The organism is Streptomyces sp. NPDC045899, assembly GCF_056431485.1.
Window position 1 is genome coordinate 1 of sequence record NZ_JBWKKP010000026.1, and the last position, 113,335, is coordinate 113,335.

Here is a 113,335-nt window from a genome sequence, read left to right on the forward strand (position 1 = left end):
CCCCCCCCCCCCCCCCCCCCCCCCCCCCCCCCCCCCCCCCCCCCCCCCCCCCCCCCCCCCCCCCCCCCCCCCCCCCCCCCCCCCCCCCCCGCGGCACGGACGGGGAGCGGATCAGGCCGAGCGCGCGGCGGACACGGGCCCGCCCGCCACCACCGGGTCCGCAGCCAGCCGGGACTCCTGCTCGGACGGCGGTGCGGGGCGGCGGCGCTTGGGCGGGAAGACCTCCGCGGGCGTCGGCACCGGGCGGCCCGGCCGCGGGGTGCCGCGCCCCGGCTCCTCGCGTTTCGGCCCCTCGCGGTCGCCGCGGTCCGGCGCGGCGGGCTTCTTGCGCGGCTCGCGCTCGGGCTCGTCGGCGCCCTCCGCGGCGCCGCCCGGCAGGGCGCGCAGCCTCGTCGCCGACGGTCGGGGGCGCGGCCGCAGCACGGTCACCGAACGCTCCGCGAGCCGGGCCCGCACGCCCCGTTCGGCGACCCGCTCACAGTGGCCCAGCAGGGCCCGGCGACGTGCGGCCTCACCGCCGCCTCCGGCGGCCGCCGCGCAGAGCGTGCGCAGCGCGGCCAGGTCCTCCGGGAGCGGCTCGTAACCGGCCGCCAGGGCACCCTGGAGCTGCTCCAGGTATCCGGCGGCGGCGCCGGGGAGGGCGGCACGGTAGCGGGCGAGCTCGTCGAGCAGGAACGCTCGCAGCCGCCCGCCCTCGCGGACCGCTTCGTCCACGGCCTCGGCGAGGCGCAGACAGTCCTGGACCTCCTCAGCCCGGTCCGGGCCGAGGGGTCCGGGAGTGGGGGTGACGGGATGGGGTTGGAGGGCGATGGCGAGGGCGCGTCGGAGCACACGCAGCTCATCCGCGCTGAACGCCATTCCGCCGCGGGATCCGTATGGCGTGGGCATGGGGCGACTTTAAGTGCTAAGCGGACAAATTTCGCGAAGCGCAGGAACGTGCGGCGCGTTGCGGTCCGGTGCCCTGCCCCGGGTGGTCGGCGCCGCAGGTGGGAGAGGGTGCGGCGGAGGGGCGCGGAGCGGCGCCGGATCCGGCGCGGGGCGGCGCGCGGGACCGGGGAACGGGTCCCCCCATGGGCCGCGGGAGACCCGCCGGGGCACCTCGCGCCGGGCCGTTCCACGGGTTCCGCTTGTCAATACGGAATTCGAAGAGTTGTGTTTCCGCCGCCGTCGCCCGGCAGATGGCCGAGAGGCATCGAAGCCCTCCGGGGAATTCGCCGGAGGGGGGCCGCTCCGGGCCGGAATTCGGAATGACTCCGAGTTCGCAGGTGGTGACGGTGACGGGCTATTCCACCGGCCGCCGCCCCCGGACCGGAGCCGGGGGGCGACGCCCGTTTACCGCTCAGCTCCGGGAGACGTTGCGTTCGTAGACCAGCCGGAGGCCGATCAGAGTCAGCCAGGGCTCGTGCTCGTCGATGACCGAGGACTCGCCGAGCACCATGGGGGCGAGCCCGCCGGTGGCGATGACGGTCACCTCCTCCGGGTCCTCCGCCAGCTCCCGCGCCATCCGCCGGACGATCCCGTCGACCTGGCCCGCGAAGCCGTAGAGGATGCCGGACTGCATCGCCTCGACCGTGTTCTTCCCGATCACGCTGCGCGGCCGGGCCAGCTCGATCTTGCGCAGCTGGGCGCCGCGCACCCCGAGCGCCTCGACCGAGATCTCGATACCGGGCGCGATCACGCCGCCCACGTACTCACCGCGCGAGCTGACCGCGTCGAAGGTGGTCGCGGTGCCGAAGTCGACCACCACGCAGGGGCCTTCGTACAGCTCGACGGCGGCCAGCGCGTTGATGATCCGGTCGGCGCCGACCTCCTTGGGGTTGTCCATCAGGATCGGCACACCGGTCTTCACCCCCGGTTCGACCAGGACGGACGGCACGTCGCCGTAGTAACGGCGGGTGACCTCGCGCAGTTCATGCAGGACCGAGGGGACGGTGGAGCAGATCGAGATCCCCTCGATGCCGTCGCCCAGCTCCTCGCCGAGCAGCGGGTGCATCCCCATCAGCCCCTGGAGCAGCACGGCCAGTTCATCGGCGGTGCGGCGGGCATCGGTGGAGATCCGCCAGTGCTCGACGATCTCTTCACCGTCGAACAGCCCCAGGACGGTGTGGGTGTTCCCCACGTCGATGGTCAGCAGCATGGGTCAGTTCCCCTCGGCCCCGCGCAGGTCCAGGCCGATGTCCAGGATCGGGGACGAGTGGGTGAGCGCGCCGACCGCCAGGTAGTCCACACCGGTCTCGGCGTACGTACGGGCGTTGGCGAGCGTCAGCCGGCCGGAGGACTCCAGGGCGGCGCGGCCCGCGACCAGCTCGACGGCCTGACGGGTCTGCTCCGGGGTGAAGTTGTCGAGCAGGATCAGATCCGCGCCCGCCTCCAGGACCGGCGGGATCTGGTCGAGGGTGTCCACCTCCACCTCGATCGGCAGCTCCGGGAACCGGGCGCGCACCGCGGTGAACGCCTCCGCCACCCCGCCCGCCGCGACCACGTGGTTGTCCTTGACCAGCGCCGCGTCCGACAGCGACATCCGGTGGTTGACCCCGCCGCCGCAGCGCACCGCGTACTTCTCCAGCGCGCGCAGCCCCGGGGTGGTCTTGCGGGTGTCCCGCACCTTCGCCTTCGTGCCCTCCAGGGCGTCCGCCCAGGCGCGGGTCGCGGTGGCGACACCGGACAGCCGGCACAGCAGGTTGAGTGCGCTGCGCTCGGCGGTGAGCAGGTCCCGGGTGCGGGTGCGGACGCTCAGCAGCTTCTGCCCGGCCTCGACCCGGTCGCCGTCCTCGACGTGCCGCTCGACATCGAACGCGTCGATGCAGACGACCGAGAGGATCGCCTCGGCGATCCGCAGCCCCGCGACGGTGCCCGCCTCCCGGGCGGTGAAGTCACCGGTGGCGTAGGCGTCCTCGGTGATGGTGGCGACCGTCGTGACGTCCACGCCGTGGTCGAGGTCCTCCTCGATCGCCATATGCGCGATGTCCTCGACCTGGACCGGGTCCAGTCCGGCCAGCGTCAGCAGCGCGGCGAGATCGGGGTCGAGGCCGCACTCGTAGGTGCCGTCGCCCTCGGCGGTGGCGGTGGCGGTGTCGCAGCCGCACGCGTCACCGCAGCCGCCGCCCGCCCCCTCGTCGGCGAGGCCGGCCGGGAGCAGCGGCAGGGCCACGGGCAGTCGGAGGTCGTCGGGGGTGCTGCTCACGGCTGGGACTCCGTATCGGTTCGAGGGGCGGGTGGGGCGGTCGCGGAGCGGACGGTCGGGGGGAACGAGGCGGAGTCCGTGGTCCGGACGTCGAGGGAGCCACCGGGCCGCAGGGTGACCAGGAGGTGGCGGCGCCAGTCCGCGTCGTCCCGCTCGGGGCGGTCCTCGCGCCAGTGGCAGCCGCGGGTCTCCTCCCGGCGCAGCGCGGCGGCGACCAGCACCCGGGCGACCAGCAGGAGGTTGGTGGCCTCCCAGGTCTCGACGGCGGGCTCGGCCGTCTTGCCGTCACGCCGCAGCTCGTCCGCGGCCTCGTCGCGGACCCGGTCCAACCGCTCGGCGGCGCGGGCCAGGCTCTCGGCGGAGCGGAGCACCCCGGCTCCGGTGGTCATGATCCGCTGGATCGCGTACCGGGCCTCGGAGGCCAGCAGCGGCGAGGTGGTGTCCGCGGCGGGCAGCACGGAGGTGTGCGGTCCGGACACCTCCGGTCCGGGCGGCGCGGCCAGTGCGGCGGTGATGTCCTCGGCGATGCGCTCGGCGAAGACCAGGCCCTCCAGCAGGGAGTTGGAGGCCAGCCGGTTGGCACCGTGCACCCCGGTGCAGGCGACCTCACCGCAGGCGTAGAGCCCTTCGACCGAGGTGCGCCCGCGCACATCGGTGCGGACGCCGCCGCTCGCGTAGTGCGCGGCCGGGGCGACCGGGACGGGCTCGGTCACCGGGTCGATGCCATGCGCCCGGCAGGCGGCGAGGATGGTCGGGAAGCGCTGCTCCCACATCCGCGCGCCGAAGTGCCGGGCGTCCAGGTACATATGCTCGGCGCCCTGTTCGAGCATGCGCTGCGTGATGCCCTTGGCCACGATGTCGCGCGGAGCCAGCTCGGCCAGTTCATGCTGACCGATCATGAAGCGCACCCCGTCGGCGTCGACGATGTGCGCGCCCTCGCCGCGCACCGCCTCGGAGACCAGCGGCTGCTGGCCCTCGGCCTCCGGGCCCAGCCACAGCACCGTGGGGTGGAACTGCACGAACTCCAGGTCGGAGATCTCCGCCCCGGCCCGCAGCGCGAGCGCCACACCGTCGCCGGTGGACACCGCGGGGTTGGTGGTGGCGGAGAAGACCTGGCCCATACCGCCGGTCGCGAGGACGACCGCGGCCGCGCGCACCGCGCCCACCCCGTCCCGCTGGCCCTCGCCCATGACGTGCAGGGTGACGCCCGAGGCGCGGCCGTGCGCGTCCTTCAGCAGATCCAGCACCAAGGCGTTCTCGACGGTGTCGATCCCGGCCGCGCGCACCGCTTCGACCAGGGCGCGGGAGATCTCGGCGCCGGTGGCGTCACCGCCCGCGTGGGCGATCCGGCGGCGGTGGTGGCCGCCCTCACGGGCCAGCAGGATCTCGCCGGTGTCCTCGTCGGCGTCGAAGCGGGCGCCGCTGGCGATCAGCCGGCGCACCGCGTCCGGGCCCTCGGTGACCAGCGTCCGGACCGCCTGCTCATCGCAGAGCCCGGCGCCCGCGACGAGGGTGTCGTCCAGATGCTGCTCGGGGGTGTCGCCCTCGCCGAACGCGGCGGCTATGCCGCCCTGCGCCCAGCGGGTGGAACCGTCGTCCAGCCGGGCCTTGGTGACCACGGTGACCTTCGCCCCGGCGGCGGCGCAGCGCAGCGCGACGGTCAGCCCCGCGACCCCGGAGCCGACCACGACCACATCGGCCTCGGTGGCCCAGCCGGGGGCGGGGGCGCGCAGCGCGCCGACGGACGCCGGGGCGGGCGTCCCGGGGGTCCTTCCTATGGCGCCGGCCGTCATCGGGTGCTCCACAGGGCCGCGGGGGCTCCGCTCGGGCGGGCACCGAACGGGCGGGCACCGGGCGGAAGGGACGTCGGGCACTTCATCAGGCTTGCCTCGCAGGGTCGCTTCGGTACGCATCCCCCGAGCCGCCGCCTCACCGGGAGGCTCCGAACCACAGGCGGATGTTGTCGATCAGACGGGTGGTGCCGACCTTGGCGGCGACGGCCAGGACCGCTTCGCCACTGTGGTCGTCGGGGGCCTCGGAGAAGTCCACCGGGTCGATGAGCCCGACGTAGTCGAGCACGAGGGGCGGTTCGCGGCGGCTCGCCTCGTCGAGCACCGCGCGGGCCGCGGCCCGCACCGCGGCGGGCGAGGCGACCGCCGCCGGCCCGTCGGGCACGCCCGGGCGGCCGGCGGGGGTGCCGGGCGGCGCCTCGGCGTCCGCGCCGCGCCCGGCCGCCGACAGGCCCGCGTCCCGTCCGGCGAACAGCGCCCGGGACAGCGCCAGCGCGGTGCCCCGCTCGTCCCGCGCGAGGTAGCGGTTGCGGCTGGAGAGGGCGAGGCCGTCGTCCTCCCGGACGGTCGGCACACCGACCACCTCGACCGGGAAGTTCAGGTCGTCCACCATCCGCCGGATCAGCGCGAGCTGCTGGGCGTCCTTCTCGCCGAAGAACGCCACGTCCGGGCGGGTGAGGTGGAGCAGCTTGGCGACGACGGTCAGCATCCCGTCGAAGTGGCCGGGGCGGGAGGCGCCCTCGTACCGCTCGCCCAGGGGTCCGGCGGCCAGCCGGATCAGCGGCTCACCGCCCGGATACACATCCTCCGGGCGCGGGGCGAAGACGATGTCGGCGCCCGCGGCGGCCGCGACCTCCAGATCGGCGTCGAGGGTGCGCGGATAGCGGTCCAGGTCCTCGCCCGCCCCGAACTGCAGCGGATTCACGAAGACGGTGACGGTCACCAGGCCCTTGGCGCCGACCCGGGCGCGGGCGGCACGGATCAGCGAGGCGTGCCCCTCGTGCAGCGCGCCCATGGTCATCACCACGGCGGCCCGCCCCGCCACGGCGAAGTGGGCGAACGCCACGTCGAAGTCGGCACGGCGGGTGTACAGCTCGACATCCGGCTCACCGGGTCCGGCCTTGGTCCACAGCTTCGGGCTCATGCTCCTGTCCCTCCCCGGCCGGGCCCCGGTGCGTCCGAGACGTCCGACAGAACGCCCAGCAGGTCCTCCGCCAGCTCCGGCTTCAGCAGTCCGTGGGCGAGCGCGCGGTCCGCCGTCGTACGGGCCATCGCCAGATAACCGGCGACCGCCTGCGGGGCGTGCCGCCGCAGCTCGGCGACATGGGCCGCGACCGTGCCCGCGTCACCGCGCGCGACCGGGCCGGTGAGCGCGGCGTCACCGCTGCGCAGGGTGTTGTCCAGGGCGGCGCCGAGCAGCGGGCCGAGCATCCGGTCCGGGGCGCCGACCCCCGCCCCGCGCAGCAGCTCCATGGCCTGGGCGACCAGGGTGGTGAGGTGGTTGGCCCCGATGGCCAGCGCCGCGTGGTAGAGCGGGCGGGCCTCCTCCTCGATCCACTCGGGCTCACCGCCCATCTCGATCACCAGCGCCTCGGCCGCGAGCCGCAGCTCCTCGGGCGCGGTGACGCCGAAGGAGCAGCCCGCGAGGCGCTGGACGTCCACCGAGGTGCCGGTGAAGGTCATCACCGGGTGCAGCGCGAGCGGCAGCGCACCGGCCCGCAGGGCGGGGTCCAGCACCCCGACGCCGTACCGCCCCGAGGTGTGCACCAGCAGCTGGCCGGGGCGCACCGCGCCGGTCTCGGCCAGCCCGGCGACCAGCTCGGGCAGGGCGTCGTCGGGGACGGTGAGCAGCACCAGCTCGGCCCGCGCCAGCACCTCGGCGGGCGGGACGACGGGGACCCCGGGAAGCAGCTCGGCGGCCCGGCGCACGGAGGTGTCGGAGACCGCGGAGGCGGCCACGGGACGGTGCCCGGCCAGGTGCAGCGAGGCGGCGAGGGCCGGACCGACACGGCCCGCGCCGACGACCCCTACGGTGAGCCTCGCGGGGCGGTCCTGCGGCTCGGGAAGTGGATGTGCGTTCACGCGACAGCGGCCTTCCGTTCCAGTCCTCAGGGGGTACCGGACGTTTCCCCGCCATGCTACGCGAGTGCCCCGGGGAGGCCCGGCCCTGTCCCCAGCCCTGTGGAAAACGTATGGTCCGGCCCGCTCGGCGTACGTCATCATCGGCCCATGGCGGACAGCGGCGGTACGGACGACCCGGTCAGCGCGGAGGACGGCCCCGGCGGGGACGGCCCGGACGGGGCCGGGCAGCGGGCCGCGCGGGACCGCAGGCTCGCGGCCTGGCGCGGCTCCGAGCGGACCCTCGCCCGCGGGGCGGTGCAGGGCCGGATCGGGGAGCGGCTGGCCCGGCTGGCGGCCGCGCCCCCGGCCGGATACGACCCGGAGGCCGGGGTGGACCTGTACGGCGACGGCGTCGTGGAGGAGCTGGAACGGCGGGTCGCCGGACTGCTCGGCACCGAGTCCGCGGCGTTCTTCCCCACCGGCACCATGGCCCAGCAGATCGCGCTGCGCTGCTGGGCGGGGCGCACCGGCAACCCCCTGGTGGCGCTGCATCCGCTGGCCCATCTGGAGAGGCACGAACGGGACGCCTACCGGACGGTGAGCGGACTGCGCTCGGTCCACACCACGGACCGGCCGCGGCTGCCCACCGCGGAGGAGATCCGCGACCTCGACGAGCCCTTCGGCACCCTCGCCCTCGAACTGCCGCTGCGCGACGCGGGCTTCGTACTGCCCCGGTGGGACGAGCTGGTGGCGGTGGTGGAGGCCGCCCGGGAGCGGGACGCGGTGGTCCATTTCGACGGGGCCAGGCTGTGGGAGTCCACCGTCCACTTCGGCCGCTCCCTGCCGGAGATCGCGGCCCTGGCGGACTCGGTGTACGTGTCCTTCTACAAGTCGCTGGAGGGCCTCTCGGGGGCCGCGCTGGCCGGGCCGGAGAGCCTGGTCGCGGAGGCGAAGGCATGGCGGCACCGATACGGCGGCACGCTGTTCCAGCAGTGGCCCGCCGCGCTCAGTGCGCTGGCCGGGCTGGACCGCGAACTGCCCCGGCTGCCGTCGTACGTGGCGCGGGCGCGGATCGTGGCGGGGGCGCTGCGGGAAGCGTTCGCGGCGGCCGGTGTGGGGTGGTCGCGGGTCCACCCCGAGGTGCCGCACACGCACCAGTTCCAGGTGTGGCTGCCGTATCCGGCGCGGACGCTGGACGAGGCGGGGGTGCGGCTGGCCGAGGAGACCCGGACCACGCTGTTCCACCGCTGGCACGAGTCGGGGCCGCCCGGACTCGCCGTGACGGAGGTGACGGTGGCCTCACCCGCACTGGACTGGACGGCCGACGACGTCACGGCCGCGGCCGCCGCCTTCCTGGCCCGGGTCCGCGAGATCGCCGCCGCGGACGGCTGAGCCACCGCGGCGCAGCAGCCCGGCCAGCCGTGCCCGGATGCCCGCCGACCGCCGCGCGTCGGGCCGGGCCGCGCGGTACTCGCGCAGTTCGCGCAGGGTGCGCCAGTCCTCACGGCCCGGCGCGGGCGGGGCCGGTTCACCGCGCCGGGCGGCCCGGTAGAGATCGAGTGCGTACTGCTGGGTGATGGTCATGACCCGAGACTCCGCCCGGCCGGGGCGCCCGGTCACGTCGATTGACCATCGCCGTCAATCGTGGCCGTGACCAGCCGGAACTCCCGCACCATGGGGCCATGGCCAACGTCATCGACATCGCCGGACTGCCGCCCGAGCGCATCGTCTTCAGCCCGTCCCCGCTCGCCGAGCTGGGCGCCGCGCTCCATGTGCTCTCCGAACCCGGCCACCACCCGGGGCTGCACGGCTGGGCCACCGCGACGGCGTCGGGGCTGAAGCCGGATCTCGCGGACCGGCTCCACGAAGCGGACTTCCTGTGGCGTTCGGCCCGTTGCGACCTGCTGCTCCCGGCCCGCCCCGGGGCCACGCTCACCGAGGAACTGGACGCGCTGGACCGGGTCGACGACGCGACGTTCATGACGGCGGCCTTCGAGATCAGCTGCTCCGCCTCGTACACCCGGTGCAGGACCTCCCCGCTGGTCGACGCGGACGCGCGGGCCCGGGTCCGGGAGATGGCGGCGGCCCGCGGTCCCCGTCAGGCGGCGTTCACGGACCGGATGCTGGACGACCCGGACGGGCTGCGGGTGTGGCTGCGGCGGCTGCTGGAGGACTGTGAGCAGGCCTTCTTCGCCGACACCTGGCAGCGGACGCGGTTCCAACTGGCCGCCGACGCCCGCCACAAGGCGGAGCTGCTCCAGCGCAAGGGGCTCGCGGAGGCACTGACCGCGGCGTCCGCCGCGCTGTCACTGTCCGAGGGCGGCGACCGCATCCTGGTGGACAAACTGGCCGCGGGACGGGCGACGGCCTCGGGCCACGGCCTCACCCTGATCCCGACCGCCTTCGGCTGGCCGCATCTGCTCGTGGTGCACGCGCCCGGCTGGCGGCCGGTGATCCAGTACCCGGTCGCCGTGCCCGAACTCCCGGCGCCCGCCGCCCTGGAGCTCGTCCAGCACCGGCTGGAGGCGCTGTCCCACCCGATGCGGATGCGGCTGTGCCGCACCCTGGCCCGCGGTCCGCACACCACCGGTGAACTGTCCGAGGCGTACGGCATCACGCCCCCGGAGGTCTCCCGCCACATCACCGTCCTCAAGAAGGCGGGCCTCCTCACCACCCGCCGCCGCGGCCGCTACGTCCTCCACCAGCTGGACCTGACGGCGGTGGCCCGCCTGGGCACGGATTTCCTGGAGACGGTCCTGCGCTGAGGCCCGCCGGTGACCCCGGCGGGAACCCCCCGCGCCCCGGACACAGCCCGGCAGCCCGGACGCACGGCGCACGCCGGGCCGCCACCGCGGGCACAGGGCCCCGGCGCGACGCAGCCGCCACCGGCGCGCGAGGCGCCGGGGCGAGGGGTTTGCCCGCCCGGCCGGCGCCCCGGTGGCTTTCCGGTCCGGGGTCAGTCGCCCGCTACGCGGAGGAGGAGCTTGCCGGTGGTGGTACGGGTTTCGATCAGGCGGTGGGCCTCGGCCGCTTCGGCGAGGGGGAACTCGGCCGTGACGGGGAGTTCGACCGCGCCCTCGGCGACCGGCCGGAAGGACCGTTCGGCCAGCGGGCGCAGGGCCCGCGGGTTCTCCGCGGCGAGGTTGATGATGGAGAAGCCGGAGACCGTACGGGCGCCCGGGTACAGCTCGCCCGGACCGGCCTGCCAGGGCTCCTCACCGCTCGCGTTGCCGAACGAGACGAGGCGCCCGAAGACGGCGAGTGAGTCCAGGGTGCGGCGGAGGGTCCCGCCGCCGACCGGGTCGAGCGCGAGGTCCACCCCGCGCCCGCCGGTGGCCGCGCGGAGCTCCTCGGGGAAGCCGTCGCCGACGAACACCTCGTCGTAGCCGTACTTCAGCGCCTCCTCGGCCTTCTCCGGGCGGGAGACCACTCCGTAGATCCTCCCGGCCCCGGCCAGCCGGGCCATCTGTCCGGCCACCGTGCCGACGCCGCCCGCCGCGCCCTGGACGAGCACGGTCTCGCCCTCGCGGAACCGCCCCACCTCGTGCAGCAGGGCCTGGACGGTGGGCAGCACGGTCGGAAGGGTGGCCGCGGTGCGCAGCGGGACACCGTCGGGCACGGGGAAGACGGTCTCCGCGGGCACGGCCACGACCTCGGCGTACGCCCCCGCCGTCATGAACGCGGTGACCTCCTGGCCGACCCGCAGCCCGGTGACGCCCTCCCCCAGCGCGCGGATCCGGCCGGATGCCTCCAGACCCGGGGTGAACGGGAAGCCGGAGACGCGGTAGCCGACGGAACGGGCCTTGAGGTCCGCGAAGTTGACGCCCGCGTAGGCGACGTCGAGGGTCACCTCGCCGGGCGCGGGCACGGGCTCCGCCACCTCGGTCAGGCGCAGGACCTCGGGCCCGCCCAGCTCCTCCAGAACCACCGCACGCATGCCGGACTCCTCCGCCTAGACTGTTCAATCAATAGCGAACAGCCAGGAGTGTACGCATCTCATCGAACACTCGGCAAGGGCGGCTCGCGGCAGACTGCAGACCGGCACTACGGCGGAGGAGAGCGATGAGCCAGCGGAGCCACCGGGCCGCGCCCGAGCACACCCACCCCGACGACGTCCCCGTACAGACGGCCCTGGCGGCGCTCGCCGATCCGGTGCGGATCCAGCTGGTCCGCGAACTGGCCGGGGCGGCCGACTGGGAGCGCACCTGCGGCACCTTCGACGTCCCGGTGGGCAAGGCGGCGCTCAGCCACCACTTCTCCGTGCTGCGCGCCGCCGGGCTGATCGAGCAGCGCGACGCGGGCCCCAAGCGGGTCAACCGGCTGCGGCGGCCGGAGTTCGACGAGCGCTTCCCCGGCCTGCTGGACCTGGTACTGCGCGACGCCGGGGACGCGGGGGACGACCGGCGGCCGGGGGCCTGAGCCCACAGGGCCGCCGCCCCCTCAGGCTCGTCAGGCGCGCGGACCGCCCGCCCGGATCAGCCCCGACTCGTACGCCATCACCACCACCTGCACCCGGTCGCGCAGCTCCAGCTTGGTCAGGATCCGGCCGACGTGTGTCTTCACGGTGGCCTCGGACAGCACCAGCCGCGCCGCGATCTCCCCGTTCGACAGCCCCTGCGCGACCAGCATCATCACCTCGCGCTCGCGCTCGGTCAGCCGCCCCAGCTCCGGCCGCGCCGCACCGCCCGCCCCGGCGACACCGCCCCCGGTCCCCGCGCCCGGCAGCATCGGCGCGAAGCGGTCCAGCAGCCGCCGGGTGGTGCTGGGCGCCACGACCGCGTCACCGCTGTGCACCGCGCGGATCGCCGCGAGCAGTTCGCCCGGCGGCACATCCTTGAGCATGAAGCCCCCGGCCCCCGCCTTGAGCGCCGAGAACGCGTACTCGTCGAGGTCGAAGGTGGTCAGGATGAGCACCTTCGGGGCGTCCGCGCGCTCGCATATCCGCCGGGTCGCCTCCACCCCGTCCAGCTTCGGCATCCGGACGTCCATCAGGACTACGTCCACCTCGGTGGAACGCAGTGCCTCCAGGGCCTCCACCCCGTCGCCCGCCTCGGCCACGACCTCCATGTCCGGCTGGGCCGCGAGCACCATCCGGAAGCCGGTGCGCAGCAGCACTTGGTCATCGACGAGCATGACGCGGATCGACATCCGGTCGGTCCTTCCCTCGGGCCTGTGACGCGGCACCGGAAGTGGTCCCGCACGGGCGAATCTATGCCGATATGTGGTCAGCCGGTCGGCTTCAGCGGCAGCAGGGCGCTGACCCGGAAGCCCCCGCCCGGCCGCGGCCCCGCGTCGAGCGTGCCGCCCACCATGCCGACCCGCTCCCGCATCCCGATCAGCCCGTGTCCCCGGCCGTCGGCCCCGCCGTCCTCGTACATCTCGCGGCGCGAACCCCGTCCGTCGTCCTCGACCAGCAGTCCGAGCCCGTCGTCGAAGTAGGTGATGCGCACGCTCGCGCCGACGTCAGGACCGCCGTGCTTACGGGTGTTGGTCAACGCCTCCTGCACGATGCGGTACGCGGTCAGCTCCACCCCGCTGGGCAGCTGGCGCGGGCTGCCGACGACCTTGAAGTCCACCGGCAGCCCGGCCCCGCGCACCTGCTCCACCAGCTCGTCGATCTGCTCCACGTCCGGCTGCGGCACATAGTCGCTCTCCTCGCCCGGCTCCCCGGTGCGCAGCACCCCCAGCAGCCGCCGCATCTCGGCGAGCGCCTGGCGGCCGGTGCCCGAGATCGTCTCCAGCGCCTGCCGGGCCTGCTCGGGCGAGGCGTCCATGACGTACGCGGCGCCGTCCGCCTGGACCACCATCACCGACACGTTGTGCGCGACGACATCGTGCAGCTCCCGGGCGATCCTGGCCCGCTCGGCGGCCACCGCCACCTTCGCCTGCGCCTCCCGCTCCTTCTCCAGCCGGGCCGCGCGCTCCTCCAGCTGCGCCCAGTAGGCACGGCGGGTGCGCATGGAGTCGCCGAGCACCCAGGCGAGGACGAACGGAATGGTGACGAAGATCGCCGAGACAAGCGCCTGCCAGCCGCTCTCGTTCTCGTTGGGCCACCGCAGGCTCGCCAGGGCCGTCGCACTGAACGCCCCGGCGAGGGCGAACCGGGAGTAGCCGCGCGAGGCGTTGGCCGCCGCGGTGTAGACGATCATCAGCAGGGCGATATCGGCCGGGTTCGGCTTGATGTCCAGCGCGAGCTGGACGAGCCCGCACGCGGTGGCCAGCACCAGCATCTTCTCGGGGGCACGGCGGCGCAGCGCCATGGTCGTGCACAGGGCCAGGATCACCGGCACCGCGGCGATCCGCGGCTCGGTCCCCAGGGACGCCTCCGCGTACCAGAGCATGCCGACGCCGAAGAGGAGGACGGCCCAGAAGGTGTCCACCCCAGTCGGGTGACGGCGGAGAAAATCGTAGAGGCGCTGCACGTCACCCAGCGTAGGCACGCTGGATACCCTGATGGGTCAGTCCGACGGGCGATCCGTGCCGCCGGCTCCTACTCCGGAAGGTGGACACCGCTCCGTTCCGGGGTCCGTCTAGCGTTGCGGTGTGGCGAACGACATGCGGGAATGGCACGGCTGGCGCACCGCGGCCGAACAGGCGCTTTACGGTCCGGAAGGCTTCTTCCGGCGTGCGGAAGGACCGGCCGGGCACTTCCGCACCTCCGTACATGCCTCGCCCCTGTACGCGACGGCCGTCGCGGAGCTGCTGGGCCGGGTGGACGAGGCCCTGGGGCGGCCGGGGGAGCTGACACTGGTGGACCTGGGCGCGGGCCGCGGTGAGCTGCTGACCGCGGTCCTCGCCCTGGCGCCCGGGATGCCGCACGGACGGGCGGCGCGGCTGCGGCTGTGCGCGGTGGAGCGCGCGGCACGGCCCGCCGGGCTCGACGGCCGGATCGAGTGGCACGACACCCCGCCGGACGGGGTGACGGGGCTGCTCTTCGCCAATGAGTGGCTGGACAACGTGCCGGTGGACATCGCCGAGACCGACGCGGCCGGGGTGGTGCGCCGGGTCGAGGTCAGCACGGTGGACGGCACCGAACGGCTCGGTCCCCCGGTGACCGGCGCCGACGCCGGCTGGCTGGCCCGCTGGTGGCCCCTGGACGGCGCGGAACCGGGCAGCCGCGCCGAGCTCGGCCCTCCGCGCGACGCGGCGTGGGCCGGGGCGGTGGCCTCCCTGCGGGCGGGGCTCGCCGTCGCCGTCGACTACGCCCACGAGCGCGCCGCCCGTCCGCCCTTCGGCACGCTCACCGGCTTCCGCGAGGGCCGTGAGGTGCGGCCCGTCCCCGACGGCTCGTGCGACCTCACCACCCATGTGGCGCTGGACGCGTGCGCCGCCGCCACGGGCGGGGAGCCGCCCCCGCGGCTGCTGTCGCAGCGGGAGGCGCTGCGCGCCCTGGGCGTCGACGGCGGCCGCCCCCCGCTCGCCCTGGCGTCCACGGACCCGGCGGCGTACGTGCGGGCGCTGAGCGCGGCGGGCGAGGCGGCCGAGCTGACCGATCCGGCCGGTCTCGGCGGCTTCGGCTGGCTGCTCCAGCCGGTGGGCCCCGCCTGCGCGGGCCCCGGCGGCCCGCTGTGACCCGGAGCCCGGCACGGGCGGGGCGGACCAGGGGCGGAGCCCCGGCGGGCCGTCCGGGGCGAGCTGACAGACTGGTGCCATGACGGAGACGACAGTCGGCATCGGCGGCGCCGCGGAGAGCACCGACATGGTGCTCAACATCGGCCCGCAGCACCCCTCCACCCATGGCGTGCTGCGGCTGCGACTCGTCCTGGACGGGGAGCGGATCCAGCACGCCGAGCCGGTGATCGGCTATATGCACCGCGGCGCGGAGAAGCTCTTCGAGGCGCGTGACTACCGCCAGATCATCATGCTCGCCAACCGTCACGACTGGCTCTCCGCCTTCTCCAACGAGCTGGGCGTCGTCCTCGCCGTGGAGCGGATGCTCGGCATGGAGGTCCCCGAGCGCGCGGTGTGGACCCGCACCCTGCTCGCCGAGCTGAACCGGGTCCTCAACCATCTGATGTTCCTCGGCTCCTATCCGCTGGAGCTGGGCGGGATCACCCCGATCTTCCACGCGTTCCGGGAGCGCGAGGACCTCCAGCACGTCATGGAGGAGATCTCCGGCGGCCGGATGCACTACATGTTCAACCGGGTCGGCGGCCTCAAGGAGGACCTCCCGGCGGGCTGGCTCGGCCGGGCCCGCCAGGCCGTCGCCGAGGTGCGTTCGCGGATGGACGTCTACGACCGGCTGGTGCTCGGGAACGAGATCTTCCGGGGCCGCACCCGCGGGGTCGGCACCCTGGCCCGGGAGACGGTCCACGCCTACGGGGTCAGCGGACCGATCGCGCGCGGTTCGGGCGTCGACTTCGATCTGCGGCGCGACGAGCCGTACCTGGCCTACGGGGAGCTCCAGGACACCCTCAGGGTCGTGGTGCGCGAGGAGGGCGACTGCCTCGCCCGCTTCGAATGCCTGCTGGACCAGACCCACAACGCGCTCGAGCTGGCCGACGTCTGTCTGGACCGGCTGGCCGAGCTGCCGCCGGGACCGATCAACCAGCGGCTGCCCAAGGTGCTCAAGGCGCCCGAGGGCCACACCTACGCCTGGACCGAGAACCCGCTCGGCATCAACGGCTACTACCTCGTCTCCAAGGGCGAGAAGACGCCGTACCGGCTCAAGCTGCGCTCGGCCTCGTTCAACAACATCCAGGCACTGACGGAGCTTCTGCCGGACACGCTGGTGGCCGACATGGTGGCGATCCTGGGCTCGATGTTCTTCGTCGTCGGCGACATCGACAAGTGATCGGCCGGTAACGGACCGGCGGGAGCCGGGAGAAGCGGCGCGGCCGCCGCGCGGGGCGACCGCCGCTCCTCATGGATCACTACGGATCACGGGACGGCTCACGAGATCGCGCTGCGCAGCTCCGCGATCTCGATCTGCTCGGTCTCGTCGTGCGCGGTCAGGTCGATGACCTCGCCCGCGGCGTCCTTCTCCGACTCGGCCATCGTCTCCGCGCCGATCACATCGGCGAGGTCCTCCTCGGCCGCCGCGTCGGCGGCGGCCTCGGCTGACGCGGAACCGGAGTCCTCGGACCGCTGCTTCTTCGGGTGCTTCTTCTGGGTGCCGAAGTAGTCGAAGCCGGATTCGGTACGGGCCGCGGCCCGGCGGGCGGCGGCGTAGGGCACCACTGCCGAGGCGACCGTACGGGCGTGGCTGCGCGGCTCCGGCGGGCCGTCGCGCTCGTCGGCCGCCGGGGACTTCCCCGGCGCGGCGGCACCGTCCTGGTCGCGGTCCCCGCCGCGGTCGTCCCGGCCGTCCCCGGACGCCTCGGGCTCCGTGACATCGGCGGCGGCCCGGCGCTCGCGGTCCTCCCGCTGCCGCCGCGCGTTGGGCAGGAGCCTGCTCAGTGCCTCATCGGCCGCGGCGTACGCCTCGGCGGTGGGTGCGGAGGCGGCGGGCGGCTCATCGGCCGCGGCCGTCCCCGCGTCGGCGGACTCGGCCCCGGGCTCCTGGGCCCCGGACCGGGCGGACGGTCCCGCCTCCAGCCCGCGCGGCGGGGTCGCGGCCTCCAGGGCGAGCCGGCGACGGCCCTCCAGGGCACTGGCGCGCTCGGTCTCGGCCGTGGCGTAACGGCGCAGCAGTTCGGCGTGCTCATTGCGCAGCCGGGCCAGTTCGGCCCGCTTGGACCGCAACTTGGCGTTGAGCGCGGCGCGGAGCTCGGCCGACTTCTCGGCCTCGGCCTCGAGGTCCGCGATCCGCTCCTCGTACCTCAGCTCCTGGCGTGCGGTCTCGCTCGCGGCCTCCGCGACCCGGCGGCCGGCCGCGCGGTCCCAGCGGCGCATCAGCACCGCCCCGACGACCGCCGCGGCCGCCGCGGTCGCGACGAGCCCACGGATGACGACCGTATCGCCGACCAGCCAGGCACCGCCGGCGCAGGTTATTGACGCACCGGCGACCGACAGCGGAGTGAGGAGCCTGTGCAACGGTGGGGATTGGCGGTGGCGTCCACGTGGCATGGCCCGAAACTTACCTTGCGGAGGGGTCGCTTGGGTGCCCGCCGGGCCAGATCCGTTGTCAATCCGTTGACAAAAAGGGCCGGGCCGCCGGACGTGCCCGCTATCGGGCAGCGGCGCCCCGGCAGTAGCCCTACTTCACCAGCCCCTTGTCCTCGAGGTACGTCTCGGCGACCTCGGCCGGCTTGAGCCGCTCGGCGTCGACCTTCTTGTTGAGCCGGGTGAGATCGGCCGTCGTCAGTACACCGCTCAACTTGTTGAGCGCGTCGGCGATCTTCTTCGATCCCGCGGACTTCGCATTCACCACCGGCAGCACGTTGTCGGCGTTCTGGAGTTTCTTGTCGTCCTTCAGCAGGACCAGACCGAACTGGTCGAGGGTGGCGTCCGTGGTGGTGGTCAGGAGCATCTGGTCCTTGCCGTCCTTGACCGCCTGCTTGGCCTGAACGCTGCCGATGTCCAGCGGGTCGATCCCGGTGACGTCGATGCCGTAGGTCTTCTCCAGACCCGGCTGGCAGAACGGCCGCTTGGGGCATTCGTCACCCGCCGCCAACTGCACCTTCTGCTTGGACTTCCCCAGGTCGGAGAGGGTCTTGAGCTGGTGCTCCTTCGCGAAGTCCGCGGTGACCGCGAACGCGTTCTGGTCCACCGCCTTGCCGGGCTCGAGCACCTTCAGCCCGCGCGCCCCGGCCAGCTTCGTCAGCGCCGCGACGGTCTCGTCCACGTCCGAGGAGGCCACCGGCTTCGCATTCGGGCCGTTCTTCTTCTGGTTGAGGAATTCGGCGAGTGTCGCCGCGTACTCCGGCACCACGTCCATCTGGCCCTTCTCCAGGGCCGGTTCGTAGAGCTCTCTGGTGTCGACCGTCTTGATGCTGGTGGAATACCCCGCGTCCTCCAGAAGACCCGCGTACAACTCGGCGAGGATCTTCGATTCGGCGAACGAGGCGGTGCCGATCACCAGGGAGCCCTTGCCCGGTTTCCCGGAGCTGTCACCGCCCCCGGACTTCTCCAGGCTGTCGCCGCCGCAGGCGCTCAGCCCCGCCGCCAGCGCGATGACACCCGCCGCGGCTCCCGCCACCCGATAGATCTTGCTCATGGGTTCCCCATCCATAGATTTCCGGACGTTCTCCGTCGTGGGACGCCATTGACCCACCACAGCTGCTATGGCACTCCGCCGGGCCGTCAGCGCGTCTTGAGCACCGGTGACTTCGGAGCCTGGTCGGCGGGCGGACGGTAGGTCGACGGAGACCGCCGCCCGGTCCTGCGCCGCATCGGGTCGAACGCCAGCCCCAGCAGTACGAACGCCCCCTCGACCAGCAGCGCGAGCCCCGCGACCAGCACCGCCCCGGCCACCACCTGCGGAGTGTCGGTGAGCCGGAAACCGGCCGTGATGATCCGGCCGAGACCGCCGCCGCCCGGCAGCGCCGCCAGCGTCGCGGTGGCCACGACCTGCACCGCCGCGGTCCGTACCCCCGTCATGATCAGCGGGAAGGCGAGCGGCAGCTCGACCCTGCGGATCAACTGGCCGCCGGTCATCCCCATCCCCCGGGCGGCCTCGACGATCTCCCGGTCCGCCTCGCTCACCCCCACATAGGCGTTGGTGAGCACCGGCGGGATGGCGAACAGCACCAGCGCGATGATCGTGGGCCACTGGCCGTGCGAACCCAGCGGGCTGAGCAGGAGCAGCACCAGCACCGCGAAGGTGGGCACGGCCCGGCCCGCGTTGGAGATGTTGACCGCGATCGCCCCGCCCTTGCCGAGGTGCCCGAGCAGCACCGCGACGGGCAGCGCGACGGCACAGGCGATCGCCAGACAGACGAACGTCAGGTACAGATGCTGGCTCAGCCGGTGCCACACCCCGTCGGTGCCCGACCAGTGCGATCCGGTGGCCAGCCAGGTCCACGCCTCGCCCACGACGCCCATCAGGCGGCCCTCCTCCTCTTGCGCGCCCAGGGCGTCAGCAGCCGCTGGACGCCGAGCAGGGCCACATCCGCCACGACCGCCAGCGCCACGCAGAGCACCGAGGCGGTGAGCACCTGTGCCTTGAAGAAGCTGCGCATCCCCTCGTAGATGAGGTTGCCGAGGCCGCCGTAGCCGATGATCGCGCCGACCGTGGTCAGCGAGACCGTGGAGACGGTGGTGATCCTCAGCCCCGCCATCACCGCGGGCAGCGCGAGCGGCAGCTCCACGCCGAACAGCAGCCGCAGCGGCCCGTACCCCATCCCGCGGGCCGCCTCACGGGCCTCCTCGGGCACCGAGGCGAGCCCGGCCATGATGTTGCGCACCAGGATGGTCAGCGAGTAGAGCACCAGCCCGGTGATCACCACCGCGACGGACACCCCGAACACGGGCAGCAGCAGCGAGAACATCGCCAGCGACGGCACCGTGTAGAGGATCGTGGTCATCCCCAGCACCGGCCCCGCCACCACCCGCCAGCGGCGGGCCAGCAGCGCGAGCGGAAAGGCGACCAGCAGTCCGATCGCGACCGACGCGAGGGTGATCCAGACGTGCTGGAGCGTCGCGTCCGTCAGCTCCTGACTGCGTGTGCGCACATACTCGCCGCATATCCACTCGTTGCTGATCAGACAGTTCCGGTCCGCCATACGCTCACCTCCCCCGTCGGGCCGCAGCCACCTGGTCGTCACAATTCCTGGTGACCCTAACCCCGGGAGATGACAATCTCGTCCGATCGCCACACAACAGCAACAATGTCTGCCACGAATGCGGCAACAATGGGGAGCCATGATCCGTTTCGAGCATGTCACCAAACGCTACGCCGACGGCACGACGGCCGTGGACGACCTGTCCTTCGAGGTCGCGGAGGGCGAGCTGGTCACGCTCGTCGGACCCTCGGGCTGCGGCAAGACCACCACCATGAAAATGGTCAACCGGCTGATCGAACCGACCTCGGGCCGGATCCTGGTGGAGGACGGGGACATCGCCAAGGCGGATCCGGTCCAGCTCCGTCGCCGTATCGGCTATGTCATTCAGCAGATCGGTCTGTTTCCGCATAAGACCGTACTGGAGAACACCGCAACCGTTCCCCATCTGCTGGGCTGGCAGCGCAAGAAGGGCCGTGACCGCGCCGCCGAACTGCTCGACCTCGTCGGGCTCGACCCCTCGGTCTACGGCGACCGCTACCCGGACCAGCTCTCCGGCGGCCAGCGGCAGCGGGTCGGGGTGGCCCGGGCGCTGGCCGCGGATCCGCCGGTGCTGCTCATGGACGAACCGTTCGGCGCGGTCGACCCGGTCGTCCGCGAACACCTCCAGACCGAGTTCCTGCGACTCCAGTCACAGGTGCGCAAGACCGTGCTGTTCGTGACCCATGACATCGAGGAGGCGGTCCGGCTCGGCGACCGGATCGCGGTCTACGGCTCGGGGCGGATCGAGCAGTTCGACACCCCGGCCTCGGTGCTGGGCGCGCCCGCCACCCCGTACGTCGCCGACTTCGTCGGGGCGGACCGCGGGCTGAAGCGGCTCTCGGTCACCCCCATCGAACCCGGCGACCTGGAACAGCCCCCGGTGGTCCACCTCGACGACCCGCTGCCCAAGGCCGCCGCCCGGATGGCGGCGGACCGGGCGCGCTGGGCCGTGGTGCTGGACGACGCCGACCGGCTGCACGGCTGGATCCGGGCGGACGCGGTCGACGGCACCGAGGGCGCCGTCCGGGACCACGCCCGCCGCATGGAGGCGTGGCTCCCGGTGGGAGCGCCGCTGAAGCAGGCGTTCAGCCAGATGCTCCAGCACGACGCGGGCTGGGTCGCCGTCCTGGACGGCGACCGCTTCCTCGGTGTCCTCACCCCGGCCCGGCTCCATGAGGCGCTGCGCCGCTCGATCGACGCCGACGCGGGCGGGATCGCCCGGGGCGACGTGGCCCTCGAGACGGTGGCCGACGTCTGAGCGCGAGCGCCGGGCACGGCCGGCTCAGCGGGCGCTGAGCCGGCCGCCCATCCACTCCAGGGCGGCCGGGACCTCGCGCCGCCAGGTGTTGAAGTTGTGGCCGCCGGTCTCCAGGATCATCGACGAGATCCGGATCGGCTCCCCGTTCCGGTTCAGCGCCTTCGCCTTGTTCACGAACCGCATCGTCTCCCGGTAGTTCTTCTCACCGCGCTCACTGCTGGAGACCAGCAGCGACACCGGCGGCGCGGGCTTGTGGTCCAGCCGCCACAGCAGGTCGTTCTCACGCTCCAGCCGTGCGCTGCCGCCGAACAGATCGCCCGTGGTGGCGTCGATCGGCGCCTTGTACAGCGGTGAGAGTCCCGCGGCGACCGAGAACGACCCGGGGTGACGCATCGCCATCTTCAACGCGCAGTAGCCCCCGGTGGAATTGCCGATGACCCCCCAGTTACGGGCCTTTCGGCCCACCCGGTAGTGCTCGGCCACCGCCTTCGGCAGATCCTTGGTGAAGAACGTCTCGGTCTGCGGACCGTCGGGAACGTCCACGCACTCGGTGTCCCGGGGCGGTGCCACGGTAGGCCGCATCATCACCAGGACGGTCGGCTGCATCCGCCCGTCCCTGGCCAACCGATGTGCGGTCTGGGGGTACTTCAGACCTTTGATCAGCGCCTCGGTGGTCCCCGGGTAGCCGGTCAGCACCAGCGCCGCGGGGAACTTCCGTCCGGCGTAGCGCGGTTGGAAGTACTCCGGCGGCAGATAGACGTACGCCCGGCTGGCGATCCGTGAGACCGGCCCCTGGATGTTCACCTTCTCGATACGCCCGGCGACCTTCGGCGACGAACTCCCGTCCACCGGCACCTGTCGGGTCTCGGTGACCCGTACCCGGTTGCCGGAGGCATCGTGGTTCACCACCACACCCGGTTCGTCCTCTTTGCCGAACAGATCCGCCCAGGAACCGTAGAAGCCGAAGGACTGGTTGGCGAACAGTCCGAATGCCGCGAACACCGTGAGCTGCGTCGCCAGCAGCATGCCGACCCGGCCGAGCACGGCGGTCACCCCGCGCCCGGCCAGCCGTGGCCACAGCCATATCGTGGTCGCGAACAGCAGCACCGCGGCCACCACAGCCGTGATCACGATGTTGTCGCTGGTGAGACCCATCACTATCTTCCTGCAGGGCGGCCGGCTCCCCCGCGCCGCCGGGGGCGCCTCCCAGCGGTGGCTGGGGGCGGAACCCCGCCGCCTCGAACTGCATCTTGAAAGATGCAAATCGTGCAGATGCTGCGTCAGAGAACCAAATCACCTGACCGAAGCGACGGGAATGCAAATGTCTGACAGTCAAGATGCCGAAACGTCCGGAGGGGTTGCGTGCCGGATACGGCGGGTGCTCCGCGGACCGAGGCCCGAGGCGGTCCCGACCGTCGTCGGGACCGCGTGCGGGCTGATCGGGCTGCTGGACATCGTCTTCCCACGCCTGCGCTACACCCGGATGCACGCCCTCGCCGAGGTGCTGCCGGGGGCGGTCAGCTCCCTGGCCGCCGCCGCGTCCATGGTGGTCGGCCTGCTCCTGCTGATGCTGGCGCACGGGCTGAAACGGCGTAAGCGCCGGGCCTGGGTCGCGGCCGTGGCCCTGCTGCCCATCGGGGCCACCGCCCAGCTGCTCTACCGTCACTCCATCTGCGGCACCGTTCTCTCGCTCGCCCTGATGGGCGTACTCCTGCGCCACCGCAAGGAGTTCGCGGCACTGCCCGATCCGCGCAGCCGCTGGCGGGCGCTGACCAACTTCGTACTCATGGGCGGGGTCAGCGTCGGTCTCGGACTGCTCATCGTCCGGTCGCACCCGGACGCGGTCGTGGGCGAGCCGTCCCTCGGGGAGCAGCTGGAGCACGTGCTGTGGGGGTTGTTCGGCTTCGAGGGGCCGATCGACTACCAGCAGGGCGCCGACTACACCGTCGGCTACTCCCTCGGCGCCCTCGGTCTGCTGACCGTCGCTACCACCGCCTATCTGGCCTTCCGCCCCGAGCACCCGACCGCCCGGCTGACCGACGAGGACGAGGAGCGGCTGCGGTCCCTGCTCGCCACCCACGGCGGCCGTGACTCCCTCGGCCACTTCGCGCTCCGCCGCGACAAGGGCGTGGTCTTCTCCCCCAGCGGCAAGGCCGCCGTCTGCTACCGCGTCGTCTCCGGTGTGATGCTGGCCAGCGGTGACCCGGTCGGCGACGTCGAGGCGTGGCCCGGGGCCATCGCCCGCTTCATGGAGGAGGCCCGCGCGCACTCCTGGACCCCGGCCGTCATGGGGTGCAGTGAGACCGGCGGCGAGGTGTGGACCCGGGAGACCGGACTGGACGCCCTGGAGCTCGGTGACGAGGCCATCGTCGACGTGGCCGACTTCACCCTCTCCGGCCGCGCCATGCGCAACGTCCGCCAGATGGTCAAGCGCATCGAACGGGCCGGCTACGAGACCCGGGTGCGCCGCGCCCGCGATCTGGAACCGGAGGAGCTGGAGACCATCCGCCGCGCCGCCGCGGACTGGCGCGGCACCGACACCGAACGCGGCTTCTCCATGGCCCTGGGCCGGATCGGCGACCCGGCCGACGGCGACGCGGTCATCGCCACCGCCCACAAGGCCGCCGACGAGGGCGCCGAGGACGGTCCGTACGGGGACCTCAAGGCCGTGCTGCACTTCGTGCCCTGGGGCCCGGACGGAATGTCGCTGGAGCTCATGCGCCGTGACCGCGCCGCCGACCCGGGGATGAACGAACTGCTGATCGTCGCCTCCCTCCAGGCCGCCCCGCGGCTGGGCGTCAAACGCGTCTCGCTGAACTTCGCGATGTTCCGCTCGGCGCTCGCGCGCGGCGAGAAGCTGGGCGCGGGTCCGGTGCTGCGCGGCTGGCGCGGACTGCTGGTGTTCCTCTCCCGCTGGTTCCAGATCGAGTCGCTGTACAAGTTCAACGCCAAGTTCCAGCCGCGCTGGGAGCCGCGTTTCGTGGTCTTCCGCAACACCCGCGACCTGCCCCGTATCGGGTTCGCCGCGATGCAGGCCGAGGGGTTCGTCTCACTGGCGCTCCCCCGGCTGCTGCGCCGCACCCGGGGCCCCGAGCCCCGGCCCTGCGCCCACGGGCAGGGCGCCCGCGGCCGGGAACTGGAGCGGGTGGCCTGAACTCATCCATGGCTCCCCGGGCGGGGATTTCGCCCGGGGAATCCCTGGATGCCCGGTTCGCCCGCGTCCCCCGTCCGCCCTCCAGGGCCGTCTAGCCTGGGGTCATGACGACGTTGCGTGGGCGGGGCCGGGTGGCCGGACTGCCGGAATGGGACCGGTGCGCGGTCATGGGCGTGGTGAACGTCACGCCCGACTCCTTCTCCGACGGCGGCCAGTGGTTCGACACCGAGCTGGCCGTGAAACGGGGCCATGAGCTCATCACCGCCGGGGCCGACCTGGTGGATGTCGGGGGCGAGTCGACCCGGCCGGGCGCCGCCCGCGTCGACGAGGCCGAGGAGCTGCGCCGGGTGATCCCGGTCGTCCAGGAGCTGGCCGCGGCCGGCGCCCTGGTCAGCGTGGACACCATGCGGGCCACGGTGGCCGAGCGGGCCGTGGAGGCCGGGGCCCGGCTGGTCAACGATGTGAGCGCCGGGGGTGCCGATCCGGCCATGATCCCCACGGTGGCCGCCGCCGGGGTGCCCTTCGTGGTGATGCACTGGCGCGGCCAGTCGATCGACATGAACAACCGCGCGGTCTACCGGGACGTCGTCGGCGAGGTCCTCGCCGAGCTGCGCACCGGCCTGGAGCGCGCGGTCGCGGGCGGTATCGACCCGGAACGGATCGTGATCGACCCGGGCCTCGGCTTCGCCAAGGAGGCCGAGCACGACCTGACGCTGGTGGCACAGCTGTCCGCGCTGCGTGAGCTGGGCCGTCCGCTGCTGGTGGCGGCCTCCCGGAAGCGGTTCCTGGGACGGGTGCTGGCGTCCGGCGACGGCACCCCGCCACCGGCCCGGGAGCGCGACGCCGCCACCGCCGCGGTCACCGCGATCGCGGCGCGCGAGGGCGCCTGGGCGGTCCGGGTCCACGAGGTGCGGGCGAGCGCGGACGCGGTCCGGGTGGCACGGGCCATCGAGGCGGCCGGGAACGCGGCGGGAGCGCCGTGACCTCCCTCACCGACGGCGAGCGGGTGGCACGGGCGAACACCGCGCTGTACGAGGCCATGGAGCAGGGCGACCACGCGGCGCTGGAGCGGCTGTGGCTGGACGCGGCGGACACCGAGGTGTCCTGTGTGCACCCCGGCTGGCCGGTGCTGCGCGGCCGGGGCGAGGTGCTGCGCTCCTATGCGCTGATCATGGCGAACACCGAGTACATCCAGTTCTTCCTGACCGATGTCGAGGTGTCGGTGCTGGCCGACACCGCGCTGGTGACCTGCACCGAGAACATCCTGAGCGGCGCCCCGGCGGAGGAGGAGGGCGAGCTGGGGCCGCTGGTGGGACAGCTGGTGGTGGCTACGAACGTGTTCCGCCGGACGGATGACGGCTGGAAGGTCTGGTCGCACCACGGCTCCCCGGTGCTGGCGGAGAGTGACGAGGACGGTCCGGAGGGCCCGGAGGGACCGGACGACGGCGGACGGCTGATGCCGGACTGACGGACCCCGTTCAGCCCCCGCGAGGTGCGGGTAGGGGTCAGGGACGCGGGGGCGCGGAGCGTGCGCGCCGTGACCCCGTGGGCGAGTGCCGACGGCGCCCGCAGGTAGATTCGAGAGAGGTACCCCGGCAGACGGCCGGGGACGGGTGGTGCGTTCCGGGCACGTCGGGACGTGCCCGCGTACCGACGACCGGCGGGAGTGATTCGGGTGGATCGTGTCGCGCTGCGCGGCCTGAGGGCCCGCGGGCACCACGGGGTGTTCCCCCATGAGCGCGAGGAGGGTCAGACGTTCGTCGTGGACCTGGTGCTCGGCCTGGACACCCGGCCCGCCGCGACCGCCGACGACCTGAGCAGGACCGTCCACTACGGGGAGATCGCGGAAGAGGTCGTGGACGTGGTGCGGGGTGAGCCGGTCGATCTGATCGAGACGCTCGCCGAGCGGATCGCGGACCGCTGCCTCAAGCACGACGTGGTACAGGAGGTCGAGGTGGTGGTGCACAAGCCGCAGGCCCCGATCACCGTGCCCTTCGACGACGTGACCATCACCATCACCCGGAGCCGAGTATGAGCAGCAGCGACCCGACCGTGCAGCCCGTTCCCACCTCCGTGGTGGAGCGGGTGGACGCCGCCGACGTGACGTTGAGCAACCCCAAACGGGCGGTGATCTCGCTCGGCAGCAATCTGGGCAACCGTCTGGAGACCCTCCAGGGCGCCATCGACGCGCTGGAGGACACTCCCGGGCTGCGGGTCAAGGCCGTGTCGCCGGTGTACGAGACGGACCCCTGGGGCGTGGAGCCCGGCACCCAGTCGACGTACTTCAACGCCGTGGTGCTGGTGAAGACGACCCTGCCGCCCTCCTCGCTGCTGGAGCGCGGCCACGCCATCGAAGAGGCGTTCGAACGGGTGCGGGACGAGCGCTGGGGCCCGCGCACCCTGGACGTGGACATCGTGTCCTACCAGGACGTGGTCTCCGACGACCCGACGCTCACCCTCCCCCATCCGCGGGCCCACCAGCGCGCCTTCGTGCTGGTCCCGTGGAACGACGTGGACCCGCAGGCCGAGTTCCCCGGCCGGGGCGCGGTCTCCGGGCTGCTGACCGAGATGGGCCAGGACGGAGTACAGGTCCGTGAGGACCTGGAACTGCGCCTGCCCGAATAGACGTTGATCTCCCGGTAGGTTCGGGAGATGTTGGCACGTACGAGTTGAGGGGCGACCGCGCGGTGGAGCAACTTCGGATCCGGGTGCTGGTCGGGCTGTTCGCCGTGGCCGGGGTGGTGTCGTGGGCGGGCGCCCGGCTGTGGGACACACTGGGGACGCTGCCCAGCGTTCCGGTGGCCGCACCGATCGTGCTGGCCCTGATCGCGGTCGTGCTGGCCGCCACGTCACTGTCCCTGCGCGCCCGGCTGCGCGCCCAGCGTGAGCGCCGCCCCGGCGCCAAGGGCGTGGATCCCCTGGTGGCCGCCCGCGCGGTGATCTTCGGCCAGGCCAGCGCCCTGGTCGCGGCCCTGATCGCGGGTATGTACGGCGGTGTGGGCGCCTTCCTGGCCATGGACCAGCTCGATGTCCCGGCCCGCCGGGACCAGGCCATCTACGCCGGTTTCTCCGTCCTCGCGGGGGCGGCCGTGGTCGCCGCCGCCTTCTTCCTGGAGCGCGTCTGCAAGCTCCCCGAGGACGACGACGAGCAGAACGGCGACGGCGGCCCCAGCGCCGCCGCCCGCGCCTGAGCGCCGAGCACGGCCCCTCCCGCGCAGCGGACCCGGCTAGCGGGCCATGATCAGGCTCATCGCCTCGGCCCGGGTGGCGGCGTCGCGCAGCTGACCGCGGACGGCCGAGGTGAGGGTCTTGGCCCCGGGCTTGCGCACCCCGCGCATGGTCATGCACATGTGCTCGCACTCCACCACGACGATCACGCCGCGCGGTTCCAGTATCCGCATCAGGGAGTCGGCTATCTGCGTGGTCAGCCGCTCCTGGACCTGGGGGCGGCGGGCGAAGACGTCCACCAGCCGGGCCAGCTTGGACAGCCCGGTGATCTTGCCGTCATGGGACGGGATGTAGCCGACGTGGGCGACGCCCACGAAGGGGACCAGGTGGTGCTCACAGGAGGACATCACCTCGATGTCCTTCACCAGCACCATCTCGTCATGGCCCAGGTCGAACGTGGTGGTGAGGACGTCCTCCGGCTGCTGGCGCAGCCCCGCGAAGATCTCCTTGTAGGCACGGGCCACCCGCCCCGGGGTCTCCCGGAGCCCTTCCCGGTCCGGGTCCTCGCCGACGGCGATGAGGAGCTCACGGACCGCGTTCTCGGCGCGCTTCTCATCGAACTCGCCGATGCGGCCTTCGCCGTACAGCGTCACCGGGTCGGTCATGGATTGCCTCGTTCCTCACACACACATACAAATGCGGAATGCCGCGTCAACAGGCTAGAACCTGGCTGACGCGGCATTCATTCCGGGGCCGTCCAGGGGCTCCGGGCCCCTGGACGCCGCGGTCAGTTCTCCGGACCGGTACCCGATTCCTCGGTCCGCTCCGGGGTCTCCTCCGGGGCGGTGGCCTTCGCGAGGGAGGCCGTCGGGGACTGGGCGCCGTTGGCCGGGGCCAGCTCCTTGGGGGAGAGCACCGGCGGACGGGTGGAGGGGGTGCGCCGCGATGAACCGGTCCACGCCGGACGGGCCGGACGCTTGACGATCGGGGCGAAGATCTCGGCGATCTCCTCCTTGTTCAGCGTCTCCTTCTCCAGCAGCGCCAGGACGAGGTTGTCCAGGACGTCGCGGTTCTCGACGAGGATCTCCCACGCTTCGTTGTGCGCGGCCTCGATGAGCTTCTTGACCTCCTCGTCCACCAGCGCGGCGACCTCTTCCGAGTAGTCGCGCTGGTGGGCCATCTCACGGCCCAGGAACGGCTCGGAGTTGTCGGAGCCGAACTTGATCGCGCCGAGCCGCTCGGTCATGCCGTACTGGGTGACCATCGCGCGGGCCGTGGCGGTCGCCTTCTCGATGTCGTTGGAGGCGCCGGTGGTCGGGTCGTGGAAGACCAGTTCCTCGGCCGCCCGGCCGCCCATCATGTAGGCGAGCTGGTCCAGCATCTCGTTGCGCGTGGTCGAGTACTTGTCCTCGTCCGGCAGGACCATGGTGTAACCCAGGGCCCGGCCGCGGGAGAGGATCGTGACCTTGTGCACCGGGTCGCTGTTCGGAGAGGCCGCCGCGACCAGGGCGTGACCGCCCTCGTGGTACGCGGTGATCTTCTTCTCCTTGTCGCTCATGATCCGGGTCCGCTTCTGCGGTCCGGCCACGACACGGTCGATCGCCTCGTCCAGGAAGTGGTTGTCGATCAGCTTCTTGTCGCTGCGGGCCGTCAGCAGGGCGGCCTCGTTCAGCACGTTCGACAGATCGGCACCGGTGAAGCCGGGGGTGCGGCGGGCGACGGCCGACAGGTCGACGTCCGGTGTGACCGGCTTGCCCTTCTGGTGGACCTTGAGGATCTCCAGACGGCCCTGCATATCCGGACGGTCGACGGCGATCTGCCGGTCGAAGCGGCCCGGGCGCAGCAGCGCCGGGTCGAGGATGTCCGGCCGGTTGGTGGCGGCGATCAGGATGACGCCGCCCTTCACATCGAAGCCGTCCATCTCGACGAGCAGCTGGTTCAGCGTCTGCTCGCGCTCGTCGTGACCGCCGCCCATACCGGCGCCGCGGTGGCGGCCGACGGCGTCGATCTCGTCGACGAAGACGATCGCCGGGGCGTTGGTCTTGGCCTGCTCGAACAGGTCACGGACCCGGGAGGCACCCACACCCACGAACATCTCGACGAAGTCGGAACCGGAGATCGAGTAGAACGGGACGCCCGCCTCACCCGCGACGGCACGCGCGAGCAGCGTCTTACCCGTACCGGGCGGGCCGTAGAGCAGCACACCCTTGGGGATCTTGGCGCCCACGGCCTGGAACTTCGCGGGCTCCTGGAGGAACTCCTTGATCTCCTGGAGCTCCTCGACCGCCTCGTCGGACCCCGCCACATCGGAGAAGGTCGTCTTCGGGGTGTCCTTGGTGATCAGCTTGGCCTTCGACTTCCCGAAGTTCATCACCCGGGAGCCGCCGCCCTGCATCTGGTTCATCAGGAACAGGAAGACCACGACGATCAGCACGAACGGGAGCAGCGAGAGCAGGATCCCGACGAACGGGTTCTGCTTCGACGTCGAGACGTTGTACCCGTCCGGGATCCCGTTGTCCTTCTGGGCATTCGCCTGAAGGGTCCGGGCGAGGTCGACGCCCTGGTCACCGATGTAGGTGGCCTGGAGCTTGTCGCTGCCGGAGATCTTCGCGACGTTGTCCTTGAGCTTGATCTTGATCTTGTGCTCGTCGCCGGTCGTCAGTTCGGCGGACTGGACCTGGTTCCGGTTGATCGCCTTGACGACCTGGCTGGTGTCCACCGACTTGTAGCCGCCGGACGAGCCGACGACCTGCATCAACACGACCACGGCGAGGACGGCCAGCACGATCCACATGACCGGCCCACGGAAGTAGCGCTTCACGTCCATCCATACGGGGCGAAATCGCCCCGTCCCTCCTGCCACAGTGAGGCACGGCAGCCCTGGAGGGGCGCCTGTGCGTGCGGTGTATTGCGGTGTATTTGTGGTGTATGAGCTGTCTGATCCTCAGCCTCGAAAGAGGCTGACCTTCGGACGGTACCCCAGCATTGTCACCCGACGCCGCCGTGGACTGTTAACAAAACCGCCTTCCCCTGCTCCAACGGCGGGAAACCGCGACAGGTTCCCGCCGGGCGCGCCGCGGCGGCGGGACGGCTCAGCCGCCGTAGACGTGCGGCGCCAGCGTGCCGACGAAGGGGAGGTTGCGGTACTTCTCCGCGTAGTCCAGTCCGTAGCCCACGACGAACTCGTTCGGAATGTCGAAGCCGACCCACTTCACGTCGATGGCGACCTTGGCCGCCTCCGGCTTGCGCAGCAGGGTGCACACGTTCAGTGAGGCGGGCTCGCGCGAGCCGAGGTTCGACAGCAGCCAGGACAGCGTCAGACCGGAGTCGATGATGTCCTCGACGATCAGGACGTGCCGTCCCTTGATGTCGGTGTCCAGGTCCTTGAGGATCCGCACCACACCCGAGGACTGGGTGCCCGCGCCGTAGGACGACACGGCCATCCAGTCCATGGTGACGGGAGAGGACAAGGCGCGCGCCAGGTCCGCCATCACCATCACCGCGCCCTTGAGGACACCGATGATGAGCAGGTCCTTGCCCGCGTACTCCGCATCGATCTCGGCGGCCAGCCCGGCCAGCTTCGCCTTGATCTCTTCCTCGGTGATAAGGACCGACTTCAGGTCGGTGCCCATGTCCTTGTCGTCCACCCGCGCCACTCTCGTTCGACAGTCCGGCAATTCGGCGGGCGGATCAGCCCTGCCGGATGACCAGTCTGCCACCCTCCCGGCGGACCTCTACCCGCCCGGGGAGGTTGATGGCCCGCTGACCCCGCCAGCCGGTGATCAGCCGGTCGACCTCTTCGATGTGGCGGGCGAAGAGCGAACCGGCCGGAGCGCCCGCGGCGATGGCCGCGCGGCGCAGCACCCGGCGGCGGACGGCGGTGGGCAACCCGTGCAGTCCGGCGGTGTCCAGCTCGACCGTCCCGCCCCCTTCGGCGGGCACCTCGGCGGTGGTCACCACATCGGCCTCGGCACGGGCGGCCCAGGCGTCCAGGGCGTCGGCGTCGTCACGGGAGAGCTGGGCGGTGCGGGCGAGCGCTTCGACGACACCTTTGCCGAGAGCCTTCTCCAGGACGGGCAGTGCCTCGTGGCGGACCCGGGAGCGGGTGTAGGTGGGGTCCACGTTGTGCGGGTCGTCCCAGACCGGCAGCGACTGGGCCAGACAGGCCTTGCGGACGGTGTGCCGGTCGAGCTGGAGGAAGGGGCGGCGGTAGCGGCCGCCGGCGCCGGAGACGCGGGCCATACCGGACAGGGAGCGGATACCGGAGCCGCGGGCGAGGCCGAGCAGCACCGTCTCGGCCTGGTCGTCGCGGGTGTGGCCGAGCAGGACGGCGGCGGCGCCGTGGCGCTCCGCGGCGGCGTCGAGGGCTGCGTAACGGGCGTCGCGGGCGGCGGCCTCGGGACCGCCGTCCCGGCCGACGGCGACCGGGATGGACTCGACCGGTACGAGGCCGAGCTCGCGCATCCGCTCGGCGACCTCGGCCGCGCGGACGTCGGAACCGGGCTGGAGACCGTGGTCGACGGTGATGCCGCCGGCGCGCAGGCCCAGCCGGGGGGCCTCGAAGGCCAGTGCGGAGGCGAGCGCCATGGAGTCGGCGCCGCCGGAGCAGGCGGCGAGCACCAGCGGCCCGTCACCGGGCGCCCGCCGGGTGCGCGGGGCGGTGGCGGGGCGGGAGGAGGGCGGAGTGGGGGCCGAGGAAGCGACGAGGACGTCGTGCAGGACGCGGCGCACCGCCAGGCGTATCGCGGCGACCGCTGGATGGGGACCCATGTCCGTTTCCCATCTGTATGCGAGGGGGTGCCTCGGGGGGCGTATACGAGATGTCGTCACGCAGAGTATGTCGATGGTGACAGAAGCGAGCTGTTCCCCGAGCATCGCACGCCTACCCGTGGCCCACGGTCCCTCGGACGGGTGATTAAGGGGGGCATTCCGCCGCCGCCGAGTGTGCCGGTTCTACGACTCCGCCCTACGGTGCACCCGCGCGACCCACTCCGCCGGTTTGTTGATCTCCGACTTGGTGGGGAGGGTGTTCGGGGACGTCCAGACCCGGTTGAAGCCCTCCATGCCGACCTCGTTCACCACGGCCCGTACGAACCGCTCACCGTCACGGTACTGCCGCAGCTTGGCGTCCAGCCCCAACAGTTTGCGCAGCGCCTGGTCCAGCCGTCCGGCGCCGCTGGCCCGCCGCTTCTGGAACTTCTCGCGGATCTCCGCCACGGAGGGCACGACCTCCGGGCCCACCCCGTCCATCACGTAGTCGGCGTGGCCCTCCAGCAGGGACATCACCGCCGTCAGCCGGGCCAGGATCTCCCGCTGGGCGGGCGTCTGGACCAGCTCGATGATGCTGGACGCGCCCCGGTCCCCGGTGTCCTCCCGCTCCCTGCCGCCGCCGAGGGACTGGACGGCCTCGCGCAGCCGCTCCAGCAGGGTGGCCGGGTCCACGTCGGTCTCGCCCAGGAACGCCTGGATCTCGGACTCGATGTGGTCGCGCAGCCACGGCACGGCGGTGAACTGGGTGCGGTGGGTCTCCTCGTGCAGCGCCACCCACAGCCGGAAGTCATGCGGGTGGACGTCCAGCTCGCGCTCCACGTGGACGATGTTGGGGGCCACCAGCAGCAGCCGTCCGCCGCCCGCGGTCCCGGGCAGCTCACCGCCGCCGGGTGCGAAGGTCTCGTACTGGCCGAGCACCCGGGAGGCGAGGAAGGACAGCAGCATCCCCAGCTCCACACCGGTCACCTTGCCGCCGACCGCGCCCAGCACCGCGCCGCCGGGCATACCGCCGCGCCGGTCCTGCATCTTGCCGAGCAGCGGTTTGAGGATCTGGCGGAAGCCCGCGACATTGGCCTTGATCCAGCCCGCGCGGTCCACCACCAGCACCGGGGTGTCGGAGTCCGGACCTCCTGGCACGGCCATCCGGGTGAACGCCCGTACGTGCTCCTCGGACGACTTGGCGTGCCGCCGCAGCTCCGCGACGACCGCGCGCGCCTCCTCCCGGCTCACCTCCGGCCCCGGGCGGACCAGCCGGGTCGCGGTCGCGACCGCGAGGTTCCAGTCGACCATCTCCACACCACCGATGCTCGTCATGGCTTCACGGTACGTGGCCCCGGTCGCATCCGGGAGGAGACGGCGGCCCGTACACGCGGTCGCCGGGGTCCGCCGTCACCTCCGTCAGCGGCAGCCGCAGTTGGCCAGGGCCGAGGCCATCCGGTCCAGGGCGTGCTGGGCGCCGTCGGGGTCGGTGGTGCCGTTGGTGATGAAGGTGAAGACCAGCAGCCGTCCGTCCGCGTCGACCACCGTGCCCGCCAGGGTGTTGATCCCGGTGAGGGTGCCGGTCTTGGCGCGGACCACCCCGCGGCCCACCGAGTCCTCGGCGTAGCGGGTGCGCAGCGTGCCGTTGAACCCGGCCACCGGCAGTCCGGTGAGGACCGACCGCAGTTCGGGGTGGTCGTGGTCGGCGGAGCGCACCAGCGTCTGGGCGAGCAGGGCGGCGGAGACCCGGTCGGCACGGTCGAGACCGCTGCCGTCGGCGATGTGGACACCGCCCACCGGCAGGTCCAGCTTCCGCAGCCGGGCGGTCACCGCCTCGGCGCCACCCTCGAAGCTGGCGGGCCGTCCGGCGGCGATGGCGGTCTGCCGGGCCAGCGCCTCGCCGAGGTCGTTGTCGCTGTTGGTCAGCATCCGCTCGACGAGCGCGGACAGCGGTTGGGAGCGTACGGCGGCCAGCGCCTCGGGGGTCTTCCCGGCCTCCCGGGACCGCGGTTCGCCCTTCACCTCGATACCGCGGTCGCGCAGCAGCGACGCGAAGGTGCCGGCCGCGTCGGCGGCCGGGTCCTCGGCGCGCGGGGCGGGACCGTGGTCGCTGTCGTCCTGCCGTCCCTCGTCGACCATGAGCGGGGTCACCGGCGAGATGTTCTCGTTGACGCCGATCGGGTGCAGACCGGGACCGGAGTAGAGCGAGGTGTCGTAGCCGAGCCGGACCGTCCGGGCGTCGCGCTTCTTCAGCGCGCGGGCGGTGTCGTCGGCCAGTTTCCGCAGCGAGGCGGGCTGGTCGGGGCCCTTCACCGGACGGGCGGTGAGCGTGGGGTCGCCGCCGCCGACGAGCACGATGCCGTCCTTCCCGGCCCTGACGACGGTGGTCTTGATCCGGTAGTCGGGGCCGAGCGCGGAGAGCGCGGCGGCGCCGGTGGCCACCTTGATGATGGAGGCGGGCACCGCGGCGCTGTCCGCCTTCGCCCCGTACACCTGGCGTCCGGTGGCCACGTCCACGACGGACACCGAGCGCCGGTCGCCCAGGGCCGGGTCGTCCAGCAGCGGTTCGAGGGTGTCGGCCAGCCCGCCGCCGGTGGGCGGCGGCACCGCGTCCTCACCGCTGTCCGGTGACGGTTCGGCGGTGGGCGCGCCGAGGGCGGCCAGCACCGGGGACGCGCTGGGCGCGGGCCTGTCCCCGCCGTGACGGTCGCCACCCGTCGCCGGTCCCCCGGCGGCGCGGGCCCGTTCGGCCGTACGCTGACCCGAGTCCCACGGCCCGGCCACCAGCACCGAGCCGATCGCGACCGCGAGGCCCACCGTCGCGGCGACAGCCGTCACCCGTACGGTGCTCCGCTGTTCGCACGTGGCCCGCCGCCACTGGTCCCGCACTCGGCTCCGCCCGCGGCTCAGCCACTCCCTGACCTGCCACGATCTGGCTTCAGGCACGACCGACCAGCCCCTTTCGCCACCACACACCTGCGTGGGGGACACTTAATCACCAGACGTATGTGTTGATCATGGAGGAGCCACCCGTGGAGTTCGACGTCACCATCGAGATCCCGAAGGGTTCGCGGAACAAGTACGAGGTGGACCACGAGACGGGACGTATCCGTCTCGACCGTCGGCTCTTCACTTCGACCAGCTACCCCGCGGACTACGGCTTCGTCGAGAACACCCTCGGCGAGGACGGTGACCCGCTGGACGCCCTGGTCATTCTCGACGAGCCGACGTTCCCCGGCTGCCTGATCAAGTGCCGTGCCATCGGCATGTTCAGGATGACCGACGAGGCGGGCGGCGACGACAAGCTGCTCTGTGTCCCGGCCTCGGACCCGCGGGTGGAGCACCTGCGTGACATTCACCACGTGTCCGAGTTCGACCGCCTGGAGATCCAGCACTTCTTCGAGGTCTACAAGGACCTGGAGCCCGGCAAGTCGGTCGAGGGGGCCGACTGGGTGGGCCGCGCCGAGGCCGAGGCCGAGGTCGAGGCGTCCATCAAGCGCCTCGAGGCGTCCGGCGGCCACTGAGCCACCACAGACAGCGGACGGGCCGGAGTGATCCGGCCCGTCCGCTGTTTTTCCGCTCCGTCCCCCGGAATTCCGGGGATGTCCGGGCTCGGCCCGGGGGGTCAGAAGCCGCGGGTGCGCTTGGCCGCACGGCGGTCGGCCGGCTCGATCCCGGCGCCCGGCATCCTGAGGAAGAGCCGTGCGGCCTCGTTCCCCAGATTCACCCCGATGGCGATCGCCAGGGCCAGTGCGGCCGCTTGGGTGAGGTGGGAGACCCCGCGGTCCAGATTGCCCTGCGCCAGGGCCAGCAGTCCGAAGTAGGTCGCGCTACCGGGCAGCAGCGGGCCGATCGCCGCCGTGACGTAGGGCAACGCGGAGGCGAAGCGGTAGCGGGACAGCAGCTGGCCGAAGAGGCCGACCAGTCCGGCGGCCACCGTGGTGGCGGCCACTTCCGGGACGTCCGCGGTGTCGGCGAGGGCCGCGTAGACCACCCAGGCCACCCCGCCGTTGAGCGTGGCGAACAGCACGGTGTGACGTTCCTGCTGGAGCAGGATCGAGAACGTCAGGGCGAGCAGCATCGCCGCCAGTATCTGGATGTACGGCCGCTCCACATGGCGCAGCGCCGCCTCCGGGTTGAGCTTGGCGTCCAGTTGCAGACCGCCGTACAGCACCGTGAGCACCCCGCACACGATGCCCACGATGAGGTAGCCGACTTCCAGGAGCCGGGCCGCGGCGGTGATGTAATAGCCGGTCAGCCCGTCCTGGACACCCGCGACCAAGGCCCGTCCCGGGATCAGCGCGAAGAGTCCACCGGTGATCACCGCGGACGCCTGGAGCCCGGAGCCCACCAGGCTGAGCGCGACGCCCATCGCGGCCGGCGGCATCGCCGCGACCACGAACTGGTAGAACTCCGGCAGCCCGCGTCCGGAGGCCAGCCATGCCAGCCGGTCGCCGAGCATCGCGCCGACGGCCGCGGCGAAGAACACCGGCCATTCACCGCCGACGAGCATGCTCGCCGCTCCGGCCAGCCCGCCGCCGGCCACGGTGAGCGCCCAGCCGGGGTAGGGGTGGCGGTTACGGCGTATCTCGGCCAGCCGCCGGTACGCCTCCTCCAGGGTGATGTCCTCGTGTGTGGTGATGTCGTCGACCAGCCGGAAGACCGCGGAGAGCCGGGTGTAGTCGGTGCCCCGGCGGCGCACGGTGCGGCTGGCGGTGACCGGGTCGTCCACCAGCGACGCCTGGTAGCTGACCGACAGCAGGGTGAAGGTCACCGTCGGTTCGCAGCGGTCCAGCCCGTAGGCATGGGCCACGCCGAACATGGCCGCCTCCACGTCCTCGGCCCCCTCGCCGCCCGCGAGCAGCAGCTCGCCGATGCGGAGGGTGAGGTCGAGCACACGGGGCACGGCGGGGCCGGTGTCGTCCTCCGACCGTTCCACGCGCTCGGGGAGCGGGCGCTCACCGAGCGGCATCCGCAGCATGGTGCGCATGCGGTCCTGCCAGGGCGCGTCCTTGGTCAGCCGGACGACGGGTATCCCGCCGGGCGGGGTGAAGGCCGCGAAACCGCCGGTGGTCGAGTTTCCGCCGGGCTGGGGCCTCATCCCGCCGGGCGGGGCGAAGGCGGAGCCCTCGGGCTCGGCGGCGGGCTCGGCGGCGAACCCCTCGGGGACGGCGAACTCCGATGTCGGGTGCTCGTCCTCGGAGGCCGGGGGCAGTGGTAGGCCCAGAGGCGGGGTGAAAGCGCTGTGCGCCTCGTCGGACTGCGGCTTGCCGTTCCCCGCCGCGTCCGTCTCCGCGGTCCCGCCGCGCTGTCCCTGCTGTCGTTCCGACCCCACGTCTCCTCGCTCCTCGCCAGCCTCCCCGTGCATTTCCGGGCGGTCCCGCGCCGATACGACAGGGGCCACCGCTGCCCATTGTGCGGGGCGGTGGCCGTCTACCGGGAGCGGGGGCGGAGCTGGGGCCGATGTGAAGCGGGGGGAAGAGAAGCAAAAAGGGGTGAACGGGGTGTGACCGGCGCGGACGGGGACTCTGGGGCCCCGGGGGTCAGCGCTTGGCGTGGCGTCCGCGCGGGGCCTGCGGCGGCGCTCCGGCGCCCGGCCGCCCCCCGGACGCGTCGGACGCGCCCCGCTCCGCCGGTCCGGCGGCGGCCTTCTTGGCCTTGCTGCGGGCCCGCAGGAACTCGATGGCGATCGGGATCACCGACAGCAGCACGATGCCGATCAGGATCAGCTCGATATGGGCGTGGACGAATTCCACCTTGCCGAGCGCCGCACCGAGCAGGGTGACGCCGGTGCCCCACAGCACACCGCCGATGATGTTGAAGATGATGAAGGAGCGGTAGTTCATCCGGCTCACGCCCGCGATGATCGGCGTGAAGGTGCGGACGATGGGCACGAAACGGGCCAGCACCAGCGACTTCGGTCCGTGCTTCTCGAAGAACTCGTGGGCCTTCTCCACGTTCTCCTGTTTGAAGAGCTTGGAGTCGGGGCGGCGGAACAGCGCCGGGCCCACCTTCCGGCCGAAGAGATATCCGGCCTGGTCACCCAGGATCGCGGCGAGCGCGATGGCCGTGCACACCAGCCACAGGTCCTGCTTGATCACATCGGTGGTGACCAGCAGTCCGGTGGTGAACAGCAGTGAGTCGCCCGGCAGGAAGAAGCCGATGAGCAGGCCGGACTCCGCGAAGACGATGGCGAGGACGCCGAGCAGACCGAAGGTCTCGATCAGATAGTCCGGGTCCAGCCACTGGGGGCCGAGCGCGAGAGTGGTCACGGGTGACAGGCTCCTGGGTCGAGGGGTGCAGGCTCGTGCGAGGCCCGGCCGCAGGTCGGGGCGGACTGGATGCGGGGTTCTTCGCAGTGTGCCGCCCAAAGCTATCAACGCCGGGTGCCTGCCCTTGGTTCCCACCGGTCCGGGAGGCGCGCCCGCGGGCCCGGGGAAACCCCGGGCCCGCACCGGACGGCTCAGCCGGGAGTGTGTCCCGCGCGCTCGGCGTTGGCGAGGATCGCGGCCCGGAGGTAGGCGGCCAGCCCCGGCTTGATGGCGTCATAGGTGGCGGTGAAGCGCTCGTCCGCCACGTAGATCTCGGCCAGACAGGTGTGGATCCCGTAGTCGCAGTCGTAGAACCAGCGGACGATCTGCTGCCGGTGCTCCTCGGCGAGATCCATCGCGGCCTCCGACTCCGGCGGGGTCCCGGCCTCCAGGAGGGCGGCGAGGACGGTGTTGAGCCGTTCGCCCTCCGCCTTGATCCGCAGCAGGTCGTCCTTGCCGTAGGTCGCGTACCGGCGCATCGACTCCCGGTACGCCTCGGTGTGGCCCCAGCGCTCCTCGGCCTCCTGCACGTACTGCTCGGGGTCGGCGTCGCCGAAGACCTCGAACCTCTCCTCCGGGGTGAGGTTGATGCCCATCTTCCGTGCCTCCATGGCGTGTTCGACGGCGGCGGCCATCTGCCGCAGCCTCTCGATCCGTTCGGTCAGCAGCTGGTGCTGGTGCCGCAGGAGTGCCTGCGGGTCCGCGTCCGGGTCGTCGAGCAGCACCGCCACCTCCTCGAGCGGAAAGCCGAGCTCCCGGTAGAACAGGATCTGCTGGAGCCGTTCGAGATCGGCCTCGTCGTACCGCCGGTGCCCGGCCGGGCTGCGGGCGCCGGGGCGCAGCAGTCCGATCTCGTCGTAGTGGTGCAGGGTGCGCACCGTGACGTTGGCGAAGGCCGCGACCTGTCCCACGGAATAGCTCATGTCCGCTTCCGCTCTCCTGGTGTCGGTACCGGTCGTGCTCCCGGTACGGGCTCCACGCTGCGCCCTCACCTCACGTGAGGTGCAAGTCCGTATCGCGAAACCCGGATGAGGAGGGATTCCGGACCCTGGCATCCTGCTGATTGTGCTCGGGATAACGGATCTATCGACCTATCTGGCGGGCCTGGCGCTGATCATCCTGCTGCCGGGGCCCAATTCGCTCTACGTGGTGTCCGTCGCGGCCCGCCGCGGCCCCCGCGTCGCCTATCAGGCGGCGGCGGGCGTGGTGTGCGGGGACGCGGTGCTGATGGCGCTGTCGGCGGGGGGCGTGGCCTCGCTGCTGCACGCCAGCCCGCTGGTGTTCACCGTGGTGAAGTTCGCCGGCGCGGGCTATCTGACCTGGCTCGCGGTGGGCATGCTGCGCGGGGCGCGGGCGCTGTGGCGGCGCGGCCCGGGGGCCGTACGGGCCGTTGACGCCGACGCCGGCGACGCCGGTGGCGCGAGCGGCGCGACGGGGACCAAGGCGGAGCGGCCGTACCGCAGGGCCCTGGTCATCAGCCTGCTGAACCCCAAGGCGATCCTCTTCTTCATCTCCTTCTTCGTGCAGTTCGTGGACCCGGAGTACGCCCATCCGGCGCTGTCGTTCGTGGCGCTGGGCGCCTGGGCGCAGTTGTTCAGCATCACCTATCTGTCGGTGCTGATCTTCGGCGGTACGTATCTCGCGGCCACCTTCCGGCGGCGCAGGCGGCTGACCGCCGGTCTGTCGGCGGGCGCGGGCGCGGCGTTCCTGGGCTTCGCGGCGAAGCTGTCGCTGAGCAGCGCGGGGTAGCGGCGGGGGGCGACGCGGGGGAGCGGCGCCGGACAGCGGCGCGGGACCGAGCCTTACACCCGATATGCCCGTATTTTCGGGAAGATGGCACTTCATCGAGGCTCCAGCGTCAGACACGGCAAGGAAGAGCGGTCCGGCTTCTCCGTCAACCCCTTCTACGGCGAGGCGGACCCGGTCAGCGGTATGGCCGCCGAACCCCCGCGCCACCGTCTCCCGGACGGACCGATGGCGCCCTCCGCCGCGTACCAGTTCGTCCATGACGAGCTGATGCTGGACGGCAACGCCCGGCTGAACCTCGCCACCTTCGTCACCACGTGGATGGAGCCGCAGGCGGGCAAGCTGATGGCCGACTGCCGCGACAAGAACATGATCGACAAGGACGAGTACCCGCGCACCGCCGAACTGGAACGGCGCTGTGTGGCGACGCTCGCCCACCTGTGGCACGCGCCCGACCCGGAGTCCGCCGTGGGCTGCTCCACCACCGGCTCCAGCGAGGCGTGCATGCTCGCCGGGCTGGCCCTCAAACGGCGCTGGGCGAAGCGGAATCCGGTGCGCTACCCGGCCACCGCCAAGCCCAACCTGGTCATGGGCGGCAATGTCCAGGTGTGCTGGGACAAGTTCTGCAACTTCTGGGAGGTCGAGGCCCGCCAGGTGCCCATGGAGGGCGACCGGTTCCACCTCGACCCCCAGGCCGCCGCCGACCTCTGCGACGAGAACACCATCGGTGTGGTCGCCGTGCTCGGCTCCACCTTCGACGGATCCTACGAGCCGGTGGCCGAGGTGTGCGGGGCGCTGGACGACCTCCAGGAGCGCACCGGACTGGACGTACCGGTCCATGTGGACGCGGCCTCCGGCGGGATGGTGGCGCCGTTCCTCGACACGGAGCTGGTGTGGGACTTCCGGCTGCCTCGGGTCTCCTCCATCAACACCTCGGGCCACAAGTACGGCCTGGTCTACCCGGGGGTGGGCTGGGCGCTGTGGCGCACCCCCGAGGACCTGCCCGAGGAACTGGTCTTCCGGGTCAACTACCTCGGCGGCGACATGCCCACCTTCGCGCTGAACTTCTCCCGGCCCGGGGCCCAGGTGGCCGCCCAGTACTACACCTTCCTGCGGCTGGGCCGGGAAGGCTTCCGCGCGGTCCAGCAGAACTCCCGCGACGTGGCCTGCTCACTGGCCGACCGGATCGAGGCGCTCGGCGACTTCACCCTGCTGACCCGCGGCGACCAGCTGCCGGTCTTCGCCTTCACCACGGCGGGCGGGGTGCGGAACTTCGATGTGTTCGACGTCTCGCGGCGGCTGCGGGAGTGCGGCTGGCTGGTGCCCGCGTACACCTTCCCGCCGAACCGCGAGGACCTGTCGGTGGTGCGGGTGGTGTGCCGCAACGGCTTCTCGATGGACCTCTCGGACCTGTTCATGGCCGATCTGAGCAGTGTGATGCCGGAGCTGCGGGCCCAGGCGAAACCGCAGGAGCGGCCGGAGTCCCAGGCCACCGCCTTCCACCACTAGGTGAATCGGCCTGGAGTGCGGTGGGAGGCGTGCGGATGGCCGGCGCGGTCGGGCGGGAGACCCTCCCGGGGCCCACGTACGCGACCGGTCGTCCGGTCCCGGCAACGCGGCGGGCCGGGTGCCAGGCGTCGTGGGTCCGGCGGGACGGTGCGGACACGGCCCAGGCGCTCCGCGGGACGTGCCACGCGGTGCCGTCCCGCGTCCGCGGCCACACCATGGCTCAGCGAGGCCGCCCGGCCGGGTCAGCCCGGCTGGGACGCGGTGCCGAGCAGCAGCCCGGCCCTGCGGCGCACCGCCTCCAGGGCCCCGGGTCTGCGGCCGGGCACCCGGCCGCGCAGCTCGATCAGCCGCGGGGCGAGGGCACCGGCCCGCGCCGGGTCCGCGATGAACTGCCACTGGTGGTGCGCCCGGTCCACGGCCCCCTCGACCTCGGGGTCCCCGGCCGGTTCCCCGTTGCCCAGCCGGGCGTCCGCCACCGCGAGCCACAACTCACAGGCGCGGGCCGGGTCCCCGGCCAGCCGGGCGAGGTCGGCGCGCACCTCCAGCCAGTGGATCGCTTCCGGGGAACGGGGTCCGGCGGCGCGCAGGGCCTCCTGCTCCCAGGCCGCCGCCATCGAGGCGGCCTCGCTGTGCCGTCCGGCGTGGGCGGCCTCGAAGATGGCGGCGTGCGGATCCGGCACCACGACGGCCCCCGGAGCAGACGGCGCCCGGTCCGGTGCGGGTACGGCGTCCTGGGGCGCGGGACAGCGCAACGGTACGCCCGGTACCGCTCCCCCCGGGCGCGGAGACGTTTCCCCTGACCCGTCCAGCAGCAGGACGGACCCGCCGCCGAGGCCCGCCTCGGCCACGGCCCGTTCATGCAGCCGGGCATACGGCGGCACGGCGTCCGGCGCACCGCCGGACGTGCCGCCCGCCGCACCGCGCAGCGCGTCGGCCAGCGCCCGGCTGTAGAGCGGCGCCGCGAGCCGCCGCTTGGGCGGGGCCGGAGCCACCGCGCCGTACAGCGTCAGCCCGGCGGAGAGCCGGCCGGGGCCGCCCGCGGATCCGGACAGCCCCGGCCAGGCCGTCTCATCGGCCACCAGGTCGGCCAGCACCGTGGTGCTGCCGGACGGCCGCCGGGCGAGCTCCGAGGCCAGCCAGTGCCACGGCAGCGCCGTGTACCGGGCCGTCCGCGGGGTGGTGCGCGCCAGTGCCAGATGCGGTAAACGCTGCTTGGCGTCCACGGTGAGCTGGCCCGCGAGGTAGATCAGCACCGGGCCCGGATGGGCGGCCGCGGTCCGCAGGTGGGTGAGGACCGTCTGCGGGTCGGCGGGGTCGACGAGTTGGACCACACTGGCGCCGCCGGGCGTGCCCAGCAGCGCGGCCGGAGGCACCGCCGCGAGCTGTGGCAGCGCGGCGGCCGCGTCCATCAGCCGCTGCCTCCCGGCCGGCCCGGCCGCGATCAGCAGGGCGTAACCCGGCCCCCCGGCCCGCTCCGCCCCCGTGCCCACGCTGTCGTTCCCCATACCCGCACCGTATCCGCAACCGCCCACCACCGGTGACGATGTGACGGAGGTGGTACCCGGACCGGGGCCACCTCCCTCAGCGGCTGAGCCCGCGGAAACGGCCCACGGCGAGCGGGAAGAAGACCGCCAGCAGGAACAGCGGCCAGCAGACGGCCAGCAGTCGGGCGTGCTCGACGGCCCAGGAGCCGCCGCCCCCGGCACCCGGGATGCCGAACAGATCGCGGACCGCCGCCGCCGTGGCCGACATCGGGTTCCACTCGGCGACCGTCCCCAGCCACGCGGGCATGTTCTCGGGCGCGGAGAAGGCGTTGGAGAGGAAGCCGACCGGCCAGACCAGGATCTGCACGGCCTGGACCAGTTCCGGACGTCCGGCCACCATGCCCAGGTGGATGCCGATCCACAGCATCGCGAACCGCAGCCAGAGCAGCAGCCCCACCGCGTACAGCGCGTCGCCGAGCCCGTCGTGCCAGCGCCAGCCCATCGCCAGGGCGACCCCGATGAGCACGCACAGGCTCAGCGCGGACTGGAGCATGTCCAGGACGCTGCGCCCGACCAGCACCGCCGACGGGGCCATGGGCATGGAGCGGAAGCGGTCGATGACGCCCTTGTTGAGGTCCGTGGTGACCGCGAGCATCGTCCCCTCCAGGCCGAAGGCCATGGTGAGGGCGAGCATCCCGGGCACCAGGTACTCCTTGTAGTCGCCACCTCCGGGAACGGTCATCCCGCCGCCCAGGAAGTACGCGAACATCAGCAGCATCATCACCGGGAAGACCAGGTTGACGACCACCTGGACGGGCCGGCGCGCCCAGTGGGCCAGTCCGCGCCGGGTCATGGTCCAGGAGTCGGCGAGGGCCCAGTACAGGGTGTTCGCGGGCCTCGCGGTGGTGTCCGTCGCGGCGCTCATACGCCCGCCCCTTCCTTGGTGGTGTGGTCCGTGCCGCCGTCCGCGGCGGCATCGGCCGCGCTCTTCCCGGTGAGATGGAGGAAGACCTCGTCCAGGGTGGGGCGGCGCAGCACGATGTCCTCCGCCTCGATCCCGGCCGCCGCGAGCGCCCGTACGGTCCCGGTGAGCGCGGCGACCCGGTCCTCAACCGGTGCGCCGATCCGCCGCCGGTCGGTGTCGGTCTCGACGGCGTCCGAGCCGGTGGCCCGGCCCACGAGCGGGACGGCGGCGACGAGTTGGCGCCCGTCGCGCAGTACGACCTCGATCCGGTCCCCGCCGATCCGTGCCTTGAGCTGGTCGGCGGTGCCCTCGGCGATGGACCGGCCGTGGTCCACCACGCAGATGCGGTCGGCGAGTTGGTCGGCCTCCTCCAGGTACTGGGTGGTGAGCAGCACCGTGGTGCCGCAGCCGACCAGGGAACGGACCGCGTTCCACACCTCGGTGCGGCCGCGTGGGTCGAGCCCCGTGGTCGGCTCGTCGAGGAAGAGGACCCGGGGCCGCATGATGAGGCTCGCGGCCAGGTCCAGCCGGCGCCGCATACCACCGCTGTACTGCCCGACGGCCTTCTGGCCGGTGTCGGTGAGGCCGAACCGCTCCAGCAGCTCCTCCGCGCGGGCCCGCGCCCGGCGGGCTCCGAGGTGGTACAGCCGGCCGAACATCTCCAGGTTCTGCCGTCCGCTCAACTCCTCGTCGACCGCGGCGTGCTGGCCGAGCAGCCCGATGCGGTAGCGGACCTGGTCGGGATCGCGCCGTACGTCGTATCCGGCGACCTCGGCCCGGCCGCCGTCGGGCCGCAGCAGGGTGGCCAGGATCCGCACACAGGTGGTCTTGCCCGCCCCGTTGGGACCGAGCACGGCGTGCACGGTGCCCGCGGGAACGGTCAGGTCGAGTCCGGCGAGCGCCGGTTTTCCGCCGTAGGTCTTCCGCAGTCCTTCGACCACGATCGCGGGATCGCTGTCGGCCAAGGTCTTCCCCTCTCACATGTCTCACCGCAGTCATGCCTCACGCGGTAATCAAATTTGACTATGCGCCCCGGGAGGCTAATCCCCGATCCAGGGCTAGTCAAACTTGATTAATGGATGAGTCCCAGGGACCCGTCATCGGGCCGGGTCGTTGATCTAGTGGCTCTCGTCGTGGTCCGGCGGGGAGGCGTCCACCAGCACATCGACCGAACGCTCCCCCTCACCCGCCATCACATACGCCCCGCCCTCAAGGCGCTCGATCAGCCCGCGGGTCCACTCCGCCCCGCTGTCCGCGGAGTGCAGCCAGAACTTCATGATCTCGCCGATGTGGCCCCACTCCTCGGGCGCGCCCCCGGCGGGCATCCAGTGCCGGGTCACCTCTTCCCGCCACCCCTCGAGCGCGGCCACCCGCTGCTTGAGCAGACCGATGGCCTCGGCCCGGGTGAGGTCCACGATGAACCCCACCCCGGCCGTCAGTTCGTCCAGCTTCTGACCGTGCTCCAGCAGGGACTTCCGCAGCAGCCGGAAGTACTCCTCCTCCCCCGCCTCGGTCAGTTCGTACTCGGTGCGCGGGGGGCCGCCCGCCGTGCTCGGCGCGATGTCATGGGCCCGCATCAGCCCTTGTTTCGCCATCTGTTTGAGCGCGTGGTAGATCGATCCGGGCTTGGCGTTGGACCACTCGTGCGCGCCCCAGAACTCCAGGTCGTTGCGGACCTGATAGCCGTGCGCCCGCCCGTGCTGGCGCACCGCTCCCAGCACCAGCAGCCGGATCGCTGACATCGCCCGATCTCTCCATCCTGCCGTCGTCCCCGCGGCCGTCTCGCTGCCGTCAAGGCTAGACGCGACGGGCCGGGCGGGGCGGACCGGGCGGATCAGGAGGTGGCGGAAGGGTCACCGGTCTCGTCGATGAGGACGAAGGCGGTCTTGCCGTCGAGGGTCTCCCGGATGATGTCCGCGTGACCGGCGTGCCGGGCGATCTCCTGGATCAGGGTCAGCAGCAGGAAGCGCATCGACCGCTCACTGCCCTCGGGGAACCACGGGGCCCGGGGCAGCGGGAAGGTGCCGTTCAGGTCCGGCAGCGAGCGGATGAACTTCTCGGTGCGCACCGCCACGTCGTCCCAGAAGGCGAGCAGCCCCTCGACGCTCTCGCCCTCCTCCAGCACAAAGCTGAGGTGCCAGTTCTCGTGGTTGCGCACGATGCTGTGCGGTACGCCCCTGGCGTCCTCGACCCAGCCCTGCTCGACTTCCGCGACATGCTTGAGCAGCCCCGCCAGCGACAGTTCGCTCACGGAGGGCCTGCTGTCCGCCTGCTCGGCGGTCAGTCCGTGCAGGGCCCGGCGGACGGCGCCGCGCTGCGCCTCCAGGAAGCCCAGCAGGGCGCCGGCCTCGTCGCCATGGGCTTCCTGGCTCACCAGAGTGGGCATGGGGTCCGCCTTCCGTCGGTTCCACCGGCCGGGATGTTCCGGTCGGTTGATGTCTCCGACAGTAGAAGGCGATGCGGTCAGCTTCCGTCCTCATCGAGGGGCCATGGTCGAGGGCGTCAGAACGGGAACTGGCTCCGGCCGTGCTGGATGGAGATCCACTTGGTGGTGGTGAAGTCCTCGATCATCGACTCACCGTTGAGCCGGCCGAGACCCGAGTGCTTCTCCCCGCCGAACGGCACGATCGGCTCGTCGTGCACCGTGCTGTCGTTCACATGGAACATTCCGGTGCGGACGCGCTGGGCGAACCGCACCCCGCGCTCGATGTCGCCCGTGTGCACCGCGCCGCTGAGCCCGTAGTCCGTGTCGTCGGCGATCCGGACGGCCTCCTCGTCGCCGTCGAACGGGATCAGCAGCACCACCGGGCCGAAGATCTCCTGACGGAGGACGGCCGAGCCCTCCGGCACCCCGGTGAGCACGCTCGGCTCCATCAGCGTGCCCCGGGTGCGTCCCCGCAGCAGCGCGGTGGCGCCCTCGGCTATGGACTGGTCGACCAGGGAGCTGATGCTCTCGGCCTGGCCCTCGTTGATCAGCGGCCCGATATGGGTGGCCGGATCGCCCGGGTCGCCCACCTTCAGGGAGCTCACCTTGGCCACGAAGCGCTCGGTGAACTCCCGCTCCACCGCGCGGTCCACCAGCACCCGGTTGGCCGCCATACAGACCTGCCCCTGATGGACGAAGCGGCTGAACACCGCCGCGTCCACCGCGTAGTCGAGGTCCGCGTCGTCCAGGACGACCAGCGCGCTGTTGCCGCCCAGCTCCAGGATGGACCGCTTGAAGTGGGAGGCCGCGACGGTGGCCACATGGCGGCCCACCCGGTCCGATCCGGTGAAGGAGATGACCTTGGGCACCGGATGCTCGATCAGCGCGTCACCGATCTCCGCGATGTCCGTGACCACCACGTTGAGCAGTCCGGCGGGCAGCCCCGCCTCCTCGAAGAGCCTGGCCACCAGACCGCCGCCGCAGATCGGGGTGTTCTGGTGCGGTTTGAGGACCACGGCGTTGCCCAGCGCCAGCGCCGGGGCCACCGACTTCAGCGAGAGCAGGAAGGGGAAGTTGAACGGGCTGATGACCCCCACCACCCCGACCGGCAGCCGGTAGAGGCGGTTCTCCTTGCCGTCGGCCGGGGACGGGAGGATCCGGCCCTCGGGGCGCAGCGCCAGCTGGACGGCCTCCCGCAGGAACTCCTTGGCCAGGTGGAGTTCGAAGCCCGCCTTCACATGGGTGCCGCCGCACTCCGCGATGATCGTCTCGGTGAGTTCCTTCTCACGGTCCTCGATGATCCGCAGCGCCCGCTCGAAGACCTGCCGCCGGGCGTAGGGGTTGGTGCCGCCCCACTCCGGCTGCGCCCGCTCGGCCGCCCGGTAGGCGAGGTCGACCTCCTCGACGGTGGCCACCGTGATGGAGGCCAGCTTCTCCCCGCTGTAGGGGTTGAAGTCGACGATGTCCCAGGACCCGTTGCCGCCGCGCCACTCACCGTCGATGTACTGAAAGGCCAACTCGGAGAAGTAGGACATGCCATCCCTATCCGGAGGACGCGGCGCCGTTCACCGACACCCTCACACGCGTGGGGGGTTTCCTGATGACATGTCATCCTACTGATGCGTCAGACGTCGTGAAGGAGGTCTCCGAGCAGTTCCCGGCTCTCACGCGGTGACAGGCTGTCCTCACCCAGCCGTCCCAACACCCGCTCGTACTGTGCCACTTCATCGCGCTTGTCCAGGTAGAGCGCGCTGGTGAGCTGTTCCAGATAGACCACGTCGGGCAAGTCCGACTCCGGGAACCGCAGCAGGGTGAACGCCCCGCTCTCCGCCGCGTGTCCGCCGAAGGAGAACGGCATCACCTGGAGGGTCACATTGGGCTGCTCGGAGACGGCGATCAGATGGCGCAGCTGGGCGCGCATCACCTCACGGCCGCCGTACGGACGGCGCAGCGCGGCCTCGTCCAGCACCGCGTGGAAGGCCGGGGCCCGCTCGGAGACCAGCAGTTTCTGCCGCTCCAGCCGCAGCGCCACCCGGCGGTCCACCTCGGCGGCGGGCGCCTGGGGCTGGCCGCGGGTCACCACGGCGTGCGCATAGCCCTCGGTCTGCAGCAGTCCGTGGATGAACTGGAGTTCATAGCAGGCGATATGGGATGCCGCACCCTCCAGACCCACATAGGTCTGGAACCAGCCGGGCAGCACATCGCCGTAACTGTGCCACCACCCGGTGAGGTTGGCCTCGCGGGCGAGACCGAGCAGCGCCGCGCGCTCCGACTCGTCCGTGACGCCGTAGAGCGTCAGCAGATCCTCGATGTCGCGCGCCTTGAAGCTCACCCGGCCCAACTCCATGCGACTGATCTTGGATTCGGAGGCACGGATCGAGTAGCCCGCCGCCTCCCGTGTGATGCCACGGGACTCGCGCAGCCGCCTGAGCTGAGAGCCCAGGAGGATACGGCGCACCACCGATCCACTCGACTCGCTTGCGGTCATCTGCGTGACCCTCCCTGTACGGAACTCACCCTTCCGAGGCGGCCCCGCGGCCCCTGGAGCTGAAGTCTGCCACTTCCCAGGTTCCACGCTGTACACATGCCGTCACTCAGCAGGGCCATGTACGCATCATTCCGCAGGAAGAAAGGCATGTAAATGCGGTCACTACCCCGCAAAGAAGCTCCGTGCACGTGCATCTGCCCTTGCATCTGCTCGGCGCATTCGGAACCATAGCCTTAGCGCACGTGCAAGCTCGTACGAGATCTGGCCAGGGATCGTCACGGCCACGGATGCAGGAGTGCTCGCATGGGGAGCGAAGGTCCGACCCTGCTGGAGCCCTTGTGGCGAGGGCTCCCTCCGATCGACCCCTCCTCCGTCTCCGGATCCGTCTCCTACGCCCTGCCCTCCCGCTTCGAAGCGGTCCGCGGCGCCCGGAAGTTCACCGGCACCACCCTGCGGCAGTGGGGTCTGCCCGAGCTCTTCGACGAGGTGGCGCTGGTCGTCTCCGAGCTGGTGACCAACGCCCTGCGGCACGGACTGCCAGGCGGGGTGCCCAGCGCTCTCACCGGGGGCCGGTGCGACGGTGACGGCGATCCGCAGATCCGGCTCCATCTGATGCACTGCCCCTCCCGGCTGGTGTGCGCGGTGCGCGACCTCAGCGAGGACGGACCGGTGGCGGGTGAGGCGGACTGGGCGGAGGAATCCGGCCGCGGGCTCCATCTGGTGGAGTGCTTCGCCGACGGCTGGGGCTGGCATCCGCTCGCGGGGACGCTGCGGGGGAAGGTCGTCTGGGCCCTGTTCCAGCTGCCGCGTCGCTGACCGGGCCCCTGACCGCGCCCCGCCGGGAAGCGTGCCCCGGGGGCGTCAGTGGTGGGCGGACTCCGGTGGCGCCGTGGTGATGCCCAGGGCGTGCAGCTGGAAGTACCGGGTGACATCGTGCATCGTCACGATGCCCTCCAGATGGCCGTGGTCCACCACCAGCACCGGCAGCCCGCCACCCGGCCGCGCCCGCTCCAGCACCTCGGTCAGCAGCTCGTCCGACGTGGCCACCGTGCACCGTGACACCGGTACGGCCACGTCCCGCACCCGGCGGGTCTCCCGCTCCCCGGCGGGCACGTTCGCCAGGGCGCGCAGCTGCACCAGCCCGCTGGGCCGGCCATCGAAGTCGAGCAGGGGCAGTACGGAATGGCGGGAACGCGCCGCCACCTCGTCGATGAACCGCGCCACGGTCAGCCAGTCGGCGCCGGTGGCCACCGGTGCCGACATCGCGTCGCCCGCCCGTACCCCGCGCAGCGCCGTGGCGTACCCGGCCCGCTGCCGTTCCGCGTTGGCGATGATGACCATGAACAGCCCGATCAGCCCGAGCCACAGTCCGCCGCCGTTCCCGCGCAGGAAGGAGATCCAGCCGAGCGCGATCAGCAGCACTCCGAAGACCTGGCCGCTGCGCCCCGCCGCGCGGTCGGCGCGCTCCCGGTCACCGGTGCGCCACCACAGCACCGCCTGCACCACCCGGCCACCGTCCAGCGGGGCCGCGGGCAGCAGATTGAACACACCCAGCAGCAGATTCGCCCAGCCCAGCCAGACCAGTACGGCGGCGGGCACCCCCCATCCGATCAGGCTGTGCACCCCGATCCCGGCGCCGACCGCGATCCCGCCCAGGAGCAGACTGGTGAGCGGTCCGCTGACCGCGACCAGCAGGGCGACCCCGGCGGTGCGCGGCCGTCCCATCTGGGTCACCCCGCCCAGCGCCCACAGCGTCACATCCTCGACCGAGACGCCCTTGCGCAGCGCGGCCACCGCGTGGGCGGCCTCGTGCAGCAGCAGGCTGACCATCAGCAGCAGGGCACCGACGAGGCTGGCGATCGCGTACACCACGGCCGTCCGCCCGGGGGTCCACACGGGCAGCGTCTCGCGGCCGAGACCGTAGGCGAGCAGGGCGACCAGCACCGGGACGCTCCAGTGCATCCGCAGTGGCACCCCGAGTACGTGTCCGACCCGGACCGAGCCCTTCATCGCCGTCGTCTCACATCAGCTGGGTTCCCCCGCTGTCAGTACCAGTGTCACTCACCCCGGTGGGATCGGCTCCGCGCGCGGCGCGCCCGTACCGGGATCAGCCGAGACCGGCCGGGTCCTGTGCCAGGTGGTCGAATTCGCCGTCCTTGACCCCGAGGAGCATCGCCTCGACCTCCGCCGGGGTGTAGATGAGCGCCGGGCCGTCCGGGAAGCGGGAGTTGCGCACGGCAACGTCGCCGCCGGGCAGTTTGGCGAACTCCACGCACGCACCCTGGGAGTTGCTGTGTCTGCTCTTCTGCCAGACGACCCCCTGAAGGTCCGCGGCCGCCATGCCGTTGTACGGGTGGTCGCGCACAGGGCTCTCCACTTTCGTGCAGCTGACAACTGCCCGGATCATAGCCGCGTTCCTTTGCCAGTGCATGGGCAAATGCATTCGCGTTTGCACAGGTAGATGCATCTTCAGATGCACGTGCACCATACGTATCGGGTTGATCACCCGGCAATCGCGTCTCCTGCCCCCGGGAGAGCAGAACAGTCGTCATGTCTTCCGTCCCCGCCCCCTAGGACGTCGACGACGCGCCCCGGGTTGGCCGCTCACGGCGGAAGCCGCGGCGTCCCCACCGGGCCCGTGGCGGGGGTCCGCTGTCAGTGCCCCCTGCCAGACTCCCGGTCATGCGGTGGGCGGTGGCGGAGACGGACGACGGGGGTGTCCGTCTCTGCCCGCTGACCGCCGAAGGGGGAGCCGCCGGGCCGGTGGTGGAGGTCACGGCGGCTCAGGGCGGGATCGCGGCCGCGGTGCGGTCCCGTCCCGAGGCGGACCGCTGGGTGTGGCGGTCCACCGCCGAGTTCGCTCCCCGGCTGCTCGCCGCCGGAGTGCGGGTCGAGCGGTGCTGGGACATCGAGGCGGCCGAGGCGCTGCTGCTCGGCCACGAGGGGCGGTCGGGCACACCGCGCTCACTGGCCGCCGCCTGGGCCAGGCTGCGCGGGCTGCCGGTGCCGCCCGACCCGCCCCCGCGCACGGCGGACACCCAGCCGTCGCTGTTCGAGCCCGGTCCGCCGCCGCTGCCGCCGGGCACCGATCCGCTCACCGCCCTGCTCGCGGTGTACGCGCGTCAGCTGGCCAGGACCGAGCTGGCCGAGCACCCCGGCCGGATGCTGCTGCTGATCACCGCCGAGTCCGCGGGCACCCTGGTCGCCGCCGAGATGAACCGCGCCGGGGTGCCCTGGCGCGCCGACCGCCACCGGCAGTTGCTGGACGAGCTGCTCGGCGAGCGCTATCCGGGCGGTCTCGAACCCCAGCGGCTGGCCGAGCTGGCCGACGAGGTCTCACGCGCCTTCGGCGGGGAGCGGGTGCGGCCCGATCTGCCCGCCGAGGTGGTCAGGGCGTTCGCCCGGGCGGGCATCGCGCTCGGCTCGACCCGCGCCTGGGAGCTGGAGCGGATCGACCACCCCGCGGTGGAACCGCTGCTGCGCTACAAGAAGCTCTACCGGCTGCACACCGCCCACGGCTGGGCCTGGCTCCAGTCCTGGGTGCGCGAGGGCCGCTTCCGCCCCGAGTTCCTGCCCGGCGGCACCGTCTCCGGACGCTGGACCTCCCACGGCGGCGGGGCACTGCAGATCCCCAAGGTGGTCCGGCGCGCGGTGGTGGCCGATCCGGGCTGGCGGCTGGTGGTCGCCGACGCCGACCAGATGGAGCCGCGGGTGCTCGCCGCCATCTCCCGCGACCGCGGGCTGATGGAAGTCGCCGGCAGCGGCCGCGACCTGTACGCCACCCTGTCCGACCGCGCCTTCGCGGGCCGCCGCGATCTGGCCAAACTGGCCCTGCTCGGCGCGGTCTACGGACAGACCTCGGGCGACGGACTCAAACACCTCGCCGCTCTGCGCCGCCGCTTCCCCGCGGCCGTGGCCTATGTGGACGACGCCGCCCGCGCGGGGGTGGAGGGCCGGCTGGTGCGCACCTGGCTGGGCCGCACCTGCCCGCCCGCCACCGGCGAGGGCGCCGAGGAGTACGCCGACGAGGCGGGGCTGCCGCGCGACCAGGACGAGGAGCCGTCGTACGGCAGCACCGCCGGTGCCCGCGCCCGCGGCCGGTTCACCCGGAACTTCGTGGTGCAGGGCAGCGCGGCCGACTGGGCGCTGCTGGTGCTCGCCGCGCTGCGCCGGTCCCTGTCCTCGGCCGGGCTCCGCGCGGAGCTGGTGTTCTTCCAGCACGACGAGGTCATCGTGCACTGCCCGGAGGAGGAGGTCGGGGCGGTCCGGGAGGCGATCGCGGCGGCGGGCGACGCGGCGGGCCGGATCGCCTTCGGCGAGACCCCTGTGCGCTTCTCCTTCACCATCGCGGCCGTGGAGTGCTACGCGGACGCGAAGGACTGACCCGGAAGACCCCGCCCACCGGCCCGTCCGGGTGAGGGCGACGGCTCTCGCCCAGGCGGCGCAGCACCGCAGGCGCCCGCCCCGGCCGTCCGCACACGATGATCACAGGGCCGCCGGGCGGCGGCCCGCCACGCCGCCCACAGGGGAGACCTGCCATGACCATCAGCCTCGAGCGGCTGCGCCGCTGCTCCATCGCCGTGGACCTCGGCGCGGCCAGGACCCGGGTCTATCTCAAGCGCACCGGAATCATCGTGGACGAGCCGACCGTCGCCGCCGTGAACACCCGCACCGGCGGTCTGATCGCGGTCGGAACCCTCGCCGAGCGCATGACGGGCCGCACGCCCGGCCATATCCGGGTGGTCCGCCCCGTCTCCGGCGGCACCGTCGTCGACATCGCCATGGCCCAGCGGATGCTGCGGCTGCTGCTCGGCGACAAACTGCGCCGCGCCTGGCGCCGCCGCCCGCTGACCAGCGCCGCCGTCTGCGTTCCGCATGACGCCGATCCGCTCGCCCAGCGTGCCGCCATGGAGACGCTCACCGGTGTCGGCGCCCGGCGGGTCGAACTGGTCGACACCCTGATCGCCGCCGCCGTAGGCTGCGGACTCCCGGTGGAACGGCCCGAGGCGACGATGATCGTGGTGTGCGGCGCGGCCACCACCCAGGTCGCGGTGTTGTCGCTGGGCTCGATCGTGGCCGCCGAACGGGTCCCGGTCGGCGGGGAGACCGTCGACCACGCCCTCGTCCAGCATCTGCGCAACGAACACGCGCTGATGCTGCCCAGCCAGGGTGTCCGCCCGCTGCACCTGGCGCTCGGCGACGACGGACCCGCCCCGCGGGAGACCGAGGTGCACGGCCGGGACGTGGCCACCGGGCTCGCCCGCTCGGTACGCGTGGACCTCGAGGCCCTGCGCACCGCCATGAGCACCCCGCTCACCGGGCTGATCGACGCCATCGGCACGGTGCTCCGCCGCTGCCCGCCCGATCTGGTGGCCGACCTCGCCGACCGCGGGATCATGCTCGCCGGTGGCAGCGCGCTGCTCCCCGGGCTGGACTCGATGCTGCGCGAGGCCACCGGGGTGCCCCTGACCATCGCCGAACACCCCAGTGTCTGCGCGGTGGAGGGACTGGGCGCGATGCTGGACGGCAAGGTGCAGCCCCTGACCCTCGACGCCATGGTGTCCTGAGCCGCCGCGCCGCCGCGCGCACCGCTGACACCACTCCCCCACACCTCCGTTCCCACCTGATCGGATTTTCTTCGCGACACGTTGAGCGGCCGCCCCCTCCCGTCCGTAGTGATGGGGGAAGAGGCCGAACGGCCGCCCAACCCCCCCGGGGCCCAGACCGGGAGTCGCCAGATGTTGTCCAACTCAGGTCAGGTCCTGGAGGTTCGTGTGCAGGACGATGCCGCCGTGGCCGATGAGCGTCCGTCGAGATCCCATCGCGGGACCCCGGACGAGCAGCTCATGCGCGCGCTCTACCAGGAGCACGCCGGGCCGTTGCTCGCGTTCGTCCTGCGCCTGGTGGCGGGCGATCGGCACCGTGCGGAGGACGTCGTCCAGGAGACCCTGGTACGCGCCTGGCGGAACGCGGACCAGCTGTCCCGGGCCACCGGTTCGATCCGGCCCTGGCTGGTCACGGTCGCGCGGCGGATCGTCATCGACGGCCACCGCAGCAGGCAGGCACGGCCCCAGGAGGTCGACCCCTCCCCGTTGGAACTCATGCCGGCGGAGGACGAGATCGACAGGGCACTACGGCTGATGACACTGTCCGACGCGATGCACGACCTCAGCGACGCCCATCGCGAGGTGCTGGTCGAGACGTATTTCAAGGGCCGGACGGTCAACGAGGCGGCGGAGACGCTCGGCATACCCAGTGGGACGGTCCGTTCCCGGGTCTTCTACGCGCTGCGCTCCATGAAGCTCGCGCTTGAGGAGAGAGGAGTGACGGCATGACAGCGCAGGCGCACCACGCGGGACATGACGCCGTTGGGGCGTATGTGCTCGGCGTGCTCGACGAGGTGGAGGCCACCGCCTTCGAAGCCCATCTGGCCGGCTGTGACCAGTGCGGACGGCAGCTCGACGAGCTGACCGGACTGGAACCCCTGCTGGCCGACCTGGCCGCGGACATCCCGGGGATCCACAGCTCCCCCGGACGCACCGCGCTGACCGGCCACACCCCGCACGTCTTCAGCGCCACCCCGAACGCCATCGACACCCTCACCGCACGCCCCGGCCCGGCCCTGCTGAGCCGTATGACCGCACGGGTCGCCGCGGCCCGCGGCAAGCGGCGGCGGCGCGGTCTCTACCTGGTCGCCGCGGCGGTCGCGATGATCGTCGGCGGACCGCTCGGCACCCTCGCGCTCACCTCGGACTCCGGTCAGGACACCACGGTCGCGGCCGCCCCGAGCCCGAAGGCCGCGTTCGTCAAGATGCCGGTGAAGGTGCACGGCACCGACCCGGACACCAAGGTGAACGCATCGGTCGCCCTGGAGGACAAGATGTGGGGCACCGACGCCGTTCTCCAGCTGAAGAACGTCAAGGGCCCCTTGGACTGCAGCCTGATCGCGGTCTCCAAGGACGGCGATGAGCAGGTCATGACGACCTGGTCGGTGTCGGAGTGGGGCTACGGGATGAAGGACAGCCCCCACAAGGAGGCCAGAGATCCGCTCTGGGCCCACGGCGGCGCGGGGATGAAGCTCGCCGACATCGACCGCTTCGAGGTCCGCACCACCGACGGAAAGCGCCTGGTCTCCGTGGACGCGTAACGCATCGTCGTCACCACACGGGAGATCGACGCACCCGGCCACTCGGATTGCCGAACGTGCCGTGCGGCGCTGTGAGCGGGATGTTACACAGAGTGTGATATGTCGTCTTTCGCGTCCCCGGGGGGTCCGGATCCGAGGAGGCACCTGTGGCTGACCCGGACACCCATCAGCAGCGCATGTTCGCCCAGTACGTCCTGCCCGAGATCGAGGTGCTGCTGCGCGTGGCGATGTCTCTGACCGCCCAGCGCGCGGACGCCGAGGATCTCGTGCAGGACACGTTACTACGGGCGTACCGAGCAGTCGGGCGTTTTGACGGGAGACACCCGAGGGCCTGGCTGCTGACGATCATGCGGCACGCGGAGGTGAGCCGGAGCCGCCAGCGTCGGCCCCGGCTGCTCGACGACCCCGACACCGAGCTGGAGCGGCTGACCCCGGCCCTCGACGCGACACCCGAGGAACTGGTGGTCGACACGGCCTTCGACGAGGCCGTGGACGCCGCGTTCACGGCGCTTCCGCTCCGTGACCAGCAGGTGGTGCGACTGGTGCATGTGGACGGGCTGTCCTATGCGGAGGCCGCACAGGTGCTGGACGTGCCGAAGGGCACGGTGATGAGCAGACTGCACCGGGCGCGCAAGCGGATCCGCAACCAGTTGCTGGCCACGGGACCGGACTCACAGCGAGGTGGCGCATGAGCAGATGGACGTGGTGGCGGAACACCGATCGCGCGCGGACCAGGCGGTGCCCGGTGGACGCGGCGATGCTCCAGTCGTACCTGGACGGAGAGCTGGACGCCGGGGACGCGGCCCGGGTGCGCTCCCATGTGGCCGAATGCCATGCCTGCGCCCGTGAGCTCTCCCTCTACCAGCGGATCAGCCGCGCGCTGGCCGCCCGGGCGGAGGCGGGCACGGACGCAGCGACGCTCGGACGGCTCCGGGAGTTCGCGGATTCCCTCGCCGAGCGGAAGACCCAGGATCCGGATCCGGCGCGAGGCGCGGAGCACGACGCGGGGCAGAGCGCAGGGCACAAGGCCGGCGGCTGACGACCCCGGTACCGGGGTCCGGCCGTGGACCGGGTCCCGGATCCGGCCGCCGTACCCGGTCCGTGGCGGGCGTCCGGTCCGGACCGGCGGCGGTCCGGGCCTCGGCCCGCTCCCTCGCGGTGCCGCGCAACAGCGCCACCGTGGTCAGCACGGTTCCGGCGACCAGTGCGACATCGGCGAGATTGAACACCGGGCCACGGGCGGCGACCGTGATCCAGTCGATGACGGCCCCCCGCAGCGGGCCCGGCGGCCGCAGCGCCCGGTCAGCGCCGTTGCCGATGGCTCCGCCGGCGATCAGCCCCAGCCCCAGCGCGGCCCCCCGGTTGCGGGCCCGCAGCCCCGCCCCGGCCGCGGCCAGGGTGGCGGCCGCGCCCGCGAGGGTGATCAGGGTGATCAGCACCGGACGTCCGTGCCCCAGTCCGAAGGCCACCCCGGGGTTGTGGACCACGAGGGCGTGGAACGGGCCGAAGGCGGCCTGCGGCCCCGGTCGGCCGCCCCAGGCGACCAGCGCCAGCGCCTTGGTCACCTGGTCGGCCGCGACCACCAGGAGCACGGTGGCCGGGAAGAGGATCCGGCCGGTGGGCGGACGGGGCTGGGTCATGGGAGGGAAACCCGTCCGGCGGACGCCCCGCTTCCCTTTTGTCCAGGTTTCCGGGCGCCCGCGGTGACCGGTGATGTCCCCGGCACCCTGTGCGACGGCTCCGGATATGACGGAGGGCCCGCAGGCGGTGCCTGCGGGCCCTCGCTGTCCTATCGCCGTGATGGCGTCATACCAGCCGGGGTCACTCCGACTTGTTCCCCTTCTTCGCCTCCAGCAGAGGCGTCTGGTACTTGGACAGCATCTTCATCTTGTTCTTGTCGACCGTCTTCCAGTCGTTGTTCAGGACACCACCGGTGTCACCCGAGTTCGGGTTCCAGGACCAGTAGGTGTAGCTGATCTGGTTCTTCTTCAGGTAGTCCATCAGAGCGTTCTGCCAGACGGCTTCCTTGCCCTTACCGGCGGTCTTCTTACCACCGAACTCACCGAGCAGCAGCGGGCCGATGCCCTGCTTCTTGATGTAGGCCCAGTGCTTCTCCCAGATGCCAGGCATGTTCTTGGGGAAGTCCTTCTTCATGAACCAGCCCTGCATGTAGACGCCCGGACCGTAGTCGTGCGCCGAGTAGACGACCTTGTTCTTCTCCTTGAGCTTCACCGGGTGCTTCTTCACACCCTGGAGGTCGCCACCCCACCAGAACTGCTCGTTCTTGTGGCGGTCGGTGCCCTCGACGAACACCAGCCAGTCCTTGTTGACCTTGTGGATGGCGTCACCGGCCTTCTGGGCCGCCAGGCGCCAGTCGGTCTTCGGGTTGCCGTCACCCCACGTGGCCTGGCCACGCGGCTCATTGTGCAGGTCGGCGCCGATCACCCGGTCGTTGCCCTTGTAACGCTTGGCCAGCTTGACCCAGTCGGAGAGCCACTTCTTCTCGGTGAGGGTCTGCGAGTACCAGAGCTCACTCTGGCCCTGCGCGTCCGGACGGTGCTGGTCCAGGATCACCCGGATACCACGGTCGGTGGCACCCTTGACGATCTTGTCCATGATCTGCTGGGGCTTGAGGCCCTTCAGATCGGGGTTCAGCTTGTAGTTGACACCGGTCACCTTGGCCTTGGCATCGAACATGTCGTTCGCGTACGGCAGGCGCAGGGTGTTGAAGCCCTTGTCGGCCATCTGGTCCAGCATGGACTCGTAGCCGCGGGACCACAGACCGTGCGGGGCACCGGTACCGGTCTCGAAGCCGAACCAGTTCACACCGGTCAGGACGACCTTCTTGCCGTCGGAGTCCACGATGTCACCCTTGCGGGTCGACAGCGGGCCCTCGGAGCCGGCACCGGCGACCTTGTTCGACGCGGCGGAGCCGGAGGACTCGTCATTGTTCATGGCGAAGGCGGTCACGGTGCCACCCACGGCAGCGACAGCGACGACGGCCGTCGCGATACCCACACGCAGACGGTTCGGCCGCGGAAGGCGCGAGGTCTTGGTGGTCTCGTCGGTGGTCGGGGCGTTGTTCTGGTCCATGGGGGAATTCATTCGCTGATACTCCTGAGGAATTCGGGTACTGCGGTCTTGAGGATGCTGGTTGTTCTTGTCGGAGATTCCAGACATTCCATTTGCGGGTCGGAGACGGCGGTCAGCCGGACAATCCGAGCGCTCGGAAGGAGTTCGCCGATCAGGCGGTCCAGCCGTTGCGCTTGCCAACTCAGCTCGTCCACGTCGATCAGCACCACATCCGGTTGCATGTGCCGGGCCAGAGAAATGGCTTCTCGGGCCGACCCAGCTATTCCGGATAGCTCCAGTCCGGGCTCCTCGACAACGAGGTCTGCGAGAGCACTCAGCACCTGAGCGTGGTACTCCACGACGAGAACTCTTTGCATCGATGGAGCTCCTTCGGTTTTGTCCTTTCGCTTCACGACATTAGGGAATCAGCGGGGGTCGAAACACCGTACGCATGACTGAAATTTGCGTACTTCAATTGCGCGAGAAAAAGGGCACGCCAAACGGCCGAATGCCATCTACCTCAGTTGAGGTAGACGAATTCGGCCGTTTCGTATGGGTTATGTCCGATTTGCGGGGGTGGTTCAGGGCGCACGAGGGCCGGGGAGGGGCCCGTGGGGCGGTGCGGAGGTGCCCTGGAGCGGTCCGGGAGAGCCCTGGACGAGGGCGTGAAAAAGCCCGGCCGGAGTACCGGCCGGGCTTGTTGTCGCAGGTCAGCGACGGGTCAACCGGTCAAGACGGCTCGACCGGCCAGAAGGGGTCAATCGGTCAGGCGGTAGGCGTAGCCGGGTACGAAGACACCGGCGCCCGCGGCACAGCCGTCCGCCTGGCCCGGATGCTTCACCCAGAGGAAGGCATCGACGCCGGGCATCCCGGTGGCGGTCGTGGGCGCCGCGCCCAGCTTGCGGCCCGGGGGGTCGCAGAACCGGTGCTGACGGGTGGGCCCGGCCCCGTTGCGGCTGGTGTCGACCACCATCCCCTGCCCGGGGCGGCCCAGGTCCTTCAGGACGGACCGGCCGTAGCGCACCTCGTCACGGGTCTCGTTGAAGTTGGAGACGTTGAGGGCTATGCCGTCCCCGTAGCGGTCCGCACCGGCGTGCCGGAGCCGCTCGGCCATGGTGCGGGCGGGCTGCCAGCCGGAGTTTCCGGCGTCGTAGTAGACCCGGGCCCGCGGGGCCCGCCGCTCCAGCACCCGGCCCGCGTAGGAGAGGGCCTGGAACCGCTCCGCCCGCTGCTTGCGCTTGAGACAGCCCATATGCGCGAGCGCGTCCGGTTCGAGGATCACCAGGGCGGGGGCGTCGCCGATCCCCCTGGTGAAGGCGTCCATCCAGCGCTGGTAGGCCGCCGCGTCCCCGATCCCGCCGGAGCTCAGCTGCTCGCAGTCGCGCAGCGGAATGCTGTAGGCGACCAGGACCGGCAGCCGCCGCTCGGCCGCCGCCCGCTGGACCAGGCCGCGGATCCGCTCCTCGACCAGGGACTCGTTGGTCTCGGTGTACCAGGCGGCCTGGGGCTGGGCGGCTATGTGTCTGCTGATGGCCGCCGCCCGCCGGTCCCGCGGATGGTCGCGCACCCACTTTGCGGCCGCGTTGTGCGGGTCGGTGTAGAAGCGGGCGGTCGCCGGGAAGTACGGCCTGGCCACCGGCAGTGACCGCTGCGGCCGGCCGTCGGGGGCGGCGGACCAGGGCGTGAGCAGCGACTGCATGATGGCCGCGGCCATCGCCGCCTCCACCACCAGCACCATCACGGCGAGCTGCACCATGCCCCGGACCGTCCACCTGGATCTGCGCCGGCGCGTCGCCGGGCGGTCTCCGCCGGCCCGGCCGCGTATCGTCACGGGCATCGCTCTGCCCGCCGGTCAGCCGTTGTGGGAGTTGTTGTGCGGGGGCCTGCGGCGGCTGATCAGCACCACCGCCAGCACCGCGAGCACCACCAGCGCTCCGGCCACCACCCCTATCGTGACCAGGGCGGACGCATCGTCGGACGACTCCTCCGAGGCGGCCGGCTTGGTCCGTGGACGGTCCGCGGCGGCGGAGAGGTCGCTGGAGGTGGGCGGCGCGGCCCGGTCCGCCAGTGCCTTGGCCGGGGCGATCTGCCCGAAGCCGTAGCGCGGGTCATGACCCGCCGAACCCTTGCGGTCGGCGGTGTCGATCAGCTTCTGGACCACCTGGCGGGAGTTCCAGCGGGGGTGCTCCGAACGCAGCAGGGCGGCTCCGGCCGCCACCCAGGGGGCCGCGTACCCGGTGCCGTCACCGGTCCAGTAGTCGTTGTTACGGGCCGTGGTCAGGATGGCGACCCCGGGCGCCGCCAGCGTCAGCTTCCCGCCGCGGTGGGAGGAGGTCCACACCGCGCCCTTCTTGTCGGTGGCCACCACGGCGACCACCCCGGGCAGCGAAGCGGGGTAGGTGGGACGGTTGCCGTCCTTGCCGTTGTCGCCCGCCCCGGCCACCACCACGGCGTCATGGGCGATGGCGTACTTCACCGCGGACCGGATCGCGGGGTCCGGGCGCTTGAAGGAGGCGGCCACGTCGATGATCCGCACTCCATGGCTCGCGGCATACCGGATGGCCTTCGCGGTGGCGTCGGCCTGGGGTTTTCCATCGCGGTAGACACCCAGCGGCATCACCCGTGCCTCGGGGGCGAGCCCGGACATCCCGTCGCCCCGGTAGTTCCGGCCGGTTCCCACGATGATTCCGGCGGCATGCGTGCTCTGCTCCGTCGCACGGCCGTCGTCGCGGTTGCCGAAACCGCTGGCCCCGTCCGCGAAATCCTTTCCGCGGACGATACGGCCGCGCAGATCCGGATGGGCCGCGTCTACTCCGGTGCCGATGACCGCCACGGTCACCCCGGCCCCCTTGCTGATTTTCCAGGCGCGCTCCGCCTTGAGCGCGGTCAGCGCCCATTCGGAATCGAGGAGCGTTCCGGAGTCGGATTCACTTGCCGCGGCCGGCGTGGCCATAGCGAGCGTCATCAGCACGATGAACGCTCCGGCCCGGCCGGCGAATCGATGGCGTGACATCACGTGACCTGACATTACGTCACCTACTCTCGTCGCACGGGACGCAAGGCCGTCGGGCCCATTTCATCTTGGACATCCCCCGGGGGTACTGACACCCGCGGGAGAGGGAAGAGCCGGTCCCTTCTTTGGGGGACCGCCACGGAAGGCCCGAGGACCCGCACTCCCCAATACGGGGGAGAAGGGGGGTCCGCCGAAGGTGTAGCACCCGCTCCCCCGACCGCGGGTACTACCTCCCCTTCGGGTGACGCACTCTGGGACTCACTGGCCGAAGCCTCCTGTCGAGGGAGTCGCGATGCAGCGTTTCCGAACGTTCAGCGAGCGCACCAGCGAGCCGGACGAACGGGCGGAGGTCACCGTCCGGAGGCGGACCGGAATGTTCTCGCGAACCCTCTCGCTGCGGAACACGGCGGTGGGCCTGTCCGGCCTCGCCCTACGTTTCGCCGTCGTCGGCGGGGGCGGCGTCCTGGTGAACACCGCGGTCCTCTATCTGCTCTACCACTGGGCCGGACTCCCGCTGCTCGCGGCGTCGTCGATCGCGGTGGAACTCGCGGTGGTCCACAACTATCTGCTGAACGACCGGTGGACCTTCGCGGCCCGGTCCCGGTCCGCCAGACGATTCATCAAATTCAATGTGTCCGTACTGGGCGGACTCGCGGTCAACGTGCTCATCGTCTGGTCGCTGGTCCGTTCGGGAATGCATCTCCTGCTGGCGAATTGCATCGGAATCGGCACCGCGTTTGCGGTCAATTTCGCCACCAGTACGGGCTGGGTCTGGGGGAGGCGGAGCCGATGATAGTCGCGTTCATCTATTTCGTGCTGGTGTCGGTCTCGATCCTGCTCACGGCGCAGTCGGCCCACGTCCTTTATCTCATGCTCTACACCTGGGACCGGGCGGACGCCGAACGGAGGGCCCGGGCGCCGGAGTCGTTCCTGCCGCCCCACCTCTCCTTCAGCGTCCTGCTGCCCGCCCGGCACGAGGAGGACGTCATCCAGAGCACCATCGAGCGCGTGGTGCGGGCCGACTATCCGTCCGAGCTGCTGGAAGTCTTCGTGATCTGCTCGGAGGACGACACCGGCACGGTGGAGAAGGCCGAGGAGAAGATCGAGGAGCTGGGCCGCGAGGGGCTGCACAACGTGCGGGTCGTGGTCTTCGGCGACAAGCCGATCAACAAGCCGCACGGGCTGAACGCGGCCCTTCCGCACACCACCAAGGACGTGGTGACGATCTTCGACGCGGAAGACGACATCCACCCGAAGATCTTCAGCCTGGTCAACACGGTGATGGTCCAGGAGCAGGTCAGGGTGGTCCAGGCCGGGGTCCAGCTGATGAACTACCAGTCCAACTGGTACTCGACGCTGAACGTCCTGGAGTACTTCTTCTGGTTCAAGAGCCGGCTGCACTACCACGCGCACTACGGCTCGATCCCGCTCGGCGGCAACACCGTCTTCTTCGCCCGTGAGCTGCTGATGCGGCTCGGCGGCTGGGACGACCGCAACCTCACCGAGGACGCCGACATGGGGCTGCGGATCTCGGCCATGGGCGAGAAGGTGCGCGTGGTCTACGACGACCGGTACGTGACCAAGGAGGAGACCCCGCCGACCCTCGGTCACTTCATCCGGCAGCGCACCCGCTGGAGCCAGGGGTTCATGCAGACCCTGAAGAAGGGCACCTGGAAGGAGATGCCCACGCGCAAACAGCGCTGGCTCGCCTTCTACGTCCTGGCCTTCCCGCGCGGACAGGCGCTGCTGGGGCTGTATCTGCCGCTGTCGCTGGGGATGATCCTGATCCTCAAGGTGCCGGTCCTGATCGCGCTGTTCTCGTATCTGCCCGTCCTGCTGCTGGCCGCGCACTTCCTGGTCCAGGTGGTCGGTCTGTACGAGTTCACCGGAGCGCACGGGCTCGAGGCCTCGCCGAAGGCCGTCGTACGGATGGCCATCGCGTGGTTCCCCTTCCAGATGGTGCTGGCCTACGCCGCGCTGCGCGCCATGCGGCGCCAGATGCTCGGCCGCCACGACTGGGAGAAGACGCAGCACGTGGGCGCCCACCGGGCGCCGACCGAGGAGGCGGAGTCGCGTGTCGGATAACACCAGGCCCCCGCAGCCGGTCGCGGTCGGCGACGCTCCCCAGCGTCCGCCGCGGCGCCGCCGCCCCCGTTTCTCGGTGGAGCGCGGCTGGTTCCCCCCGCTGGGCAGCAAGGGCCGGGCCGCCCTGGTCTTCTCGCTGCTCACCGGGGTCCTCACCCACGGCTACCACCTGTTCCGCTATCCGCTGTACCTCACCGACGAGGGCATCTACATGCAGCGGGCGTGGTCACTGGTGCGGGAGACCAGCCTGTCCCCGTACACCTACGACTACGACCACGCCCCTATGGGCTGGATCACCCTGGCCGGCTGGGTCTTCCCGCTGCCGAGCCAGTTCGAGACCTTCGGGAACGCGATCAACACCGGTCGCTTCCTGATGCTGCTGGTGCACGTCGCGAGCGTGTACCTGCTGTTCGAGGTCACCCGGCGGCTGTCCGGCAGTGTGCTGGCCGCGACCGTGGCGTCGTTCTTCTTCAATGTCTCGCCGCTCGCGGTCTACTTCCAGCGCCAGGTCCTGCTGGACAACCTGATGATGTTCTGGCTGCTGCTCAGCCTGTTCATGCTGCTGCGGCGGGAGACGACCATCAGATCGGTGTTCGGTGGCGGGCTGGCCCTGGGGATCGCGCTGATCACCAAGGAGAACGCGGTCTTCTTCGTCCCCACCTTCATGTATCTGCTGTACCGGCGGATCAAGGGATCGCCCAGCAGCCGGTTCACCAGCACCCTGTGGCCGTTCGCCGCGGCGGCACCGATCGGCGCCTATGTGACCTACGCGCTGCTCAAGAACGAGCTCATGCCGAGCAGTCTCGACTTCGACCTGAACAACCCGCCCGCGGACCACGTCTCGCTGCTCTACACCCTGTGGTGGCAGCTCAACCGCAATCAGGGCACCCTGCTCAGCCACAACGGTCTGCTCCACACCAGCTGGCTGCCACGGGATGGGATTCTGCTGGTCGCCGGACTGATCGCCATGGTGATCTGCCTGTTCTGGGGACTGCGGGACCGCAAGCGCAACCTGGGGTTCCTGATCGCCGGGACGCTGGCCTTCGGCTACAGCTTCTACCTGCTGCGCGGCAGTGTGGTGCTGGACTTCTACATCACCCCGCTGATCCCCATGTTCGCCATGAACATCGGCATGGTCGTGGACCGGATGCTGAAGGCGTCCTATTCCAGCCGGATGCTCCAGCGAGCACATTCCAGTCTGCGGGTCGCATTGCCTTCCCTGGTCGTTGTCATCCTGCTGGCGGCGCCCTCCACCGGATATCTCATGACGGTCAACACGGAAGGCGTCACGCAGATCGCGGACCAGTACCAGTCCAAGCTGAATCTCACCGGGATGCAGCATGCGCAGATCGCCTGGGTACGCAAGAACGTCCCCACCAACGCACGTATCGTCATGGACGACGACCTCTGGGGCGAATTGCATGACGTACGTCCGTTCTATCCGTACGCGCATTCCCACTGGAACGCGTCCTCGGACCCCGATCTACGGGACAAGCTTTTCAAGAAGAAATGGCAGAACATCGACTACATCATCATGTCGAACAAGATGCGCAAATCCATCCTGGCAAACAACGCGGACGGCCGGGAGAACTGGATACTGCAAGCACTGCGGAATTCCGACCGGGTCTGGTCGGACACCCAGGGCGACATCAAGCTCGAAATCTACCGTGTGCAATAGCCATGGGAAGAGGAGGTGAAGGCCATGCCTGAGTACGACGACGACTGGGATGTTCCGGAGGACAGGGATGTTCCCGAGAACGAGGGAAACACCCCCGACCGGAATCGGGACAAGAAGAAGATCACCTGGAAGACGGTCCTGCTCGCTCTCGTGGTCTTCGCGATCGTCGGATCGCTCGTCCAGGTCATCGCGCGCGGCGGCTTCGGAGGCGCCCTGAACACCACCGGCAGCGGGGGCGGCGGCTCCGCGAAGAAGGAGCGGCCCGAGCAGGAGGTGCGGCCGCCGAAGCAGCCCAAGACCATCCGGCTGGGCAACCAGCGCATCCCGCAGTCCTCCGGCCCGATCATCGTGATCAACCCGGGCCTGGTGACGCCGGGCAGCAAGGCGGCGGTCGAGGGCGGTGGCTTCGACAAGAAGGCCACGGTGGACATCCTGCTGAAGTCCCGGAAGTCGGACACCAAGGGCCGTCCCATCGGCAGCGTCAAGACGGACCGCTACGGCTCGATCTACGCCCGGTTCACCCTGCCCGAGTCCGCGGGCACCCGGCCCACCACCCTCGTCGCCCAGCAGCGCGGCAGCACCAAGGCCGCCGAGGCCCAGGTGGTGACCGGTGGCGCGGTGGGCTCCGCCAAGATCAACAAGATGGTGGGGCGGCCGGGCGACGTGGTGTCGGTCAGCGCCCACGGCTTCCGCCCCGGTGAGTCGATCGACGTGTTCTGGGGACGCACCACCGGCACCCCGGTGACCACCCTGCACACCGACAGCGGCGGCAGTGTGGGCCGCGCGGACATCAAGGTGGGCGTGGCGCCGACCGGCTCCAGCACCCTGGTCCTGGTGGGCAAGCGCAGCAAGACGACGGCCACCGCGCCGTTCCAGATGCTGGCGATGTACCCCTCGATCAAGTCCTCGCCGTACGCGCTCAAGGCCGGTCAGCGGCTGACGCTGTCCGCCAAGAAGTTCGCGCCCGGTGAGCGGGTGCTGGTCTACATCAACTCCACCGGCGGCCTCCCCGCGTTCACCGCCCAGGCGAACGACATGGGGCAGATCCGCGATGTGGCGTTCAATGTGCCGTTCGGCCTCAAAGGACGGCAGACCCTGATGGCGATCGGCGACCAGAGCCGGGCCGTGGTCCGCTCGGGCTTCACGGTGCTGCCGTACTCCCCGTCCGCGGAGCCCAGCGCCTTCGGCGGCAGGGCGGGCACCACGCTCAGCTTCTACGTCGCGGGCTTCGCCCCGGGCGAGACGGTGAACGCGTACGCCGGATCGGCCGCGAACAGCCAGCGGAAGATCGGGACCTTCCAGGTCGACAGCCGCGGCAAGGCGTCGGCGGTGGGTTCGTACAAGATCACCGCGGCGGACGAGAACGGTGTGTCCTTCCAGCTCATCGGCCAGAAGAGCGGCGGCGTGGCGAAAGCCAGCATCAACATGTCGTCCGGCCAGGGCCAGGGGCACTAGGGACGGGAACGACACCCGAACGAGAACGTGGGCCGGGGCCGGGCGGCCGGTGGGGGGCGTGGCCCACGTTCGGGAAAGCGGTCGTGTGAGGGCCGCGGGACGGCTCGTCGACGGGCCGAGAGTGCCGTAGATGTACCATGCGTCCTGGAGTGTCCTATGAGTATTATTTTCGGCCCGAACTCGCGAAGAGTCCTGCAATTCCTGACCCATATCGAGGACCTCTCTCCGGAGGAAATCGATCGGGTGGCCGACCTGTGGAAACAGACCTCCAGCCAGACCCGCGCCGAGGGGTGGGCAGAGGTCCACCGCACCACGACCGATGTGGAGCGGTACCGGATCCTCGTGGCCGCCTCGGTGGCCCGCCGGGCCGCCCTGGACGCGGCGCAGCACCACCACCGGCACGACTGGGCCTTCTGGGCCGCGGTGTGGGACGCCGCGGCGGCGGTCGCCGTATGCGACCGCATCGGGAGCCACTACAACGTGCTGGTCGCGCCGCTGGCCGCGGTCATGCCGTCACTGTCGCACTGCCGCCGTGACGAACTCAGCGCCGGCGAACTCCAGGGTGCCGTCCTCAAGGGAGGTGGGTAGCGATGGGCGACAACCGGATCGACGTGGTGGTGGCCGATGACGACCCGGCCGTCCGGGAGGCACTCGCGGATCTCATCGACTCCCACCCGGAGCTGGAACTCGTCGGGCTGGCCATCGACCACGAGCAGGCCGTGCGCGCGGCGGTCGAACACCGCCCCAAGGTCGTGATCATGGACGTCCATATGCCCAAGGGCGACGCCCCGGGCAGTGTCCGCGCCATCCGCGACCAGGTCCCCGGCGCCCGGGTGGTCGCACTGTCCGCCCACGGCGACCGGGAGACCGTGCTCAACATGCTCGCCGTCGGGGCCAGCGGCTACCTGGTCAAGGGCACTCCGGCCGAGGAGATCCTGGAAGCGATCACCCGGGCCGCGCGCGACCAGTTCAGCATGTCCGCCGACCTGCTGACCGACTTCGCCGAACCGATGCGCCGCGCCGACCGCGCCTCCTGGCGCTTCGAGGACCTGGTGGGCAGCCGCCTGGAGGAGTCCTACCTCGAACTGCTCGGCCACGCCCCCTGCGGGGTCCTGGTCCTCGGCTCCCGGGGCCGGATCGAGTTCGCCAACGCCCACGTCCGGCACATGTTCGGCTACAGCTCGGCCGAGCTGCGCGACAAGCGGTTGCGGGACCTGGTCCCGGAACGCTTCCGGGCCGCCTCCGAACAGCTGATCGGCCGGGTCGTCACCGCGCCGTCGGCGATGTCGGGGCGCCGCCGGGACGGCAGCGAATTCGCCGCCCAGTTCAGCGGCGGCCACCTCCAGGGCAAACGGCCCCGCTGCGTCGTCTTCGTCTCCGATCTCAGCCAGCTGCGGGCCGCGGAGAGCCGGTTCCGCCAGCTCATCGAGTCCTCCCCGGACGCGATGGTGATCGTGGACTCCGCCGGGCGGATCCAGGCCGCCAACCACCGCACCGAGAGCCTCTTCGGCTACGACCGCGACCATCTGATCGGCCGCGCGGTCGAGGCGCTCCTCCCCGACCAGCCGCTCACCATCTCGCTGCGCGAATGGGACGACACCGTGGAGCAGCCGCTCGGCCACAGCATGGAGCTGGTGGGCCGGCGCAGCGACGCCAAGCAGTTCCCGGCCGACATCAGCATCAGCCCGCTGCGCACCGAGGAGGGGCTGCTGACCGTCCTCACCATCCGGGACATCACCGAGGTGCAGCGCGCCCAGTTCGTCCTGGAGCGCAGCCTGGAGCTGCTGGAGGTCACCGACCGCGACCGCCAGGCACTGCTCAGTCATCTGGTGCACGCCCAGGAGGCCGAGCGGGGGCGGATCGCCGCCGACATCCACGACGACACCATCCAGGTGATCACCGCGGCCAGTCTCCGGCTCCAGCAGCTGCGCCGCCGGCTGCGGGACCCGGAGGAGCAGCGGGTGATGGAGAAGCTGGACGAGACCCTCAAGCTCTCGCTCAGCAGGCTGCGGCAGCTGATCTTCGACCTCCGTCCCTCCAGCCTGGAGCACGGCTGTCTGGCCGGTGCGCTGCGCGGCCTGCTGGAGCAGATACGCAACGAGACCGGCCTGACCTACCGGCTGGAGGACCGGCTCACGGTCAAACCGCCCCCGGAGACCATGGCGCTGATCTACCGGACGGCGCAGGAAGCCCTGATGAACGTGCGCAAGCACGCGCGGGCGAAGACCGTCCACGTCCAGCTGCTCGGGCTCGACGAGGGCTGTCTGGTGCGGATCGTCGACGACGGCGAGGGCTACAACCCGCTGGAGGTGGAGTCCCGCCCCGGCCACCTGGGCCTCTCCCTGATCCAGGAGCGGGCGCAGATCGCGGGCGGCTGGTGCCGTATCGAGAGTGCGCCGGGCTCGGGCACCACGGTGGAGTTCTGGGTTCCGCTCGGTGAGGTACGGCCACCCGCCCTCGACGCGCTGGGTCCCCCGGAAGGGGACGTACAGCCGTGACCGCACCCGCGGAACTGACCAAGGTACTGATCGTCGAGGACCACCGGGTGGTCGCCGAGGGGTTGTGGGCCCTGCTCGCCGAGTACTCGGACCTGACGGTGGTCGGCTGGGCGGACTCGGTCGCCGAGACCGTTCCCATGGCCAAGGAGCTGGCGCCCGATGTGGCGCTGGTCGACTTCCGGCTGCCCGACGGCACCGGCGCCGACGCGGCCGCCAGCATCCGGGCCCACGACCAGTCCACCGCCATCGTGATCCTCAGCGCCGACGCCAGCGATTCGGCGCTGCTGGCCGCGGTGGAGGCGGGGGCCTGCGGCTATCTGCTGAAGTCGGCCAGCGGTGACGAGATCGCCGGGGCCATCCGCTCGGCCGCCGAGGGCGAGACCCTCATCCCGGCCAGCACCCTGGTGGAGGTGCTGGCCCGGCACCGTGAGACCGCCCGGTCCTCCGCCGAGCAGACCGAGCGGCTGGAGTCCCTGACCAAGCGCGAGCAGGAGATCCTCACGCTGATGAGCCAGGGGCTGGACAACCGGGCGGTGGCGGATCACCTGAGCATCAGCTACGCCACCGTGCGCACCCATGTGCGCAAGATCCTGGAGAAGCTGGAGGCGCGCTCCCAGCTGGAGGCCGTCGCCAAGGCCGCGGATTTCGGCTTCAAGCCCGCTCAGCCCGACCGGCCCGCGTAGCCGACCCGGCCAGGTGGGCCGGCCGGGCCAGGGCCCGCACGGCTCGGGCGGCCCGTACGGCCCGGCCGACCGGCCCTGCGGACCTCCACCGGATGGGGCGGTTCCGCCGAGAGTCCGAATGGGGGACAAAGTCCCCCTTCAGGTGGAATTCCGAACACACCGAACCGGGTTCCCTCCTCGTGCGAATCCTTATGCGGATCCGACAGCCGCCGGAACCGGGCCTCGTCCCCCGTCCGCCCCGATGGTCACGGCCTCCCCGGCGACCGAGACCGTCCCGTCCCCCGGGCAGGTGAGCCAAGTGGCGCTTCGCGTTCTCATCGCCGATGACCATGCGGTGGTCCGCCAGGGCCTGCGCATGATCCTCGGGCTCGACAACGACATCAAGGTGGTCGGTGAGACGACCAACGGCCGCGAGGCCGTACGGCTGGCCAGGGAGCTGTGCCCCGACGTCGTCCTGATGGACCTGCTGATGCCCGTGATGGACGGGGTCTCGGCCACCGCGGAGATCCGCCAGGACCTCCCCGAGGTCGAGGTGGTCGCACTGACCAGCTCCCTGGACGACGCCATGGTCATGGGCGCGGTACGGGCCGGGGCCATCGGATTCCTGCTGAAGAACGCCGAGGCCGACGACCTCAGGAACGCGGTGAAGGCCGCCGCGGTGGGCCAGATCCATGTCTCCCCCGCCGCGATCTCCCGGCTGATGGGCCAGGTCAGGGACCCCAGCGGTCCGGAACAGCTCACCGAGCGGGAGACCGAGGTGCTGACCATGCTCGCCCGCGGCAAGGCCAACAAGGAGATCGCCCGCGATCTGCGGATCGGCCAGCAGACGGTGAAGACCTACGTCAGCCACATCCTGACCAAGCTGGGCATGCACAGCCGGACCCAGGCCGCGGTCTACGCGGTGCAGTCGGGCCTGGTTCCGGCCGGTGAGATCAACCCGCCCGAGGAAGTGGAAGCCACGACGACGAGGGAGCAGTGGTGGTCGGCGTGATCGGCGGATACGGCACACGGATCGGACGGCGGCGCCGCGCCGGCGCGGCGCTCGCCGAGGTCACCGAGCACCTGCTGGCGGGCGAGAGCGGTGACGCGGTGCTGGGCCTGATCGCCCGCGGGCTGCGCGAGGCACTGGGCGTCGATATGGCCCGGGTGATGGTGCTGGAGCCCGGTGACGTTCTCGCGGTGCGCGTCACCGAGGGCGCCCCGGGCGTCACCCCGCGCGGTCCGCTCACCCCCGGCGGCTCCGCCCCCGCGCGCCAGGCCATCCGCGCCGGGCGGTCCACCCTGTCCGGCGGTGAGCGGCGGCCGCCCCGGTACCGCCGGGTCCCCCACGACCCGGCCCTCACCTCGGTACTGGACGCGCCGCTGATCGTGCGCGGCCAGCCGGTGGGGGTCATCGAGCTGGCCAGCCGCCCCGGCGGACGGTGGCTGACCCGGGCCGACGTACGGACCGTCGAACGGTTCGCGCCGACCGCCGGACACGCGGTCGCCCGGATCCGCCACCGCGACCATCTGCGCCGGCTGGCCTCGGCCGCCGCCGGACACGGCACGGTACGGCGCACCCTGGACACCCTGGCCGCCGGCGCCGTGGCCCGGACCGGCGCCGCGAGCTGCACCGTCTACCTGCTGGAGCCGGGTCCGGGGGCGACACTGCGGATGGCGGGCGGCGGCCACGGCCACACCCCGCCCTCCCGCCGCCCCGCGCTGGAGGCGATCGCCGGGTCCGCGCCCGTGATCCACTCCGGCAGCGGCGGTCCGGCCGGTGACGGACCCGCCCGGGGCGTAGTGGCCGCCTGGCCGCTGCTGCGCGAGGGCACCGCGATCGGGGCGATGTGCTGCCACTTCCCCGCGGGCCGCGCCCCGGCCGACGCCGACCTCACCGTCCTGGAGGTGATCGCCGGACACGCGGTGTGCGCGGTGGAACGGGACCGGCTGTGCTCGGCCGTCCATGAGAAGGCGGTGCGCCAGGAGCGGCAGCGGATCTCCCGCGAACTGCACGACTCGGTCTCCCAGGCGCTCTACGGCATCGCGCTCGGCGCCCGGACCGCCCGGGAGCTGCTGGAACGCGATCTCGCGGGCCCGGTGGGACCGTCCGGACTCGCCCAGCTCGCCGAACCGGTCGAGTACATCCGGCGGCTCGCGGACGTCGCCATCGCCGAGACCCGGACGCTGCTGTGCGCCCTGCGGCCCGAGTCGCTGGAGGCCGAGGGGCTGGTCACCGCGCTCACCCGGCACCTGGAGGCGCTGCGGGACCGGTACGGCATCGCGGCCGAGGCCCGGCTCGGGGACGAACCGGAGACCTCGCCCGAGGCCAAGCACGCGCTGTTCCGGATCGCCCAGGAGTCGCTGCACAACGTCGCCAAGCACTCCCGGGCCCGGAAGGTCACCCTCCATCTGCTCAGCGGTCCCGGCACCGTGACGTTGACGGTCGCCGACGACGGAGTCGGCTTCGACTGCCAGGGCTCCTTCCCCGGCCATCTGGGGCTGCTCTCCATGCGGGAGCGGGCCCGTGAGGTCGGCGGCACCCTGAACGTGGACAGCCGGCCGGGCCAGGGCAGCCGGATCCGGGCCACCGTCCCGACCGGTCCCTGAGCACGGGCCCCTGACGACATATGAGACATTCTGTCCATGCAGCTGACCGTGCCGGACCGCACGCCGGACGCCGGGCTCGGCGCCGCCCACGCGGCCGTCGAGGAGGGCCTGTTGAAGGCCACCCAGAGCGACGTACCGTTCATCACCGATGCCGCGCGGCGGCTGTTGCGCTCACCCGCCCCGCGGCTGCGGCCGCTGCTGGTGCTGCTGGCCGCGCGGTTCGGCGATCCGGACGCCCCCGGGGTGGTGCCCGCGGCGGTCGTCGTCGAACTGACCCACCGGGCCACGCACTGTCATGACGAGGTGCGGGACGAGGCGGGCGTACGCCGCCGGGGACCCGGCGCCGCCGTCCGCCCCGCCCCCGACGCCCACTGGGACAACACGGTGGCCGTCCTCACCGGTGACGTCCTCTTCGCCCGCGCCTCGCATCTGCTCGCGGGACTGGGGCCACAGGCCGTACGGCTCCAGGCCGAGGCGTTCAAACAGCTGGTCACCGGACAGATCCTGGAGACGGCCGGGCCACCGGAGGGCTGTGATCCGGTCGCCCACCACCTGGCGGTGCTGACCGGGCGGTGCGGTGCGCTCACCGCGGTCTCCGGCCGGCTCGGCGCGCTGACCTCCGGGGCCGGTCCGGCCGTCGCCGACGCCCTCGCCCGGTACGGCGAACGGCTCGGCGTCGCCCGCCGCCTGGCCGCCGAGGCGGACCTGACCCCGGCCGCGCTCGCCCCGGGGCGCCGTCCCACCCTCCCCCTCGTGCTGCTGCGTTCACGGGACGCGGCGGGCGCGGGCGGGGACGCGGACCGGGAGCTGTACCGGTGGCTCACCGCGGAACCCGGCGGACGCGACCCGGACCCGGCCGCACCGGTCCGGCTGCGCTCCCATCCGGTCCTGGCCGAGACCCGCCGGGAAGCGGCCCGGCAGGCGGACGCGGCCCGCGCGGCGCTGTCACCGCTCCCCGACGGCCCGGCGAAGTCGGCGCTGGAGGAGCTCTGCCGGCCGGCGGTCCGGCTCAGCACCGGAAGAACCTGCCGGCCCGTGAGACCGGCGGACCACCACCCCGGAGGACTGACCTGACCACCACGGGACGCGTCGGCCGTGCCCCCCGCGCCACCGCCGTTCGGCAACCGCGCCGCGGGCGGGTCACGACGGCCGTTCACCGCGCAGCAGCGCCTCGCCGAAGCGGCGCAGCCGGGTCAGGGCGGCCGGGTCCAGCGGCTCCCGGCGCCGTACCAGCGCCCGCCTGATCTCGCGTTGCCCGCCCGCCGTACCGCACCGGCAGCCACCGACGCCCGCGGACCGGGCCCTTCGTCGCCTCACAGCGAGGAAACCCACCGGACGCGCACCAGAATTCCACCGCGCTCCGGGTCACCGCCACGGCGTCCAGGCGTTCTGGCTGATCACCAGCATCGACTGGAGCTGCACCCCGGCGGCGAAGGCGCGGTCCGGATCCGGCGGGGTGGCGCACAGCCGCTCCCACAGCGCGTCCAGCCACCCCTGCGCACCGTCGTCGGTCAGCGCGGCGACCGCGAGGGGCGCGGCGAAGGCGGGTGACCAGCCCGCTCCGTAGCACGTGCCGTCGAGCCGGTAGCCGCAGCCGATCCGGTCCGGATCACCGCCGGTCGCCGTCCGCGCCCACCGGCTGATCCGGCGCGCGGCCTCCTCCGAGCGGGGATCGCCGCCGAGGGCCGCGTCGGTGCCGAGGCGCCAGGGGACGCGGCAGGCGTTCCAGTGGTAGTCGCCGTCGTGCGGGCTCTCCAGGACCCGCGAGGGTGCGGGGCGGGGGCGGCCGGTGGTGGTGTCCACGACGAAGTCGGGGAGCAGCCCGGTCTCCGGGGCGTACTGCCGCTGGAGGGTGCCGGTCAGCGTGAGCTGCGCGTCCAGCACCGCGTCCCAGAAGGGGTCACCGGTGGCCGCCCGGAACGCCCTGAAGTGGCCCGGCATCCCGTCGGACGTCCGGGACACCGCGTCCCAGTCACCGCAGGACCAGTCGCCCAGTTTCATCAGCCGCGTGACGGGGTGCACCTCGCGGTCCTCGACCGCCTGGATGCGCCGCAGCGCGAGCTCGGTGTAGTCCCCGCCCCACTGGCACCCGGCGAGCAACAGCCCATAGGTGATGTCGAGGTCCCCGTCGGTCGCCGAGTCCGTCCCGCCGACATCCCGTCCGCGGTCGTCCTGCTGGGCGGCGTGCAGTTCCGGATCGTTGACGGAGGGGTGGGCGCGCACATGCCGGAGGATGCCGTCGAAGACGGTCCGGGCCCCGGGGTCGGCGCCCGCCATCAGGGCGGTGATGACCAGGCCGTACCCCTGGGCCTCGGCGACGTACGGATGGGCGGCGTCGGGGGTGTGGACCGCGTACCGGTCCTCCTCGCCGCCGATCCCGCGCCGGACGAAACACGCCTTCCACCGCAGGTAGTGGTCGAGGACCCGGCGGTCGGCCGCTCCGGGGTCCCCGGAGGGCCGCAGGGTGCCCGGCGGGTAGGGACGGGCATGAGAGCCGAAGGGGACGGCGGCGCCGGCGCCGCGTCCCGCCGTCACGATCGGCCCGTCACCACGGTCCGCGCCGTCATCGCAGCCGGCGATGGCGGGTGCGGCGCGACCAGCCCAGCACCGAGAGGACCAGGTCCACCACAAGCACCAGCACGCCGATGACCAGCAGATAGCCCAGCCCCGGCACCGTGGTGCCGATGATCCCGAGCGCCATGGCCACGATCACGAAGAACAGGAACAGGGCCACGGCGCGGGGTCTCCTCGGATCAGCGGCGGGCGGGCCGTGCGTCAGCGGCGGGCGAGCCGCCGTTCACCGGCGGCGGCCTGGTAGGGCTTGCCGTAGTACTGGAAGATCGTCCCCTCCTGCTCCGCGGGCAGGATGTCGTCCGTCCCGATGGACGGTGCCTTCCTCACCAGCGACCGGTCGTACGAGACCTTGACGTACCCCGGACCGACGATCGCGTCGTCGACGGGGACGAACACCAGCTTGTGACGGGTGGGCACACCGGTGCGGACGGTGGCCATGGACGGTTCGTCGTTGGTCGTGGCCACGTAGATCGCCTCGAGCGAGCCGATCTTGCGGCCCTGGTCGTCGACGACGGCGCGGTCGCGCCACTCACGGATATCTGCTGGCTGGATCATGACTCATCACCCTCTGACCTCTGTGCTTCAAGGCTGCCTCGCCTTTCCGCGGGACGCCACGCCATCCACCCACAAGGGGGTACACCGGACGGGGGCACCTCCGTGAACGCCGTGGGGGGGGGGGGGGGGGGGGGGGGGGGGGGGCCCCAACCCCCCCCCCCCCCCCCCCCCCTCTTTCCCCCCCCCCCCCCCCCCCCCCCCCCCCCCCCCCCCCCACGACATTCCCACCACACAACCGACAGTGGCTTCGGTGCCGCTCCTGGCGGCTATTCGGCGAGCATCCCGCGGCGCAGTCGGGTGAGCGCCTTGGTGAGCAGACGGGACACATGCATCTGGGAGACACCGAGCTCGGCGCCGATCTCCGACTGGGTCATCTCCTCCCCGAACCGCATCTGGAGGATCCGCCGGTCCCGCTCCCCGAGCTGCTCCACCAGCGGCTTCAGGGCGTGCAGATTCTCGACGACCTCCATGGCGGGATCGAGTTCGCCGATGCGGTCGGCGAAGGTCGTCACCCGGGTGGTGCCGTTCTCATGATCGGCCGGGGCGTCCAGCGAGGTGGTCAGATAGCCGTTGCTGGCCACCAGACCGTCGAGGATCTCCTCTTCGCTGAGCTTCAGGTGCTCGGCCAGCTCGGCGGTGGTCGGTGACCGGTCCAGCCGCTGGAAGAGCTCCTCGTTCGCCTTGGCCAGGTCGATCCGCAGCTCCTGGAGACGGCGCGGCACATGGACCGCCCAGCTGGTGTCCCGGAAGAAGCGCTTGATCTCCCCCACGATGTAGGGGACCGCGAAGGTGGTGAACTCCACCTCGCGCGTCAGGTCGAACCGGTCGATCGCCTTGATCAGGCCGATCGTGCCGACCTGGACGACGTCCTCCATCTCCACCGAGCGGTTGCGGAACCGCCGGGCGGCATAACGGACCAACGACAGATTGAGCTCAATAAGGGTGTTCCGCACGTATTGGTACTCGTGCGTCCCCTCCTCGAGCTCCGTCAGCCGATCCAGGAACGTTTTCGTCAGCGCCCTGGCGTCCTTCGGCGCGACCTTCGACGGGTCCGTCACCGAGGGAAGACCAGTGAGCTCAACTCCACTGTCCTGCTCAGCTTCGGCTGCCGTCATGTCTGACGAGACCACGGGTGCCGTGCCGTTCACGTCGCACTCCCTGTATCGGCTGCATGCATAGGCTGATTGAAGACGCGTGTACCCACCCTCTACACCTTCATTCCTAAAAATCTCAGAGACTCTCCGGACCCGGTGCGCATCCCCGCCACCCGGCCCGCCCCGGACGGGCGGGCTGACAGGCCGTCAGCGCGGAGAGTCCTCCACCGCCCTGGCGGCCCGCGGACACGGCAGCCCGATGGCCTCGAACAGCTCCCGCGCGGACCGCCGCGCCGCGTCGGCGGCCCCGGTGTCGTCCAAGCGGTCGTACGCGTCCCCGAGGGCGAGCAGGGCACGGGCCCGTACCAGCCGCTGGCCGCTCTCCTCCGCCAGCAGCCGCGCCCGCCGCGCCTCGGCCAGCGCCCCCGCCGCGTCACCGAGTCCGAGCAGGACGCGCGCCAGGACCACCCGGGCCTGGCCGAGCGACGCCCGGTGTCCCTCGTCCCCCAGGGCGACCGCCGAGCGGGCGTGGTGCGCTGCCGCCTCCGGCCGCTCCGCGCGGCGGTGCGCCTCGGCCGCCGCGATGTGGACGTCCACCAGCCCGGTGCGATGGCCGGTGCGGCCGACGAGGTACAGCGCCAGCTCCGCGTGCCGGACCGCCTCCTCCGTACGTCCCAGACACGCCTCGGCGTACGCGAGCCCCGAGAGGGCGTCGACCTGGCCGCTGGTGTTCTCGGCCGCCCGGGTCATCAGCAGCGCCTCGATATGCGCGCCGATCGCGTCCTCATAGGCGCCCCGGTCGCTGTGCAGACGGCCGAGCGCCTCATGGGCCATCGCTTCCGCACAGCGGAAGCCGCCCTTCATCGCACCGATCCGGGCGCGCTCCAACAGGGCCGCCGCGGTGTCGAAGCGGGCCCGCTTCAGCTGGATGCGCGCCAGACTCACCAGCGCTATCGACTCCAGGTTGACGTTCCCGGTGGCCGCGGTCAGCGGCAGGGCACGGGTCAGACACTCCTCGGCCGCGTCCAGCTCCCCGAGCGCCAGCAGCGCCGACGCCTCGTCGACCAGTCCCACCGACTCCCCGCGCCGGTCGCCCCGCTCCCGGTCGATCGCGAGCGAGGAGCGGTGCCGGAGCAGGGCCGTTGCGGGCTCGCCGAGCTGCCGGAGCGCGACGCCCACGCCGCGCAGCGCGTGTGCCTCCCCGGTCCGCCAGTCCGCCGACCGGGCCAGGGCCCGCGCCTGTTCGTAGTGGTGCCTGGCCTCCTCCAGCCACCCCATCCGCCGGCGGGCGTGTCCCAGTGACAGCTGCATGGCGGCCTGGCCCGGCGCGTTGTGCCGGGCGCGGGCGGCACCGAGGGCCAGTTCGGCCAGCCGCACCCACTCCGCGAGCGGTCTGCCGTGGTGCAGCAGATCGGTCAGGGCGTCCATCAGCAGCCAGGCCATACACGGCGGACCGTTCTCCGCCGCATGGGCGACGGCCGCCGTGATGTCGTCCCACACGGTGTCCACCCAGGTCAGAGCCTCCGAGGGGCTGTCGAAGCTCTCCGCGACCACTCCGGTGGACACCTGTTCGTACGGCAGCGAGAGCTCATGGAGCCCGTTGGCCCGGGCCGCGTTCCCCACCGAGCGCAAGTAGTACTCGAACAGCCGCATGACCGCCGCATGGCGGTCCTCCGCGCCGTCCTCCTCCGCCGAGCGCTCGACCGCGAACTCCGTCAGCAGGTCATGGCAGACGAACCGGTCGGCGGCGGTCTCATGGACGAGATGCACACGGACGGTGGCGTCCAGCAGGTCCCGGGCCGCCCGGCGCGGGACGTCCGCCAGGGTCGCGGCGACGGCCGTGGTCAGCCCGCCGCTCGGCGCCAGCCCCAGCAGCCGGAACAGCCGCCGCGCCGCGGGCGTCAGCGCCCGGTAGGTGAGCGCGAACGCGGCCCGGACCGCCGCGTGCTCGTCCCCGGGGATGGACAGCCGGTCCAGCCGTCCGCGTTCGGTCAGCTCCCGGACGTAGTCGCCCACGGTGTGGTGCGGCTGGTCGGCGAGTTGCGCCCCGGCCACCGTCAGGGCGAGCGGCAGCCGGCCGCACAGCTCCACCAGCCCGGCCGCGGCCTCGGGCTCGGCCCGCAGCCGCGCCTCCCCGACCCGCTGGGCGACCAGCTCCAGGGCCTCCTGGTTCCCCAGGGAGTCCAGCGAGAGCCGGCTCGCCCCGTTCACCGCCACCAGCCCCGGGAGCCGGTCCCGACTGGTCATCACCACCAGACAGCCCGGATCACCCGGCAGCAGCGGGCGCACCTGGTCCGGAGAGGCCACATCGTCCAGCACCACCAGGGCCTGGCGGCCCGCCAGCAGCGAGCGGTAGAGCTGGATCTGCGCGTCCAGCTGGTGCGGGATGTGCTCGGGCGCCCGCCCCAGCGCGCCCAGCAACAGCGGCAGCGCCTCCCCGGGCGACATCGGCTCGCTCCTGTCGAACCCCCGCAGATCCAGATGGAGCTGACCGCCGGGGAACCGGTCGGCCGCGCGCCGCGCCCAGTGCACGGCCAGCGACGACTTCCCCGTCCCGGCCGGGCCGACGACCAGCACCACCCGGCTGGGCTCCGCGCTCAGCCGGTCCAGCGCGTCCAGTTCGCGCATGCGGCCGATGAACCGCCCGGTGCTGGGCGGGAGCTGCCGCGGCACCGGCAGCGGGACCTCCGGCGGGGGCGTCGCGGACACCGCTGCGGCGATGTCCCGGACGGCGTCCTCGGCACGACGCGCCCCCTCCGCCCGGACCGCGCCCTCGGCCGGCACCCCGCCCTCGGCCGGCGCCTCGCCCTCGGCCGGCACCCCGCTCCCGGCCGGCACCCCGCTCCCGGCCGGCACCCCGCTCCCGGTCCGGCGCCCCACCGGCGCCGCTCCCGCGGCCGGCTCGCCGCGGAGGATCCGCTGGTGCACCTCCCGCAGCGCCTCGCCGGGCTCCACGCCGAGCTCGTCGACCAGCTGTCCGCGGAAGCTCCGGTACGCCTCCAGCGCCTCCGCCCGACGGCCGCTGTGGTGCAGCGCCCGCATCAACTGGGCGCGCGGGTGCTCCCGCTGCGGCTCCTCCGCGATCAGTCCGTTCAGATCGGCGATGACCTCCTGGTACCGCCCCAGCGCCAGCTTCGCCTCGGCCTGCCCCTCGAGGGCGTCCAGCCGCTGCCCGGCCAGCCGCCGTGCCTCCGCGGAGACCAGGGGACCGCCCCGCACATCGGCGAGCGGACCGCCGCGCCACAGCGCGAGGGCGTCCCGGTACGAGGCCACCGCCTCCGCGAAGTCCCCGAGCCCGGCCGCCCGCTTCGCCCGGTCCACCGACTCCGTGAACTCCTGTGTGTCCAGCGCGCCCGGTTCGACCCGCACCAGATAGCCGGGGCTCCGGGTGACCACGACCTCCGCCCCGGCCGGTCCGCACGCCCGCCGCAACTCCGCCACCAGCGCCCGGACCCGGGCGTCCGCCGAGGCGGGCGGCTCCTCACCCCAGATCCCGTCCTTGAGGCGCTCCACCGACACCGGCCGGCCGGCCTGGACCAGCAGCAGGGACAGCAGCGTGCGTTGCTTCCCGGTCAGCCCGACGGGCCGACCGCGCACCGCCAGTTCGACGGGCCCGAGCAGGCGGAACCGCACCCCGCACTCCGGCACGCTCCGGTCACCCCCTCCCATCCGACCCACCCGCCCCATTCCGCCACCCTAGGGCGCACCCGTCACCGGGCCACAGGGCCGACCCCCGGCCGGACGCGACACGCATCTGCTCCTGAGAAGTTCGACACACCTGTCACGCCTGTGTCACAGCCTGTTGTTTCTCCATTGCGACGATTTCCCGTAGTTGGAAGGATGGCACTGGAAACGACCTTCTTATAGATCGGCAAGGGGAGTCGGATGAAGTTCGACATGGGGGCCCAGACGCTGTCGACCCTTCAGTCGAAGTCGCGCGGGTCGAGTGACGACCTCGGAGCGTTGATTCGTCAACTGGTTCTGGCGGCGGAGCCGCTGGAAGGAAAGTTCAACGGCTCGGGCAAGGCGGCCTTCGACTCGTTCAAGGCGCGTTCGGACGAGATCTCGCAGTCCCTGCACAGCGCGCTGTCCTCGATCCTGGGCGGCCAGTCGGGGATGGACTCGGCCTTCGGCACGGGTGACCAGGAGCAGGGTGACAACGCGCGGACGCAGATGGGCGCGGCCAATTTCGACGCGGCCCGTTTCTCCGGCCGCTGATCCGCGGCACCGACCGCGATTCCTACGAGCTCAACGGGGAGTGAGCACTCATGGCTGCCGGCAATGACCGCCGCTCGTACGACACGGGCGCGTCCGCGGACGCGCAGGGCAACATCCAGGCGGTGATCGCACGTCTGGAAGAGGTGATCACCGCGCGCGACGCCCAGGTGAAGGCGGCGATGGCCGACTTCAGGGCGGATGGCGTGGCGGATGAGTACCACGGCAAGGAGCTGCGCTGGACTCGGTCCTCGCAGGAGGTCAAGAACATCATCCAGCTGCTGAAGACGACGCTGGAGAAGAACGACGGCACCGCGCAGCACACGCTGTCGCGCGCGAAGGCCGCGGTCGACAACATCGGCTGACCGCGGTCATCGGCCGAGCCACCCGACCGTGGGTGGCGCTGACGTGTCCCGGGGGGACTCATGACGGGCTGGGATCTGAAGCCACAGGGCATTTCCGGCGTGCTGAAGACGACGGGCGAGTTCGCGGCGAAGATCGAGAAGCATGCGAAGTCGTACGGGACGCATCTGCAGTCGGCCGCGGAGCACGCGGGCACCATCAGCGCCGACGGCGGCGGCAAGGGCGGGGAGAAGGCCAAGGGGGGTCTGGTCGCCCTGGCCCTCTCCCAGTTCTCCTCGTATGCCACTCCCGATCTGAAGTTCATGGCCGCGCGGGCGGGCAAGTCGCTGAAGGGCGCGATGAACGCCACGACGGAGTACCTCAACGGTGATCTGGAGATGGCCGCCCAGGTCCAGCACAAGGCCCTGCGCGACCCCGATCTGGACCCGAAGAAGCCGGGGATACAGACCAAATGATCAAGCCTGAGGAGATCCCGCAGTACACCGGTGATCTCGAGCTCCTCGAAAAGGCCTGCGGCGGGCTGAAGAAGGACGCGGGCCACATCCGTTCCGTCGGCGCCGATGTCCACACCCATTTCCAGGGCCTGTCCGCCTATTACAAGGCGCCCGAGGCCGAGCAGCTCTTCGCGACGACCAAGCCGGTCAAGGAGCGTGCCCACGACTTCGCCGAGGACCTGGGGAAGGTCTCCACGGCCCTGTCGGAGTACGCCACCGAGATCCGTCCGCTGGTGAAGAAGCTGGATGACCTCAAGACCACCGCCACCACGTTCGTCAACGACCACAAGGACGACGACGACTGGCAGTACGACGAGGACAAGGTCGACGAGCACAACGAGCTGCGCGACGAGATCACCCGGACCGTCGCCGCGTTCTGGGCCGCCGAGCGCACCTGCCACAACAAGATCACCGCGCTGTTCAACGGCGACCAGATGGTCGCCGGGGACGGCTCGGACCGCAAGAACCAGTACGGGTTCAACGCGGACGACATGGAGAAGGCCAAGCTCCCCTGGGGTGACCCGGTCGAGGAGAAGCACCACGCCTGGGAGATCGGCCACTGGGTCAAGTCCTTCGTATGGGACGGCCTGATCGTCGACGGTGTGTGGGGCACCCTCAAGGGTCTTGGCACCCTCGTCGGCTTCGGCGGCTGGGACGCCATGGGCCAGGCGTGGAAGGGGCTTGCCCAGCTCGCCACCGGTCTGGCGATCACCTCCATTCCCGGTGCGGGCACCCTCTTCTGGTCCCTGCCGGACGACAAGCTCCCCTCCTGGCTGCGGGATTCCCGTACGGCCATGAAGGAGACGGGCAAGGCGCTGGTCGCCTGGGACGAATGGGGCAAGAACCCCGGCCGCGCGGCCGGAGCGGTCACCTTCAACGTCGTCACCACCGTCTTCACCGGCGGCGCGGGCGGCGCAGCTTCGGGAGCGGGCAAGGCGGGCGCAGTCGCCAAGACCCTCGCCGCCGCCGGCAAGGCGGGCAGGGTCATCGACCCGATGACCTACATCACCAAGGGCGCGGGCGCGGGTCTGTCGAAGATCGGCGACATCGCCAAGGGGCTGAAGGGGATCGAGTCCATCGACATCCCCGAACTGCCCGACGGTACGGTCCACATCCCCGAGGGCTCCTACCTCACCCCCGACGGCAAGGTCCATCTGCCCGACGGTTCCGGTACGCCCATCCCGGACGACGCGGTCAAGATCCCCAAGGACAGCGTCGCCCTGCCCGACGGCGGCCTGCTGCCCCCGGGCAGCGTCAAACTCCCGGGCGAGGGCGCCCCGCGCTTCATGGACACCGACGGCAACATCTACAAGTCCGACGGCTCCCTCGCCCACGACGCCGCCCATGCCCCGACGGACATCGTGGACCGCCCGGCGGGCTCCGACGTCCCACGGGTCGACTCCCCCACCCGCCAACCCGACCTCGTCGCCGCCGGCGCCCGCCCCCTCGACAACGCGACCCACATCAACCTGGGCGGCGGCCTGGACGACCTCGGCCGCATCGGCGACGACCTGCCGGGCGGACGTGTCGGTGACGACCTCCCCGGTGGCCATGTCGGAAACAACCTCCCCGGCGGCAGGGTGGGCGACAACCTGCCGGGCGGCCACGCGGGCGACAACCTCCCCGGAGGCCACGCCCACGACCACGGCCCGGGCCCATCAGCCAGCCACGAACCGCCGTCCGGCGGACATGGCGACGGTCCGGGTACGGGCACGGGCCACGACGGACCTACCGGCGGGCACGGCGAAGGCCCTGCGGGTGGCCACGGAGAAAATCCGGGAAGCTCCGAGAGTGGCGGGCATGGTCCCGGAGGAAATGGTCCGGACGGACCGACTTCGCCTGACGGGTTCGGTGACGAGAGCCCCGGCGATCCGCATGGATGGGAGCGACCGCACGACGAATCCGGACCCTTCGAGCGCGGTGGTGAGACCGAGCAGAAGATCCGTGAGCAGTTCCGACGCCCGCCCCCGAAGCCGGACGACCTGGACCGCGTCCTGGCCAATCTCGCCGACAATCCTGCTGGACAAGAGATCGCCGACACCATTGCGTCCGGCAGGTTCAACGATGCCGTCGGCTACAAGCAAGTAGTGTCCAGCCTGAGCCACGCGGACAAGATGTCCGGCGGCATCGAGCAGCTCCGGCTCGGCAATCGGCTACACGAGAGCGGCATCCACGACATCTCCTTCGAGGTTAAGGGAGATGTCGAAATCAAGCCGGGGGTGAGGACCGGTAGCGATACCGACCTCGATGTCATGGCCCGCGACGCCGATGGCAACGTCCATGGCTATCAGTTCAAAGAAATCGCGAATCCGAAGAAGGTCGTCAAGAAGATCTTCGAGAACATGAAGCAGTTGGAACATTCGGGCGCCGACGTGAGGACCTTCGTCGTCGACACCAAGGGCACACGGGCCGACCACCTCACCCTCAGAACGGAACAGCGCCTTACAGACGTCTACGGTGAGAAGGGGGTTCAGTTCATCATTCGCGTGGAAGATGGGGTTATTCTCGTCCCGCCCCGCGGTAAGTTCATGCCGGAGGGAACACTGTGATCGCTAGCACTCCTGTAGCCCGATGGACCTGGGGACGGGACGGCCAGGACCGGGACATGATCGTCGCTTGCCTCCACGCAGCGCTGACTGCCCATTCCGTCCTGGCGGATCACCAGCTCATGGTCGGCCCTCCGAAGGTGTCCGTGTCCGTACACGAGGCCGGGGACTCGAACAGTCACCTCTTCAAGGAAGAGTTCGTGGTCGACGAGCCTGCGCCCCCTGCGGAGGTCGCCCAGCAGTTGGCCACGCGGGTCGAGGCCGCACTGCGCCCCGGAGAGGTCGGAGGGGTAGCCGCCAGTGTGAACAGCCCCGGTGTGGTCCTGACTGGGGAGGCGGACCCTCATGAAGAGCGAGTGTGCCGACTCGGGGTCTCCGCGTTTCTCGATTACCTCACCGTCGATCTGGTGACGTCTTCGGACGCCTGGATGCCGTACGACCTCAAAGGCCGTCCCCAGCCCACCGTGTACGCGGCGAACGCACCGCGGCTGTCCGCCACCCTCCGCGATCTCTCGGAGGCGCTCGACATGGAGACCGATCCGGACGACCCGACCTACTTCGGCAGGCCGACCGAGTTCGGCGTCGAAAACTACTTCGACGACGGCACAGCGTCCGACGTGTGGTCCAGCTTCGAGGTCCTCACTCGGTACGAGACGTTCACACACACGCCCGGATTCGGTCGCATCGGCTACAAGCGCAACGCGGACGGCGAAGTCCAGTACGTTCCCGTGCGAAGTGAGCGCCAGGTACTCGGGTACCTCTGGGCCTCCGACGCCGAGAACGCGGCGAGCTTCGAACCACGGGACGTCGGGGACGACGAGGTGTACAAGGAAGGTCTCGAGTGGCTGGACCGGCTGCGCTCGGCGTACGACCGAGGTCTGTCCCCCTCCCAGGCCCTCGCCGAGCTGGCCGACCTCTCGGAGGACGACGAGCCCGGCACGTGTGACCTGGCATCGTTGCGGGAGCGCACGAGCGAAGACTGACCCCGCGGGGCGACCACACCCTCCACACCCCTGTCCGACCCCGCCCCCTATGGGCTCTCGACTTCGCCGTTCTGACGGACATCCATCAGGACCTCGTGGATCTTCCAGCGCCCTTCGAGCCACTTGTGCTGATGTTCGAGCGGGGTGGCGCGTTCGCCCTCGATGCCGCCGGACACATCGAGATCGACACCGCCGCCATCCCCAAGGCGAGCATGGAGCAGTCCCTGGAGCGGAGTCCGCTCGACCTGGACGACACGAGCCTGAACGTCCTGGACGACCGACCCGGTCTGTACGGCCCGCGCACGATGGCTTACGTTGCACAGAGGCAGTGAGGAGAGGAATCCCCAGACCAGTGGCACGGGATTACGACAGCCAGCTCCTGGAGTCCGTCGCGGTGCGCCGCCGCAGGATGCGGGACGCGCTGCTGTTCGGGGCTCTGCGGGTGCGGCGTACGGCGGATGAGCGGATCGGGAAGATGTTCGCCGGAATCGCGATCGCCGCCGTCCTGTGCGCGGGTTGCGTCGGGTGGTCGTTCCTCCAGCACACCTTGCAGAAGCAGAAGGACGAGCAGGAGAAGCGGCAACGCCAGGAACAGCAGTACCAGCAGCCGCCCCAGACATCACACCCGAAGAATTCAGAGAAATCCGAGAAATCGGAGAAGTCCGAGAAAACCGACAAGAGTTCATGATGACGGACACCCGGTTCCATGCCCTCGACGTCGCGACGATAGGTTCCCTTCAGTGGTGAACACAGCATCGACTTCCCGGGCGCGGCTCAGCCGGGTGACGCTGATCGGCGAGCGCCGCCGGGCGGATATCGTGCTGCCCTCGGACGCTCCGATCGGGCAGTTGCTGCCGGACATCCTCCAGTTGCTGGACGACCGGGCCGCGTCGCGGCCGATGACACGGCAGTTGATCACTGCGGACGGTTCCGCGCTCCCGCATGACGCCACGCTCTCCTCGGCGGAGGTCGCGGACGGGGCCGTCCTGCGGCTGGTGCGGGCGCATACGGCGCCGCCCGCGCCCGTGGTGCACGATGTCACCGATCTCGTCGCGGACGACCTCGACCTCCGGACCTGGCGCTGGCGCCCGGCCGCGCGCCGGATCAGCGCGGGGGTGGGAACCGTGGTGTTCGCGGTGCTCGCCGGACTGCTCGCCCGCCGCGAGATCGCGCTCGACGCGCTCGCGGGGGCCCTCGCCGTCATCGCGCTCGTCCTCGCCGCGGCCGGTGCGGCCGCGGCCACGGTCGGCCGGGGCAACCGCGGGCTCGCCACGGCGTTGTTGCTCACCTCCGGCGGACTCGGCGTCCTCGCCGCGTGGACCGCCGCCGACGCCCAGGACTGGTCGGGGACCACCCGGCTCGCCGCCGTCGCGAGCGCGGTCGTCGTGACACTGGCGCTGCTCGGCCGCTTCTCGCCACTCGGCCGCGGCGGCTTCGTCGGGGCCGGGACCACCGCCGCGCTCGCCGTCGTGTGGCAGGCCGTCGCCGCCGTGCAGGACGACACGGCCCGGCTCGGTGCCGTGATGGCGGTGTTCTCCGTGGTGCTGCTCGGGCTGCTGCCCCGGCTCGCGCTGATGGCCTCCGGCCTCACCGCACTCGACGACCGCCGCTCCGCCGGTGCCTCCGTCAGCCGCCACCAGGTGGGCAACGCGCTCGCGGCCACCCACCGCGGTCTCGCCCTCGCGACGATGGTCACCGCGGCCTCCGCGACGGCCGGTGGCTGGCTGCTGACCCTGGCCGACGAGCCGACCGTGTGGACGGTGGCGCTCTCCTCCGTGGTGGCCCTGGTGCTGCTCTCCCGGGCGCGCGCCTTCCCGCTGGTCGCCGAGGTGGTCACGCTGTTCACCGCCGCCGCGGTCCTCGTCGTCCGTCTGGTGGTCGTGTGGATGGGGCATACCGAGGGTGCCGGACCGCTCGCCGTGCTGGGCGCGGCGGCCGTGCTGCCGCTGCTGGCCCTGGCGGTGCAGCCGCCCGAGCATGTACGGGTCCGGCTGCGGCGGGTGGCCGATCTGACCGAATCCATCGGTGTCGTGGGGCTCTTCCCGCTCGCCGTCGGTGTGTTCGGCGTCTACGGACAGCTGCTCAACAAGTTCTGAGTCGACGCGCAGCCCTCCGGGCGGGGTGGCAGGTGGGAAAGAGGGCCGACATGGCGAACGCGGACAACTGGCAGGGCGATCTGCTGCGCTCCCTGCGGGACAGCAGCGACGGCGGCGACGGCGGCGAAAGCAGCGGCGGCGGCGCTCCCCGGAAAGAGGTCCCCACGGGCAGCCCCGCGGACACCCCCGTCGAGGCCCCGCCCCCGAACCCGGCACCACGGCACGCGCCACCGCCCCACCCGGCCCCGTCTCCCCCGCGCACCCCCGACTCCCGCCCCGTGGCCGACCCCTCCCTCGCCGCCACCACCCACCGGCCGCGCCACGGCGAGCACATCGCCGCGCGCACCGCGCGCACCCTGCGCCGTACCGTCTCCTCCTCGGCCGCGCGCGAGGTCGCCGCGACCACCGCCACCGCCGAGACCCTCCAGCAGCCGGTGACCACCGGCCGCCAGATCGCCGTCACCTCCATCCGGGGCGGCGCCGGGAAGTCGACCGTGACCGCGCTGCTGGGCATGGCCTACGCGCACTACCGGCAGGACCCGGTCCTCCTCGTGGAGGCCGATCCGGCGCTCGGTTCGCTGCCGTCGCGGCTCGGCGCCGAGTCGGTGCGCTGGACCACCGGCGACCTGGCCGGGATCGTCGAACCGCAGATGTCCCTCCTCGACGTCACCGGATACCTCGTCCAACTCCCCGGCAACGCCTGGCTGCTCCCCGGCAGCCAGGGCCAGATCGGCGCGATGCTGGACACCACGGCGTACGAGCGGGTCATGGTCTCGCTGCGCCGCTACTTCGGTGTGACCGTCGTCGACTGCGAGACGCTGCCCGCCGAGGTCGCCCGTGTCGCCCTGTCCGCCTCCCAGGCCCGGGTACTGACCGCGCCCGCCACCCTGGAGGGCGTCACCAGCACTCGCGCGGTGCTCGAATGGATGCAGGGGCTGCCCCGCCACATGATCGCCGGGACCGTCGTCGCGCTCACCGAACTCGTCCCGCACTCCGGTATCGACCTCGACAAGGCGGCCGGACGGCTCGCCGACACCGGGGCCGGCGTCCGGGTGCTGCCCTACGACCGGCATCTGGCGGCCGGCGGCCCGATCCGCACCGACCGTCTCGCCCACGCGACCAGGGAAGCCGCCGCCCTCCTCGCCGCGGACGCCTTCCGGCTCTCCCAGCAGCGCCGCTGACCCGAGGACGGACGCCGATGAGTACCCGACTGATCCACCGCCCGGCCCGGACCACCCGCCCGCCGGCCCCGTCCGAGGCCCGCACCATCGAGGCCCCGCCCAACCTCCCCGAGGGGAAGTCGGGCAACGTCGCGATGTCGCTGCTGCCCGTGGCCGGTGTGCTGTCGTCCGTGGTGATGATGACGGTCGTCCGCAACAGCCAGTTCGCCGGACTCGGCGCGATCATCGTCGTGGTCACGATCATCGGCTCCCTCGCGCTCCTCTTCTCGCAGCGCGGCAAGGCCCAGCGCACCCGCCGCACCCAGCGCGAGGCGTATCTGACCTATCTGGAGGACCTCCGCGAGGAACTGGCCGGTGAGGAGCGCGAACGCAGGGAACGCGCCGATGTGCTCAACCCGCCGCCGGACGCGCTGTACGACATCGTGCGCGACCCGGCCCGGCTGTGGGAGCGCCGCCGTCTCGACGGTGACTTCCTGCGCGTGCGCGTGGGCACCGGTGAGATGCCGATGCGCGACCTCACCGTCGCCCAGCAGGGCTCGTCCGTCCTCACCCCGCCCGACCGCTTCATGCTCAACGAGGCGTCGGCGCTCATGGCCCGCTTCCGCACCGGTACCGAACTCCCGCTCACCGTGCCGCTGGACCGGGTCGGCAACATCAGCGTCATCGGTCCACGCGAGGACTGCCTGCGCCTCGTGCGCGCGCTGCTCGTACAGACCGCCGCCACCCACGCGCCGGACGACGCGGCGATGGCGCTCGCCGTGCCCGGTGAGCGGATGGCCGACTGGGAGTGGGCGAAGTGGCTGCCGCATCTGCTCGACACCGAGCAGTTCGACGGTCCCGTCGCCGCCCGCCGTATCGCCCCCTCACCGCCGCAGCTCGCCCGGCAGATTGGACCCGAGCTGCGCCGCCGCGCCGGTTACGCGGCCGAGGTCCGGCGGGGGCTGTCCGGTGCGGACGCGCTGGCCATGACCTCGCGCCTGGTGGTGGTGGCCGACGGGCACGGCGCGGACGCCGTGGACCTGCCGCGCCCCGACGACGCCGTGGCCCTGCGGGAGATGGGCGTCACCGTGCTCCATCTGCTGGAGCGTCGGGTCCAGGAGCCGGGGCAGGTCAGCGTGCGGATCACGGTCGACGGCGACCAGGTCGTCATCGAGGATCTGCGCGAGCCGGAGCCGATCAGCGCCCACGGCACGGTGGACGAGGTGGGCGTCCCGTTCGCCGAGGGGCTCGCCCGCATGATCGCGCCGCTGCGGCTGTCCGCGGAATCGCTCGTCGACGCCCCGCTGTCCGGCCCCGTCGACTTCGCCGGACTGCTCGGGATCGACGACGTGGCCCGGCTGGACGTGGACCGGCTGTGGGCGGCGCGCGGTGAACGCGCCTTCCTGCGTGTGCCGATCGGCATCAGCGACTCCCGGGAACCGGTCCTGCTCGACCTCAAGGAGTCGTCCGAACTGGGCATGGGTCCGCACGGACTGTGCGTGGGCGCGACCGGCTCCGGGAAGTCGGAACTGCTGCGCACCCTCGTGCTCGCCCTGGTCGCCACCCATACCCCCGAGGACCTCGCGCTGGTCCTCGTCGACTACAAGGGCGGCGCGACCTTCGCCCCGTTCGCCGGGCTGCCGCATGTCGCGGGCGTCATCACCAACCTGGAGAACCAGGCCGGGCTGGTCGAGCGCGTCCACGCCTCGCTCGCGGGCGAGGTCAAGCGACGCCAGCAGGTCCTCAAGGACGCGGGCAATGTGGCCGACATCGGTGACTACGCGGCGCTGCGCGCCACCAAGCGTCCCGAGCTCGATCCGCTGCCGCACCTCTTCGTGGTCATCGACGAGTTCGGCGAACTGCTCACCGCCAAGCCGGACTTCATCGATCTGTTCCTGTCCATCGGCCGGATCGGCCGCTCCATCGGGGTCCATCTGCTGCTGTCCAGCCAGCGCATCGAGAGCGGGAAGCTCAAGGGCCTGGACACCTATCTCTCCTACCGTCTCGGCCTGCGCACCTTCTCCGCCGACGAGTCCCGTACGGTCCTGGACACCACCGACGCCTTCCACCTCCCGCCGCTGCCCGGCTTCGGCTTCCTCAAGGTGGACACCAGCCACTACGAGCGCTTCAAGGCGAGTTACGTCTCCGGGGGCTACCGCGGTCCGGTGCGGCGCGACGAGGAGGAGGAGACCGGACCGCTCGCGCTGGAGTACCCGGCGTACAACACCCTCGCCGGACCGGAGGATCCGGGTGGGCGGGAGCCGGCGACACGGCGCCGGGAGACCGGGCCGACCGAGCTGGGTGTGATGGTGGCCCAACTCGCCGACGCCGCGGCCCCGGTGCGCCGCATCTGGCTTCCCCCGCTGCCCGGCGCCATCGCACTGGACACGGTCGCGGGGCCGCTGGAAGTCGGTGCGCGCGGTACCCGGCTCGCGGGGCGCGGCGGCCCGCTGCGGATCCCGCTGGGACTGCTCGACGACCCCACCAAGCAGTGGCAGGGCCGGTGGTACCTGGACCTCACGGTGGCCGGCGGCCACGCCGCCGTCATCGGCGGCCCGCAGTCCGGCAAGACGACGCTGCTGCGCACGCTCGCCCTCTCGCTCGCGCTGACCCACACCCCGCAGGAGGTCGGCGTCTACGCGCTCGACCTGGTGGGCGGAGGACTCCAGGCGCTCTCCGGACTGCCGCACGTCGGCGGGGTCGCCGGACGTGCGGACCGCGAACGCGCCGGTCGCACCGTCGAAGAGGTGCGGACCATGCTGGAGATCCGCGAGGAGCTCTTCCGCCGGCACGGCATCGACTCCGTCGAGCAGTTGCGCGCCCTGCACACCGCCGGTCAGCTGCCCGAACTGGCCTCCGCCGAGATCGTGTTGATGATCGACGGCTTCGGGGCGCTGCGTGACGACTTCGAGGAGCTGGACGACGCGGTCGTCGACATCCTCAAGCGGGGCGGCGGTTACGGGATCCACGTCGTGGCGGCCATGCTGCGCTGGAACGACGTCCGGATCGCCACCCAGTCCACCTTCGGCACCCGTGTCGAGCTGCGGCTGAACGATCCGAGCGAGTCCAGCATCGACCGGAAGCTGGCGCAGACGCTGGCGCCCGACGAACCCGGCCGCGTGCTCACCGACGGCAAGCTCTTCGCACAGGTGGCGCTGGCCCGCACCGACGGGCTCGCCGACACCGCGGACCTGGGCGCCGTCCTGGAGCGCACCGCCCGTTCGGTACGCGCCACCTGGAGCGGTGAGGTCGCCCAGCCGGTGCGGGTGCTGCCGCACGTCCTTCAGCCGCGGCTGCTGCCGGGCCTCGCCGCCGAGCCCACGCGCGTGCCGATCGGCCTGGACCAGTCGGCGCTGGCGCCCGTGACCCTCGACCTCTTCGCGCACGACCAGCACCTGCTGGTGCTGGGCGACAGCGAATGCGGCAAGACCAATCTCCTCAGGACCATCGCGCACGGCCTCATCGAGCGCCACGGTGAGGACGACCTGGTGTTCGCGGTGATGGACCCACGGCGCGGACTGCGCGGCGCGATCCCGGAGGAGTTCCGCGGCGGATACGCCTACAACGCCCGGATGTGCGGGGGACTGGCCACCGGGATCGCCACCGAACTGGAGAAGCGGCTCCCCGACGACACCGCGGACACCGGGGACCTGGAGCCCGGCAGCTGGGGCAGCGGCCCGCGGATCGTGGTCCTGGTCGACGACTACGACGTGCTGACCACGGCGGGGCAGGCGCCGCTCGCGCCGTTCCTGCCGTACGTCCCGTCCGCGGTCGACATCGGCCTCCACTTCGTCCTGACCCGCCGGGTCGCGGGCGCCTCGCGCGGGATGTACGAACCGCTGGTGCTGGGCCTGCGTGAATCGGGCGCCTCGGCGCTCGTCATGGCGGGCGACCGGAGCGAGGGGCAGCTGTTCCCGGGGGTGTACGCCGCGCAGCGGCCCGCGGGGCGGGGCGTGCTGATCCAGCGAGGGCGGCCGGACCGGCTGATCCAGACGGTGCACACCGACGGCTGACACCGCACCCGCGGTGCCGGGGGCGCGCCACGCGCCCCCGGCGTCACGGATGTTCACAACCGAGGAAGGACCGGACAGAACCCCATGACCAAGGACGTCATCACCCTGACGCAGCAGATGCCCGCTCCGTTGAGCGTGCTGGCAGGGCTGCTCTCCGGAGGCCCCGACAAGCTGGTCGGGACGACGGGCGAGGACGCCGTCGTCCAGCTCTGCGACCCGCAGGGGCGTCCCCTGGTCTCCGTGGAGTCACCGGTGCTCGTCCAGGTGGCGGGAGAGGCCGAGCGACTGCTCGGGGCCACCGCGCCCCCGGTGCCGTTCTGGTGGACCGAGGCCCGCGCCACCACCGGGGTCGAGGAGGCCGAACGGCTCGCGGGCACCTTCGCCGCCCGGCTCGCGTCCCTGTCCGGCGGTTCGGTCTGGCCGCCGGAGGCCGCCCGTTCGCTGGCCGTGGTGTCATCGGACGGGGTGGGCGTGGCGCCGGCGCCCGCCGCGGCGCAGCCTGCGGTCGACGTGCTCACCGACAAGGTCGCCGTCGTCATCCAGGACCGGCCGGTGATCGCGATGACGGCCTGGCTCTCGGACGCGCTGCGCGCCACCGCCCGCGCCGAGCTCGGCCTCCAGATCGTCACACCGCCCGGGGCCCGGCTCTCCCCCGCGGTCCGCACCAGCCTCGGCGGGTGGCCCTCGCGCTGGGTCGTCCAGGACGAGCAGGAGGGCTACTACGACGGGCTCTCCGGTGCCGTACTGCGCTGGCAGAACGGCCTGTTCGCGCCGGTCGCCCCGGAGGACGCCACCCCCGAGGACCCGGACACCCCGGTGGCCGACGCCTACCGGGCGTTCGCCGACACCGGCGAGCGCCAGCTGGCCGTCACCTTCCGCACCGTCCACCCCGCCGACGACCGTCTGGTCCTGGGCGGTGCCCTGGAGTCGGTCTGGCGCGAGCTGACCGGGGAACCCCCGGCGGGCTGGGGCACCGCGGAACCGGCCAACCTTCCGTGGTCCGTGCGCCAGTTGACGGACCTGGCCCACGACCGGGCGCCCGAACCCACCTGGCTCGTGGTCGTCGGCAGCCCCGACCGGCCCGCTCTGGCCACGGTCCGCGTCAGCCGCACCACGGGGGGCGTGGAGGAGGACGTCACGCTCGCCTTCGGCTACGGGCCCGATGAGGAGCCCCCGCTGGAGGCGCTGCCCCGGGTCGCGGAGATCCTGGCCACCCGTCACCACCTCCAGTCGATGCTGCTCCAGCTCCGCAAGGCGCGCCGGGACCTGATGGTCCCGCCGCGCTTCGAAGGCCCCGGCGTCCCACTGGCGTTCGTGCTCGGGCCGGAGGAGGTCCGCGAGCTGCCGGGCGACCGCGCCCGCCGCACCCCCCTCGCCGAACCGCCGCTCCCTCTCGGCCCGGCGGCCCGCCCCGCCCTCTACTACCCGCTCCCGGGCGATCCGGGCGACCTGTCGGGCTGGCAGGACTTCGAACTCCTCATGCGCCATCTGAAAGGCGCGTAGGGACAACGGGTGCGGGGGCCGTCATATGGCCCCCCGCACCGCGGGCGGACCAGGGAAAACATCGGACATCACACCACCGTTCCCCCGTACCGGTTGTGCGGTGCCTCACATTCCACAGGTAACTGTTGCAGCGGCCCGACGAATACGGGCATTGTCATGTTGGTTAGTGAAACTAACGAAAGTTAAAGAAAAAGCAAAACGGCACAGGATAAACAATCCGGGGGAACGATGGTTTATCAGAGAAGCGCCGGAGCCAAAGAGAGGACGCCTTGGTCGTCCGATGGGGGAACCGTTGCTTCCGCTCTACCCGCGCGTCGCGCGCTCAACCCGCGGGAGACCTGGAGCGAAATGTCCAGACTTATTCGACAGGCCGGCACACGGGTGTCGGGTGTGATTCCGTACCAGGGCTTCAGCCCCACCCGCATCATCGACGTCTTAGCCGAGATGAAGGCGGCACAGGACCGGGGGGCGGTCGTCCGTATCGCACTGCTTCCCGCTTCGCTCTTCACCACCGGAATCATCGACTGTCTGCGCAACAGCGATCTGAGCTTAGATATCCGAGTACTTTCTGAGCGGATCGACCAATTCATATCCATCGACGGGGAGCATGCTCTGTTCCATGAAGTGCACGACGGGACGAGACACCAGGATCTGATCTGTGAGTCGGCCGCGGCGGTAAAGGTGCTGGATTCGGTGTTCGACGTCGCATGGACTTCCGGGAAACCGGTGAATGAATACACCGGGCTCGGCGGGAGCGAAGCACGCGGATATCGCAATGCGGTGCTCCAGTCCTTGTCCGCGGGAATGACCGATGAAACCGCCTCCCGCACGCTGGGAATATCCGTCAGAACCTATCGGCGTCATGTCTCGTCCATCCTCCAGGCCATGGACTGCGACTCACGCTTCCAGGCAGGGGTCAAGGTCGCGCACCTCGGCCTGATCCCCGGTCCCCTTCCCCACTCCGGCCTGGGCAGAACGCCGAACTGACCACCGGCGCCCCGGCCGCTCCCGGGCGCCTCCCCCTCCGCTCGGCAGCCCGCGTCCACACCGCCGATGTCCCTCGGACGTCCCCGCGGTGAGGGCGCGGGCTTTTCTTGTGCGCGGACCGCCCCGATCGGCTACCCCGATCGGCTGCTTCCATCGGCCACCCCGATCGGCTACCCGGGCGGGCAGCCGCTTCGACGCGCCGTTCCAGCCCACCGAAGGTGCCTTCTCACGCCTTTCCCGGCCGCCCAGGATGGAACTCACCCGGACCGGCTGATCGCGATGCTCCGGGAGTATCCGGCGAAAGGCAGAGGTGGTATGACCCCGCGCGGCCCGTGGTGGCGAGAAAGCAACAGCTACGTTTCCGACATGCTCTCGGTGTTCGCATCGGCACCGGACCGCCCCGCCCTCCACTGGCGCGGCGGAGTGATCACCGGTGGCGCCATGGTCGGTTCGGTCACCGAAGCGTTCCGCGCACTCCGGGACAACGGGGTCGGAAAAGCCGGTGTGGTGGCTGTTCTGGTGTCGCCCAACAGCCCCGGGATGCTGATCGCGCGGTATGCGGCACATCTGCTCGGCGGGGCCGTCTGCTATCTGCGTTCCACCAACCCCGGAACCAGTAAGGCGATTCTTCCGCTGGACCACCAGATACAGATCCTGCGCGATACCGGTGCCATCACGGTCTATACGGATGCCGAGAACGCGGGACGCGCTGCGGAACTCGCCGGGAGCGTCGACGGGGTCACCGTCACCCACCCGCGTACGCCGCTGGACGGAGACGGTGAAACCGCCCCGGACGACCCCCTGGATGCCGTGCCGTGGGATCCCGCGTCATTGGCCGTGATCGCATTTACCAGTGGAAGCACCGGACGGCCCAAGGGAATTCGACTGGCCGGCCGGGTATGGAACGGATCGGTACGCGGAATGGTCGCCGCCGACCGTGCCGCCGAATCCGTGAAGCTCTTGGTGACCACGCCCCTGAGCCACACCGTCGGCCCGATGGCCGACGCCGCCCTCGCGCTGGGCGGCGAGGTGCACCTCCATGAGAACTTCGACCCCGGGCAGTTCGTCAGGACGGTCGCCGAGGACGACATCGTCTGGACCTTCCTGGCGACGGCCCAGCTGTTCCAGCTCCTCGACCACCTCGAGGAGCGCGGACTGCGGGACATCAAGGCCGGGAGGCTCGCGCCGCTGAAGCGGCTCATCTACAGCGGCAGCGCCGCGGCACCCGCCAGGATCGCCCAGGCGGTCCGCGTACTCGGCCTCATCATGGTGCAGGCGTACGGCACCGGGGAGACCGGACGCATCACCTCCCTGCGCCGCGAGGAGCACACCGACCCCTGGCTCTCCACCACCGTGGGGCGTCCCTTCCCCGAGGTGGAGGTCGTCGTCGGCGACCAGGAGTCCGGGGCGCCCCTGGCGGTCGGCGAGACGGGCGAGGTCCGGGTGCGCTCACCGCATGTGATGGACGGCTACACCGGCGACCCGGCGGCCACCGCACACGTCCTCCGGGACGGCTGGTACCTCACCGGGGACATCGGCTACTTCGACGAGCGCGGCTATCTGCACCTGCTGGGCAGGGTCGCCGATGTCGTCAAGATCGACGGCGTCAAGGTCCACCCCACGGTCGTCGAGCGGGAGATCCTCTCCCTGCCGGGCGTCCGCCAGGCCGCGGTCTACGGCGTCCCGGACCGGGACGGCGCCGAGCATCTGCGCGCCACGATCTCCTGCGATCCGTCGGCGACGGTCGACACCGGCGCCCTGCGCGCGCACATCACCGACGCGCTGTCCGCACTGCACGCTCCCGAGGAGATCAGCGTCGTCGACGCCCTGCCGCTCAACGACAACGGAAAGCCCGACAAGGTCCGCCTGCGGCTCCGTGACGCCCCGGACGCGTGAAACGCCCGATCCGGCGACGTGGTTCACGAACATTCTGCAACCTCGATTTGGGAGAGACGACCGCAATGAACCTGCATCTGAACTGGTATTCCAGCGAGACCACCGCTGTGGATCTCGGTGAGCGCAGGCGCGAGTTCCTGGAAATCGGACGCCACTCCGGCAACTTCCCCAGCGCCACCGCGCGTCAGGGCGAAGTGGATTCACAGATCAGCGTCTGGTGCAGCAACGACTACCTCGGCATGGGACAGAACCGCCAGGTGGTCGAGGCGATGAAGAACGCCATCGACAACCACGGTGTGGGGTCCGGTGGTTCCCGCAACATCGGTGGCACCAACCACCACCACGTCCAGCTGGAGCAGGAACTGGCCGACCTCCACGGCAAGGAGGCCGGGCTCCTCTTCACCTCGGGCTACACGGCCAACGACGGTTCCCTCACGGTCCTCGCCGGGACGCCGGAGGACACCATCGTGTTCTCCGACGCGAAGAACCACGCGTCCATCATCGACGGTCTGCGGCACAGCGGTGCGCAGAAGCACATCTTCCGGCACAACGATGTCGCGCACCTGGAAGAGCTGCTGGCCGCGGCCCCCGCCGACCGCCCGAAGCTGATCGTGGCGGAGTCGGTCTACTCGATGTCGGGCGATATCGCGCCCCTGGCCGAGATCGCCGAACTCGCGGAGCGGTACGGCGCCACCACCTTCCTCGACGAGGTCCACGCGGTGGGCATGTACGGGCCCCAGGGCGCGGGCATCGCCGCGCGGGAGGGCATAGCGGACAAGTTCACCGTCATCATGGGCACCCTGGCCAAGGGGTACGGCACGGTCGGCGGGTACATCGCGGGTCCGGCCGCGCTGGTCGACGCGGTCCGTACGCTGTCGCGCTCGTTCATCTTCACGACCTCGCTGCCGCCCGCGGTCGCCGCCGGCGCGCTGGAGTCGGTCCGCTACCTGCGGACCTCCGAACTCGAGCGCACCGCGCTCGCGGAGAACGCGCGGCTGCTGCACCGTCTGCTCGACGAGGCGGACATCCCGTTCATCTCCACCGACTCGCACATCGTCTCGGCCTTCGTCGCGGACGACAAGAAGTGCAAGCTGGCTTCCAAGATGCTTTTCGAGCGGCACGGGATCTACGTCCAGGCCATCGACGCGCCCAGCGTGCCCGCCGGGGAGGAGATCCTGCGGATCGCCCCGTCCGCGGTGCACACCGTGGAGGACGTCGAGACGTTCGCCCGCGCCCTCCGTGACGTCTGGGAAGAGCTGGACATCACCTCGGCGAGCGACCGGAACCGGCGCGCGTGATCGGCTCGGTGGCCGCCGTACTCGCCGAGTCGGCGGTACGGCGGCCGTCGCACCCGGCCCTGGTCCAGGGGCCGGCGCGGCTCACCTACGCACAGCTGTGGGACCGGGTCGGCGGATACGCGGCGGCCCTGCGGCGGCGGGGCATCGGCCCCGGCGACCGGGTGGCCCTGCTGCTGCCGAGCACACCCGAGTTCGCGGCCGTGTACTTCGCCGTCCTCGCGCTCGGCGCCGTCGTAGTCCCGGTCAACACCGCGCTGAAGCCCGCGGAGATCGCGTATGTGCTGCGGGACTCGGGGGCGCGTGCCCTGGTGCGGGCCGGGGAGCTGTCCGAGGAGACGGCACGGTGCGCCGAAGCGGCCGGAGTCGGCGTGCTGACCGTGGGCGCCACCGGTCCCGGCGCCCTCCACCCGGACCGGGCGGCCGGAGCGCTCGAGAGCTGTGCGGAGCGCGCACCGGAGGATCTCGCCGTGATCCTCTACACCTCCGGCACCACGGGCCGGCCGAAGGGCGCGATGCTCACCCATCGCAACCTGGTGTCGAACATCGAGGCCACGGCCCTGTCCCCGTTCGCCTTCGGTGAGGACGATGTCCTCCTCGGCGCGCTCCCGCTGTCGCACACCTTCGGCCAGATCTGCGGGATGGCGGTGTGCCTCTACGCCGGGGCGACGCTGGTCCTCATGGAGCGGTTCGAGGCCGAGGAGTGCCTGCGGCTGATGCGCGAGCACGGCTGCACGGTGTTCATGGGGGTCCCGACCATGTACCACGCGATGCTCGAAGCGGTCGCGGCCGGTGCTCGCCCCCCACGGCTCTCCCGTGTCTACAGCGGCGGTTCGGCCCTCCCGGTACCGGTGCTGGAACGGGTCCGGGCGATGTTCGGCTGTGAGGTCTACGAGGGCTACGGACTGACGGAGACCTCCCCCGTCGTGGCATACAACCAGCCCGGTGTCCCGTGCAGGCCCGGCACGGTGGGCCTGCCCATCGAGGGTGTGCGGGTGGCGGTCGCGGACGCCGGGACGGAGGGCCGGATCGACCTGCTGGCGCGGGGCGAGGTCGGGGAGATCGTGGTGCGCGGGCACAACGTGATGGCCGGCTACCTCGACCGTCCGCGGGAGACCGGGGAGGTGCTGGTCGACGGCTGGTTCCGGACCGGCGATCTGGGAGTGCTGGACGCCGACGGATATCTGTCGATCGTCGACCGCAAGAAGGACCTGGTCGTCCGGGGCGGTTTCAACGTCTACCCCCGCGAGGTGGAGGACGTACTGCGCGGCCATCCGGCGGTGGAGCAGGTCGCGGTGGTCGGGGTGCCGGACGAGAAGCTGGGCCAGGAGGTGTGCGCCGTGGTCGTGGTGCGCGCCGGTCACCCGGCCGGTGACGCCCTGGCGAGCGACATCGTGGCCTGGGGCAAGGCGCGGATGGCGGGGTACAAGTACCCACGCCGGGTCGAGTTCGCCGAGACCTTCCCGCTGGGTTCCAGCGGGAAGGTCCTCAAGCGGGAGCTGGCGAGCCGCTACGCCTGAAACGGCCGGGACGAGCCGGGGCGCCCCCGGCCGTCCCGGCCCCGCCCCCGACGATGCGCGCCCCGGCCCGGCTCAGCGCGAGGCGCCGCAGATCGTTTCGAGCCAGTCGCGGATCGTGTCCCGCTGTTCCGGGGTGAAGGCGGCCTCCAGCTCCGCCTCACGGCGGTCGACGGCGCCACGGGCCTCCGCCAGCAGCGCGCGCCCGGCCTCCGTCACGAAGATCTGGTGACTGCGCCGGTCCGCCGGGTTCGGGCAGCGTTCGATCAGTCCCTCCTGCTCCAGACCGGCGAGCATCTCATTGGCGGCCTGCCGTGAACTCGCCACCTCCCGGGCCACGTCGGCGACGGTCTTCCCGGGCTGCGCCTGGGCCATCATCAGCGTGGCGTACTGCGAGGTCGACAGCCCGAACTCCTTGAGCTCCGCCCCGATGGTCGACCGCATGTTCAGCCACGCCTTACGGACCATGAAGGTCAGTGACCCGACCGCCTCCCGGTGCGAATCCACCGCTCCACCTCATCCTTGATTGACAGGTTCTTGACTATTGTGCACACTCAGATCGTCAGGTTCTTGTCGATTATGACGAAGGTCTCCATGACGACGCCTCCCACGTTGCCGAAGCCCCGGCGGCAGTTGATCCTCGCCGTACTCATGTTGTCCTCCCTGCTCATCTGGATCGACAACACCATCCTCACGACCGTCTTCGAGACCCTCACCGACCCGGACGACGGCCTCGGCGCCAGCCCCGCCCAGCTGCAGTGGTCCACCGGTTCTTACACCCTGGTCTTCGCCACCCTCATGTTCGCCGTCGGCGCGCTGGGGGACCGCTTCGGCCACCGGACCATGCTCACCACCGGACTGGTGGTCTTCGCCGGCTCCTCGCTGTGGGCCGCCTACGCGGGTGACGCCGGCCAACTCATCGCCGCCCGTGCCGTGATGGGCGTGGGCAGCGCGCTGATCCTGCCCTCCAGCATGGCCGTCCTCATGTGGACCTTCACCGGCCCCGCGCGGGCGACCGCCGTCGCCATCTCCTCCGCGTCCTCCGGTATCGGGATCGCCGCGGGCCCGCTGCTCTCAGGGGTGCTCCTCGACCACTTCTGGTGGGGTTCGGTCTTCCTCATCAACATCCCCATCGTGGTCCTCGCGCTGATCGGGACGTTCGTACTGATCCCCAACTTCCGCAGCCCCACCCCGCGTCCGCTGGACGTGCCCGGACTGCTGCTGTCGATCAGCGGACTGGCCGCCCTGGCCTACGGGCTGATCCGCGCCGGACAGGTGGCCTCGTGGACCCCCGCCGAGGTGTGGGCTCCGGTCATCGCCGGGCTGGTCCTGCTGTCCGCCTTCGTCCGCGTCGAACTGCGGCGCCGGCAGCCCAGCTTCGATCCCCGGCTGCTCGCCCAGCGCATGTTCGGCGGGGGCAACGCGGCACTCGGGCTGCTGCTCTTCGCCATGACCGCCGCCAGCTTCTACGGTGCCTTCTACCTCCAGGGCGCCCGCGGCTTCTCCCCGCTGGAGGCCGGACTCGCCTTCTCCCCCGCGGCGTTCGGCTCGATCGTGGGAGCGCCGCTGGGCGTGCGGCTGGCCCGTCGCTGGTCGCTGCGCGCCGTCAGCTCGACGGCGCTCACCACGGCGGCCCTGGCCATGGGCTCCCTGATGTTCTTCGGACTGCACACCCCGCTCGTCTTCAACGAGATCATGTACCTGGTGCAGGGCGTCTCGATCGGCATGGTGATCGGCCCGGTGACCGGGGCGCTGATGAACACCCTGCCGCTGGAGCGGGCCGGTGCCGGCTCGGCCGTGACCAACACCGTCCGGCAGACCGGCAGTCTGCTCGGCATCGCGGTGGGCGGCACCATCATGTCGATCGCCTACCAGCGCGCGGTGGACGGCTCACTGGGCGGCTACTCCGCAGGGGTGCGGGACCGGGCGCGGATCTCCGCGGAACAGGCCCGGCACGTCGCCTCCGAGATCCACCGCCCCGCCCTGGCGCGCGCCGCCGACGACGCCTTCATCAGCGCCATGCACCTCAGCGCCTTCTGCACCATGGCGATCGCACTCACCGGAGCGGTCCTGCTGGTGGTCGCCCTGCGCCCGGCGCGCACCCCCGCGGAGCCGGAGGAGCTCGCGCAGGACCCCGTGATGTCGGACCGGTGAACCCGCCGGTCCGATGGTGACCGGCGGTGTCATGGAGGCCCGCGACCGGGTCAGTCCCCCGTCCACCAGGTGGCGGGAACCTTCATGGCACCGCCGGGTCCCGCCGGACGCAGGATCTGCCGGGTCTGCCGGCCGACGGCGAGCAGGGTGCCGTCCTGGCTCCACAGACCGCTGGACTCGACCGCCCAGCTGTCACTGGCCTGTTCGGTGTTGACCCGCACCAGCGCCCAGTCGTGGAGGTCGGCCGCCGACAGACCGTCGGTGAAGTGCACCGAGTACTCGGCCGTCGGCACCGCCACCAGCTCGGACGTCGCCGCGTAGATCGCCGGTGGCATCGCGTCCAGCAGGACCAGCGCCGCCTCCGCCGTCGACAGATCGGCGTCCCGCAGCCGGAGCCAGGCGGTCATCTCCGGGTCCGTCCCACCGCCGAAGGGCCTCTCCTTGCCCGCCATCCTGGTCTCGAAGTGCGCGGTGTACGGGAACATCGAGGCCGGGAACCGCGCGTCGGGGCAGTCCTCGGGCGACGGTACGACCGGCGCCGTCGGCGCCTGGAGGGTCGGCTTGTCCCCGGAGGTGCCGAACAGCGATGTCGCCAGCGCCACCGGCCGGTCGTTCTGCAGCACCGTGGAGCGGAGCACCGCGCTGGCCCGTGACCGGCGCACCACCTCCGTCCGCACCACCAGCGGGAGGTCCTTCACCGGTGCCAGGAACGAGCCGTGGAGCGACCGGGGCGCCAGCTCCGCGGGCAGTTGCTCCCCGGCGTGCCGCAGCTGCACCGCGGTCACCAGCCCGCCCAGCGCGCCCGACCAGGTCCACCACGATTTCGCGATCGGCGGCACACTCGTTTCGCTCACAGTGGGAGCGTTCATCTCTCTACCCTTCCGTCGGACCGGTCCGCGGTGATTCGGCCCCCGGACGTATTCCGGCGGGCAGGTGGTCTTCGGTGGTGCGGCCGAGCCTGCGCGCGGCGGAATGTCCCTTGGTGTGCACCGGCTTCAGGGCACCGGCCCGGGCGAGGCCGATACGCGGCATGTTCCCGTAGAGGGTTTCGTAGTGCCCGGCCTTCACCACGTAGGTCTCATGCCAGATGCCCACATCGCCGGAGGAGCCGATGGCCTTGTTGTACCGGCGCCAGGACGGCAGGTGCGGGTCCTCGGTGTTCCGGGCGAACGCCTCGAGCTGCTCGAAGCTGCGCCAGTACTGGACGACCGACGGCCCCATTCCCGCGATCAGCGCGAAGTAGCTGCACAGCGCGCCCTTCTCCGGATGGGCACGCAGCTCCTTGACCATGCCGAACATGGACCGGAAGACCGGCCACCACTTGTGCACCTTCCAGGGCCGGTTCACATGCATACCGATCAGGAAGACGACGAAGTCGCCCTCGATGTCCGCCGTATGGCGACCGCGGTAGACCTCAGACATGGAACGGCTCCTCCTTCTCGGGGTACTGCGGGCGGCGGTTCACAGCGTGAGGAGCCCGGCCTCGATGGCGCGGACCACCGCCAGGGTGCGGTTGGGGCAGTTCAGCTTGGCCAGCAGGATGCCGACCAGCCGCTTGACGCCGTGTTCGGAGATGTTCAGCGAACGGGCCACCTGCCGGTTGCTGAGCCCGCCCGCGATCAGCCGCAGCACCTGGAGTTCCCGTGCCGTCAGGGAGACGGGCGCGGGCCTGGCCGCCGTGTCGGCCTCGGTGTGGTCGGGCGCCGTCACCGATCGCCGCGCCAGCGTCTCCGACACGTGGAAGCGCCCGGCCGCCACGTCCCCGATCGCCTCGCGCAGCGTCTCCGGCCGCAGATCCGCCCAGTCCAGGAAGCCGCCCGCGTGGTCGGCCCAGGACTGCGCGACCGTGACGTCGGAGTCGACGAGGACCAGTACGGCGATCCGGTGGGTGCGCAGGACGGCCGCGGTCTCCTCGGAGAGGGGATCCGCGGCGTCACCGGACGAGATGATCAACTGGCCGTCGGAGAACCGCGCGAGCTCCGCCACGTCCGCGCAGGACCGCGTGGTGAGCGGAGTGGCGAGGGAGCGGCACATCCCCTCGACACCGTAGCGTCGCATATCGTCACGGATCATCAGGATGATCTCGAGGTTGCCGAGTGTGTGCGTCGGCATCGTGCACCTCACCTCCCCGCGGCCCCCGTCAGGCGCTTTCCGGGTGTTGGACGGACTTGGTCTCGCAGAACTCCTCCAGTCCGAAGCGGCCGAGTTCCCGGCCGTTCCCCGACTGGCGGTAGCCCCCGAAGGGGGCCAGGTGGTTGAAGGCGGCCCCGTTGATGTCCACCTGTCCGGTCCGCAGCCGTGCCGCGACCGCCACCGCGTGTTCCGGATCGCCGGAGAACACCGCGCCTCCCAGGCCGTACCGCGTGGAGTTCGCGATGTCCACGGCCTCGTCCTCGGACGCGTACGGAATGACCGACAGCACCGGTCCGAAGATCTCCTCCTGGGCGATCACGGCGTCCGGGCGCACCCCTCCGAAGACGGTGGGCCGGACGTAGTAGCCGCGTTCCAGTCCGGCCGGCGGAGCCGGGCCACCGGCGGCGAGCCGCGCCCCGTCGTCGATCCCGCGCCGGATGTAGGCGCGCACCCGGTCCCGGCCGGCCGCGGAGGCCAGCGGACCGATCCGCGTCCCCGCGGCGGTGGGATCGCCCACGGTGAAGGAGGCCGCCTCCGCGGCGGCCGCCTCGACCGCCCGGTCGTGGAGCGCCGCCGGAACCAGCATGCGGGTCCAGGCCCAGCACATCTGGCCGCTGTTCATGAAGCAGTTGGCCACCCCGGCCCGTACGGCGGCGTCGAGATCGGCGTCCTGGAGCACCAGGTTCGCGGACTTGCCGCCGAGTTCCAGGGAGACCCGCTTCACCGTCGCCGCGGCGAGGGCCGCGACGCGTCTGCCCGCCGCCGTGGAGCCGGTGAAGGACACCATGTCGACGTCCTCGTGCGATACGAGCGCCTCTCCGACGACCGGACCCGTACCGTGCACGACGTTGAGGACACCGTCGGGTACGCCCGCGTCGTCCACCACCTCGGCGAGGATCGTGGCCGTCGAGGGTGCGATCTCGCTCGGCTTCAGCACCACGGTGTTCCCGGCCAGCAGTGCCGGCACCACCTTGGCGACGGACTGGTGTAGCGGGAAGTTCCACGGTGTGATCGCGGCGACCACACCGACCGGTTCGCGCAGCACGGTGGACCGTCCGATCCGCTCGGTCCACGCGAACTCCTCGGCGACGGCGGCCGCCGCCGACGACGTGGCCACGGGCAGGGCGGCCTGGACCTGCCGCGCGAACACCGCCGGCACCCCGGCCTCCGCGGTGATCGTCGCGGCGATCTCCTCACCACGGGCCGACAGCCCCTTCGCGATCGCCCGCACCGCCTCGACCCGGGTCCGCAGCGGAACGCCGGACCAGGGGCCGAAGGCCCGCCGGGCCGCGGCGACCGCCCGGTCCGCGTCCTGCGCGGTGCCCGCGGGCACCGCGGTCAGCCCCTCCTCCGTCGCGGGGTTGATGACGTCCAGCCACTCCGGACCACCGGAGATCCACGCGTCGCCGATCCGGTGGCGCTGTGCGGGCAACGCGTCCACTAGCCGCAGCCCCCCGCGGTGTCCGTGTCGAAGCAGCCCACGAGCGCGATGAGTTCGGCCGGGATGCCGTCCATCGGATCGGCGTCGATGTCCGGGACGACCGGCACCGGACGGCGCAGGCCCGACAGACTCTCCGTGTCCTGCCGCGGATGGGTGTGCGTGGCCCCCGTCATGCCGCCTCGACCTTCCGCCGCCACTGCTCGAACCCCGCGATGAAGTCGTCGAGCCGGTCCAGACCCCAGTAGCGCTGCGGTCCGATCTTGAAGTAGGGCGCGCCGAACACATCGTCCATATAGGCCGCGTCGAGCCCGTCGAGACCTTCCGCGCGCAGCTCGGGGTCCTCCGGTGCGGCGATCAGTGCCTCGCCGTCGAGCCCGGCGGCATCGGCGACCTTGCGCACGGTCTCCCGGTCGCAGATGTTCTCGCCACGGCCCCAGCGGGCCTCCACCAGTGCCCAGTAGAGGGTGTTCTGGTCGCCGGTCCGCTTCGCCGCCATCCAGGCGTGGTGCGGCAGCACCCACCAGGGCTCATGGTCGATCGGCCAGGTCACGCCGTAGCCGAACCGCTCGGAGAGGCGTTTGACGTCCTGGAGGATGTAGAGGTGCTTCGCCTTGCTCATATCCGTGTAGTGGAGCTCGGTCCCCCGGTCCGCCATCGCCTTCCAGGTCAGCTCGTCGGGGTAGAAGTACGGGATCCACTGCATGGAGGTGAGCGCCTCCGGGCAGCGCTCGCTGAGGAGCCGGGTCGCCATCCAGCTGTAGGGGCTGTGGAGGGAGAAGTAGAACTTCGGGAGGTGGCGCGGACTCACAGGACACTCCTTTCGGTGATGGCGGGGTGACGTCCGTCGGCCTGCGCGGTGGGGCCCGCGCGGCGGCGGACGGCTACGCGGCCGGGGACACGGCGGGTACGCGGAGCAGATGGCCGGAGATGAGTTCCGCCACCCGGTCCGGCTGCTCGGCGTGGCAGAAGTGGGTCAGCCCGTCCTCGATCCGGACGTCCGCCGACCCCAGGTCACGGGCGAGCTCCTCGGCGCGCGGGCCGTTGATACCGGCGTCACCGGAGCCCCCCACGACGAGGGTCGGGACACTGTTCGAGGACAGGTCCATCCCCGATGAGGAGATGAAGGTGTCGAACAGGGCGAGAAAGCCCTGGGGACCGACGCGTTCGAGCATCTTCTGGTCCATCAGGCCCACGAGGTCCGGGCCGAGACGGTCCGCCCGGTCCCCGAGGCGCATCCGCAGTCCGTCCTTCATCACCGTCCGGAACTGTTCGAGGGACTGATCGAACATGGCCCAGTCCACCGGAGCGGACCGCACGTGGTAGAACGGCGACAGCAGGACGATGGCGTCGACCTTCCGCACGGTGTCCGAAACCAGCCAGTGCAGTACGGAGTTCGCGCTCATCGAATGGGCCACCAGCACCGACACCTCGTCGGGGACCAGCGCCAGCGCATGGTCCACCCACTGGGCGGCGGTCGCCCTGGCCCGCCACGCGTAGCTGCCGCCCGCGTGCCACGGCAGGTCGATCGCGTAGGTGCGGAACCGGTCGCCGAACCGTGCCGCCAGCGGCTGCCAGCTCCGCCACCCGTCTTCGAGACCGTGCAGCATGGCCATCGCCGGACGCCGGCCGGGCGGCCCGGCCGGAGCGTATGCGCCCAGCGGCACACCGCCCACGGCGGTCCGCCCGACCGTTTCCCAGGCGCTAGTCCCCCCGCGCACGACTCCACCCTCGGACCACGGCCACTCCGGCCATCCCTTCGGAGGTCAGCGACGTCACCAGGGAGACCGCGCCATCGCGGCCGGGATCGTTGCGGTGCTCCGCGAGGAGCGCGGCCAACTGCAGACCACCCGCGGCGGAGTAGGTCTCCCCGACCAGTTCCTTGACCGGGAGGAGATGCGGGGTGTCGGTGCCCAGCGCCGCCGACACGGCCGCCCGCTCGATACCGTCCCGCGTCGGCGAGCCCGCGAGGGACGGGGCCACCGCCCAGATCTCGTCCGGTCGGACACCGGCGGTCTCCAGGGCGCGGGTGATGCACTCCGCGAGACCGGTGGCCGGGTCGTCCTCGCCGCCGGGTTCGCCGTAGAGGCCGCAGTCGACCGCCAGGATCTCCGCGTCGACACCACGTCCCGCCGCCCGCGCGGCCGACGCGTCCTCGATCACGAAGTACGCGCCGCCCTCACCGAGTTCGACCCGCTCGCCCTGATCGCCGCGTGCCTGGTGCGACGCCCAGGCACGGGTGGGCGAGAACTCCTCCACCGCACCGGCCACCGCGGCGTGCACATAGCCGTTGCGGACCTTGTTCCGGGCGTACCGCAGCGCGGTCAGGAAGGCCATCTGGCCGCCGGACACCGTGGCGTTGACACCCTTGAGCTTGTGCCAGATCGCCGTGGCGCTGGCCGCCCCGTTCATCACCGCGTACGGGAACAGCAGCGGGTTCACCAGGTACGGCTTGTCGCTGGTGAACATCTCGTGGATGAAGTCCGACATCGCCTGGGGTCCGCCGCTGCTGAGCCCCAGGACGAGTCCGATACCGCCGTCGGCCTCCTCACCGCGCACCAGGCCGGCGTCCTCGAGGGCCAGCTTGCAGGCGACGACGGACAGCGCCGTCGAACGGTCGAAGAAGCTCGTCCCCTTCTTGCCCAGGTACGCCTTCACATCGAAGTCCGTGATCGCGCAGGCGGTTCCGGACGGGAGCCGCTGCTCGAACATGCCGGTGACATCGGTGCTGCCGCGGGTGCGTGCGCCCCAGCCGGTGGTGAAGTCATCCGCCCCCGAGCCGATGGCGGACAGCACACCCCAGCCGGTAATCGCCATGACGCTCATTCGAATCTCCCGAAGACGGTGATGGCGTTGTTGCCACCGAATGCGAATCCGTTGTTCTGCACGATCCGCACATCGGCGTCCCGTGCGACGTTCGGCACCACGTCGATGCCTTCGAAGCCCGGGTCGAGCCGGTTCAGGCTGATGGTCGGCGGGATGAAGCCGTCCCGGATCGCCAGGCACGAGGCGATCGCGCCGAATCCGCTGGCCGCGCCCATGGAGTGGCCGAGCATCGACTTGATCGAGCTCACCGGCGGGATGTCGGTGCCGAAGACCTCGCGCAGTGCGCCGACCTCCGCCGCGTCATTGGACGGAGTGCCCGTGCCGTGCGCGCAGATGTAGTCGATGTCCCCGCTCTTCACCCCCGCGTTGGTGTGTGCCCTGCGGATGCACTCGGCGATCGAGCCGGCCTGCGGCGAGACCATGTGGTGGGCGTCGCAGTTGAGCCCGTAACCCAGGACCTCCGCGTAGATGTCGGCGCCGCGCGCCAGCGCCGAGTCCAGCGACTCCAGCAGCAGCGCGGAGCTGCCCTCTCCGATGTGGATGCCCTTGCGGTCGGCGTCGAAGGGGGTGCACACGTCCTTGGCGAGCGCGCCCAGCCGGTAGAACCCGGCGACGGCGAAGGCGCACATGGCCTCCGAACCACCGGCGATCATGAAGTCCGAGTCACCGGCCGCGATCGCGTCGAAGGCGTAGCCGATCGCGTAGTTGCTCGCCGAGCAGGCGGTGGCGAGGGTCACCGCTTCGCCGGTGATGCCCACCTCACGGTTGGCCGCCACCGCCAGCCTGTAGGCGGGGATCTTCTTGGTGAGGTCCCCGAACGAGGCCTCCGGGCCCTCGTTCAGCCACTTCTCGTAGGCGTCCTCGTGGAGCCGGGTCTCGGCGCCGGTCGTGCCGAAGATCGACCCGGCCCGGCCGCGCCGGAGCTCCGCGCGGTCGAGGCCGGCGTCCTCGACCGCGAGCCTGGCCACGGCCGCCGCGGCCAGACTCGCCGGACCCCATTCATCGGGGTCGACGTTCTTGACGAAGTCCGACGGCTGGACGTCGCCGAGTTCACTCGCGATGTTGTGCGGGAACCCGGAGGCGTCGAAGCTGCGGATGGGGCCGCTCTTGCTCGCCCCGGCCCGCAGACCGGCGGAGAAGGCGTCCGGGCCGACTCCGATCGTCGACAGCGGCCCGAGGCCGGTGATGACTACGCGACGGGGCATGTCAGCTGTTCCCGTCCTGGAACTCCACGAGGGTGTCGTACACGGCGCGCAGGTTCACCATGTCGGCGAGCCGCTCCTGGGGCAGCGAGACCTTGTACTTCTTCTCGATACGGGCGAGGATCTCGATCGCCCGCAGCGAGTCGGCGTCGTGGTCCTCGATGAACCGGCTGGTCTCGGTGATGTTCTCGGGCTCCTCCTCGAGAACCTCGGCGATCATCTCGCGGAGTTCTTCAAGAATTTCCTGGTCGATCGAAGTCGTCATGGCGGTACCACTTTCTTGACGGAGGTTCATTGCCTGATACAGGGCAGGGTGAGGTGAACGGCGGCACCGGCCGCCGGATGGAATTGCTGAAGCCGGTGGGGCTTATGCCCCGTCCCCGAGTCCTTCGGTCGGACGCACGACCGCGATGGCCTGGCCGACGGTCATGACACGCTCGTCGCCGACGAAGCTCTCACCCGACAGAAATGCATTACCGGCGAGCAGCTGATCGATCCTCACCACATGCCGAACGGTGTCACCTGGATGGACCGGCCGATGGAACACAACATTTCGAGCCGCCGCAAAGATTAGCGTGCCGGAGAGTTTCTCGCCACGGGTTTTTATGCTTTCCAACCACAGGACGGCACCACTCTGCCCGAAGGATTCGATAAGCAGCGACTTGGGGTAGGAAAAAGCACTCCTGGCGAGACCGTCAGCCATACGGGAATAGCATGGCTCACTGCCGGAGATGGTTTTCGTGGTCACCACCCGCTCAAACGGACTGAACTCGATCGCCCGGTCGACGAGCAGCATCGGATGGCGATGCGGAAGAATATTCCGAATCGCGGCATGGTCGATCATTCCGCGACCCTGTCCATGACGTTGTATTCCAGCTTCATGGTCGCCGCGCCGATATCCGCGGCGTTCTTGCAGCTCGCCTTCACCCGCAGCACGTCACCGTCGACCGCGATGGCGCAGGAGACGCGCAGGGTGTCCCCCGGCAGGAGCGGCGCGGTGAACCGTACGGAGGTGACCGTGGTCAGCTCGGCCATCCGGCCGGCACCGAAGGTGAGTGCCACATAGTGGTCGACCGTCTGGCCGACCGACTCCATGATGAACACGCCGGGATAGATGGTGAAGTCCGGGTAGTGCCCTTCGAGATAGGGGTCCCCGGCATGGATGGTCTTGGTCGCCGTCACGTCCGTCCCGCTGGTCAGCGTGGTCTCGTCGACGGCGTCGATGGGCGCGGCGCGCAGGCGCAGCCCCGACATGGATACCCCCAGGAATGTGGACCGTGAACAGCGGAGGTGGTGTCTGGAGCGGACGCTCAGTACACGATCCCGCCGTCGACCTGGATGACCTGGCCGGTGATGTAGGACGCCCGGTCCGAGACGAGGAACGACACCAGCCCGGCGACGTCCCCGGGCTCGCCGAACCGCTTCATGGGGATCATGCCCAGCGCGGCGTCCCTGGCCTTCTCGTTGAGTCCGGCGGTCATATCCGTCTCGATGAACCCGGGCGCCACGACATTGACCCGGATGCCATAGCCGGCGACTTCCTTGGACAGCGCCCGGCTCATACCGTGGATCCCCGACTTCGCGGCCGAGTAGTTGGTCTGCGTCGCGTTCCCGAACACGCCCGCCACGGACGAGATGTTCACGATGGCGCCCCGCTTGCGCTTCATGAACCCGAACACCACGCTGTGGCAGAAGTTGTAGGTCCCGGACAGGTTGGTGTCGATGACCGCATGCCAGTCGGCGGCGGGCATCAGCACCATCGGGTTGTCCTTGACGATACCGGCGGAGTTCACCAGGGCGGCGATGTCGCCGAGCTTCTCCTCGGCATCCTTGATGAATCCCTTGACCGACTCGAGGTCAGTCACATCGCAGGGCGCGTGATAGCACTGCGCCCCCGCGTCACGGATTTCCTTTTCCGTCCGCACCGCGGCGTCCCCGCCGTTCCGGTAGCAGAACGCTATATCGAATCCCTCTGCCGCCAGCTGAACCGCGACGGCCCTTCCGATTCCCCGAGAGCCGCCGGTGACGACGACACATCCTCGATCGCTCACTGTCTTATTCGCTCCCCCGTGATGGCGATACACAGGGAACGCTAGGCGCGGCTCGATCGGAATTCACAATTATTGGCAGGATGCTGCAACCTCCTGGCCCGCGCCCTGGCCGGCCCTCAGAATGGCCCGTCAACCGGCCTCATCGGCAACCCCGTTGGTCCACCCCGCCCGAACGGCCCCGGGAAACCGGCCCCCGACCGCACCGGAAAACACGAAGAGCCCAGGTCACCGATGAGGTGACCTGGGCCCGGATGAGCCGCCTAAGGGAATCGAACCCTTGACCTACGCATTACGAGTGCGTCGCTCTGGCCGACTGAGCTAAGGCGGCATGCTGCGTGGCCAGACTGGCATCAGCAGCGCGCCCAAGTCTACACAGTTTCGAGGGGTGCTCCGTACGGGGCCGGGTGGCGGCCCCGCAAGGGGCGTTCGGGCTGGTCAGCGGCAGCGCTTCTGGGCGGCGGGAGGGCGGCCGGAGACGAGGTAGGTGTTGATCGCGTCGTCGATGCAGCGGCTGCCGCGGCCGTAGGCGGTGTGGCCGTCGCCCTCGTAGGTGAGCAGGGTGGCGGAGGAGAGCTGGCGGGCCAGTGAGCGGGCCCAGGCGTAGGGAGTGGCCGGGTCACGGGTGGTGCCGACGACCAGGATGGGGGCCGCCCCCTTGGCGTCGAGGACCTGGGGGCGGCCGGTCGCGGGAACGGGCCAGTAGGCGCAGTTCAGGGCGGACCAGGCCAGGGCCCGGCCGAAGGCGGGGGACGTCTTCTCGAAGGCGTCGAGGGACTTCTCGACCTCCGCCGGGGTGCGGAACGCGGCGGGCAGATCAAGGCAGTTGACGGCGGGGTTGGCGTACATGAGGTTGGCGTAGGAGCCGTCGGTGTCGCGCTCGTAGTAGAGGTCGGCGAGGTTCAGCAGACCGCCGCCCTCACCGCGCATCGCGGCGCGGAGGGCGGTGCGCAGCTGGGGCCAGGAGCTCTCGTCGTACATCGCGGCCATCACGCCGGTGGTGGCCAGGGACTCGCCCAGGCGGCGGGAGCCGCCGGTGGACACGGGGTGGGAGTCCAGGCGGGTGAAGAAGGCGCCGAGGCGGTCCC

Annotated in this window: 106 protein-coding genes, 1 tRNA gene and 1 pseudogene (1 of these 108 cut by a window edge); 48 read left to right on the plus strand and 60 right to left on the minus strand. The window is 71.3% G+C overall.

All coding sequences use genetic code 11. The features are described from left to right. Positions 1 to 111: 111 nt before the first annotated feature. From AC07FT_RS29605 to AC07FT_RS29630, 6 genes are all read right to left on the minus strand, one after another. Positions 112 to 888, minus strand: coding sequence for a hypothetical protein (locus tag AC07FT_RS29605; RefSeq protein WP_479179013.1), 777 nt, complete (start codon positions 886 to 888; stop codon positions 112 to 114). Between the two features lie 451 nt (positions 889 to 1,339). Next, positions 1,340 to 2,137, minus strand: coding sequence for a type III pantothenate kinase (locus AC07FT_RS29610; protein ID WP_479179014.1), 798 nt, complete (start codon positions 2,135 to 2,137; stop codon positions 1,340 to 1,342). 3 nt (positions 2,138 to 2,140) lie between these two features. After that, complete coding sequence (gene nadC / locus AC07FT_RS29615) at positions 2,141 to 3,184, minus strand: carboxylating nicotinate-nucleotide diphosphorylase (RefSeq protein WP_471191116.1); 1,044 nt, start codon at positions 3,182 to 3,184, stop codon at positions 2,141 to 2,143. Next, complete coding sequence (locus AC07FT_RS29620; protein WP_479179015.1) at positions 3,181 to 4,977, minus strand: L-aspartate oxidase; 1,797 nt, start codon at positions 4,975 to 4,977, stop codon at positions 3,181 to 3,183. The genes nadC and AC07FT_RS29620 overlap by 4 nt, the downstream gene beginning before the upstream one ends. 136 nt (positions 4,978 to 5,113) lie before the next feature. Beyond that, positions 5,114 to 6,118, minus strand: coding sequence for a pantoate--beta-alanine ligase (gene panC / locus AC07FT_RS29625; RefSeq protein WP_479179017.1), 1,005 nt, complete (start codon positions 6,116 to 6,118; stop codon positions 5,114 to 5,116). Further along, positions 6,115 to 7,056: a Rossmann-like and DUF2520 domain-containing protein gene (locus AC07FT_RS29630; protein WP_479179019.1), complete on the minus strand. Its 942-nt coding sequence runs from the start codon at positions 7,054 to 7,056 to the stop codon at positions 6,115 to 6,117. Before AC07FT_RS29630 ends, panC begins: the two co-directional genes overlap by 4 nt. Before the next feature lie 147 nt (positions 7,057 to 7,203). Here AC07FT_RS29630 and AC07FT_RS29635 point away from each other — a divergent pair, with 147 nt between their 5' ends. Then, the gene (locus AC07FT_RS29635; protein WP_479179021.1) at positions 7,204 to 8,427 is read left to right on the plus strand and encodes a threonine aldolase family protein; all 1,224 of its coding nucleotides are present in this window, start codon (positions 7,204 to 7,206) and stop codon (positions 8,425 to 8,427) included. Here the strand turns inward: AC07FT_RS29635 and AC07FT_RS29640 are convergent. Continuing rightward, entirely contained in the window at positions 8,335 to 8,619 is a 285-nt protein-coding gene (locus AC07FT_RS29640; protein ID WP_479179022.1) for a hypothetical protein, read from the minus strand. The genes AC07FT_RS29635 and AC07FT_RS29640 overlap by 93 nt on opposite strands. Before the next feature lie 98 nt (positions 8,620 to 8,717). Here AC07FT_RS29640 and AC07FT_RS29645 point away from each other — a divergent pair, with 98 nt between their 5' ends. Next, positions 8,718 to 9,800: a DUF5937 family protein gene (locus tag AC07FT_RS29645; protein ID WP_471191133.1), complete on the plus strand. Its 1,083-nt coding sequence runs from the start codon at positions 8,718 to 8,720 to the stop codon at positions 9,798 to 9,800. Between the two features lie 191 nt (positions 9,801 to 9,991). Here the strand turns inward: AC07FT_RS29645 and AC07FT_RS29650 are convergent, their stop codons facing one another. Next, positions 9,992 to 10,972 (minus strand): quinone oxidoreductase family protein, encoded by a 981-nt coding sequence (locus tag AC07FT_RS29650; RefSeq protein ID WP_479179023.1) that lies wholly within the window; start codon positions 10,970 to 10,972, stop codon positions 9,992 to 9,994. Positions 10,973 to 11,097: 125 nt separating this feature from the next. On the opposite strand from AC07FT_RS29650, the gene AC07FT_RS29655 reads away from it, so the two are divergent. Continuing rightward, positions 11,098 to 11,454, plus strand: a complete 357-nt coding sequence (locus AC07FT_RS29655) for an ArsR/SmtB family transcription factor (protein WP_471191139.1) — start codon at positions 11,098 to 11,100, stop codon at positions 11,452 to 11,454. Positions 11,455 to 11,484: 30 nt separating this feature from the next. Here the strand turns inward: AC07FT_RS29655 and AC07FT_RS29660 are convergent, their stop codons facing one another. Continuing rightward, on the minus strand, positions 11,485 to 12,183 hold the full coding sequence (locus AC07FT_RS29660; RefSeq protein ID WP_432013727.1) for a response regulator transcription factor: 699 nt from the start codon (positions 12,181 to 12,183) through the stop codon (positions 11,485 to 11,487). Positions 12,184 to 12,260: 77 nt separating this feature from the next. Continuing rightward, on the minus strand, positions 12,261 to 13,457 hold the full coding sequence (locus AC07FT_RS29665; RefSeq protein WP_471191143.1) for a sensor histidine kinase: 1,197 nt from the start codon (positions 13,455 to 13,457) through the stop codon (positions 12,261 to 12,263). Positions 13,458 to 13,590: 133 nt separating this feature from the next. Here AC07FT_RS29665 and AC07FT_RS29670 point away from each other — a divergent pair, with 133 nt between their 5' ends. Next, positions 13,591 to 14,607, plus strand: a complete 1,017-nt coding sequence (locus tag AC07FT_RS29670) for an SAM-dependent methyltransferase (RefSeq protein WP_432035735.1) — start codon at positions 13,591 to 13,593, stop codon at positions 14,605 to 14,607. Positions 14,608 to 14,686: 79 nt separating this feature from the next. Continuing rightward, positions 14,687 to 15,829: an NADH-quinone oxidoreductase subunit D gene (locus tag AC07FT_RS29675; protein WP_479179024.1), complete on the plus strand. Its 1,143-nt coding sequence runs from the start codon at positions 14,687 to 14,689 to the stop codon at positions 15,827 to 15,829. Between the two features lie 98 nt (positions 15,830 to 15,927). Here the strand turns inward: AC07FT_RS29675 and AC07FT_RS29680 are convergent, their stop codons facing one another. The 4 genes from AC07FT_RS29680 to AC07FT_RS29695 all read right to left on the minus strand — a co-directional run bounded on the left by AC07FT_RS29680 (position 15,928) and on the right by AC07FT_RS29695 (position 19,640). After that, complete coding sequence (locus tag AC07FT_RS29680) at positions 15,928 to 17,043, minus strand: hypothetical protein (RefSeq protein ID WP_479179025.1); 1,116 nt, start codon at positions 17,041 to 17,043, stop codon at positions 15,928 to 15,930. Between the two features lie 130 nt (positions 17,044 to 17,173). Next, positions 17,174 to 18,133: an ABC transporter substrate-binding protein gene (locus AC07FT_RS29685; protein WP_479179026.1), complete on the minus strand. Its 960-nt coding sequence runs from the start codon at positions 18,131 to 18,133 to the stop codon at positions 17,174 to 17,176. An 86-nt stretch (positions 18,134 to 18,219) separates the two neighbouring features. After that, entirely contained in the window at positions 18,220 to 18,960 is a 741-nt protein-coding gene (locus AC07FT_RS29690; RefSeq protein WP_479179028.1) for an ABC transporter permease, read from the minus strand. Next, positions 18,960 to 19,640: an ABC transporter permease gene (locus AC07FT_RS29695; RefSeq protein WP_362436332.1), complete on the minus strand. Its 681-nt coding sequence runs from the start codon at positions 19,638 to 19,640 to the stop codon at positions 18,960 to 18,962. The genes AC07FT_RS29690 and AC07FT_RS29695 overlap by 1 nt, the downstream gene beginning before the upstream one ends. Positions 19,641 to 19,779: 139 nt before the next feature. Here AC07FT_RS29695 and AC07FT_RS29700 point away from each other — a divergent pair, with 139 nt between their 5' ends. Beyond that, positions 19,780 to 20,937, plus strand: a complete 1,158-nt coding sequence (locus AC07FT_RS29700) for an ABC transporter ATP-binding protein (protein ID WP_479179029.1) — start codon at positions 19,780 to 19,782, stop codon at positions 20,935 to 20,937. A 24-nt stretch (positions 20,938 to 20,961) separates the two neighbouring features. Here AC07FT_RS29700 and AC07FT_RS29705 read toward each other — a convergent pair whose 3' ends face one another. Continuing rightward, the gene (locus AC07FT_RS29705) at positions 20,962 to 22,092 is read right to left on the minus strand and encodes an alpha/beta hydrolase (RefSeq protein ID WP_479179031.1); all 1,131 of its coding nucleotides are present in this window, start codon (positions 22,090 to 22,092) and stop codon (positions 20,962 to 20,964) included. Between the two features lie 166 nt (positions 22,093 to 22,258). Here AC07FT_RS29705 and AC07FT_RS29710 point away from each other — a divergent pair, with 166 nt between their 5' ends. From AC07FT_RS29710 to AC07FT_RS29735, 6 genes are all read left to right on the plus strand, one after another. Then, entirely contained in the window at positions 22,259 to 24,091 is a 1,833-nt protein-coding gene (locus AC07FT_RS29710; protein ID WP_479179033.1) for a phosphatidylglycerol lysyltransferase domain-containing protein, read from the plus strand. A 104-nt stretch (positions 24,092 to 24,195) separates the two neighbouring features. Then, the gene (gene folP / locus AC07FT_RS29715) at positions 24,196 to 25,074 is read left to right on the plus strand and encodes a dihydropteroate synthase (RefSeq protein ID WP_479179034.1); all 879 of its coding nucleotides are present in this window, start codon (positions 24,196 to 24,198) and stop codon (positions 25,072 to 25,074) included. Next, on the plus strand, positions 25,071 to 25,559 hold the full coding sequence (locus AC07FT_RS29720; protein ID WP_479179035.1) for a nuclear transport factor 2 family protein: 489 nt from the start codon (positions 25,071 to 25,073) through the stop codon (positions 25,557 to 25,559). Before folP ends, AC07FT_RS29720 begins: the two co-directional genes overlap by 4 nt. Before the next feature lie 207 nt (positions 25,560 to 25,766). Next, positions 25,767 to 26,126, plus strand: a complete 360-nt coding sequence (gene folB / locus AC07FT_RS29725) for a dihydroneopterin aldolase (RefSeq protein ID WP_254739787.1) — start codon at positions 25,767 to 25,769, stop codon at positions 26,124 to 26,126. Continuing rightward, the gene (gene folK, locus AC07FT_RS29730) at positions 26,123 to 26,716 is read left to right on the plus strand and encodes a 2-amino-4-hydroxy-6-hydroxymethyldihydropteridine diphosphokinase (protein ID WP_471191173.1); all 594 of its coding nucleotides are present in this window, start codon (positions 26,123 to 26,125) and stop codon (positions 26,714 to 26,716) included. The genes folB and folK overlap by 4 nt, the downstream gene beginning before the upstream one ends. 62 nt (positions 26,717 to 26,778) lie before the next feature. Further along, complete coding sequence (locus AC07FT_RS29735) at positions 26,779 to 27,282, plus strand: DUF3180 domain-containing protein (protein WP_479179037.1); 504 nt, start codon at positions 26,779 to 26,781, stop codon at positions 27,280 to 27,282. 36 nt (positions 27,283 to 27,318) lie between these two features. Here the strand turns inward: AC07FT_RS29735 and folE are convergent, their stop codons facing one another. The 6 genes from folE to dacB all read right to left on the minus strand — a co-directional run bounded on the left by folE (position 27,319) and on the right by dacB (position 34,954). Continuing rightward, positions 27,319 to 27,924: a GTP cyclohydrolase I FolE gene (gene folE, locus AC07FT_RS29740; RefSeq protein ID WP_479179039.1), complete on the minus strand. Its 606-nt coding sequence runs from the start codon at positions 27,922 to 27,924 to the stop codon at positions 27,319 to 27,321. Positions 27,925 to 28,046: 122 nt separating this feature from the next. Beyond that, complete coding sequence (gene ftsH, locus AC07FT_RS29745; RefSeq protein WP_471191179.1) at positions 28,047 to 30,086, minus strand: ATP-dependent zinc metalloprotease FtsH; 2,040 nt, start codon at positions 30,084 to 30,086, stop codon at positions 28,047 to 28,049. Between the two features lie 265 nt (positions 30,087 to 30,351). Then, positions 30,352 to 30,891 carry a hypoxanthine phosphoribosyltransferase gene (hpt, locus tag AC07FT_RS29750; RefSeq protein ID WP_254740160.1) on the minus strand — a complete coding sequence of 180 codons (540 nt, stop codon included), beginning with the start codon at positions 30,889 to 30,891 and terminating at the stop codon, positions 30,352 to 30,354. Positions 30,892 to 30,949: 58 nt separating this feature from the next. Further along, positions 30,950 to 32,029 (minus strand): tRNA lysidine(34) synthetase TilS, encoded by a 1,080-nt coding sequence (gene tilS / locus AC07FT_RS29755; RefSeq protein WP_479179040.1) that lies wholly within the window; start codon positions 32,027 to 32,029, stop codon positions 30,950 to 30,952. Between the two features lie 183 nt (positions 32,030 to 32,212). After that, the gene (locus tag AC07FT_RS29760) at positions 32,213 to 33,343 is read right to left on the minus strand and encodes a zinc-dependent metalloprotease (protein ID WP_479179042.1); all 1,131 of its coding nucleotides are present in this window, start codon (positions 33,341 to 33,343) and stop codon (positions 32,213 to 32,215) included. Between the two features lie 84 nt (positions 33,344 to 33,427). Next, positions 33,428 to 34,954, minus strand: coding sequence for a D-alanyl-D-alanine carboxypeptidase/D-alanyl-D-alanine endopeptidase (gene dacB / locus AC07FT_RS29765; RefSeq protein ID WP_479179044.1), 1,527 nt, complete (start codon positions 34,952 to 34,954; stop codon positions 33,428 to 33,430). An 86-nt stretch (positions 34,955 to 35,040) separates the two neighbouring features. Here dacB and AC07FT_RS29770 point away from each other — a divergent pair, with 86 nt between their 5' ends. After that, positions 35,041 to 35,532 carry an inorganic diphosphatase gene (locus AC07FT_RS29770; RefSeq protein ID WP_254739803.1) on the plus strand — a complete coding sequence of 164 codons (492 nt, stop codon included), beginning with the start codon at positions 35,041 to 35,043 and terminating at the stop codon, positions 35,530 to 35,532. A 101-nt stretch (positions 35,533 to 35,633) separates the two neighbouring features. Here the strand turns inward: AC07FT_RS29770 and AC07FT_RS29775 are convergent, their stop codons facing one another. The 3 genes from AC07FT_RS29775 to AC07FT_RS29785 form a co-directional block, all read right to left on the minus strand. Further along, on the minus strand, positions 35,634 to 37,376 hold the full coding sequence (locus tag AC07FT_RS29775) for a threonine/serine exporter family protein (RefSeq protein ID WP_479179046.1): 1,743 nt from the start codon (positions 37,374 to 37,376) through the stop codon (positions 35,634 to 35,636). Between the two features lie 175 nt (positions 37,377 to 37,551). Next, entirely contained in the window at positions 37,552 to 38,280 is a 729-nt protein-coding gene (locus AC07FT_RS29780; protein WP_479179047.1) for a DedA family protein, read from the minus strand. Positions 38,281 to 38,471: 191 nt separating this feature from the next. Continuing rightward, entirely contained in the window at positions 38,472 to 39,242 is a 771-nt protein-coding gene (locus AC07FT_RS29785; protein WP_479179049.1) for a MerR family transcriptional regulator, read from the minus strand. A gap of 142 nt (positions 39,243 to 39,384) precedes the next feature. Between AC07FT_RS29785 and leuE the strand changes: the two genes are divergently transcribed. Both leuE and gad read left to right on the plus strand, forming a co-directional pair. Then, complete coding sequence (leuE, locus tag AC07FT_RS29790; protein WP_479179050.1) at positions 39,385 to 40,068, plus strand: leucine efflux protein LeuE; 684 nt, start codon at positions 39,385 to 39,387, stop codon at positions 40,066 to 40,068. Between the two features lie 84 nt (positions 40,069 to 40,152). Then, complete coding sequence (gene gad, locus AC07FT_RS29795; protein ID WP_479179051.1) at positions 40,153 to 41,574, plus strand: glutamate decarboxylase; 1,422 nt, start codon at positions 40,153 to 40,155, stop codon at positions 41,572 to 41,574. Between the two features lie 242 nt (positions 41,575 to 41,816). Here the strand turns inward: gad and AC07FT_RS29800 are convergent, their stop codons facing one another. The 7 genes from AC07FT_RS29800 to AC07FT_RS29830 all read right to left on the minus strand — a co-directional run bounded on the left by AC07FT_RS29800 (position 41,817) and on the right by AC07FT_RS29830 (position 48,935). Next, the gene (locus AC07FT_RS29800; RefSeq protein ID WP_479179052.1) at positions 41,817 to 43,079 is read right to left on the minus strand and encodes a hypothetical protein; all 1,263 of its coding nucleotides are present in this window, start codon (positions 43,077 to 43,079) and stop codon (positions 41,817 to 41,819) included. A 76-nt stretch (positions 43,080 to 43,155) separates the two neighbouring features. Then, positions 43,156 to 43,983, minus strand: coding sequence for an ABC transporter permease (locus AC07FT_RS29805; protein ID WP_471191206.1), 828 nt, complete (start codon positions 43,981 to 43,983; stop codon positions 43,156 to 43,158). Continuing rightward, a complete protein-coding gene (locus AC07FT_RS29810) occupies positions 43,980 to 44,987 on the minus strand; it encodes an ATP-binding cassette domain-containing protein (RefSeq protein WP_479179054.1) in 1,008 nt (335 codons plus the stop codon). Before AC07FT_RS29810 ends, AC07FT_RS29805 begins: the two co-directional genes overlap by 4 nt. Before the next feature lie 153 nt (positions 44,988 to 45,140). Beyond that, a complete protein-coding gene (locus tag AC07FT_RS29815) occupies positions 45,141 to 45,764 on the minus strand; it encodes a PadR family transcriptional regulator (protein ID WP_479179055.1) in 624 nt (207 codons plus the stop codon). 92 nt (positions 45,765 to 45,856) lie between these two features. Continuing rightward, positions 45,857 to 46,408, minus strand: a complete 552-nt coding sequence (locus AC07FT_RS29820) for a DinB family protein (protein WP_479179056.1) — start codon at positions 46,406 to 46,408, stop codon at positions 45,857 to 45,859. Positions 46,409 to 46,524: 116 nt separating this feature from the next. Continuing rightward, complete coding sequence (locus AC07FT_RS29825; RefSeq protein ID WP_471191218.1) at positions 46,525 to 47,982, minus strand: aldehyde dehydrogenase family protein; 1,458 nt, start codon at positions 47,980 to 47,982, stop codon at positions 46,525 to 46,527. An 89-nt stretch (positions 47,983 to 48,071) separates the two neighbouring features. Further along, entirely contained in the window at positions 48,072 to 48,935 is an 864-nt protein-coding gene (locus AC07FT_RS29830; RefSeq protein WP_471191221.1) for a helix-turn-helix domain-containing protein, read from the minus strand. A 303-nt stretch (positions 48,936 to 49,238) separates the two neighbouring features. Here AC07FT_RS29830 and AC07FT_RS29835 point away from each other — a divergent pair, with 303 nt between their 5' ends. Beyond that, on the plus strand, positions 49,239 to 49,751 hold the full coding sequence (locus AC07FT_RS29835; RefSeq protein ID WP_479179059.1) for an ATP-binding protein: 513 nt from the start codon (positions 49,239 to 49,241) through the stop codon (positions 49,749 to 49,751). Between the two features lie 45 nt (positions 49,752 to 49,796). Here the strand turns inward: AC07FT_RS29835 and AC07FT_RS29840 are convergent, their stop codons facing one another. Then, positions 49,797 to 50,945 carry a site-2 protease family protein gene (locus tag AC07FT_RS29840; RefSeq protein WP_471191227.1) on the minus strand — a complete coding sequence of 383 codons (1,149 nt, stop codon included), beginning with the start codon at positions 50,943 to 50,945 and terminating at the stop codon, positions 49,797 to 49,799. Positions 50,946 to 51,042: 97 nt separating this feature from the next. Then, a complete protein-coding gene (locus AC07FT_RS29845) occupies positions 51,043 to 51,276 on the minus strand; it encodes a DUF397 domain-containing protein (RefSeq protein ID WP_471192601.1) in 234 nt (77 codons plus the stop codon). Positions 51,277 to 51,617: 341 nt separating this feature from the next. Between AC07FT_RS29845 and AC07FT_RS29850 the strand changes: the two genes are divergently transcribed. The 6 genes and pseudogenes from AC07FT_RS29850 to AC07FT_RS29875 all read left to right on the plus strand — a co-directional run. After that, positions 51,618 to 53,318 carry a bifunctional 3'-5' exonuclease/DNA polymerase gene (locus AC07FT_RS29850; protein ID WP_479179060.1) on the plus strand — a complete coding sequence of 567 codons (1,701 nt, stop codon included), beginning with the start codon at positions 51,618 to 51,620 and terminating at the stop codon, positions 53,316 to 53,318. 155 nt (positions 53,319 to 53,473) lie between these two features. After that, positions 53,474 to 54,502, plus strand: coding sequence for a rod shape-determining protein (locus AC07FT_RS29855; RefSeq protein ID WP_479179061.1), 1,029 nt, complete (start codon positions 53,474 to 53,476; stop codon positions 54,500 to 54,502). A 171-nt stretch (positions 54,503 to 54,673) separates the two neighbouring features. Further along, a complete protein-coding gene (locus AC07FT_RS29860; RefSeq protein WP_176182135.1) occupies positions 54,674 to 55,270 on the plus strand; it encodes a sigma-70 family RNA polymerase sigma factor in 597 nt (198 codons plus the stop codon). Beyond that, the gene (locus tag AC07FT_RS29865) at positions 55,267 to 56,082 is read left to right on the plus strand and encodes a zf-HC2 domain-containing protein (RefSeq protein ID WP_479179062.1); all 816 of its coding nucleotides are present in this window, start codon (positions 55,267 to 55,269) and stop codon (positions 56,080 to 56,082) included. Before AC07FT_RS29860 ends, AC07FT_RS29865 begins: the two co-directional genes overlap by 4 nt. Before the next feature lie 146 nt (positions 56,083 to 56,228). Beyond that, on the plus strand, positions 56,229 to 56,774 hold the full coding sequence (locus AC07FT_RS29870) for an RNA polymerase sigma factor (protein ID WP_479179064.1): 546 nt from the start codon (positions 56,229 to 56,231) through the stop codon (positions 56,772 to 56,774). Positions 56,775 to 56,839: 65 nt separating this feature from the next. Beyond that, positions 56,840 to 56,914, plus strand: a pseudogene (locus AC07FT_RS29875) (zf-HC2 domain-containing protein); the annotation flags it as partial. A 37-nt stretch (positions 56,915 to 56,951) separates the two neighbouring features. Here the strand turns inward: AC07FT_RS29875 and AC07FT_RS29880 are convergent. The 5 genes from AC07FT_RS29880 to AC07FT_RS29900 all read right to left on the minus strand — a co-directional run bounded on the left by AC07FT_RS29880 (position 56,952) and on the right by AC07FT_RS29900 (position 62,167). Next, positions 56,952 to 57,722 (minus strand): signal peptidase II, encoded by a 771-nt coding sequence (locus tag AC07FT_RS29880; protein ID WP_479179065.1) that lies wholly within the window; start codon positions 57,720 to 57,722, stop codon positions 56,952 to 56,954. A 181-nt stretch (positions 57,723 to 57,903) separates the two neighbouring features. Further along, positions 57,904 to 59,175 (minus strand): glycoside hydrolase family 5 protein, encoded by a 1,272-nt coding sequence (locus AC07FT_RS29885; protein ID WP_471191245.1) that lies wholly within the window; start codon positions 59,173 to 59,175, stop codon positions 57,904 to 57,906. Between the two features lie 8 nt (positions 59,176 to 59,183). Next, positions 59,184 to 59,513: a response regulator gene (locus tag AC07FT_RS29890; protein ID WP_254739839.1), complete on the minus strand. Its 330-nt coding sequence runs from the start codon at positions 59,511 to 59,513 to the stop codon at positions 59,184 to 59,186. 398 nt (positions 59,514 to 59,911) lie between these two features. Continuing rightward, positions 59,912 to 60,910 carry a glycoside hydrolase family 6 protein gene (locus AC07FT_RS29895; RefSeq protein WP_479179067.1) on the minus strand — a complete coding sequence of 333 codons (999 nt, stop codon included), beginning with the start codon at positions 60,908 to 60,910 and terminating at the stop codon, positions 59,912 to 59,914. A 96-nt stretch (positions 60,911 to 61,006) separates the two neighbouring features. After that, complete coding sequence (locus AC07FT_RS29900; RefSeq protein WP_479179068.1) at positions 61,007 to 62,167, minus strand: S8 family serine peptidase; 1,161 nt, start codon at positions 62,165 to 62,167, stop codon at positions 61,007 to 61,009. Between the two features lie 292 nt (positions 62,168 to 62,459). Between AC07FT_RS29900 and AC07FT_RS29905 the strand changes: the two genes are divergently transcribed. From AC07FT_RS29905 to AC07FT_RS29950, 10 genes are all read left to right on the plus strand, one after another. Beyond that, entirely contained in the window at positions 62,460 to 62,960 is a 501-nt protein-coding gene (locus tag AC07FT_RS29905) for a GtrA family protein (RefSeq protein WP_254739845.1), read from the plus strand. Next, on the plus strand, positions 62,957 to 64,252 hold the full coding sequence (locus tag AC07FT_RS29910; protein ID WP_479179069.1) for a glycosyltransferase: 1,296 nt from the start codon (positions 62,957 to 62,959) through the stop codon (positions 64,250 to 64,252). The genes AC07FT_RS29905 and AC07FT_RS29910 overlap by 4 nt, the downstream gene beginning before the upstream one ends. After that, on the plus strand, positions 64,242 to 65,930 hold the full coding sequence (locus AC07FT_RS29915) for a glycosyltransferase family 39 protein (protein WP_479179070.1): 1,689 nt from the start codon (positions 64,242 to 64,244) through the stop codon (positions 65,928 to 65,930). Before AC07FT_RS29910 ends, AC07FT_RS29915 begins: the two co-directional genes overlap by 11 nt. A gap of 24 nt (positions 65,931 to 65,954) precedes the next feature. Continuing rightward, on the plus strand, positions 65,955 to 67,385 hold the full coding sequence (locus AC07FT_RS29920) for a hypothetical protein (RefSeq protein ID WP_479179071.1): 1,431 nt from the start codon (positions 65,955 to 65,957) through the stop codon (positions 67,383 to 67,385). Between the two features lie 156 nt (positions 67,386 to 67,541). Further along, positions 67,542 to 67,973 (plus strand): hypothetical protein, encoded by a 432-nt coding sequence (locus AC07FT_RS29925; protein WP_479179072.1) that lies wholly within the window; start codon positions 67,542 to 67,544, stop codon positions 67,971 to 67,973. A 2-nt stretch (positions 67,974 to 67,975) separates the two neighbouring features. After that, positions 67,976 to 69,883, plus strand: coding sequence for a PAS domain S-box protein (locus tag AC07FT_RS29930; protein WP_479179074.1), 1,908 nt, complete (start codon positions 67,976 to 67,978; stop codon positions 69,881 to 69,883). After that, positions 69,880 to 70,566: a response regulator gene (locus AC07FT_RS29935; protein ID WP_471191275.1), complete on the plus strand. Its 687-nt coding sequence runs from the start codon at positions 69,880 to 69,882 to the stop codon at positions 70,564 to 70,566. The genes AC07FT_RS29930 and AC07FT_RS29935 overlap by 4 nt, the downstream gene beginning before the upstream one ends. A 298-nt stretch (positions 70,567 to 70,864) precedes the next feature. Continuing rightward, positions 70,865 to 71,557: a response regulator gene (locus AC07FT_RS29940; RefSeq protein ID WP_479179076.1), complete on the plus strand. Its 693-nt coding sequence runs from the start codon at positions 70,865 to 70,867 to the stop codon at positions 71,555 to 71,557. Next, positions 71,545 to 73,155, plus strand: coding sequence for a sensor histidine kinase (locus AC07FT_RS29945; RefSeq protein ID WP_479179078.1), 1,611 nt, complete (start codon positions 71,545 to 71,547; stop codon positions 73,153 to 73,155). The genes AC07FT_RS29940 and AC07FT_RS29945 overlap by 13 nt, the downstream gene beginning before the upstream one ends. 36 nt (positions 73,156 to 73,191) lie before the next feature. Then, complete coding sequence (locus tag AC07FT_RS29950; protein ID WP_479179080.1) at positions 73,192 to 74,229, plus strand: polyprenyl synthetase family protein; 1,038 nt, start codon at positions 73,192 to 73,194, stop codon at positions 74,227 to 74,229. A gap of 66 nt (positions 74,230 to 74,295) precedes the next feature. On the opposite strand, the gene AC07FT_RS29955 is transcribed toward AC07FT_RS29950, so the two are convergent. The 6 genes from AC07FT_RS29955 to AC07FT_RS29980 all read right to left on the minus strand — a co-directional run bounded on the left by AC07FT_RS29955 (position 74,296) and on the right by AC07FT_RS29980 (position 81,065). Beyond that, entirely contained in the window at positions 74,296 to 74,472 is a 177-nt protein-coding gene (locus AC07FT_RS29955) for a hypothetical protein (protein ID WP_479179082.1), read from the minus strand. Between the two features lie 48 nt (positions 74,473 to 74,520). Next, on the minus strand, positions 74,521 to 75,690 hold the full coding sequence (locus AC07FT_RS29960; RefSeq protein WP_479179083.1) for a glycosyl hydrolase family 8: 1,170 nt from the start codon (positions 75,688 to 75,690) through the stop codon (positions 74,521 to 74,523). A gap of 28 nt (positions 75,691 to 75,718) precedes the next feature. Beyond that, positions 75,719 to 75,889, minus strand: coding sequence for a hypothetical protein (locus AC07FT_RS29965; RefSeq protein ID WP_471191292.1), 171 nt, complete (start codon positions 75,887 to 75,889; stop codon positions 75,719 to 75,721). A gap of 41 nt (positions 75,890 to 75,930) precedes the next feature. Beyond that, complete coding sequence (locus tag AC07FT_RS29970; RefSeq protein ID WP_479179085.1) at positions 75,931 to 76,284, minus strand: PRC-barrel domain-containing protein; 354 nt, start codon at positions 76,282 to 76,284, stop codon at positions 75,931 to 75,933. A gap of 266 nt (positions 76,285 to 76,550) precedes the next feature. Next, on the minus strand, positions 76,551 to 77,399 hold the full coding sequence (locus tag AC07FT_RS29975; RefSeq protein WP_479179087.1) for an RNA polymerase sigma factor SigF: 849 nt from the start codon (positions 77,397 to 77,399) through the stop codon (positions 76,551 to 76,553). Positions 77,400 to 77,585: 186 nt separating this feature from the next. Next, complete coding sequence (locus tag AC07FT_RS29980) at positions 77,586 to 81,065, minus strand: AfsR/SARP family transcriptional regulator (protein WP_479179089.1); 3,480 nt, start codon at positions 81,063 to 81,065, stop codon at positions 77,586 to 77,588. Between the two features lie 198 nt (positions 81,066 to 81,263). On the opposite strand from AC07FT_RS29980, the gene AC07FT_RS29985 reads away from it, so the two are divergent. The 15 genes from AC07FT_RS29985 (at position 81,264) to AC07FT_RS30055 (ending at position 100,449) form a co-directional block, all read left to right on the plus strand. Next, positions 81,264 to 81,596, plus strand: a complete 333-nt coding sequence (locus AC07FT_RS29985) for a hypothetical protein (RefSeq protein WP_254739873.1) — start codon at positions 81,264 to 81,266, stop codon at positions 81,594 to 81,596. A gap of 50 nt (positions 81,597 to 81,646) precedes the next feature. Then, on the plus strand, positions 81,647 to 81,958 hold the full coding sequence (locus AC07FT_RS29990) for a pore-forming ESAT-6 family protein (RefSeq protein ID WP_254739875.1): 312 nt from the start codon (positions 81,647 to 81,649) through the stop codon (positions 81,956 to 81,958). Between the two features lie 60 nt (positions 81,959 to 82,018). Then, on the plus strand, positions 82,019 to 82,411 hold the full coding sequence (locus tag AC07FT_RS29995) for a DUF6507 family protein (RefSeq protein WP_471191304.1): 393 nt from the start codon (positions 82,019 to 82,021) through the stop codon (positions 82,409 to 82,411). Continuing rightward, entirely contained in the window at positions 82,408 to 84,999 is a 2,592-nt protein-coding gene (locus AC07FT_RS30000) for an ICP22 family protein (RefSeq protein WP_479179091.1), read from the plus strand. Before AC07FT_RS29995 ends, AC07FT_RS30000 begins: the two co-directional genes overlap by 4 nt. Before the next feature lie 143 nt (positions 85,000 to 85,142). Continuing rightward, on the plus strand, positions 85,143 to 85,979 hold the full coding sequence (locus tag AC07FT_RS30005; RefSeq protein ID WP_479179092.1) for a hypothetical protein: 837 nt from the start codon (positions 85,143 to 85,145) through the stop codon (positions 85,977 to 85,979). 95 nt (positions 85,980 to 86,074) lie between these two features. Further along, positions 86,075 to 86,311: a hypothetical protein gene (locus AC07FT_RS30010; RefSeq protein WP_479179093.1), complete on the plus strand. Its 237-nt coding sequence runs from the start codon at positions 86,075 to 86,077 to the stop codon at positions 86,309 to 86,311. A gap of 20 nt (positions 86,312 to 86,331) precedes the next feature. Next, positions 86,332 to 86,667, plus strand: coding sequence for a hypothetical protein (locus tag AC07FT_RS30015; RefSeq protein ID WP_431771885.1), 336 nt, complete (start codon positions 86,332 to 86,334; stop codon positions 86,665 to 86,667). 52 nt (positions 86,668 to 86,719) lie between these two features. Continuing rightward, entirely contained in the window at positions 86,720 to 88,075 is a 1,356-nt protein-coding gene (gene eccD / locus AC07FT_RS30020; protein ID WP_479179095.1) for a type VII secretion integral membrane protein EccD, read from the plus strand. Between the two features lie 50 nt (positions 88,076 to 88,125). Next, entirely contained in the window at positions 88,126 to 89,256 is a 1,131-nt protein-coding gene (locus AC07FT_RS30025; RefSeq protein WP_479179096.1) for a MinD/ParA family ATP-binding protein, read from the plus strand. 17 nt (positions 89,257 to 89,273) lie between these two features. Next, entirely contained in the window at positions 89,274 to 93,248 is a 3,975-nt protein-coding gene (gene eccCa, locus AC07FT_RS30030) for a type VII secretion protein EccCa (protein ID WP_479179097.1), read from the plus strand. Positions 93,249 to 93,332: 84 nt separating this feature from the next. Next, positions 93,333 to 94,751, plus strand: coding sequence for a DUF6177 family protein (locus tag AC07FT_RS30035; protein ID WP_479179098.1), 1,419 nt, complete (start codon positions 93,333 to 93,335; stop codon positions 94,749 to 94,751). A gap of 390 nt (positions 94,752 to 95,141) precedes the next feature. Further along, positions 95,142 to 95,738, plus strand: a complete 597-nt coding sequence (locus AC07FT_RS30040) for a helix-turn-helix domain-containing protein (protein WP_471191337.1) — start codon at positions 95,142 to 95,144, stop codon at positions 95,736 to 95,738. 366 nt (positions 95,739 to 96,104) lie between these two features. Then, complete coding sequence (locus AC07FT_RS30045) at positions 96,105 to 97,634, plus strand: class I adenylate-forming enzyme family protein (protein WP_479179100.1); 1,530 nt, start codon at positions 96,105 to 96,107, stop codon at positions 97,632 to 97,634. Positions 97,635 to 97,699: 65 nt separating this feature from the next. Next, positions 97,700 to 98,932, plus strand: coding sequence for a 5-aminolevulinate synthase (hemA, locus tag AC07FT_RS30050; protein WP_479179101.1), 1,233 nt, complete (start codon positions 97,700 to 97,702; stop codon positions 98,930 to 98,932). Further along, positions 98,929 to 100,449 (plus strand): long-chain-fatty-acid--CoA ligase, encoded by a 1,521-nt coding sequence (locus AC07FT_RS30055; RefSeq protein ID WP_479179102.1) that lies wholly within the window; start codon positions 98,929 to 98,931, stop codon positions 100,447 to 100,449. The genes hemA and AC07FT_RS30055 overlap by 4 nt, the downstream gene beginning before the upstream one ends. A gap of 72 nt (positions 100,450 to 100,521) precedes the next feature. Here the strand turns inward: AC07FT_RS30055 and AC07FT_RS30060 are convergent, their stop codons facing one another. Beyond that, the gene (locus tag AC07FT_RS30060; RefSeq protein WP_471191349.1) at positions 100,522 to 100,953 is read right to left on the minus strand and encodes a MarR family winged helix-turn-helix transcriptional regulator; all 432 of its coding nucleotides are present in this window, start codon (positions 100,951 to 100,953) and stop codon (positions 100,522 to 100,524) included. A gap of 144 nt (positions 100,954 to 101,097) precedes the next feature. On the opposite strand from AC07FT_RS30060, the gene AC07FT_RS30065 reads away from it, so the two are divergent. Next, positions 101,098 to 102,600, plus strand: coding sequence for an MFS transporter (locus AC07FT_RS30065; RefSeq protein WP_479179104.1), 1,503 nt, complete (start codon positions 101,098 to 101,100; stop codon positions 102,598 to 102,600). 50 nt (positions 102,601 to 102,650) lie between these two features. Here AC07FT_RS30065 and AC07FT_RS30070 read toward each other — a convergent pair whose 3' ends face one another. The 15 genes from AC07FT_RS30070 to AC07FT_RS30140 all read right to left on the minus strand — a co-directional run. Further along, positions 102,651 to 103,454 (minus strand): acyl-CoA thioesterase, encoded by an 804-nt coding sequence (locus AC07FT_RS30070; protein WP_479179106.1) that lies wholly within the window; start codon positions 103,452 to 103,454, stop codon positions 102,651 to 102,653. Positions 103,455 to 103,473: 19 nt separating this feature from the next. Further along, positions 103,474 to 104,022, minus strand: coding sequence for a DUF4188 domain-containing protein (locus tag AC07FT_RS30075; protein ID WP_479179107.1), 549 nt, complete (start codon positions 104,020 to 104,022; stop codon positions 103,474 to 103,476). A 39-nt stretch (positions 104,023 to 104,061) separates the two neighbouring features. Continuing rightward, the gene (locus AC07FT_RS30080; RefSeq protein ID WP_479179108.1) at positions 104,062 to 104,712 is read right to left on the minus strand and encodes a LuxR C-terminal-related transcriptional regulator; all 651 of its coding nucleotides are present in this window, start codon (positions 104,710 to 104,712) and stop codon (positions 104,062 to 104,064) included. Positions 104,713 to 104,740: 28 nt separating this feature from the next. Further along, the gene (locus tag AC07FT_RS30085) at positions 104,741 to 106,165 is read right to left on the minus strand and encodes an aldehyde dehydrogenase family protein (RefSeq protein ID WP_479179110.1); all 1,425 of its coding nucleotides are present in this window, start codon (positions 106,163 to 106,165) and stop codon (positions 104,741 to 104,743) included. Positions 106,166 to 106,173: 8 nt separating this feature from the next. Beyond that, on the minus strand, positions 106,174 to 106,347 hold the full coding sequence (locus AC07FT_RS30090) for a hypothetical protein (RefSeq protein ID WP_479179112.1): 174 nt from the start codon (positions 106,345 to 106,347) through the stop codon (positions 106,174 to 106,176). Next, a complete protein-coding gene (locus AC07FT_RS30095) occupies positions 106,344 to 106,982 on the minus strand; it encodes a DsbA family protein (RefSeq protein WP_479179113.1) in 639 nt (212 codons plus the stop codon). Before AC07FT_RS30095 ends, AC07FT_RS30090 begins: the two co-directional genes overlap by 4 nt. A 73-nt stretch (positions 106,983 to 107,055) precedes the next feature. Then, positions 107,056 to 107,892, minus strand: coding sequence for an alpha/beta fold hydrolase (locus AC07FT_RS30100; RefSeq protein WP_479179115.1), 837 nt, complete (start codon positions 107,890 to 107,892; stop codon positions 107,056 to 107,058). Beyond that, positions 107,876 to 108,988, minus strand: coding sequence for a beta-ketoacyl synthase N-terminal-like domain-containing protein (locus tag AC07FT_RS30105; protein ID WP_479179117.1), 1,113 nt, complete (start codon positions 108,986 to 108,988; stop codon positions 107,876 to 107,878). Before AC07FT_RS30105 ends, AC07FT_RS30100 begins: the two co-directional genes overlap by 17 nt. Before the next feature lie 5 nt (positions 108,989 to 108,993). Next, positions 108,994 to 110,202, minus strand: coding sequence for a beta-ketoacyl-[acyl-carrier-protein] synthase family protein (locus AC07FT_RS30110; RefSeq protein WP_479179118.1), 1,209 nt, complete (start codon positions 110,200 to 110,202; stop codon positions 108,994 to 108,996). A gap of 1 nt (position 110,203) precedes the next feature. Further along, positions 110,204 to 110,464 carry an acyl carrier protein gene (locus tag AC07FT_RS30115; protein ID WP_471191382.1) on the minus strand — a complete coding sequence of 87 codons (261 nt, stop codon included), beginning with the start codon at positions 110,462 to 110,464 and terminating at the stop codon, positions 110,204 to 110,206. A 102-nt stretch (positions 110,465 to 110,566) separates the two neighbouring features. Continuing rightward, entirely contained in the window at positions 110,567 to 111,043 is a 477-nt protein-coding gene (locus AC07FT_RS30120) for a 3-hydroxyacyl-ACP dehydratase FabZ family protein (RefSeq protein WP_479179119.1), read from the minus strand. Beyond that, complete coding sequence (locus tag AC07FT_RS30125) at positions 111,040 to 111,453, minus strand: 3-hydroxyacyl-ACP dehydratase FabZ family protein (protein ID WP_479179120.1); 414 nt, start codon at positions 111,451 to 111,453, stop codon at positions 111,040 to 111,042. Before AC07FT_RS30125 ends, AC07FT_RS30120 begins: the two co-directional genes overlap by 4 nt. A 56-nt stretch (positions 111,454 to 111,509) precedes the next feature. After that, on the minus strand, positions 111,510 to 112,283 hold the full coding sequence (fabG, locus tag AC07FT_RS30130; protein ID WP_471191391.1) for a 3-oxoacyl-[acyl-carrier-protein] reductase: 774 nt from the start codon (positions 112,281 to 112,283) through the stop codon (positions 111,510 to 111,512). Positions 112,284 to 112,504: 221 nt separating this feature from the next. Then, positions 112,505 to 112,578 (minus strand) — tRNA-Thr (locus AC07FT_RS30135). A 107-nt stretch (positions 112,579 to 112,685) separates the two neighbouring features. Beyond that, positions 112,686 to 113,335, minus strand: the 3' end of a protein-coding gene (locus AC07FT_RS30140) for an alpha/beta hydrolase (protein ID WP_479179121.1). 886 nt of this gene lie beyond the right edge of the window; the window shows 650 of its 1,536 coding nt (coding positions 887-1,536); the start codon falls outside the window, past its right edge; the stop codon is at positions 112,686 to 112,688.

What these genes read in the sequence shown, in the direction of transcription:
- AC07FT_RS29605 (WP_479179013.1), bottom strand. Translation starts at nt 888, where the DNA reads ATGCCCACGCCATACGGATCCCGCGGCGGAATGGCGTTCAGCGCGGAT.
- AC07FT_RS29610 (WP_479179014.1), bottom strand. Translation starts at nt 2,137, where the DNA reads ATGCTGCTGACCATCGACGTGGGGAACACCCACACCGTCCTGGGGCTG.
- AC07FT_RS29620 (WP_479179015.1), bottom strand. Translation starts at nt 4,977, where the DNA reads ATGACGGCCGGCGCCATAGGAAGGACCCCCGGGACGCCCGCCCCGGCG.
- panC (WP_479179017.1), bottom strand. Translation starts at nt 6,118, where the DNA reads ATGAGCCCGAAGCTGTGGACCAAGGCCGGACCCGGTGAGCCGGATGTC.
- AC07FT_RS29635 (WP_479179021.1), top strand. Translation starts at nt 7,204, where the DNA reads ATGGCGGACAGCGGCGGTACGGACGACCCGGTCAGCGCGGAGGACGGC.
- AC07FT_RS29640 (WP_479179022.1), bottom strand. Translation starts at nt 8,619, where the DNA reads ATGACCATCACCCAGCAGTACGCACTCGATCTCTACCGGGCCGCCCGG.
- AC07FT_RS29645 (WP_471191133.1), top strand. Translation starts at nt 8,718, where the DNA reads ATGGCCAACGTCATCGACATCGCCGGACTGCCGCCCGAGCGCATCGTC.
- AC07FT_RS29650 (WP_479179023.1), bottom strand. Translation starts at nt 10,972, where the DNA reads ATGCGTGCGGTGGTTCTGGAGGAGCTGGGCGGGCCCGAGGTCCTGCGC.
- AC07FT_RS29655 (WP_471191139.1), top strand. Translation starts at nt 11,098, where the DNA reads ATGAGCCAGCGGAGCCACCGGGCCGCGCCCGAGCACACCCACCCCGAC.
- AC07FT_RS29660 (WP_432013727.1), bottom strand. Translation starts at nt 12,183, where the DNA reads ATGTCGATCCGCGTCATGCTCGTCGATGACCAAGTGCTGCTGCGCACC.
- AC07FT_RS29670 (WP_432035735.1), top strand. Translation starts at nt 13,591, where the DNA reads ATGCGGGAATGGCACGGCTGGCGCACCGCGGCCGAACAGGCGCTTTAC.
- AC07FT_RS29675 (WP_479179024.1), top strand. Translation starts at nt 14,687, where the DNA reads ATGACGGAGACGACAGTCGGCATCGGCGGCGCCGCGGAGAGCACCGAC.
- AC07FT_RS29680 (WP_479179025.1), bottom strand. Translation starts at nt 17,043, where the DNA reads ATGCCACGTGGACGCCACCGCCAATCCCCACCGTTGCACAGGCTCCTC.
- AC07FT_RS29685 (WP_479179026.1), bottom strand. Translation starts at nt 18,133, where the DNA reads ATGAGCAAGATCTATCGGGTGGCGGGAGCCGCGGCGGGTGTCATCGCG.
- AC07FT_RS29690 (WP_479179028.1), bottom strand. Translation starts at nt 18,960, where the DNA reads ATGGGCGTCGTGGGCGAGGCGTGGACCTGGCTGGCCACCGGATCGCAC.
- AC07FT_RS29695 (WP_362436332.1), bottom strand. Translation starts at nt 19,640, where the DNA reads ATGGCGGACCGGAACTGTCTGATCAGCAACGAGTGGATATGCGGCGAG.
- AC07FT_RS29700 (WP_479179029.1), top strand. Translation starts at nt 19,780, where the DNA reads ATGATCCGTTTCGAGCATGTCACCAAACGCTACGCCGACGGCACGACG.
- AC07FT_RS29705 (WP_479179031.1), bottom strand. Translation starts at nt 22,092, where the DNA reads ATGGGTCTCACCAGCGACAACATCGTGATCACGGCTGTGGTGGCCGCG.
- AC07FT_RS29710 (WP_479179033.1), top strand. Translation starts at nt 22,259, where the DNA reads ATGTCTGACAGTCAAGATGCCGAAACGTCCGGAGGGGTTGCGTGCCGG.
- folP (WP_479179034.1), top strand. Translation starts at nt 24,196, where the DNA reads ATGACGACGTTGCGTGGGCGGGGCCGGGTGGCCGGACTGCCGGAATGG.
- folK (WP_471191173.1), top strand. Translation starts at nt 26,123, where the DNA reads ATGAGCAGCAGCGACCCGACCGTGCAGCCCGTTCCCACCTCCGTGGTG.
- folE (WP_479179039.1), bottom strand. Translation starts at nt 27,924, where the DNA reads ATGACCGACCCGGTGACGCTGTACGGCGAAGGCCGCATCGGCGAGTTC.
- ftsH (WP_471191179.1), bottom strand. Translation starts at nt 30,086, where the DNA reads ATGGACGTGAAGCGCTACTTCCGTGGGCCGGTCATGTGGATCGTGCTG.
- hpt (WP_254740160.1), bottom strand. Translation starts at nt 30,891, where the DNA reads ATGGGCACCGACCTGAAGTCGGTCCTTATCACCGAGGAAGAGATCAAG.
- tilS (WP_479179040.1), bottom strand. Translation starts at nt 32,029, where the DNA reads ATGGGTCCCCATCCAGCGGTCGCCGCGATACGCCTGGCGGTGCGCCGC.
- AC07FT_RS29760 (WP_479179042.1), bottom strand. Translation starts at nt 33,343, where the DNA reads ATGACGAGCATCGGTGGTGTGGAGATGGTCGACTGGAACCTCGCGGTC.
- AC07FT_RS29775 (WP_479179046.1), bottom strand. Translation starts at nt 37,376, where the DNA reads ATGCACGGGGAGGCTGGCGAGGAGCGAGGAGACGTGGGGTCGGAACGA.
- AC07FT_RS29785 (WP_479179049.1), bottom strand. Translation starts at nt 39,242, where the DNA reads ATGAGCTATTCCGTGGGACAGGTCGCGGCCTTCGCCAACGTCACGGTG.
- gad (WP_479179051.1), top strand. Translation starts at nt 40,153, where the DNA reads ATGGCACTTCATCGAGGCTCCAGCGTCAGACACGGCAAGGAAGAGCGG.
- AC07FT_RS29800 (WP_479179052.1), bottom strand. Translation starts at nt 43,079, where the DNA reads ATGGGGAACGACAGCGTGGGCACGGGGGCGGAGCGGGCCGGGGGGCCG.
- AC07FT_RS29805 (WP_471191206.1), bottom strand. Translation starts at nt 43,983, where the DNA reads ATGAGCGCCGCGACGGACACCACCGCGAGGCCCGCGAACACCCTGTAC.
- AC07FT_RS29815 (WP_479179055.1), bottom strand. Translation starts at nt 45,764, where the DNA reads ATGTCAGCGATCCGGCTGCTGGTGCTGGGAGCGGTGCGCCAGCACGGG.
- AC07FT_RS29820 (WP_479179056.1), bottom strand. Translation starts at nt 46,408, where the DNA reads ATGCCCACTCTGGTGAGCCAGGAAGCCCATGGCGACGAGGCCGGCGCC.
- AC07FT_RS29825 (WP_471191218.1), bottom strand. Translation starts at nt 47,982, where the DNA reads ATGTCCTACTTCTCCGAGTTGGCCTTTCAGTACATCGACGGTGAGTGG.
- AC07FT_RS29830 (WP_471191221.1), bottom strand. Translation starts at nt 48,935, where the DNA reads ATGACCGCAAGCGAGTCGAGTGGATCGGTGGTGCGCCGTATCCTCCTG.
- AC07FT_RS29835 (WP_479179059.1), top strand. Translation starts at nt 49,239, where the DNA reads ATGGGGAGCGAAGGTCCGACCCTGCTGGAGCCCTTGTGGCGAGGGCTC.
- AC07FT_RS29840 (WP_471191227.1), bottom strand. Translation starts at nt 50,945, where the DNA reads ATGAAGGGCTCGGTCCGGGTCGGACACGTACTCGGGGTGCCACTGCGG.
- AC07FT_RS29845 (WP_471192601.1), bottom strand. Translation starts at nt 51,276, where the DNA reads ATGGCGGCCGCGGACCTTCAGGGGGTCGTCTGGCAGAAGAGCAGACAC.
- AC07FT_RS29850 (WP_479179060.1), top strand. Translation starts at nt 51,618, where the DNA reads ATGCGGTGGGCGGTGGCGGAGACGGACGACGGGGGTGTCCGTCTCTGC.
- AC07FT_RS29855 (WP_479179061.1), top strand. Translation starts at nt 53,474, where the DNA reads ATGACCATCAGCCTCGAGCGGCTGCGCCGCTGCTCCATCGCCGTGGAC.
- AC07FT_RS29860 (WP_176182135.1), top strand. Translation starts at nt 54,674, where the DNA reads ATGTTGTCCAACTCAGGTCAGGTCCTGGAGGTTCGTGTGCAGGACGAT.
- AC07FT_RS29865 (WP_479179062.1), top strand. Translation starts at nt 55,267, where the DNA reads ATGACAGCGCAGGCGCACCACGCGGGACATGACGCCGTTGGGGCGTAT.
- AC07FT_RS29880 (WP_479179065.1), bottom strand. Translation starts at nt 57,722, where the DNA reads ATGACCCAGCCCCGTCCGCCCACCGGCCGGATCCTCTTCCCGGCCACC.
- AC07FT_RS29885 (WP_471191245.1), bottom strand. Translation starts at nt 59,175, where the DNA reads ATGGACCAGAACAACGCCCCGACCACCGACGAGACCACCAAGACCTCG.
- AC07FT_RS29895 (WP_479179067.1), bottom strand. Translation starts at nt 60,910, where the DNA reads ATGGTGCAGCTCGCCGTGATGGTGCTGGTGGTGGAGGCGGCGATGGCC.
- AC07FT_RS29900 (WP_479179068.1), bottom strand. Translation starts at nt 62,167, where the DNA reads ATGTCACGCCATCGATTCGCCGGCCGGGCCGGAGCGTTCATCGTGCTG.
- AC07FT_RS29905 (WP_254739845.1), top strand. Translation starts at nt 62,460, where the DNA reads ATGCAGCGTTTCCGAACGTTCAGCGAGCGCACCAGCGAGCCGGACGAA.
- AC07FT_RS29910 (WP_479179069.1), top strand. Translation starts at nt 62,957, where the DNA reads ATGATAGTCGCGTTCATCTATTTCGTGCTGGTGTCGGTCTCGATCCTG.
- AC07FT_RS29920 (WP_479179071.1), top strand. Translation starts at nt 65,955, where the DNA reads ATGCCTGAGTACGACGACGACTGGGATGTTCCGGAGGACAGGGATGTT.
- AC07FT_RS29925 (WP_479179072.1), top strand. Translation starts at nt 67,542, where the DNA reads ATGAGTATTATTTTCGGCCCGAACTCGCGAAGAGTCCTGCAATTCCTG.
- AC07FT_RS29930 (WP_479179074.1), top strand. Translation starts at nt 67,976, where the DNA reads ATGGGCGACAACCGGATCGACGTGGTGGTGGCCGATGACGACCCGGCC.
- AC07FT_RS29950 (WP_479179080.1), top strand. Translation starts at nt 73,192, where the DNA reads ATGCAGCTGACCGTGCCGGACCGCACGCCGGACGCCGGGCTCGGCGCC.
- AC07FT_RS29970 (WP_479179085.1), bottom strand. Translation starts at nt 76,284, where the DNA reads ATGATCCAGCCAGCAGATATCCGTGAGTGGCGCGACCGCGCCGTCGTC.
- AC07FT_RS29975 (WP_479179087.1), bottom strand. Translation starts at nt 77,399, where the DNA reads ATGACGGCAGCCGAAGCTGAGCAGGACAGTGGAGTTGAGCTCACTGGT.
- AC07FT_RS29980 (WP_479179089.1), bottom strand. Translation starts at nt 81,065, where the DNA reads ATGGGGCGGGTGGGTCGGATGGGAGGGGGTGACCGGAGCGTGCCGGAG.
- AC07FT_RS29985 (WP_254739873.1), top strand. Translation starts at nt 81,264, where the DNA reads ATGAAGTTCGACATGGGGGCCCAGACGCTGTCGACCCTTCAGTCGAAG.
- AC07FT_RS29990 (WP_254739875.1), top strand. Translation starts at nt 81,647, where the DNA reads ATGGCTGCCGGCAATGACCGCCGCTCGTACGACACGGGCGCGTCCGCG.
- AC07FT_RS29995 (WP_471191304.1), top strand. Translation starts at nt 82,019, where the DNA reads ATGACGGGCTGGGATCTGAAGCCACAGGGCATTTCCGGCGTGCTGAAG.
- AC07FT_RS30000 (WP_479179091.1), top strand. Translation starts at nt 82,408, where the DNA reads ATGATCAAGCCTGAGGAGATCCCGCAGTACACCGGTGATCTCGAGCTC.
- AC07FT_RS30025 (WP_479179096.1), top strand. Translation starts at nt 88,126, where the DNA reads ATGGCGAACGCGGACAACTGGCAGGGCGATCTGCTGCGCTCCCTGCGG.
- eccCa (WP_479179097.1), top strand. Translation starts at nt 89,274, where the DNA reads ATGAGTACCCGACTGATCCACCGCCCGGCCCGGACCACCCGCCCGCCG.
- AC07FT_RS30035 (WP_479179098.1), top strand. Translation starts at nt 93,333, where the DNA reads ATGACCAAGGACGTCATCACCCTGACGCAGCAGATGCCCGCTCCGTTG.
- AC07FT_RS30045 (WP_479179100.1), top strand. Translation starts at nt 96,105, where the DNA reads ATGCTCTCGGTGTTCGCATCGGCACCGGACCGCCCCGCCCTCCACTGG.
- hemA (WP_479179101.1), top strand. Translation starts at nt 97,700, where the DNA reads ATGAACCTGCATCTGAACTGGTATTCCAGCGAGACCACCGCTGTGGAT.
- AC07FT_RS30065 (WP_479179104.1), top strand. Translation starts at nt 101,098, where the DNA reads ATGTTGTCCTCCCTGCTCATCTGGATCGACAACACCATCCTCACGACC.
- AC07FT_RS30075 (WP_479179107.1), bottom strand. Translation starts at nt 104,022, where the DNA reads ATGTCTGAGGTCTACCGCGGTCGCCATACGGCGGACATCGAGGGCGAC.
- AC07FT_RS30080 (WP_479179108.1), bottom strand. Translation starts at nt 104,712, where the DNA reads ATGCCGACGCACACACTCGGCAACCTCGAGATCATCCTGATGATCCGT.
- AC07FT_RS30090 (WP_479179112.1), bottom strand. Translation starts at nt 106,347, where the DNA reads ATGACGGGGGCCACGCACACCCATCCGCGGCAGGACACGGAGAGTCTG.
- AC07FT_RS30105 (WP_479179117.1), bottom strand. Translation starts at nt 108,988, where the DNA reads ATGGCGATTACCGGCTGGGGTGTGCTGTCCGCCATCGGCTCGGGGGCG.
- AC07FT_RS30110 (WP_479179118.1), bottom strand. Translation starts at nt 110,202, where the DNA reads ATGCCCCGTCGCGTAGTCATCACCGGCCTCGGGCCGCTGTCGACGATC.
- AC07FT_RS30115 (WP_471191382.1), bottom strand. Translation starts at nt 110,464, where the DNA reads ATGACGACTTCGATCGACCAGGAAATTCTTGAAGAACTCCGCGAGATG.
- AC07FT_RS30120 (WP_479179119.1), bottom strand. Translation starts at nt 111,043, where the DNA reads ATGATCGACCATGCCGCGATTCGGAATATTCTTCCGCATCGCCATCCG.
- AC07FT_RS30125 (WP_479179120.1), bottom strand. Translation starts at nt 111,453, where the DNA reads ATGTCGGGGCTGCGCCTGCGCGCCGCGCCCATCGACGCCGTCGACGAG.